Origin of the sequence: Acinetobacter kyonggiensis (assembly GCF_900107285.1) — a bacterium.
Lineage (GTDB): Bacteria > Pseudomonadota > Gammaproteobacteria > Pseudomonadales > Moraxellaceae > Acinetobacter > Acinetobacter kyonggiensis.
The window spans coordinates 115,343-225,673 of record NZ_FNPK01000004.1 but is presented as its reverse complement, the minus strand read 5'-3'; the positions used below and the strand labels follow the sequence as shown (position 1 = coordinate 225,673).

At 39.3% G+C, this 110,331-nt stretch carries 102 protein-coding genes (1 of these 102 running past the window's edge); 43 read left to right on the top strand and 59 right to left on the bottom strand.

Annotated elements, in window-relative coordinates; all coding sequences use genetic code 11:
* The coding region (locus BLV99_RS05320) for a transposase (protein ID WP_131725231.1) at positions 1–236 on the bottom strand (236 nt) is incomplete at its 3' end.
* 581 nt (positions 237–817) lie between these two features.
* On the opposite strand from BLV99_RS05320, the gene BLV99_RS05315 reads away from it, so the two are divergent.
* Together BLV99_RS05315 and epmA are read left to right on the top strand one after the other, a co-directional pair.
* Positions 818–1,885 (top strand): 4-phosphoerythronate dehydrogenase, encoded by a 1,068-nt coding sequence (locus BLV99_RS05315; protein WP_092688407.1) that lies wholly within the window; start codon positions 818–820, stop codon positions 1,883–1,885.
* Between the two features lie 32 nt (positions 1,886–1,917).
* A complete protein-coding gene (epmA, locus tag BLV99_RS05310; RefSeq protein ID WP_167356303.1) occupies positions 1,918–2,889 on the top strand; it encodes an EF-P lysine aminoacylase EpmA in 972 nt (323 codons plus the stop codon).
* A 487-nt stretch (positions 2,890–3,376) separates the two neighbouring features.
* On the opposite strand, the gene BLV99_RS05305 is transcribed toward epmA, so the two are convergent.
* The 6 genes from BLV99_RS05305 to ahcY all read right to left on the bottom strand — a co-directional run bounded on the left by BLV99_RS05305 (position 3,377) and on the right by ahcY (position 13,338).
* On the bottom strand, positions 3,377–4,612 hold the full coding sequence (locus BLV99_RS05305; protein WP_092688404.1) for a multifunctional CCA addition/repair protein: 1,236 nt from the start codon (positions 4,610–4,612) through the stop codon (positions 3,377–3,379).
* 88 nt (positions 4,613–4,700) lie between these two features.
* Positions 4,701–6,974 carry an NADP-dependent malic enzyme gene (locus BLV99_RS05300; RefSeq protein WP_086184892.1) on the bottom strand — a complete coding sequence of 758 codons (2,274 nt, stop codon included), beginning with the start codon at positions 6,972–6,974 and terminating at the stop codon, positions 4,701–4,703.
* A 165-nt stretch (positions 6,975–7,139) separates the two neighbouring features.
* Entirely contained in the window at positions 7,140–10,007 is a 2,868-nt protein-coding gene (locus BLV99_RS05295) for an EAL domain-containing protein (RefSeq protein WP_092688401.1), read from the bottom strand.
* 171 nt (positions 10,008–10,178) lie between these two features.
* The gene (locus BLV99_RS05290) at positions 10,179–10,895 is read right to left on the bottom strand and encodes a 16S rRNA (uracil(1498)-N(3))-methyltransferase (protein WP_086184894.1); all 717 of its coding nucleotides are present in this window, start codon (positions 10,893–10,895) and stop codon (positions 10,179–10,181) included.
* A gap of 35 nt (positions 10,896–10,930) precedes the next feature.
* Complete coding sequence (gene metF / locus BLV99_RS05285) at positions 10,931–11,767, bottom strand: methylenetetrahydrofolate reductase [NAD(P)H] (protein ID WP_086184895.1); 837 nt, start codon at positions 11,765–11,767, stop codon at positions 10,931–10,933.
* Positions 11,768–11,955: 188 nt separating this feature from the next.
* On the bottom strand, positions 11,956–13,338 hold the full coding sequence (gene ahcY, locus BLV99_RS05280; protein ID WP_092688398.1) for an adenosylhomocysteinase: 1,383 nt from the start codon (positions 13,336–13,338) through the stop codon (positions 11,956–11,958).
* Positions 13,339–13,599: 261 nt separating this feature from the next.
* Between ahcY and BLV99_RS05275 the strand changes: the two genes are divergently transcribed.
* The gene (locus BLV99_RS05275; protein ID WP_092688395.1) at positions 13,600–14,115 is read left to right on the top strand and encodes a cysteine peptidase family C39 domain-containing protein; all 516 of its coding nucleotides are present in this window, start codon (positions 13,600–13,602) and stop codon (positions 14,113–14,115) included.
* A 39-nt stretch (positions 14,116–14,154) separates the two neighbouring features.
* Positions 14,155–15,087 (top strand): DUF4424 family protein, encoded by a 933-nt coding sequence (locus tag BLV99_RS05270; RefSeq protein WP_092688392.1) that lies wholly within the window; start codon positions 14,155–14,157, stop codon positions 15,085–15,087.
* 48 nt (positions 15,088–15,135) lie between these two features.
* Here BLV99_RS05270 and BLV99_RS05265 read toward each other — a convergent pair whose 3' ends face one another.
* From BLV99_RS05265 to BLV99_RS05235, 7 genes are all read right to left on the bottom strand, one after another.
* Positions 15,136–15,645: a tetratricopeptide repeat protein gene (locus BLV99_RS05265; protein ID WP_092688389.1), complete on the bottom strand. Its 510-nt coding sequence runs from the start codon at positions 15,643–15,645 to the stop codon at positions 15,136–15,138.
* Positions 15,646–15,744: 99 nt separating this feature from the next.
* A complete protein-coding gene (locus BLV99_RS05260; RefSeq protein WP_092688386.1) occupies positions 15,745–16,083 on the bottom strand; it encodes a DUF3325 domain-containing protein in 339 nt (112 codons plus the stop codon).
* Complete coding sequence (locus tag BLV99_RS05255; RefSeq protein WP_092688383.1) at positions 16,080–17,792, bottom strand: PepSY-associated TM helix domain-containing protein; 1,713 nt, start codon at positions 17,790–17,792, stop codon at positions 16,080–16,082. Before BLV99_RS05255 ends, BLV99_RS05260 begins: the two co-directional genes overlap by 4 nt.
* 1 nt (position 17,793) lies before the next feature.
* Positions 17,794–18,147: a hypothetical protein gene (locus BLV99_RS05250; RefSeq protein WP_092688380.1), complete on the bottom strand. Its 354-nt coding sequence runs from the start codon at positions 18,145–18,147 to the stop codon at positions 17,794–17,796.
* 234 nt (positions 18,148–18,381) lie between these two features.
* Positions 18,382–19,356, bottom strand: a complete 975-nt coding sequence (locus BLV99_RS05245; RefSeq protein ID WP_092688377.1) for a Tim44 domain-containing protein — start codon at positions 19,354–19,356, stop codon at positions 18,382–18,384.
* Between the two features lie 111 nt (positions 19,357–19,467).
* Positions 19,468–20,859, bottom strand: coding sequence for a DNA repair protein RadA (gene radA, locus BLV99_RS05240; protein ID WP_074947446.1), 1,392 nt, complete (start codon positions 20,857–20,859; stop codon positions 19,468–19,470).
* Positions 20,860–20,990: 131 nt separating this feature from the next.
* Complete coding sequence (locus BLV99_RS05235) at positions 20,991–22,346, bottom strand: alanine/glycine:cation symporter family protein (RefSeq protein WP_092688374.1); 1,356 nt, start codon at positions 22,344–22,346, stop codon at positions 20,991–20,993.
* 415 nt (positions 22,347–22,761) lie between these two features.
* Here BLV99_RS05235 and BLV99_RS05230 point away from each other — a divergent pair, with 415 nt between their 5' ends.
* From BLV99_RS05230 to BLV99_RS05210, 5 genes are all read left to right on the top strand, one after another.
* On the top strand, positions 22,762–24,165 hold the full coding sequence (locus tag BLV99_RS05230; protein WP_092688371.1) for an amino acid permease: 1,404 nt from the start codon (positions 22,762–22,764) through the stop codon (positions 24,163–24,165).
* A gap of 133 nt (positions 24,166–24,298) precedes the next feature.
* Positions 24,299–24,529 (top strand): LPS translocon maturation chaperone LptM, encoded by a 231-nt coding sequence (gene lptM / locus BLV99_RS05225; protein WP_086184905.1) that lies wholly within the window; start codon positions 24,299–24,301, stop codon positions 24,527–24,529.
* Positions 24,530–24,553: 24 nt separating this feature from the next.
* Positions 24,554–25,798 carry a diaminopimelate decarboxylase gene (gene lysA, locus BLV99_RS05220; RefSeq protein ID WP_092688368.1) on the top strand — a complete coding sequence of 415 codons (1,245 nt, stop codon included), beginning with the start codon at positions 24,554–24,556 and terminating at the stop codon, positions 25,796–25,798.
* A gap of 13 nt (positions 25,799–25,811) precedes the next feature.
* Positions 25,812–26,657 carry a diaminopimelate epimerase gene (gene dapF, locus BLV99_RS05215; RefSeq protein WP_086184907.1) on the top strand — a complete coding sequence of 282 codons (846 nt, stop codon included), beginning with the start codon at positions 25,812–25,814 and terminating at the stop codon, positions 26,655–26,657.
* 200 nt (positions 26,658–26,857) lie between these two features.
* Positions 26,858–27,778, top strand: coding sequence for a tyrosine recombinase XerC (locus tag BLV99_RS05210; protein WP_092688365.1), 921 nt, complete (start codon positions 26,858–26,860; stop codon positions 27,776–27,778).
* A 2-nt stretch (positions 27,779–27,780) separates the two neighbouring features.
* Here the strand turns inward: BLV99_RS05210 and BLV99_RS05205 are convergent, their stop codons facing one another.
* Complete coding sequence (locus BLV99_RS05205; protein WP_092688362.1) at positions 27,781–29,334, bottom strand: FAD-dependent oxidoreductase; 1,554 nt, start codon at positions 29,332–29,334, stop codon at positions 27,781–27,783.
* Between the two features lie 427 nt (positions 29,335–29,761).
* On the opposite strand from BLV99_RS05205, the gene BLV99_RS05200 reads away from it, so the two are divergent.
* A complete protein-coding gene (locus BLV99_RS05200; RefSeq protein WP_413772569.1) occupies positions 29,762–30,130 on the top strand; it encodes a hypothetical protein in 369 nt (122 codons plus the stop codon).
* Here BLV99_RS05200 and BLV99_RS05195 read toward each other — a convergent pair.
* A complete protein-coding gene (locus BLV99_RS05195) occupies positions 30,057–30,668 on the bottom strand; it encodes a GNAT family N-acetyltransferase (RefSeq protein WP_092688359.1) in 612 nt (203 codons plus the stop codon). The two genes, BLV99_RS05200 and BLV99_RS05195, sit on opposite strands and share 74 nt — an antisense overlap.
* Positions 30,669–30,674: 6 nt before the next feature.
* A complete protein-coding gene (locus BLV99_RS05190) occupies positions 30,675–31,169 on the bottom strand; it encodes an Lrp/AsnC family transcriptional regulator (RefSeq protein WP_086184912.1) in 495 nt (164 codons plus the stop codon).
* Positions 31,170–31,284: 115 nt separating this feature from the next.
* Between BLV99_RS05190 and BLV99_RS05185 the strand changes: the two genes are divergently transcribed.
* The 6 genes from BLV99_RS05185 (at position 31,285) to BLV99_RS05160 (ending at position 39,325) form a co-directional block, all read left to right on the top strand.
* Positions 31,285–31,890 (top strand): LysE family translocator, encoded by a 606-nt coding sequence (locus BLV99_RS05185; protein WP_086184913.1) that lies wholly within the window; start codon positions 31,285–31,287, stop codon positions 31,888–31,890.
* Positions 31,891–32,403: 513 nt separating this feature from the next.
* A complete protein-coding gene (locus BLV99_RS05180; RefSeq protein WP_086184914.1) occupies positions 32,404–33,153 on the top strand; it encodes an electron transfer flavoprotein subunit beta/FixA family protein in 750 nt (249 codons plus the stop codon).
* A gap of 17 nt (positions 33,154–33,170) precedes the next feature.
* Positions 33,171–34,103: an FAD-binding protein gene (locus BLV99_RS05175; protein ID WP_092688356.1), complete on the top strand. Its 933-nt coding sequence runs from the start codon at positions 33,171–33,173 to the stop codon at positions 34,101–34,103.
* A gap of 87 nt (positions 34,104–34,190) precedes the next feature.
* On the top strand, positions 34,191–34,706 hold the full coding sequence (locus BLV99_RS05170; RefSeq protein WP_092688353.1) for a DinB family protein: 516 nt from the start codon (positions 34,191–34,193) through the stop codon (positions 34,704–34,706).
* A gap of 302 nt (positions 34,707–35,008) precedes the next feature.
* Positions 35,009–38,017 carry a DNA gyrase subunit A gene (gene gyrA / locus BLV99_RS05165; protein ID WP_092688350.1) on the top strand — a complete coding sequence of 1,003 codons (3,009 nt, stop codon included), beginning with the start codon at positions 35,009–35,011 and terminating at the stop codon, positions 38,015–38,017.
* A gap of 162 nt (positions 38,018–38,179) precedes the next feature.
* Entirely contained in the window at positions 38,180–39,325 is a 1,146-nt protein-coding gene (locus BLV99_RS05160; protein WP_092688347.1) for a DUF4062 domain-containing protein, read from the top strand.
* 90 nt (positions 39,326–39,415) lie between these two features.
* On the opposite strand, the gene gltP is transcribed toward BLV99_RS05160, so the two are convergent.
* The 5 genes from gltP to BLV99_RS05135 all read right to left on the bottom strand — a co-directional run bounded on the left by gltP (position 39,416) and on the right by BLV99_RS05135 (position 45,945).
* Positions 39,416–40,735 (bottom strand): glutamate/aspartate:proton symporter GltP, encoded by a 1,320-nt coding sequence (gene gltP, locus BLV99_RS05155; RefSeq protein WP_092688344.1) that lies wholly within the window; start codon positions 40,733–40,735, stop codon positions 39,416–39,418.
* A gap of 271 nt (positions 40,736–41,006) precedes the next feature.
* Positions 41,007–42,104 (bottom strand): ABC transporter permease, encoded by a 1,098-nt coding sequence (locus BLV99_RS05150; protein ID WP_092688436.1) that lies wholly within the window; start codon positions 42,102–42,104, stop codon positions 41,007–41,009.
* A gap of 8 nt (positions 42,105–42,112) precedes the next feature.
* Positions 42,113–43,243: an ABC transporter permease gene (locus BLV99_RS05145; protein WP_092688341.1), complete on the bottom strand. Its 1,131-nt coding sequence runs from the start codon at positions 43,241–43,243 to the stop codon at positions 42,113–42,115.
* Positions 43,243–44,334 carry an HlyD family secretion protein gene (locus tag BLV99_RS05140; RefSeq protein WP_425283516.1) on the bottom strand — a complete coding sequence of 364 codons (1,092 nt, stop codon included), beginning with the start codon at positions 44,332–44,334 and terminating at the stop codon, positions 43,243–43,245. Before BLV99_RS05140 ends, BLV99_RS05145 begins: the two co-directional genes overlap by 1 nt.
* A gap of 114 nt (positions 44,335–44,448) precedes the next feature.
* Positions 44,449–45,945 (bottom strand): TolC family protein, encoded by a 1,497-nt coding sequence (locus BLV99_RS05135; protein ID WP_244516278.1) that lies wholly within the window; start codon positions 45,943–45,945, stop codon positions 44,449–44,451.
* A gap of 156 nt (positions 45,946–46,101) precedes the next feature.
* On the opposite strand from BLV99_RS05135, the gene BLV99_RS05130 reads away from it, so the two are divergent.
* Entirely contained in the window at positions 46,102–46,767 is a 666-nt protein-coding gene (locus BLV99_RS05130) for a hypothetical protein (protein WP_092688335.1), read from the top strand.
* 119 nt (positions 46,768–46,886) lie between these two features.
* Positions 46,887–47,966 (top strand): 3-phosphoserine/phosphohydroxythreonine transaminase, encoded by a 1,080-nt coding sequence (gene serC / locus BLV99_RS05125; protein WP_092688430.1) that lies wholly within the window; start codon positions 46,887–46,889, stop codon positions 47,964–47,966.
* Between the two features lie 610 nt (positions 47,967–48,576).
* On the opposite strand, the gene BLV99_RS05120 is transcribed toward serC, so the two are convergent.
* A complete protein-coding gene (locus BLV99_RS05120) occupies positions 48,577–49,509 on the bottom strand; it encodes a hypothetical protein (protein ID WP_092688332.1) in 933 nt (310 codons plus the stop codon).
* A 273-nt stretch (positions 49,510–49,782) separates the two neighbouring features.
* On the opposite strand from BLV99_RS05120, the gene BLV99_RS05115 reads away from it, so the two are divergent.
* Together BLV99_RS05115 and BLV99_RS05110 are read left to right on the top strand one after the other, a co-directional pair.
* Complete coding sequence (locus tag BLV99_RS05115; RefSeq protein ID WP_004648315.1) at positions 49,783–50,253, top strand: YaiI/YqxD family protein; 471 nt, start codon at positions 49,783–49,785, stop codon at positions 50,251–50,253.
* A gap of 12 nt (positions 50,254–50,265) precedes the next feature.
* Positions 50,266–51,177: a DMT family transporter gene (locus BLV99_RS05110; RefSeq protein WP_092688329.1), complete on the top strand. Its 912-nt coding sequence runs from the start codon at positions 50,266–50,268 to the stop codon at positions 51,175–51,177.
* Positions 51,178–51,182: 5 nt separating this feature from the next.
* On the opposite strand, the gene BLV99_RS05105 is transcribed toward BLV99_RS05110, so the two are convergent.
* A complete protein-coding gene (locus tag BLV99_RS05105; protein ID WP_086184924.1) occupies positions 51,183–51,752 on the bottom strand; it encodes a PilZ domain-containing protein in 570 nt (189 codons plus the stop codon).
* A 23-nt stretch (positions 51,753–51,775) separates the two neighbouring features.
* On the opposite strand from BLV99_RS05105, the gene BLV99_RS05100 reads away from it, so the two are divergent.
* The 3 genes from BLV99_RS05100 to BLV99_RS05090 all read left to right on the top strand — a co-directional run bounded on the left by BLV99_RS05100 (position 51,776) and on the right by BLV99_RS05090 (position 56,198).
* Positions 51,776–53,011 carry a lipoprotein-releasing ABC transporter permease subunit gene (locus BLV99_RS05100; protein WP_074946404.1) on the top strand — a complete coding sequence of 412 codons (1,236 nt, stop codon included), beginning with the start codon at positions 51,776–51,778 and terminating at the stop codon, positions 53,009–53,011.
* The gene (gene lolD, locus BLV99_RS05095; protein ID WP_086166060.1) at positions 53,004–53,687 is read left to right on the top strand and encodes a lipoprotein-releasing ABC transporter ATP-binding protein LolD; all 684 of its coding nucleotides are present in this window, start codon (positions 53,004–53,006) and stop codon (positions 53,685–53,687) included. The genes BLV99_RS05100 and lolD overlap by 8 nt, the downstream gene beginning before the upstream one ends.
* 84 nt (positions 53,688–53,771) lie before the next feature.
* Positions 53,772–56,198 (top strand): DNA internalization-related competence protein ComEC/Rec2, encoded by a 2,427-nt coding sequence (locus tag BLV99_RS05090; protein WP_092688326.1) that lies wholly within the window; start codon positions 53,772–53,774, stop codon positions 56,196–56,198.
* Here the strand turns inward: BLV99_RS05090 and BLV99_RS05085 are convergent.
* On the bottom strand, positions 56,195–57,151 hold the full coding sequence (locus tag BLV99_RS05085) for a lysophospholipid acyltransferase family protein (RefSeq protein WP_092688324.1): 957 nt from the start codon (positions 57,149–57,151) through the stop codon (positions 56,195–56,197). The two genes, BLV99_RS05090 and BLV99_RS05085, sit on opposite strands and share 4 nt — an antisense overlap.
* A 129-nt stretch (positions 57,152–57,280) precedes the next feature.
* On the opposite strand from BLV99_RS05085, the gene sppA reads away from it, so the two are divergent.
* Both sppA and BLV99_RS05075 read left to right on the top strand, forming a co-directional pair.
* A complete protein-coding gene (gene sppA, locus BLV99_RS05080; RefSeq protein ID WP_092688322.1) occupies positions 57,281–58,306 on the top strand; it encodes a signal peptide peptidase SppA in 1,026 nt (341 codons plus the stop codon).
* Complete coding sequence (locus tag BLV99_RS05075; RefSeq protein WP_092688320.1) at positions 58,303–59,106, top strand: alpha/beta fold hydrolase; 804 nt, start codon at positions 58,303–58,305, stop codon at positions 59,104–59,106. Before sppA ends, BLV99_RS05075 begins: the two co-directional genes overlap by 4 nt.
* 69 nt (positions 59,107–59,175) lie before the next feature.
* Here the strand turns inward: BLV99_RS05075 and purN are convergent, their stop codons facing one another.
* Together purN and purM are read right to left on the bottom strand one after the other, a co-directional pair.
* Positions 59,176–59,805 (bottom strand): phosphoribosylglycinamide formyltransferase, encoded by a 630-nt coding sequence (purN, locus tag BLV99_RS05070; RefSeq protein ID WP_092688318.1) that lies wholly within the window; start codon positions 59,803–59,805, stop codon positions 59,176–59,178.
* Positions 59,806–59,815: 10 nt separating this feature from the next.
* Positions 59,816–60,883, bottom strand: a complete 1,068-nt coding sequence (gene purM, locus BLV99_RS05065; protein WP_086184931.1) for a phosphoribosylformylglycinamidine cyclo-ligase — start codon at positions 60,881–60,883, stop codon at positions 59,816–59,818.
* A gap of 134 nt (positions 60,884–61,017) precedes the next feature.
* Between purM and cxpE the strand changes: the two genes are divergently transcribed.
* From cxpE to BLV99_RS05045, 4 genes are all read left to right on the top strand, one after another.
* Positions 61,018–62,238: a chloramphenicol efflux transporter CxpE gene (cxpE, locus tag BLV99_RS05060; RefSeq protein WP_086184932.1), complete on the top strand. Its 1,221-nt coding sequence runs from the start codon at positions 61,018–61,020 to the stop codon at positions 62,236–62,238.
* 15 nt (positions 62,239–62,253) lie between these two features.
* Positions 62,254–62,958: a DnaA regulatory inactivator Hda gene (gene hda, locus BLV99_RS05055; RefSeq protein ID WP_086184933.1), complete on the top strand. Its 705-nt coding sequence runs from the start codon at positions 62,254–62,256 to the stop codon at positions 62,956–62,958.
* Between the two features lie 118 nt (positions 62,959–63,076).
* The gene (gene rbtA / locus BLV99_RS05050; RefSeq protein ID WP_092688316.1) at positions 63,077–64,915 is read left to right on the top strand and encodes a rhombotarget A; all 1,839 of its coding nucleotides are present in this window, start codon (positions 63,077–63,079) and stop codon (positions 64,913–64,915) included.
* 3 nt (positions 64,916–64,918) lie between these two features.
* Positions 64,919–67,324, top strand: coding sequence for a CSLREA domain-containing protein (locus BLV99_RS05045; protein WP_092688314.1), 2,406 nt, complete (start codon positions 64,919–64,921; stop codon positions 67,322–67,324).
* A gap of 258 nt (positions 67,325–67,582) precedes the next feature.
* Here BLV99_RS05045 and BLV99_RS05040 read toward each other — a convergent pair whose 3' ends face one another.
* From BLV99_RS05040 to BLV99_RS05020, 5 genes are all read right to left on the bottom strand, one after another.
* Positions 67,583–67,987 carry a DUF3106 domain-containing protein gene (locus BLV99_RS05040; RefSeq protein ID WP_004648331.1) on the bottom strand — a complete coding sequence of 135 codons (405 nt, stop codon included), beginning with the start codon at positions 67,985–67,987 and terminating at the stop codon, positions 67,583–67,585.
* The gene (locus BLV99_RS05035) at positions 67,977–68,297 is read right to left on the bottom strand and encodes a hypothetical protein (protein ID WP_092688312.1); all 321 of its coding nucleotides are present in this window, start codon (positions 68,295–68,297) and stop codon (positions 67,977–67,979) included. The genes BLV99_RS05040 and BLV99_RS05035 overlap by 11 nt, the downstream gene beginning before the upstream one ends.
* On the bottom strand, positions 68,294–68,908 hold the full coding sequence (locus tag BLV99_RS05030) for an RNA polymerase sigma factor (RefSeq protein ID WP_092688310.1): 615 nt from the start codon (positions 68,906–68,908) through the stop codon (positions 68,294–68,296). Before BLV99_RS05030 ends, BLV99_RS05035 begins: the two co-directional genes overlap by 4 nt.
* 167 nt (positions 68,909–69,075) lie before the next feature.
* Entirely contained in the window at positions 69,076–69,852 is a 777-nt protein-coding gene (locus tag BLV99_RS05025; RefSeq protein WP_086184938.1) for a TrmH family RNA methyltransferase, read from the bottom strand.
* A gap of 51 nt (positions 69,853–69,903) precedes the next feature.
* Positions 69,904–70,878 carry a class 1 fructose-bisphosphatase gene (locus BLV99_RS05020; RefSeq protein ID WP_086184939.1) on the bottom strand — a complete coding sequence of 325 codons (975 nt, stop codon included), beginning with the start codon at positions 70,876–70,878 and terminating at the stop codon, positions 69,904–69,906.
* A gap of 190 nt (positions 70,879–71,068) precedes the next feature.
* Between BLV99_RS05020 and BLV99_RS05015 the strand changes: the two genes are divergently transcribed.
* A complete protein-coding gene (locus BLV99_RS05015) occupies positions 71,069–71,263 on the top strand; it encodes an NF038105 family protein (protein ID WP_092688308.1) in 195 nt (64 codons plus the stop codon).
* 65 nt (positions 71,264–71,328) lie between these two features.
* Here the strand turns inward: BLV99_RS05015 and pal are convergent, their stop codons facing one another.
* From pal to ybgC, 6 genes are all read right to left on the bottom strand, one after another.
* Complete coding sequence (pal, locus tag BLV99_RS05010; protein WP_086184941.1) at positions 71,329–71,898, bottom strand: peptidoglycan-associated lipoprotein Pal; 570 nt, start codon at positions 71,896–71,898, stop codon at positions 71,329–71,331.
* Positions 71,899–71,936: 38 nt separating this feature from the next.
* Entirely contained in the window at positions 71,937–73,220 is a 1,284-nt protein-coding gene (gene tolB, locus BLV99_RS05005; RefSeq protein ID WP_167356302.1) for a Tol-Pal system beta propeller repeat protein TolB, read from the bottom strand.
* A gap of 202 nt (positions 73,221–73,422) precedes the next feature.
* Entirely contained in the window at positions 73,423–75,078 is a 1,656-nt protein-coding gene (tolA, locus tag BLV99_RS05000; RefSeq protein WP_092688306.1) for a cell envelope integrity protein TolA, read from the bottom strand.
* A gap of 3 nt (positions 75,079–75,081) precedes the next feature.
* Entirely contained in the window at positions 75,082–75,531 is a 450-nt protein-coding gene (tolR, locus tag BLV99_RS04995) for a protein TolR (protein ID WP_092688304.1), read from the bottom strand.
* Positions 75,531–76,229 carry a protein TolQ gene (gene tolQ / locus BLV99_RS04990; protein WP_086166041.1) on the bottom strand — a complete coding sequence of 233 codons (699 nt, stop codon included), beginning with the start codon at positions 76,227–76,229 and terminating at the stop codon, positions 75,531–75,533. Before tolQ ends, tolR begins: the two co-directional genes overlap by 1 nt.
* A gap of 23 nt (positions 76,230–76,252) precedes the next feature.
* Positions 76,253–76,663 (bottom strand): tol-pal system-associated acyl-CoA thioesterase, encoded by a 411-nt coding sequence (ybgC, locus tag BLV99_RS04985; RefSeq protein ID WP_004648345.1) that lies wholly within the window; start codon positions 76,661–76,663, stop codon positions 76,253–76,255.
* 229 nt (positions 76,664–76,892) lie between these two features.
* Here ybgC and BLV99_RS04980 point away from each other — a divergent pair, with 229 nt between their 5' ends.
* Positions 76,893–77,474: a hypothetical protein gene (locus BLV99_RS04980; RefSeq protein ID WP_092688303.1), complete on the top strand. Its 582-nt coding sequence runs from the start codon at positions 76,893–76,895 to the stop codon at positions 77,472–77,474.
* Between the two features lie 406 nt (positions 77,475–77,880).
* Here the strand turns inward: BLV99_RS04980 and ruvB are convergent, their stop codons facing one another.
* From ruvB to BLV99_RS04965, 3 genes are all read right to left on the bottom strand, one after another.
* Positions 77,881–78,888, bottom strand: coding sequence for a Holliday junction branch migration DNA helicase RuvB (gene ruvB / locus BLV99_RS04975; RefSeq protein WP_074946380.1), 1,008 nt, complete (start codon positions 78,886–78,888; stop codon positions 77,881–77,883).
* 248 nt (positions 78,889–79,136) lie between these two features.
* On the bottom strand, positions 79,137–79,739 hold the full coding sequence (gene ruvA, locus BLV99_RS04970) for a Holliday junction branch migration protein RuvA (RefSeq protein ID WP_086184946.1): 603 nt from the start codon (positions 79,737–79,739) through the stop codon (positions 79,137–79,139).
* 130 nt (positions 79,740–79,869) lie between these two features.
* Positions 79,870–81,210, bottom strand: coding sequence for a deoxyguanosinetriphosphate triphosphohydrolase (locus BLV99_RS04965; protein WP_086184947.1), 1,341 nt, complete (start codon positions 81,208–81,210; stop codon positions 79,870–79,872).
* A 651-nt stretch (positions 81,211–81,861) separates the two neighbouring features.
* Here BLV99_RS04965 and purL point away from each other — a divergent pair.
* The 4 genes from purL to BLV99_RS04950 all read left to right on the top strand — a co-directional run bounded on the left by purL (position 81,862) and on the right by BLV99_RS04950 (position 87,356).
* Positions 81,862–85,692, top strand: a complete 3,831-nt coding sequence (gene purL / locus BLV99_RS04960; RefSeq protein WP_092688301.1) for a phosphoribosylformylglycinamidine synthase — start codon at positions 81,862–81,864, stop codon at positions 85,690–85,692.
* A gap of 218 nt (positions 85,693–85,910) precedes the next feature.
* Positions 85,911–86,039: a KGW motif small protein gene (locus tag BLV99_RS18605; protein WP_004648351.1), complete on the top strand. Its 129-nt coding sequence runs from the start codon at positions 85,911–85,913 to the stop codon at positions 86,037–86,039.
* Positions 86,040–86,296: 257 nt separating this feature from the next.
* Positions 86,297–87,046, top strand: coding sequence for a hypothetical protein (locus BLV99_RS04955; RefSeq protein WP_092688299.1), 750 nt, complete (start codon positions 86,297–86,299; stop codon positions 87,044–87,046).
* Entirely contained in the window at positions 87,039–87,356 is a 318-nt protein-coding gene (locus BLV99_RS04950) for a YqfO family protein (protein WP_092688297.1), read from the top strand. Before BLV99_RS04955 ends, BLV99_RS04950 begins: the two co-directional genes overlap by 8 nt.
* A 252-nt stretch (positions 87,357–87,608) precedes the next feature.
* On the opposite strand, the gene BLV99_RS04945 is transcribed toward BLV99_RS04950, so the two are convergent.
* Both BLV99_RS04945 and BLV99_RS04940 read right to left on the bottom strand, forming a co-directional pair.
* Positions 87,609–88,367, bottom strand: a complete 759-nt coding sequence (locus BLV99_RS04945; protein WP_086184950.1) for a nitroreductase family protein — start codon at positions 88,365–88,367, stop codon at positions 87,609–87,611.
* Between the two features lie 107 nt (positions 88,368–88,474).
* A complete protein-coding gene (locus tag BLV99_RS04940) occupies positions 88,475–89,275 on the bottom strand; it encodes an enoyl-CoA hydratase (RefSeq protein ID WP_086184951.1) in 801 nt (266 codons plus the stop codon).
* A gap of 104 nt (positions 89,276–89,379) precedes the next feature.
* Here BLV99_RS04940 and BLV99_RS04935 point away from each other — a divergent pair, with 104 nt between their 5' ends.
* Together BLV99_RS04935 and BLV99_RS04930 are read left to right on the top strand one after the other, a co-directional pair.
* On the top strand, positions 89,380–89,955 hold the full coding sequence (locus BLV99_RS04935) for a nicotinate-nicotinamide nucleotide adenylyltransferase (protein ID WP_092688295.1): 576 nt from the start codon (positions 89,380–89,382) through the stop codon (positions 89,953–89,955).
* A gap of 51 nt (positions 89,956–90,006) precedes the next feature.
* Entirely contained in the window at positions 90,007–90,576 is a 570-nt protein-coding gene (locus BLV99_RS04930; protein WP_092688293.1) for a YceI family protein, read from the top strand.
* Positions 90,577–90,639: 63 nt separating this feature from the next.
* On the opposite strand, the gene BLV99_RS04925 is transcribed toward BLV99_RS04930, so the two are convergent.
* Positions 90,640–91,536, bottom strand: a complete 897-nt coding sequence (locus tag BLV99_RS04925; protein ID WP_086184954.1) for a LysR family transcriptional regulator ArgP — start codon at positions 91,534–91,536, stop codon at positions 90,640–90,642.
* A gap of 142 nt (positions 91,537–91,678) precedes the next feature.
* On the opposite strand from BLV99_RS04925, the gene BLV99_RS04920 reads away from it, so the two are divergent.
* Complete coding sequence (locus BLV99_RS04920; RefSeq protein WP_092688291.1) at positions 91,679–92,284, top strand: LysE/ArgO family amino acid transporter; 606 nt, start codon at positions 91,679–91,681, stop codon at positions 92,282–92,284.
* A gap of 42 nt (positions 92,285–92,326) precedes the next feature.
* On the opposite strand, the gene BLV99_RS04915 is transcribed toward BLV99_RS04920, so the two are convergent.
* From BLV99_RS04915 to dapD, 6 genes are all read right to left on the bottom strand, one after another.
* Positions 92,327–92,788: a peroxiredoxin gene (locus tag BLV99_RS04915; protein ID WP_092688288.1), complete on the bottom strand. Its 462-nt coding sequence runs from the start codon at positions 92,786–92,788 to the stop codon at positions 92,327–92,329.
* 14 nt (positions 92,789–92,802) lie between these two features.
* Positions 92,803–93,495, bottom strand: a complete 693-nt coding sequence (locus tag BLV99_RS04910) for a Dph6-related ATP pyrophosphatase (RefSeq protein WP_092688285.1) — start codon at positions 93,493–93,495, stop codon at positions 92,803–92,805.
* 367 nt (positions 93,496–93,862) lie between these two features.
* Positions 93,863–94,282 carry a hypothetical protein gene (locus tag BLV99_RS04905; protein ID WP_092688282.1) on the bottom strand — a complete coding sequence of 140 codons (420 nt, stop codon included), beginning with the start codon at positions 94,280–94,282 and terminating at the stop codon, positions 93,863–93,865.
* A gap of 13 nt (positions 94,283–94,295) precedes the next feature.
* On the bottom strand, positions 94,296–94,967 hold the full coding sequence (gene queC / locus BLV99_RS04900) for a 7-cyano-7-deazaguanine synthase QueC (RefSeq protein ID WP_086184959.1): 672 nt from the start codon (positions 94,965–94,967) through the stop codon (positions 94,296–94,298).
* A 42-nt stretch (positions 94,968–95,009) separates the two neighbouring features.
* A complete protein-coding gene (gene queE, locus BLV99_RS04895; protein WP_004648365.1) occupies positions 95,010–95,720 on the bottom strand; it encodes a 7-carboxy-7-deazaguanine synthase QueE in 711 nt (236 codons plus the stop codon).
* Between the two features lie 113 nt (positions 95,721–95,833).
* Positions 95,834–96,655, bottom strand: coding sequence for a 2,3,4,5-tetrahydropyridine-2,6-dicarboxylate N-succinyltransferase (dapD, locus tag BLV99_RS04890; protein WP_086184961.1), 822 nt, complete (start codon positions 96,653–96,655; stop codon positions 95,834–95,836).
* Positions 96,656–96,944: 289 nt separating this feature from the next.
* Between dapD and carO the strand changes: the two genes are divergently transcribed.
* Positions 96,945–97,682, top strand: a complete 738-nt coding sequence (gene carO / locus BLV99_RS04885; RefSeq protein ID WP_086184962.1) for an ornithine uptake porin CarO — start codon at positions 96,945–96,947, stop codon at positions 97,680–97,682.
* Between the two features lie 70 nt (positions 97,683–97,752).
* Here carO and BLV99_RS04880 read toward each other — a convergent pair whose 3' ends face one another.
* The 8 genes from BLV99_RS04880 to BLV99_RS04845 all read right to left on the bottom strand — a co-directional run bounded on the left by BLV99_RS04880 (position 97,753) and on the right by BLV99_RS04845 (position 106,705).
* On the bottom strand, positions 97,753–98,910 hold the full coding sequence (locus tag BLV99_RS04880) for an outer membrane protein transport protein (RefSeq protein WP_167356301.1): 1,158 nt from the start codon (positions 98,908–98,910) through the stop codon (positions 97,753–97,755).
* Positions 98,911–99,307: 397 nt separating this feature from the next.
* On the bottom strand, positions 99,308–100,690 hold the full coding sequence (locus BLV99_RS04875; RefSeq protein WP_244516277.1) for a CmpA/NrtA family ABC transporter substrate-binding protein: 1,383 nt from the start codon (positions 100,688–100,690) through the stop codon (positions 99,308–99,310).
* Between the two features lie 503 nt (positions 100,691–101,193).
* A complete protein-coding gene (locus tag BLV99_RS04870) occupies positions 101,194–102,117 on the bottom strand; it encodes a CysB family HTH-type transcriptional regulator (protein WP_086184965.1) in 924 nt (307 codons plus the stop codon).
* Positions 102,118–102,170: 53 nt separating this feature from the next.
* Complete coding sequence (locus BLV99_RS04865; RefSeq protein WP_092688276.1) at positions 102,171–103,232, bottom strand: sulfate/molybdate ABC transporter ATP-binding protein; 1,062 nt, start codon at positions 103,230–103,232, stop codon at positions 102,171–102,173.
* Between the two features lie 11 nt (positions 103,233–103,243).
* Positions 103,244–104,137, bottom strand: coding sequence for a sulfate ABC transporter permease subunit CysW (cysW, locus tag BLV99_RS04860; RefSeq protein WP_086184967.1), 894 nt, complete (start codon positions 104,135–104,137; stop codon positions 103,244–103,246).
* Entirely contained in the window at positions 104,134–104,967 is an 834-nt protein-coding gene (gene cysT / locus BLV99_RS04855) for a sulfate ABC transporter permease subunit CysT (RefSeq protein ID WP_092688273.1), read from the bottom strand. The genes cysW and cysT overlap by 4 nt, the downstream gene beginning before the upstream one ends.
* 83 nt (positions 104,968–105,050) lie before the next feature.
* Positions 105,051–105,656 (bottom strand): alpha/beta hydrolase, encoded by a 606-nt coding sequence (locus BLV99_RS04850; RefSeq protein ID WP_092688270.1) that lies wholly within the window; start codon positions 105,654–105,656, stop codon positions 105,051–105,053.
* A 38-nt stretch (positions 105,657–105,694) separates the two neighbouring features.
* Positions 105,695–106,705, bottom strand: coding sequence for a sulfate ABC transporter substrate-binding protein (locus tag BLV99_RS04845; protein WP_086184970.1), 1,011 nt, complete (start codon positions 106,703–106,705; stop codon positions 105,695–105,697).
* A 162-nt stretch (positions 106,706–106,867) separates the two neighbouring features.
* On the opposite strand from BLV99_RS04845, the gene pabC reads away from it, so the two are divergent.
* The 4 genes from pabC (at position 106,868) to BLV99_RS04825 (ending at position 109,844) form a co-directional block, all read left to right on the top strand.
* Positions 106,868–107,680, top strand: coding sequence for an aminodeoxychorismate lyase (gene pabC, locus BLV99_RS04840; protein WP_086166015.1), 813 nt, complete (start codon positions 106,868–106,870; stop codon positions 107,678–107,680).
* Between the two features lies 1 nt (position 107,681).
* The gene (gene mltG, locus BLV99_RS04835; protein WP_092688267.1) at positions 107,682–108,731 is read left to right on the top strand and encodes an endolytic transglycosylase MltG; all 1,050 of its coding nucleotides are present in this window, start codon (positions 107,682–107,684) and stop codon (positions 108,729–108,731) included.
* 3 nt (positions 108,732–108,734) lie between these two features.
* Positions 108,735–109,334, top strand: a complete 600-nt coding sequence (gene tmk, locus BLV99_RS04830) for a dTMP kinase (RefSeq protein WP_092688264.1) — start codon at positions 108,735–108,737, stop codon at positions 109,332–109,334.
* Between the two features lie 93 nt (positions 109,335–109,427).
* Entirely contained in the window at positions 109,428–109,844 is a 417-nt protein-coding gene (locus BLV99_RS04825; RefSeq protein ID WP_092688260.1) for a PaaI family thioesterase, read from the top strand.
* A gap of 74 nt (positions 109,845–109,918) precedes the next feature.
* On the opposite strand, the gene nadB is transcribed toward BLV99_RS04825, so the two are convergent.
* Positions 109,919–110,331: the end of an L-aspartate oxidase gene (gene nadB, locus BLV99_RS04820; protein WP_167356300.1), read on the bottom strand. Its footprint extends 1,231 nt past the window's final position; only the last 413 of its 1,644 coding nucleotides appear in the window; the start codon falls outside the window, past its right edge; the stop codon is at positions 109,919–109,921.

Below are 110,331 nucleotides of genomic sequence, written 5' to 3'. Positions count from 1 at the left end.
GCATGTAGTTTTTTTAGATCGATGGGTGGTTCTGTTGGAGCTTTTGATTGATCGAAAGCTTGCGAGGAAGCTGAAATCAGTTGATTTTTCCAGTCGATAATTTGGTTTTGATGAACATCAAATTCAGCACTCAATTCAGCAAGTGTTTTTTCTGCTTTAATCGCAGCAAGTGCTACCTTAGCTTTAAAATCATTTGAATGATTTCTTCTTGGTCTACGTGCCATAAAATACTCCATATATTGATGTTTATAACATCATTTGGGGAGCAAAATATCACTTATAAGTGTTGTTCAAATTTCCTGATCCACCTCTATTATGAGGGGAACCGTATTGAAAAAGATGAATTATGTGAAGAATTAAGTGATTGGATCTTAGCTGTACCAGCGCAAGCCTAAGCTGAAAATTACTCAACTTTTTCTATTCAGTAAACTTTCAAATAACGGATGTCTACAGAGTATTTTCCCTTGATGGGGGCATTGAGTATTATAAAATTCAGCCACTTGTCTACATTAATCGCTTCTTTAGATAAAGGAATGCGGTGCTCTTTTTTTAGCTTTTATACGTTATTGGTTTTATTCTTACTTTGACTGAATATGATTAATGTTATGCGAATTTTTAATTTTAATTCACTGGCTTGGGTAAGTGCTTCAGCCAAACATACTTCAATATAAAAATTCAATTAAACGAGTCAAAACTTCGATCTATTAAGCGCGATTTTTTTATCGTTTGGGCTTTCTTTTTTCTTCACAGTACACGCTCATAGTCAGATTGGTCTCTAAGCGTTATTATAGCGCTCTTCATATTATTGGAATGTGCTATGAAAATCGTCGCAGATGAAAATCTGGCTTTTACTGAATATTTCTTTGCAGATTTTGGAGAAATTCAACAAGCGGCAGGGCGTACTTTAACCCAAGCAGATGTACAGGATGCTGAAGCTTTATTGGTACGTTCTGTGACGAAAGTAAATACGCAGCTGATAGAAAATAGCTCAATTAAATTTGTTGGTAGTGCCACGATTGGTACAGATCATTTAGATATTGCAGCCTTAGAAAAACACCACATTGCATGGTCAAATGCAGCAGGGTGTAATGCTCAAGCGGTTGCTGAATATGTCATTACCGCACTGCTATATTTACAACCGAATTTAATCGATAAGAATGAAAAATTTACCTTAGGGATTATTGGCTTAGGAAATGTAGGTTCACGTTTAGCATTTATGGCCAAGTTATTGGGTTGGAATGTGATTGGTTGTGATCCCTTTGTGAATCGTGAAACGATCCAGCAAGTGGAATTGGAAGAACTATTAAAAACGGCAGATGCTATTTCAATTCATGTTCCCTTAACCAAAATCGGGAAGTATCCGACGTTTCATTTGATCAATACCGAGGCGTTGGCACAGATGAAACCCGAAGCGATATTGATTAATTCAGCACGTGGGCCAGTGGTTGAAGAGTCGGCTTTAATTACGGATTTTCAAACGACTAAACGCCCAGTGGTGCTAGACGTATTTGAACATGAACCTGAAATTTCAGCAGAATTACTCAATTTAATTGGTTTGGTCACTCCGCATATTGCAGGCTATAGTTTGGAAGGGAAGGCCCGTGGTACGCAAATGATTTACGATGCTTTTTGCAAAACCTTTAACTTTAGCGCAAATAAGCAATTTGAAACGCAATTGCCTGTATGTGAACAATATTTCCAAAATCAGGATTTAAAGCAAGCACTGAAACAACATCTGAATAAAATTTATGATATTGCGCGAGATGACTCAAATTTACGTGCTTGTTTAAAAGAGGGTAAAGTCGATCAACAGGCTTTTGATTATTTACGTAAAACCTATCCATTACGTCGTGAATGGGCAGCGCATGGAGGCCCTCAAGCATGAGTATGGGAAACACTAAAATGGTCAATACTGAAATGGTCGATTATCAGCCCACCTGTGATATGAAAGCTTTAAAAGCACGTGCTAAAATGTATGCCCAAATTCGTCAATTTTTTGCCGAACGTGAGGTCTTGGAAGTAGAAACACCAATATTGTCCCAAGCGGGTGTAACCGATGTGCATTTAGCGTCAGTTCAGGCGCAGCGTCACGTTGCTGGAAAGCAACACACCCATTATTTACAGACTTCACCTGAGTTTGCCATGAAGCGCTTATTGGCGAGTGGTAGTGGCCCGATTTACCAAATCTGTAAAGTCTTTCGTGATGATGAACATGGTCGTAAACACAATAGTGAATTCACCATGTTGGAGTGGTATCGCCCAAATTTAAGCTTAAAAGAATTAATGTTTGAAGTTACTGATTTACTTAATGTGACTTTGGCACATCGTTTTGGTGAAGTACGTCCAACCATTTTAAGTTATAAACATGCTTTTATGGATCGTTTGAACCTCAATCCATTACAAGCCAGTTTAAAACAGTTAAAAGATTGCTGTCACCGTGTGGGTTTAAATCTAGATTTAGGTGATGACCGTTTGGGTTATATCGACTTGTTATTTTCACATATGGTTGAACCGAGTTTAGGCTTTGATACACCGGTATTTTTAACCGATTTTCCAGCTGAAATGGCATCTCTTGCCAAAGTCAGAACCGATGAAGATGGCGAGCATGTTGCAGCACGTTTTGAGCTATATATTGAAGGCTTAGAATTGGCAAATGCCTATGATGAGTTAATTGATGCCGCGGTGTTACGTTCTCGCTTTGAAGCAGATAATTTGGAGCGTCAAAAACTTGGTTTACATGTGATGCCGATTGATGAATATTTATTAGCAGCATTGCCGAATATGACTGAATGTTCCGGTATCGCTTTAGGAATTGATCGTTTATTGATGATTGCAACGCAGCAGATGAAGTTAGAGAAAGTGATTACTTTCCCTGCTGATGTTTCTTAAAAGTATCGCTAAAAGTCTTATAAATCGATCCCTTGCGAAACAATTTTTTTCACCCTTTTAAAAAAGGGAGGGGAAAGTTCTTCATTTTTTAAAGATGAACCGAACTGCTAGGCAAGGGAGGGATTAAAATAAAAAGCTTCTCATAACAGATAATGCTGATCAGTTAAGGGTTTTAGAAATAAAGCCTTTAGTTTTTTAGTTGTTCACGACGGAGTCTTATATTTTTTAAATCAAATACTTGGAGCTAATCTATTACTTTGGATAAGCCCAAATGAGAATCCTCAAAATATATTTTGAGTTCGCAAGAAAGGCATCTTGCGGTGTATACACCTCATGCCTTGCGCTGCAAAATAAAGCCGTGCTTTATTTATTGCTCAAGTTGCGGATGACGTTTACGCGTATCGAATAACATCATGAATTTAAAATAAAATGCCAGTCAATTTCTTAACTGACTGACATTACTCATAAGAGAAGCTTTTTTTCCAATCTAGACAATTAAAACAGTTTGCTGTGCTTTTAACGCTTCAATTGCTTTGATACGACGTTGAATAAGCATTTCACCAATATCGGGGCCTTGAATATCGGGGGGGAGATCTTGTGCTTTAATGCCACGAACAACCTCCATCGCATCGAGTACATATTGCGCTTGTGGATATTCACGGTTCTCTAAACCTAAACGACCCCGTGAATCACACTCACAAGCTTGAACATAGGCTTCAACACGTTCAGGACGACGTAATACATCTAAACGTTGTAATAAGCGCCATAAAGTGCCCGGTTTAAGGGTTAATGCTTGATGACATTTTAAATGTTCTTTACATACCGCAATTGCAAGCTGCTTGGTATGGGTTGGTACTTTAAGTCGCTCACAAACTTCGGTGACAGGTGTTATACCTCGTTCTTCATGCATGATATGACGGGGTAACTCATCGACTGGAGTAAGCGCCTTACCTAAATCATGCATTAAAACAGCAAAGCGTACTTCCAGTGAGTAATTGGCTTTACAGGCTTGTTGTAATGACATCATAGTATGAATACCACAATCAATTTCTGGATGATATTCAGGACGTTGTGGAACGCCATACAGAGCATTTAATTCAGGAAAGAGGACTTTTAGGGCACCACAAGTACGCAAAGTTTCAAAATACTCATCGGCATGATTTTCCATCAAGGCACGGGAGGTTTCTTTCCAAACCCGTTCAGGTGTTAATGCTTCTAATTCGCCCGATTCTGCCAATTGCTGCATCAATGCTAAAGTTTCAGCCGCAATGCTAAATCCAAGTGATTTATAACGTGCTGCAAAACGTGCAATACGTAGTACACGTAAAGGATCTTCTACGAAAGCATCGGATACGTGGCGGAGCACCCGATCTGCTAAATCTTGTTGACCATTATAGGGATCATAAATATTGCCATCATCATCCATTGCCATGGCATTAATGGTTAGGTCACGCCGAATAAGATCTTCTTCAAGCGTAACACTGATATCAGTATGAAATTCAAAACCATGATAACCATGACCAGATTTGCGCTCAGTACGGGCTAAAGCATATTCTTCTTTTGTTTTGGGGTGTAGGAAAACAGGAAAATCTTTGCCTACAGGTTGATAGCCAAGCGCAATTAGTTGTTCGGGTGTAGCACCGACAACGACATAATCTTTTTCGTGATAGGGGTGACCAAGTAAGTGATCACGTACTGCACCGCCTACTAAATAAACTCGCATGAAAAAACCTCTATTCTTCAAGCAATCATGCTACAGAATAGAGGTTTTCTCAAGTAAAGAACCTTAGCTTTTTGCTAAAGATTCCTTTTTATTCAGCTTGCGCTTGTTGAATTTCAGCAACAGTCAATGCCGTCATATTCACCAAACGGCGCGTTGTTGCTGTTGGCGTAAGAATATGAACTGGTTTTGCTGCACCAAGTAAAATAGGACCAATGGTCACATTATTACCTGATGTAGATTTCAATAAATTGAATGAAATATTGGCCGCATCAAGATTTGGCATAATCAGTAAATTTGCTGAACCTTTGAAACGTGAGTTCGGGAATGCAAAGTGACGAATGTTTTCATCGAGTGCTGCATCACCATGCATTTCACCTTCAACTTCAAGATCAGGCGCAATTTCGCTTAAAATTTCAAAAACTTTACGCATTTTTTGTGCACTGGCATCTTGCTGATCACTACCGAAGCTGGAGTGTGAAAGCAGAGCAACACGTGGTGTCATACCAAAGCGACGAACTTCTTCTGCTGCCAAAATGGTCATTTCAGCAAGTTGTTCAGCCGTTGGATTGGTATTGACATAGGTATCAGCAATGAACAGGTTACGATCATTGAGCATGAGTGCATTTAAAGTAAAGAATGTGCTGCGACCTTCTTTCAGGCCAATCACATTTTTAACGAAATCTAAATGAATATCATAGCTCGAATAAGTACCACAAAGCATACCGTCTGCATGACCAAATTTAACCAGCATTGCAGCAATCAGGGTAGAGCGACGACGTGATTCACGTTGAGCATACTCAGGTGTTACCCCTGTGCGTTGCATGGTTTGATAGTAATCATCTGCAAACTGTTCGTAATGCGGATTATTTTCTTGATCTACAATTTCAATGTTGACACCGTGTTCAAGACGCAAACCTAATTTCTTGATGTTTGCTTCAATAACAGCAGTACGACCCACCAAGATTGGTTTTGCCAAACCTTCATCCACTGCAATTTGAACTGCACGAAGAACACGCAAGTCCTCACCTTCAGCATAGGCAATGCGTTTAGGGTCAGATTTTGCTTGTGCAAAAATTGGTTTCATCATAAATGCAGAGTTATAGACAAACTCAGATAATTTTTGACGATATGCAGAGAAGTCTTCGATAGGGCGAGTCGCCACACCAGAATCCATTGCTGCTTTTGCGACAGCAGGGGCAATTTCAAGGATTAAACGTTGATCAAGTGGACGTGGAATAAGGTAGTCACGACCAAATGATGCAGATTTTTCACCATATGTTGCAGCATCAGCTTCGATATGTGCCATACGTGCAATGGCATGTACACAAGCAATTTTCATTTCTTCGTTAATTGTGGTTGCACCAACATCTAGAGCACCACGGAAGATATAAGGGAAACAAAGTGCATTATTCACTTGGTTTGGATAATCCGAACGACCCGTTGCCATAATCACGTCATCACGAACTTCATGTGCATGTTCAGGTAGAATTTCAGGGTCTGGATTTGCCAAAGCAAAAATAATTGGATTTTCTGCCATCACTTTAACCATTTCTTTGGTTAAAATGCCTGCGGCAGAAAGTCCGAGGAACATATCTGCACCGGCAATCACATCTGCCAGTTGAGTGCCTTCAATGTCTTGAACATAGCGTTTTTTAGATTCATCAAGGTTGTCACGTTTGGTTGTTAACAAACCACGTGAATCGGCAACGGTAATGTTTTCCTTGCTCGCACCTAAAGCACATAGCAAATCTAAACATGACAATGCAGCAGCACCGGCACCTGAAGCAACAATTTTAATCTCTTCAATTTTTTTGCCAGTCAGTTGTAAAGCATTCAGTAATGCTGAACCGACAATAATAGATGTGCCATGCTGATCATCATGGAACACAGGAATATTCATGCGTTCACGCAGTTTTTTCTCAATATAGAAACACTCTGGTGCCTTGATATCTTCAAGGTTAATACCACCAAAAGTTGGTTCTAATGCAGCAACGATATCGACAATTTTGTCTGGATCGTTTTCAGCAATTTCGAGGTCAAATACATCGACACCTGCGAATTTTTTAAATAGTACACCTTTACCTTCCATTACAGGTTTAGATGCTAATGGGCCAATGTTGCCTAGACCTAAAACGGCTGTACCATTTGTAATAACAGCAACCAAGTTCCCACGTGCGGTATAAAGTGCTGCTGTTGATGGGTCGCGTTCAATCTCTAAACATGGCGCTGCGACACCTGGAGAATAAGCAAGCGCTAAGTCATGTTGGTTGACCAGCTGTTTACTTGGTGTAACACTGATTTTCCCTGGTGTTGGGTGTTCGTGGTAGTACAAAGCTTGCTGTTTTAATGATTGATCGTCCATCTGTATCTCTATTGTTGCTTGAGTTGTCCAGCCCGAGCGGGTGGTGGTTTTTTGCTTACTTTAGTCGAATATAACATTTGTTACGACCTTAGCACAGTCGCGAATATACCTTTTTCCAGTAAACTTATACTTAGGTCGGTAGACTTATATTAAGCAGGTATAAGTCTACACTTGAGAAGGTATAAGCCTGTGTTGCTCTAAGAAGATTGTGGCTTCACTTTCGGGTAAAGGCTTTGAAAACAAGAAGCCTTGCGCAATGTCACATTTGAGATCTTGTAAGTACTGAAGTTGTTGCTGGGTTTCAATACCTTCAGCAACTACCATCATGCCCATAGCTTTGCCCATGGCAATCATGGCACTGACAATGGCCTCTTGTTTATTTTCGCCAATTTTAGAGATAAAGCTTCGATCTATTTTTAATATATCAATTGGAAAATCAGCAAGATAGGACAATGATGAGTAGCCAGTTCCAAAATCGTCGAGGGAGATGTTGATTTTACGTTCTTTGATTTCATCGAGTAGATTCTTAACCGTAATTGAGTTCTCAAGCAGCGATGATTCGGTAATTTCAAGCTCTAGACTTGACCCTGATATTTGGTAAGTTTGAATGGCATAATCAAGGTCTTCAAGCAACTGCCCCCGTTGTAATTGTTGGGCAACCACATTGACCGATACGCAGATATTATTAAAGCCTAAATCATTCCAGTGTCTAATTTGTTTAGCGGTTTGTTGTATAACAATTCGACCAATATCTGAGATTAAACTGGTTCGTTCTGCCAAAGGAATGAACGAATTGGGTGGAATAATTCCTTTGGTTGGATGGTTCCAACGGACAAGGGCTTCAAAACCATAAATATTTTGGTCGCTAAAATTAATTTTGGGTTGATAGTAAACAATCAATTCATTGTTATTAATCGCAAGTCTTAAATCGCGTTCTAAATAAATACCTTGTTCAAGCAAGGCTGTATTTTTGTTTGAATAGTAACGAATGGTATTGCCACCTAAGTTTTTAGCTTCGGTTAATCCTTGTTCGGCACAATTATTCAGATAATCAAGTTGGCGACCATTTTCAGGGTAGAAAGCAATGCCCATAGAGAGGGTGATAATATGCTCTTGATCAAAAATAGTGAAGGGGAGTGAAAATGCTTGACTGATTCTTTCACAGTGCTGTTGAATCGATGGTCGAATATGTGAAATTTCATAGACAATTGCAAAGTCATCACCATTTAAATGAGCCACAAATAAGGCTTCTGCGTTGGTGAGTCGCAGTCTTTGAGCAACTTGGCGCAATAATTCATCGCCACCACTATTGGATAAGAATTCATTCAAAGGTCTAAAACGATCAATATTGAGACGGATCACAGCAAGCTGTTGAATAGAGTCCTTTTGACTCACCAAATATTGGTGCAATTGATAATTATAATAAAAACGATTCGGTAGGTCGGTGAGAGGGTCGTAATTTTCTAAATAGGAGAGACGCTGTTCTTGTAGTTTGCGTTCAGTTAAATCAGAAACAATACCAATATAGTGTGTTACACGATTTTGCTCATCGGTGATGGCGTTAATGTGCATCCAAACGGTGAGTTCTTTACCCGAGAGAAACTTTTCATTCATTTCCCCATCATATTCACCTGTTTTAAGTAGTTGATTGATGATTGAATAATGATCATTTCTTTGTTGGGATTTATGGTTTGCAGTAATATCAAATAAATGTTTGCCAATGATTTTTTCTTGTGAAAAATTGGTCAATTTTTCATAGAATGGATTGACGTCGATGTAACACAGTTGTTCATCAAGTATAAAAATCCCTTCTGAAGCTTGTTTTAGTACGCTGGCTGCAAGTTTTAAACGTTCTTGATCGGTGCGCTCTTGCTGAATATCACGACGAATACCGACCATACGTAAAGCTTTTTGATTGATTGGATCACGGCTAATGACTCTGCCAATATCATGAACCCATTTCCATTTTCCAAGACTATTTTGAATTCGATACGTAGCTTCATACAGATTTGATCGACCACGTAAATGTTGTTTCATCGAAAATTTGAAATGTTCGACATCATCGGAATGAATAATATTTTGTAGCTGGTGCTGATGTTGTTTTAAAGCTTTTAATGTCTTTTGTTGTTTGGAATTGGTGATTAAAATTTCCCGATCTTTAATATTCCAATCCCAAGGTCGAAGTCCTGCAATTTCATGTGCCAATACTAGATTTTGTTGCTGATTTTCTAAATCGGTGTTCATTTTAGCGAGATCGAAAGTACGTTCTTTGACTTTTTGTTCAAGCAGCTGATTGTTTAATTGTAATTGCAGTTCAATCTCTTTTGATTTGTTAATTTCGGTTTTTAATTGCTGACATAACTCATCTGTCCATAGGACTTGTTGCTCTGCATTTTTAACCAAGCGGTTATTTTTGCAATACAGCGCTGAAATACGTTGATGAATACGCGAGCTGGTATTTGCACAAAGTAAAATGACAATCAGGGCAAAATTGATTGTTAAATGGAATAAATAATTCGAGGTGTCAGCAGCAATAAATTGTGAAGCAAGATAAGGTAAAATTGCAGGAATAAAGGCTAAGCAAAAATAATTGAGCCGTTGGGTTAAAAACGTTAATGCAAATGCTTGGCTCACAATCAGAAGTAAAGCCGATAACATCAAGCCATGAACTTGGTTGAAATCATGGTTATATTGCGGAAGATAGTAATAAATGAGAGCAATACCCACCCCGATAAAGCTTCCTGTCGCCAAAAATTGAAATTGAAGCCAACGATGTGCATGCTTTAATGAGAAATTACGGGGCTTAAAATGGATACTGGTAATCAGTAAGCTTAAGCAACAAAACAGTACCGTACTGATAAACCAAAGGTTTAAATAGAAAGATGGTTTCGCAAAATAAAATTGATAAATGCAATAAATATACAGGGATACAATCACAATACTGACGAGAAAAAATCGGCTAAGACGAATCGTATTGGTAATTTGTGCAGCACTCACATGCTTATTGATATATTCGTCCTGAATATTTGACATAAAAGCAAAAACCTTATTTTTGTTTTGCGATAAATTAACCCATCAAAATTTACTAGCGTTTAAAAAAAAGCAAAACTTTTTTTAAATCTATATTTATCATTAGAATCAAGAGTAATAATGTTATTTAAAAAAATCAATCGAATTGCGACTATTTACCTAGAATAAGGTGAACTAAACAGTTAGGTTATAATTTAAAATAGATAAAGCAACAATTGGCGCAGTTTCCGTCCGTAAGACGCGATTGCCAATACACCAATTGATGAATCCTACTTTATTTGATAATTCAATTTCACTTTCACTTAAACCACCTTCGGGACCAATCAGCAGTGCAATATTTGGCGTTGCATTTTCAAGTACATTGATTTGGTCTTTATTTGGCGCAAGTACCAGTTTGGTGGTGGGTAATTCAGTTTCAAGCCAGTCGGCCAATGCAAGCGGTGCTAAAATTTCTGGAACGCGATTCATACCACATTGTTCACATGCTGCAATGGCAATACCTTGCCAGTGGTCGATTTTTTTCTGGTCACGATCATATTTTAAACGCATTTCGCAGCGTTCAGACGTTAAAAGTTGAATTTGTGAAACACCCAATTCAACTGCTTTTTGAATCGCATAATCCATACGGTCACCTTTGCTCATCACTTGTCCGAGCAAGGTGCTAAAAGCAGGTGTGCGATCATCAGGGTTAAATGTGTCGACAGAAACACTTGCTGCTTTTTTTGAAATATCAACAAGTGTCACTTCATATTCACCACCTTGTCCATTAAACAAAGTGGCACTTTCACCGACTTTTGCACGTAATACTTTCACCCAGTGGTGAAAAACGGTTTCCGTTAATTCAACATGCGTATCAACAGCTAAATCAGCTTCAATAAAAAAACGCGGCATGTGGTATTACTCTCAAAAATCGGTGAAAAGAAAAATTATGCTAAACCTAAGTCAAGCACAAGTTGACGATTAGGCTCAGTCTGGTTCATGGTGTAGAAGTGTAGACTTGGTGCACCGCCTGCAATTAGGCGTTCACAGAGTTTCACCACGACTTCATGACCAAAGGCTTTAATGCTTGCGCTATCATCACCATAAGTGGCTAATTGTTTACGAATCCAACGTGGGATTTCAGCACCCGTACCATCTGCAAAGCGAATTAGATTGCTGGCATTGGTAATCGGCATAATGCCAGGCGCTACAGGAAGATCAACGCCTTCTTTTTGTAAGCGATCGACAAAGTAGAAATACGCATCTGGATTAAAGAAGAATTGAGTCAATGCTGAATTGGCACCTGCACGAGCTTTAGTGATAAAGTTTTGAATGTCTTGATCAAAGCTTTCGGCTTGTGGATGCATTTCAGGGTAGGCTGCGACTTCAATATGGAAGTGATCACCAGAATGTTCACGAATGAATGCCACTAAATCAGAGGCGTAGGGTAATTCACCTAGACCCACTTGACCTGAAGGTAAGTCGCCACGCAGTGCAACGATACGGTCAATGCCTTGTGATTTATACAAATCGAGCAATTCAGCAATACGTGCTTTGTCATCACCAATACAAGACAGGTGAGGGGCAACGGGTGTGCCTTTACCATTAAAATCGTTGATTGCAGCAAGTGTACGTTCACGTGTTGAACCGCCAGCACCATAAGTTACTGAAAAGAACTCAGGATTAAGCAGTTGCAATTCTTGATGAACGACACGAAGTTTTTCTGCACCCACATCAGTTTTGGTCGGAAAAAATTCAAACGAAACTGGAATACGTTTGCTCATTTTTCAAATCCTTTTTTTATAAATATTTAAAATTTTAACCCTCATCCTAACCTTCTCCCTGAGCCATATATGGCGCAAGAGAAGGAACTCCCTATTCATTTTGTAATCAAAATTCCCTCTCCTGAGCGTGCTTTAAGCATTGCTTTAAAGTTCAGCGCAAGTGAGGGCTAGGGAGAGGTATTAAGAACTTAGTATTTATAAGAGTCAGATTTGAATGGGCCTTCAACAGGAACACGCAAGTAGTCTGCTTGTACTTGAGTTAACTGAGTCAATACGCCACCAAAACCAGCAACCATTGCCGCAGCAACTTCTTCATCTAATTTCTTAGGAAGCAGTTCTACACGAATTGCAGCTTGTTTTTGATCTTCCGCAAGATCCGCAAATTTTTCAGCGAATAAGTGCATTTGACCTAATACTTGATTGGCAAAAGAACCATCCATGATACGTGATGGGTGACCTGTTGCATTACCAAGGTTGACCAAACGACCTTCTGAAAGAAGGATTAAGTAATCGTTATCGTTTTCTGTACGATACACTTGGTGTACTTGAGGTTTAACTTCAACCCACTTGTAGCCACGTAAATAGTTGGTGTCGATTTCAGTGTCAAAGTGACCGATGTTACAAACCACAGCACCTGCTTTTAAAGTATCAAGCATTGCAGCATCACACACGTGGTAGTTACCCGTAGTTGTTACGATCAAATCAGTATTTTGAAGAAGATCAGCATTTACATCTTCTTTTTTACCCGTTTGAACGCCATTTTTGTATGGAGAAACAACTTCATAGCCATCCATACATGCTTGCATTGCACAGATTGGATCAACTTCAGTAACACGTACAATCATGCCTTCTTGACGAAGTGATTGCGCAGAACCTTTACCTACATCACCGTAACCGATCACTAATGCACGACGACCAGACATTAACATGTCAGTACCGCGTTTGATGGCATCATTCAATGAGTGACGGCAACCGTATTTGTTGTCATTTTTAGATTTAGTGACTGAATCGTTTACGTTGATTGCAGGAACTTTTAAAGAACCGTCTTTCCACATTTCTAAAAGACGTTGAACACCTGTTGTGGTTTCTTCAGTAATACCGTGGATTTTCGCAATCAGTTCAGGATATTTGTCATGAACAACAGCAGTTAAGTCACCGCCATCATCTAAAATCATGTTGGCATCCCAAGGTTTGCCGTTCACATTAATTTGTTGTTCAAGGCACCACATGTATTCTTCTTCTGTTTCGCCTTTCCAAGCAAATACAGGAACGCCAGATGCAGCAATTGCAGCAGCAGCATGGTCTTGAGTCGAGAAGATGTTGCAAGATGTCCAACGAACTTCTGCGCCCAATTCAACTAGGGTTTCAATGAGAACCGCAGTTTGAATGGTCATGTGGATACAGCCGAGGATTTTTGCGCCAGCAAGTGGTTTTGCAGCAGTATAACGGCGACGTAAACCCATCAATGCTGGCATTTCAGCTTCAGCAAGTTTGATTTCTTTACGGCCGTAATCAGCAAGTGAAATATCAGCAACTTTATAATCTGTAAATGAAGCAGTAACCGCGTTCATCAGGATCTCCTAGTTATTAAATAACAATAAAAATAGATTGGATCGTTATGTTCGCGGATGCCGTTGTTAATCAAAACCAGTGTTTTACAGAAGCTTTGACCGAATTGTCGAGCCTAGCGATTTCACATTACTGTTTTTGAAAATCAGCCTGTGAAAAAGTCGCAGCACCCCTCGACGAGTTGCATATTGTACTTGGAAATTGTTGTAGTTCCAATGTCGTTTTGCTTATTATCAACACAATCATCTTTTTTGAATTGTATTATGGCTTTGAATATCCCTGAATCCTTAATGAACCTTGAAGCAAATGGCGGTATTTATGCTGTATGGATGATGCTGCAACATTTAGGTATAGATGCTGATATTGAGCAACTGATAGAGGTCTGTGGTTACGAAGCAGAACATGGTACGGCAACCATTGGCTTAGCTGTGGGATTAAAAAAATTTGGTTTTAATGTTCAATTTTATACCGATGAAGACCCCAATCTTCAAGAACAAGAAAAATTGAGCTATGCCGAAGCAGAACAACTGAAACTTCCTGTTTTACCCGCAATTCATTATCAGCAAATTCAACAGGCATTTGAGCAAAATAAATTTGTCATTGTGTATTACGATACTCTAGAAGAGGTCGGAAACCACTCACTGGTTTATTCGATAGATGAGCAGGAAATCTGCTTCTTTGATTCTTTTGAACCAATGTCTGCATCTGTTTTTGAACAACAGCGTCAAGCAGAGGGCATCTGCCGACAAGTGATCGTGATTGATAATTCAAATTCTTGAATATTTTCAGAAAAATAAAGATTAAAGAAGAAGTTAAAAATGAAAAAGATCATCGGAATATTGGCATTTATTTCAATGCAAATTAGTGCCAATGACAGTACTGGCTACGTCTCTACGGGTGGTGTGCAGTATCTGAAAAATAATAATATTCAAATGTACAGTGAAGACTTATTCATTAGTAAAAATCAGATTAAAGTGGATTATCAATTTAAAAACTTAACCAATAAAGACATTTCTGAAACAGTACTTTTTCCGCTTCCGCCGATAGAGAATTTTTTTGAATCAGATTTTGCAGATACCGAAAAATTGCTGAACAGCTTTAAGGTACAGGTGAATGGTAAAAATATTCAGCCAGAAATGCATGTGAGAACATTTATCCAAAAAGATGAGCACTCAAAACCCATTGATGCAACCGAGCTATTTAAGCAATGTGGTTTTACGCAAACTGAAATGCTGAATCCGTGGAATAGAAAAACCTATGAATATGAATTGTTTGAAAATAAATTAAGACGTTGTCCTAATGTACAGTTAAAAAATATTTTGCCAAAGAGTCAAAGTGAAGCAATAGTGTGGTCTTCTCAAGTGATTTACAGTTGGCAGCAAAGCTTTAAAGCCAGCTCATTGACGCGTGTACAGCACCAATATGCACCATTGGTCGGTGGTTCAGTGTCCTTATATCCAGCAGAAGATGAAAAAGCGTATTGCATGGATGGTAATTTTAAAGCGGGTTTAAAGAAAGCCAAGTCACAGCATGCACCTTATTCAGCTTTGGGCTATATTTTAAAAACGGGTGCCAATTGGGCTAAACCGATTGAGCACTTTAAGCTCACAGTTGAACGTGACACAGATGAGTTGGTCTCTTTTTGCTGGGCTGGAAAGGTGACTAAAATGAGCCCAACACGCTTTCAAATGCTTGAAAAGAATTTTCTGCCAAAGCAGGATTTAGAGATTATTTTTGTTCATAAATTTTAATTCGCGCAGACCAAGAAGCCCATCATTCGATAGGCTTCTTGGTTGAATTTATTCAGCAGCTTTGACTTTCTCATTCCAATAATCTGCTTTTTCTTCATCAATCTCTACACCTAAACCATGTTCATATATACAGACTAAATCACGCATCGCTTGAAGTTCACCCAGTTCGGCTGCTTGTTTGACCAATTCAACCGATTTCGCGACATCTTTTTCAACCACATCGCCACGACGGTAAAAATTTGATAGCTCTAAAATTGCAGCAGGGTGTTTATGTTTACTGGCTTGTTCTAACCAGCGGTATGCATGTTCAAAATAGGTTTTTGCCTCTTCAGGATCTTCTTCTAACATATCTTTTGCATAGAAAGTATAGCCTTCACCTAACCAGTACATGGCTTCAACATGACCTAATTGTGCGGCTTTTAGCGCCCATTCTTCAGCCAGTGCAACATGTTCTTCATTTTCACTTTGCATATAAATTTCAGCAAGTTCAAATTGTGCATCACGATTACCTGCCATGGCACGATTAAACAGTTCTGTAGAAATAGGGAGATCAGACATAACAAATCCAAAGGACATAATGTGTATAGCGTAAATGGTCGGCGTAAAAAAACCAATCCATAGATTGGCTTTTTCAAGCTGTTATTTAATTTTGAACGCTTAGATGAGATAGGTTATGCAACTTAAAATAGCAATCAAAATACACGCCATCACCCATTGTTTTGCTTTATGTACAAAATAACTTAAACATAAACCGACAAATAACGCAGAGAAGGTTAGTGCGCCAATCCAATAACTGATCATATTGCTTAAGTTGCCATGAGTGATACAGATCACCAGTGCAATGATTAATAATACCCAGCCTACAAGCGTTGCAAGTTTAGTTTTTGATGCTGTTAATTCACGACCAAAAATTTGCTTTTGATGTTTTGACATGCAACTTGCTAAAGCAAAAAATGCCACAGTACAGATTGACCAAATCAGGATGAAAAAAATCATGCTTCAGGCTCCTGAGTAACTTTGGCTTTTTTAACGGGGAGACCTTTGTGATTTTTCACTTTCTGATAAGAATAGAAGAACAAGATTGCAAGTAGCCACATGGCTAAATCAAATGAAGCGATCATCCATTGCTCATTGGCAATACTGTTCCATAAGGCTTGACCACCTGTCATAAAGTTAATAACAGGTAACAGGGCAAATGCAACTGTTGCAAAAATAAGTAATTCTAACCATGCTTGACGGTGTGGACGAATCGCAGCATAAATTAAACTGAGTAGCCAGATGATAAAGAAGCTACGAATTTCCCAGTCTGAACGCATGTCCATTTCAGCAGGAATAAAACGGTTGGCATAAAAATATGCAGCACAGGCAATGGGTAAACCAATAATCGCTGTAATATTAGTGACTTCGACAACACGATAACCAAAGGATTTATAACCTTGTTTTTGTTGCTGAGGGGCACGTTTTACACACCATAATATTAGACCTGTTGCCACCATCAATGTGCCAACGATACCTGAACAGAACAATAACCAACGTAGGGCTAAATCGACACCACGGGCTTCATGGAGTACGGTCACGACATTATAAATAGCCATTGGTACAGATGGATTTTTTAGACGTGAACTGTCATCTGTGATGTTTTGACCTGTCACAGCATTAAATTCTAAGCTGTCATAAACATTGCGATGAGCAACACTTTCCCCCAATAAGGCACGTAATTCAATTTTGCCTTGATTGGTATTTGGCGCAATGATCGTGATTGAACCTACAGGATTGTCTTTCCACTTTTGTTGTGCAGTCGCCAAAATAGGTGCTATGTCTGCCAAAGGTGCGGGTTGAGCTTTAAGTTTTTGACGCTGTTGACGTTTTTCACCAGCTTGTTCGGTATTTTCACCAAGAGCTTGTGAATTATTTTGACGATCAGTATGACGCCCCTCGGCGCGTTCGGTTCTATTTTCTTTATTTTCGACCAGTGCACGACTTTGCTCTTGTAAGAATTGTCCTCGGTTTTCATAAATTTGGTTAATTCCCCAAGGCATGAGTGTAAACAGCAGCAGTAATAAGCCACTAAAAGTAATCATGATATGAAAGGGTAGGGCAAGTACAGCAGTGGCATTGTGTGCATCTAACCAAGAGCGTTGTCCTTTACCTGCACGGAAGGTAAAGAAGTCTTTAAAGATTTTTTTATGGGTAATCACACCGCTAATAATGGCAACCAGCATAAGTAGGGTTGCAATTCCAACCAGCCAACGTGTCCATAATCGTGGTAAGCCATACAATTCAAAATGGAAACGATAGAGGAAACTACCACCACGAGTATCGCGTGCTTCAAGTACTTCACCTGTTGCGCTATCTAAGGTGATTCGTTCACCGCCACGCCGTGCGCGAGGATCTTCACCAATTTTACGAATATTAAGTAGGGTTGTATTTTGCCGTGCATTTGGCAGTTGAATATTCCAACTGCCAGCATTCGGATGGTTTTTTTGTAAATAATTGAGCGCCACTTGCGTTTGTTGAATTTGACTGCTCTGAGGTACAGATTGGTGTAATTCAGGTTTCATCCAAACCGTGATTTCATTTTGGAAAAAGCTTAAAGTACCGGTCAAGAATATTGCATACAATAACCAACCAAGAATTAAACTTGCCCAAGTATGTAACCATGACATGGACTGGCGAGGCCCTTCCTGTTTTGCATCTACGCGCATATTAGTTTCCTAAAAACTTATAAATAACAAATAAGAAGAGACTTGGGAGAACAATACCTAGACTGGCTTTTAGTGTCTTGTTGACCATAAAAACCCAGATAAATGCACATGCCCAAAGTGTAAAAGCAACGAGAGTCGCACTCATTGCAGCACTACCCCGAGATTCAGCAAAGTATTGTGCAATAACCATCGCACTTAAACTCGCCAGAACATAACCGCCTATCAGCGCTAGCATAAAACGATAGAAAATCATAAAACGGTAAGCGAGTAATAAAGACTTTTGCTGCGTTTTTTTAGCTGCTGAAGTGGCAAGGTGATTTGTTGCCAAAGCATCAAGTTGGGAACTATTCATCATTTTAAATTCAATTATTACGAAGCGTGATTGTTTATAATGAAAATGATAACAATTATTATTAATGTTTAAAATGATTGATTTAACAAAATGCACGATTAAATAATATTTCTTTATCGCATTATTTATTTTAGAAGGGATGATGTGGCAAAAAATGGCAAACGGAATTGGTGATAGATTCTTGCAGTTGTTAAGCAAACACAGCGACCGAAGTCGCTGTGTTTAGTCCAAAAGAGCTTAAGCTTCTTGTTGGATACCTGCAACCAACCAATCTTGGTTAGAACCAGCAGGTTTAGTGAAATGCCAAATTTCTGCAAAAGATTGCGGTAAGCTGTTTAAGTCTTCACTTACAGTACCCGTGAAACGCACACTCACCACATATTGACCATTTTCATTTGCAGAATCTGTCACCATTGCATTGAGGTTAGAGAATTCAGCAACGTCTTGGTCTTGGTTTGCCATAATGTCGTTATACATAGACTGATAAAGATCAGGTGTTAAATAACGTTGAATTTCAGCAATATTGCTTGCTGTGTTCATAGATTGAATATGGTTAAAGCGTTGACGAGCAACACGTAAGAATGCAGCAGGTTCAGTACCATCTGGTAATTGATTGCCATTGCTGGTCGAAGCGCTTCCAAACGGAGCATGAGTTGCTGCGCCCGCAGAACCACCTACAGATTGACCAAAAATATTGCTGTTGTCATTTGAAGTACGTGGTGCTGCGGTTTGTTGACCAAACGGTGCTGTATTTCCAGCATTGTTTGGTGCGTATGGGTTATTGGCGGCTAGTTTTTTTTTTGCTCCGAATTTACGGAACAAGAAAAATGCGCCTGCTGCTGCAAGAAGAATCCAGATCCAACCCGGAATACCACCTTTTTCTTCTTCTTGCTGTGTAGTCGCATCAGCACTGCTTGCAGCAGGTTTATCATCCGCCATTGCATTGGCTGCAACTGCACCAATTGCAGCACCAGCAACACCAGCAGCAACCATTTTACCTACGCCAGAACCTGATTTTTGTTGAGTAGGTGCTGTTGTTGGTTGTGGGGCAGGAGTAGCTTGACGTGGCTGTTGGTAAGATTGGCTTGGAGCAGCAGAACGACTCATGCCATGGCTTTTACCACCACCTGCACGTTTTGCTTCAGCCATTGGTGCAACCACCAAAGCCGCCATTAAAATACCTGCCATCAAACTACGCTGTCGAACTTCCATCGTTTTTTCCTAAATAAAAATAAATTATAGCCACACAGTTATGCAGTCATTTACACCGAATTTCAATATTAAATTGGTGTTTTTTTTACATAATCTTTCATCTGTCTAAGCTTAAGCCAATTCTTCTGTTAAGTTCATGGCTTCGGTTAATGCTTCATGTAAACGTGCCACTGAAATAATTTGTACATTTGCAATGGGTTTTTGAGGAGCATTACCTCTGGGTAAAATAATATATTTGAAACCATGTTTGATGGCTTCCTTTAATCGCTCTTGACCATTTGGTACAGGACGAATTTCACCAGAGAGTCCCACTTCACCAAATACAGCCAGTTGTTGTGGTAAGGCTTTGCCGCGCAAACTTGAAGCACAGGCCAGTAACACCGCAAGGTCAGAACCTGTCTCGGTAATTTTTAAACCACCGACGACATTGACATAAACATCTTGCCCTGAAGTTTGTACGCCACCGTGACGGTGCATGACGGCAAGCAGCATATTGAGTCGGTTTTGTTCTAAACCCAGTGCAACACGGCGGGGTTGTCCATGTGCATCGTCCACCAAAGCTTGTACTTCAACCAAGAGTGGGCGCGTACCTTCACGGCTAATCATGACGATAGAACCGGGAATGGCTTCATCATAACGACTTAAGAAAATCGCAGATGGATTGGCAACCTCTCGTAAGCCTTTATCGGTCATACCAAACACGCCTAACTCATTGACTGCACCAAAACGGTTTTTGACGGCACGAATCATTCGATACCGTGAGTCAGATTGACCTTCAAAATACAGCACACAATCGACCATATGTTCTAGAACACGCGGCCCAGCGAGTGCACCTTCTTTGGTTACATGCCCCACCAGAAACAGTGAGGTGCCACTATTCTTAGCAAAACGGGTCAGCAGTGCGGCAGATTCACGAATCTGTGAAACTCCACCGGGAGCAGATTGCAGTGTTTCGGTATACAGCGTTTGAATCGAATCTAGAATGGCCACTGCTGGACGGACTTGCGCTAAAACTTCACAAATTCGTTCCACACAGGTTTCCGCCATGACTTGAAGATGGTCTGTCGGTAACTCTAAACGATGGGCACGTAACGCTACTTGTGAAAGTGATTCCTCACCGGTGACATAAAGCGCTGAACTTTGTGCCGATGCCATGTGTGTGGCAGTTTGTAACAAAATGGTTGATTTACCAATACCGGGATCACCACCAATCAACACCACAGAACCCGTCACCAAGCCACCGCCTAAAACACGGTCAAATTCAGCAATGCCTGTTGCTAAGCGGGTTTCATGTGAAACGGAAATTTTATTTAAGGTGGTAATGTTGGCGACTTGACCTGCATAACCACCGCCCATTTTCGGTTGGGCGCGATGAGTGACGGCAGGTTCTACACGGACTTCCGTTAAGCTATTCCATTCGCCACATTCCGAACATTGACCTGACCATTTTGGATGATCAGCACCGCATTGCTCACAACGGTAAACACTTTTTGCTTTTGCCATATCTTATTTTTAAATGCTGAAAATGAATAATCTGATAACAGCATACAGATGAATTTTACTGAATTGAATGCTTGCTAGAATTTGAGTCCATAAAAAAGCCACCTTGAAGGTGGCTTGATGAACTTCTGAAATTAATACAATTCGCCTGACTTGCGTTTTGCAATGAAATCTTTCGATTCTTTCGCAATCACTGTAGAGAGCAATAAGAGTGCAATTAAGTTTGGAACAGCCATTAAGCCATTGAAGGTGTCGGCAAAGAGCCAAACCAAGTCTAGCGTGGCGACGGTGCCAATAAATACTGTCGCAATATAAATAAGACGATAGATGAGTACGTACTTTTCTCCGAAAATATAAGTACAACATTTTTCACCGTAATAACACCAACCTAAAATAGTTGAGTAGGCAAAGAAAATAATACCGAGCGTTACCACCCAACCGCCGACACCGGGTAATAATTGATCAAAGACACGCGTCGTGAGTACAGCACCTGTTTCATTTCCAAAGGTGTTGCCTGCCATGATGAAACCCATCACCAAGACAATACCGGTAATACTACAAACAATAATGGTGTCAATAAAAGTTCCTGTCATTGAAACCAAACCCTGACGTGCTGGATGATCTGTTTTTGCCGCTGCCGCTGCAATCGGTGCCGAACCCATACCGGCTTCGTTAGAGAAGACACCACGTGCGACCCCGTAACGAATCACAGCACCAATTGCACCACCTGCAACCGCTTCGCCCGTAAATGCATCTTTAAAGATCAATTCCAGTGCAGGTACAACCAACTCAAGGTGGTTAAGAATAATGATTAAACCACCAGCAACATAGCCCACCGCCATGACAGGAACAATTACAGTTGCTGCTTTAGCAATGGATTTAATCCCGCCTAAAATCACCAAGGCAGAGAAAACAGTAATGATGATGCCTGTAACCCACGTTTCAATACCCATGCTGTTTTGCACGGCAAGCGCAACAGTATTGGACTGTACTGAACTACCAATACCAAAAGAAGCCACGGTGCCAAAGAATGCAAAAATCAGAGCCAGCCATTTCCATTTTAAGCCATGTTCGATGTAATACATGGGACCACCGGACATCATCCCATTTTCATTTTTAACGCGATATTTGACGGCCAGTACACCTTCACCATATTTGGTTGCCATACCAAATAAAGCCGTCATCCACATCCAAAAGACGGCACCGGGGCCACCTAGAACGCATGCTGTTGCCACACCCGCAATGTTACCTGTACCAATAGTGGCGGAGAGTGCTGTCATGAGCGAGGCAAAATGTGAAATATCTCCTGCATGGGATTTAGCTTGAGGATGCTTACCAAAAACCTGTTTAAAGGCCAGTGGCAGCATACGAAATTGCCAGAACATGAGACGGAATGTGAGAAATACACCAGTACCGACAATCAGTACCAACATGTACGGACCCCAGACCCATCCGCTGAGTGTTTCCATTATCGATTGTAAGTTTTGCATCATAGCTTCTTCTTTTCGTCTAGAGTTTCGTGAATGGCTTATTTAGATTTATCAATGCTTAAGCAAGTGGTGTGCCATATTGGGGACCTTCCTGATCATTTGTTATAACGCTACTAAGACATTTATTCCTTATGGTTGAAAAGGTTTTAATTTTTGTTACTTGCTGCTGGATTTGTTATGAAAGCATTTTGTTTTATTGTTATTTATTTTTTAGCTAAAGTTCAGCACTTTTACAAGCATTTAAAATGAATTATTTATGTTTATTTTTAAATCAATTTTTCATCATTTTTCTATATAAGAAAAATAAATTAACTTACTTACTTAATTAGAAAATATAGATAGTGCACAGTTTTTTATTGTTTTCTGTATTTTTTACGTTAATTTGTTGCGATAGACGTCGAAGATGAATGAAATAATGTCACATCAAAATACAAGTTCGACCGCTGAAAATGGTGAACTGCAACGAAGTTTGTCTAATCGACATTTGCAATTGATTGCAATCGGTGGGGCAATTGGTACGGGATTGTTCATGGGGTCGGGTAAAACCATCAGCCTAGCGGGTCCTTCAATTTTAATTATTTATATGATTATTGGTTTTATGGTGTTTTTTGTCATGCGTGCGCTTGGCGAATTATTGCTATCTAACTTACAGTACAAATCTTTTATTGATTTCTGTACCGATTTAATTGGACCGTGGGCAGGCTATTTTGTCGGCTGGACCTATTGGTTGTGCTGGATCACGATAGGGATTGCCGATCTTTCTGCGATTATTTATTACTTACAGTTCTTTAATAATGGAATGCCCTTTAGCCCAGCAGAAGGGGTCATGATCAGTATTGCCGCGATTGTTTTCATCATCGGTTTAAACCTTGTGACTGTAAAACTGTTCGGTGAACTCGAGTTCTGGTTTGCATTAATTAAGATTATTGCCATTGTCGTGCTGATTGGTGTCGGCTTATGGATGATCTTTACTGGTTTTACCTCGACAGCAGGTGAGGTTGCCTCGTTTACGCATTTATGGTCACATGGTGGTATTTTCCCAACAGGTGCGACAGGCTTCCTTGCGGGTTTCCAAATTGCAATTTTTGCTTTTGTGGGCGTGGAACTTGTGGGTACAACTGCGGCTGAAACCAAAGATCCTGAACGTAACTTACCAAAAGCCGTGAACTCGATTCCAGTGCGTATCATTATTTTCTATGTGTTGGCACTGGTGATTGTTATGTCCGTGACACCATGGAATAAAATTGATCCAACGGTTAGTCCTTTTGTAAACTTGTTTAGTCAAGCAGGTATTGCCGCAGCTGCAATCATCATGAATTTGGTGGTGTTATCTTCAGTGATGTCATCTATGAACAGCGGTGTATTTTCAACCAGTCGGATGTTGTTTGGTTTATCTCGTGAAGAACAAGGACCTAAAGCATTTGGACATTTAAATAAGCGTGCTGTTCCTGCCAATGCCTTGTATTTCTCTGCGGTATGTTTGTTGTTAGGTGCTGCACTTCAGTACTTTGTACCGAATACTGTTGAAGCCTTTACTTTGGCCACCACACTTTCAACCATTTTGTTCATCTGTGTATGGTTAATGATTATCTGGAGCTATATTGTTTACTATAAAACGCGTCCAGAACTTCATGCGAAATCAACCTTTAAATTACCTGGTGGATTGTTTACCTGTTGGGTCGTTATCATCTTCTTTATTGGCGTGATTTACGTTTTGTCATTAGAAGCCGATACCATGAAAGCACTGATGGTTAGTCCAATTTGGTTTATTATCTTGATTATTGGTTACTTTGGTTTCTATAAACCGAAACATAAATAAGCCCTTTGTTGGTGAAAAACGCCAGTTTGAAACTGGCGTTTTTTTTTAACTCACGATAATCTCTAGCGTTTAGCACTTTGGTCACGGCTGTGATCGAGTTATACTTCTTTGAAAACATAGGATAGGTGGTCAGATGCGTCTTGTCATTTGCTACATCAGTTTATTGGCGACAGGTTTTGCCTTGGTCGGTTGTGGTCAATCTGGAGCTTTACAGTTACCGAATGATCAAAATTACGACAAGCGTTCCAAGTATTTGTTATATCCCAATGTCGATTCCAAAAAGCAGTCTGAACAGAATCAACAATCTGAACAGAAAGAGCTTGAAACACCGAATACTGAGTCTAATCAGCCTTCTACACCTTAACGCTTTCATAGAAAGGATACATTCATGAGTTTTACCCGCATTCATGGGGTTTTGCACGCAGAGCAATGTTCATTGCAACAACTTGCGCAGCAATTTGGCACGCCACTTTATGTTTATTCAAAAGCCACTTTTGAAAAGCATTATCTCGATATGGATCGTGCATTTAGCTTTATCGATCATCAAATTTGTTTTGCGGTAAAGTCAAACTCAAATATTGCGGTATTGAATGTATTGGCCAAGCAAGGTGCTGGTTTTGATATTGTGACTGGCGGTGAGCTTGCTCGTGTATTGAAAGCGGGTGGGGATGCTTCTAAAATTGTATTCTCTGGTCTAGGTAAATCAGAAGCAGACATTAAAAAAGCTTTAGAAGTGGGCATTGCTTGCTTCAATGTTGAGTCATATGCAGAGCTGGATCGCATTCAAAAAGTTGCGGCTGAATTGGGGCAAAAAGCACCTGTTTCTTTACGTGTCAACCCAGATGTCGATGCGAAAACACATCCATACATTTCGACGGGTTTAAAAGAAAATAAATTTGGTATTCCATCTGACAGCGTATTTGAAACCTATCAATATGCAGCTTCATTGTCGAATTTAAATGTGATTGGCATTGACTGTCATATTGGTTCGCAACTCACTGAAACTCAGCCTTTTGTCGATGCACTTGATCGTGTGATCATGATGATTGAAAAATTGAAAGAGCTGGGTATTCATCTTAAACACATCGACATCGGTGGTGGTTTAGGCGTGACCTATAAAGATGAAGTGCCACCAACCGTTACTGAATATGCCAATGCACTGAAGCCTGCTTTAGAAAAATTGGGCTTAAAAGTGTATATGGAACCGGGACGTAGTATTTCTGCCAATGCAGGTGTATTGCTCACCAAAGTAGATTTACTCAAACCGACCAATCATCGTAATTTTGCCATTATTGATGCGGCAATGAATGACTTGATTCGTCCAGCTTTATATGAAGCATGGATGGATATTCAAGAAGTGACACCACGTACCGATGTTGAAGCAAAAGAATGGGATGTGGTGGGCGCGATTTGTGAAACGGGCGATTTTTTGGGTAAAGAACGCCAGTTAGCGCTTCAAGAAAATGATGTCCTTGCCGTCTTGGGTGCAGGTGCATACGGTTTTGTGATGAGTTCAAATTACAACAGTCGTGGTCGTGCGGCTGAAGTGATGGTCGATGGTGATCAAGCGCATTTAATTCGTGAACGTGAAACCATACAATCATTATGGGATAAAGAACGCTTATTGCCTTAAGGAGTCATTCAAGATGTTTTTAGAATTTACTAAAATGCATGGTCTAGGCAATGACTTTATGGTGGTTGATCTGATCAGCCAGCGTGCTTACCTAGATACTATGACCATTCAGCGTTTAGCTGACCGTCATTTCGGGATTGGTTTTGACCAATTACTGATTGTTGAACCACCCGATTTACCCAATGTCGATTTTAAATATCGTATTTTTAATGCGGATGGTTCTGAAGTTGAACAGTGTGGTAATGGTGTTCGTTGTTTTACACGCTTTGTGCATGAGCGCAAATTGACCACCAAAACCAAAATTAAAGTACAAACCAAAGCGGGGATTGTTGAACCTGAACTGGGTCAAAATGGCTGGGTTCGCGTCAATATGGGCTATCCAAAATTCTTACCGAACCAAATTCCATTCCTTGCTGATGAGCCTGAAAACCTATATAGCTTAGATTTGGCCAATGATGAAAGTATTATCATTGATGTGGTGAATATGGGTAATCCGCATGCAGTGACAATTGTTCCTGATGTGTTGACTGCTGATGTTGCAGGAATGGGGCCACAAGTTGAGTCACATGAACGTTTTCCGCAACGTGTCAATGCGGGCTTTATGCAAATTATGGATGAAACACATGCGCGCTTACGTGTATTTGAGCGTGGTGTAGGTGAAACTTTAGCGTGTGGTACAGGTGCTTGCGCAGCTGCAATTTCAGGTATGCGCCGTGGTCTACTAGGTAATGCTGTGGAAATTGAACTGGCTGGTGGTAAATTGCAAATTGAATGGCGTGAAGGCGATGTGGTTTGGATGACGGGTCCAACAGCAAATGTCTATGAAGGCCGTATCGATTTGAGTTATTACCAAGCATAAAAATGCATGGTTTGATTAAAAAGCACTGTCATTATGATGGTGCTTTTTTATTTGAGCATCTAGTTGATAGCATGATTGCTTAGGTAAGTTAGAATGGAGCCGATAGTATGAAAAAGTTGCAGCATAAATTCTCTATTTACGATTGAATTTTGAATAAAAACCGATTAAATACAGTGAGAAAAAATGTGATTGAGCCTGAAATGCAGAACTATTCTCCAACGGATTTATTGGTGATGTGGCTTAAAGAACGAGAAATTCAAAATCAATCCAAACATACACTACAAGCGTATGATCGTGATGTTTCCGATTTTTTAAATTTTTGTGCAGTGAAAAAACTCAGTTTAATGAATGTGGAATCTACAGATTTACGTGAATTTTTAGCTCAAAAAGTAGAATGGCAACAACTCAGCTCCAGTAGTTTACAACGCTTATTATCTTCGATTCGGCAGTTTATGAAATGGGCAGAGCAGGGTCAATATTTGGCTTTTAATCCAGCCGATGATTTTCAGTTAAAACGCCAACCTAGACCTTTGCCGGGTATGGTGGATATTGAAACGATTAACCAAATTTTAGATCAGCCCAAACCTGAAAGTGAAGTACAGCAACAAATGTGGCTGCGTGATAAAGCCATTTTAGAATTGTTGTATTCCAGTGGTTTACGCTTGGCAGAAGTACAAGGGCTACGTATTAAAGATATTGATTTTAATCGACTTCTTTTACGTATTATCGGTAAAGGCAATAAAACACGTGTGGTGCCTTTTGGTTCAAAAGCCAAAGATGCAGTCATGCAATGGTTACAAGTTTATCCCCTTTGGAATGGTGATTTTGTGCCTGAGGCCAATGTATTTATTACCCAAAAAGGTAATCCGTTGGGTGCACGACAAATTGAAAATCGGGTGAAATTTCAAGCACAACGTGCAGGGGTAAATATCGATTTACATCCACATTTGTTAAGACACTGTTTTGCCAGTCATATGTTGTCGAATAGTGGTGATTTGCGTGCGGTGCAAGAAATGTTAGGGCATAGTAATTTAACCACCACGCAAATTTATACCCATGTCGATTTTGAGCAGTTGGCGAAAGTGTATGATCAGGCACATCCACGAGCACAAAAATCTTAATTTTATCCAAGCATATTTTTGCTGTTCGCTTCTATTTTTTCTGGATATTTCATCTGTATTTTTTGAAAATATTGTTCCAAAGTGTCGATGTTGGCTTGTGCATCTATCAAGGCGATATAGGTATCAGGACGAATGAGATAAACCGCATTTTCGAGTAAACCGACCTTTTTGCAGTTCGTATCCCAAACAAATTTGGATAAAGGCAAATTGTGCTGATGGCACCATGTTTGTAGTTCTGACTGTGCTGTGCCATAGACATGAATCTGCCAAAGCATCTGTTTTAAAGTTTTAAAATTATTGCTTTGTGCTTGTTGAATCCAAGGTAACCGATCACCTGCATGAATTTTACCAGTTTTGCCTTGGCTGAGTGGACTGTGCCGATAATGGATGCCAAGCTGTGAAATGATACGGAAAATGAAGTGACTCAGTGGCGCATTGTTGTAAATTTTAGGCAATAGATAGGGAGCAATTTTGGTTCTAATTTCAGCGGCTAAAGCACCTTCTGCGGTGATTATACTAAAGATTCGATCGGTGCTTTTTACCAGTTTTTTAGCAAATGCTCGCCGTTCAATTTGATAGCTTTCTAACAGTTGTTCCGAGGCTTGACCTTTGATAACTGCGGCTAATTTCCAAGCCAGATTAATGGCATCACCAATACCCGTATTCATCCCTTGAGCACCTGCTGGACTATGTAAATGTGCGGCATCACCCAGCAGAAAAACGTTACTGATGCGATAGTCTGAAACAATACGATGATGCACGCGATAGGTCGAAAACCAGTTGACCTTTTCGATGGTTAGACCTAGGTCTTGAATAGCGGTATGTGCGACATCATCAAAGCTTAAGTTTTGCCCAGCTTGAATACGATCCTCACGAATTAGCCCAATCAGGCGTGCTTGTCCGAGTTGCCCATAAGAAAACAATAAAACAAAATCCTCTCGATCTAAAGAAATATGCACACCACCATCGACAGCAGTTCCTTGTACGTTGACATCCGCAACATAGAAAAGTTTTGAATACGTTCCACCAGAAAATTTCAGCCCTAATTGATGTCGTATAGGTGATTTTCCGCCATCACAGGCACCCAAAAAACGGGCAGAATAGTGCTCTAAACCCTTTGGGCTACGAATTTCTGCACAAATATGGTCTGAATGATGGCTGAAACTAATCAGTTCGCTGGAGCGTTCAACATGCACCCCCAATTTTTCTAAATGTCGGATCAGCAGTCGTTCATGTTGATCTTGTGGATAGATTAAAATAAAAGGATAGGGCGTGAGTGTTTTGCCTTGTTCGATTAATTTCAAAACACCACGTTTTTTCCCCAATGCCCATAAATTGAGCTGTATATTCGGATAACCCGCTTGAATGACTTCTTCTGCCAAATCCATCTGTTGATATAATTCGAGCGTGCGTGCATGAATACCCAGTGCCCGTGAGCTTTGACTGGGTTCTGCATTTTTATCAATAATTCGGACAGGAATCCCTTGTTTACTGAGCCAAAGTGCAAGGATTAAACCCGTTGGCCCTGCACCAACAATCAGAACATTATTTTTCATATGATCTCCTATAAAATGACTCCTATAAAGTGATTCTTGAATGTGAGTAGGTGAATATTGTTCAATGTTTGATCTGAAAGGGCATTTTATTTTGTGGTTAGATTTTTGAACAATTTTTTAGCATAATCCTTTCATGTGGGCATATTTGCAGCAAAATTGTAGAGTTTTTTGTTTTGTGGTTGATGAAAAAAATGTCAAAACTGTCAATTGTTATAAAATATGTAGGTTAGTTTGTATGTTTTTTATTGCGATTCATAAGATTGGAACAATATCTGCATATTCTTTAAAATGAAAATAGAAAATGTACTTGAGGTTGGGCGCAGTGAAAAAAGTTGCTTTATTATAGGATGGTCGTATTTTATTTTTGTAGAATAAAAATAATATAGCGAATTGAAAATGATGAATGCGTAGATGGAGGGTAACGGAAATGAAAAATATTGAACAAAAATATGCACAATTAACCGAAGCACAAAAAGAAATTTTTGCAGGTTATGGTTTAAGACAGGTCAAACATTTTGTGGAAATTAGTTTGCCAAATATCGAACCCTCTTTACCTGAAAATACGCATGTGCAAGGCATTAATGCCGAAGGTAAGGTGCAAGCGGTTAATTCGGAGAGTAAAGAAACTTATCTTTGGATTTCAGACCTACAATGGCAAGAACGTCCGATTATCATGATTAATGTTGATTTAAAAGAAGACTTTTTAGAAATCTGGAAAATATTTAATCTTCAAGCGTATGAGCTGATTGATTTAAGTCACATTCATCGTGATTTTTTAGAAAACCAGCTGGTTTAAATTGAGCTGCATTTATTTGATAAAGCACATGTCTTTGTAGTGGGCTACGATGATCTAATGCAGGATGATTAAAATAGTGTTGAAATTGCATTCCTAGGCGTTGCATTAGGGCTTGGGATTTACTGTTTTGTTGTGCAGTAAATGCAACCACTTCATTTAAATGAAGTGAATCAAAAGCAAAATCTAAGCAAGCAATCGCGGCTTCGGTTGCAAAACCCTTGCCCCAAAATTTTTGCTCAAGTCGCCAGCCGATTTCGGTACAGGGTGAAAATGTAAATTGATTAGGTTGCTGATGTAAACCAATGAAACCGATAAACTCACCCGTTTGTTTTAACTCTACTGCCCAAAAACCCCAACCTTGAATGTCGATTATGCTTTGAAACTTTTTTGCTAAGGCATCACTTTGTGGTTGTGTGAGGCAACTTGGAAAATAGCGCATCACGTCGGCATTGGAATTTAGCGCATAAAAGGGCTTGAGATCGGAATTTTTCCATGACCTTAAAATTAAACGCGATGTCTCAAGCTGTCGATTCAACATAATGTCCTAAAGATCGTCCAGTGGAAGCTGAAAACTTTGTTTAATAATTTGACTGGGTAAATCCGTTTTCACACTGGTAATGCCATTTTTCTTGGTTAAATGTGCAGACTGAAATTTACGATAGCTTTCTAAATCTGGAACCACAACTTTCAGCATGGCATCAGATTCACCTAAAATAATATAACACTCCATCACTTGAGGCAGCTCTTTCATCGCTTCAATAAAGCAATCAATCGTTTCGGCATCTTGCCCAACTAACCAAATACGTGAAAATAAAATCAGTTGTAAACCAATTTTTTGCGGATCAACAATGGTGGTATAGCTTTGAATAACACCTGATTCTTCAAGTAATTTCACCCGTCGTAAACAAGAGGATGGTGATAGTCCAATTTCACGAGCCAAATCATTATTTTGCATACGGCCATTGATTTGCAATTCACGAATGATATTTTTATCTATACGATCAAGTTTTACTGAAATAGATTTAGATAATGGTTTCATAAATTAGAATATAATTCGAAAAATAATTCTAATTATAGAATATTTTGAAACCCTATTTCGTGACATTTATTCGATACTTATTTCCACTTTCAAAATATAGAAAGGGAAAAAGGAAATGTCAGTATTTTTACTCTTCGCCTTAACGGTAATCCCGCTTATTTTTACACCTGGGCCAGATATGTTGTTTATCTTGTCGCAAGTGATGGGTAAAGATGTGAAAGCCGGTATGATGGCGACTGTTGGGGTATGTTTAGGATATTTAGTCCATTCTGTTTTGGTGGCTTTAGGTATTGCAGCGATTATTGTGTCCTTTCCCATTCTGTTTGAAAGCATTCGCTGGTTAGGGATCGCTTACCTTTTATTTTTGGCTTTGAGTTTAATTAAATCTGTTTTTAACACGCAGAAATTAGCCATTGAAAAGAAAAATACAGCCAAACCGATTCAAAAAGGCTTCTTTACTGCTTTATTAAATCCAAAAGGCATGTTGATTTACTTTGCCATTTTACCGCAATTTATCGATAAAACAGGCAATACAATCAGTCAGGGCTTAATCCTTTCTTTTATCTTTATTGGCTTATGTTTTGTAGTGTACGGTGGTTTAAGTGTGATTTTTGCCAAAATTAGCCAAAAAACACAGATTGATGAACGTAAACAAAAATGGATTGATGGTGGTTCAGGCGGCTTATTAATGCTTGCTGCAACTTGGCTCATTATTCAATAATCGTACGATGAAAGCATGTCTATAATGGCATGCTTTTTTTATGCAGCACTTTATGTCGTGTTGGATTTATAAATTAAACGTCATTTGTGACATGTTTAACTTAAAGAAGTGACCCGTTTTACGACAAATACAACACAGTAATGAGATCAATCTGTCTTAAATGACAGGACGTAACTTATACATTTGTGCAAGAAGGGTAAGTTGATTAAACCCAAAAATAATCCAAAATAAGGATCAAATCAGAACCTTTGATGAGCCTAATCAAATAAAAAAATAATAAAAATCAATGCTTAGAAATTAACTCAATATTGATAGAATTCAGCTGAATAAAAAAAAATTAAAAAAACATGAACGCCTAGTTCAAGGAATTTGACGTATTTTTACCGCTGTTTCGATAATTGTGACTTGACCGAAATGCCATACACATTGCAAGATAGGGCACCTAAAAATTTTAACTGAAGAGTTATTATAACTTTTCTCAATTTTACTTTTGCTAAAACAGCCGAGGATTACATGAAGGCTCTTGTTGCTGTAAAACGTGTGGTTGATGCCAACGTCAAAGTTCGCGTAAAACCAGACAATAGTGGGGTAGACCTTACTAACGTTAAGATGTCGATCAACCCATTCTGTGAAATCGCAGTGGAAGAAGCGGTTCGCTTAAAAGAAAAAGGAACAGTTTCGGAAATCGTTGTGGTTTCTATTGGTCCTAAAGAAGCGCAAGAACAAATTCGTTCTTCTATGGCACTGGGTGCTGACCGCGGTATCTTGGTTGAAACGACGGATGAGATTGGTGCACTTGAAGTGGCTAAAATCTTAAAAGGCATTGTAGAACAAGAAAAACCAGAACTGATCCTTCTGGGTAAGCAAGCGATTGATGATGACTCTAATCAAGTTGGTCAGATGTTGGGTGCTTTACTGGGTGCTGGTCAAGGTACATTTGCTTCTGTTGTGAATGTTACTGGTGACAAAGTTCAAGTGACGCGTGAAGTAGACGGTGGTTTACAAACGGTTGAATTGAATACTCCTGCAATTATCACCACTGACTTACGTTTGAATGAGCCACGTTATGCTGCGCTTCCAAACATCATGAAAGCGCGTAAAAAACCGCTTGATGTGAAGTCACCTGCGGATTATGGCGTTTCAGCGACAACTAAACTTAAAACAGTTAAAGTTGAACCACCAGCAGAGCGTAAAGCTGGCGTACAAGTGAAATCTGTGGATGAGCTTGTAGAAAAATTGAAAAACGAAGCGAAAGTGATCTAATACAGAAGGATAAAATCATGAGTATTTTAGTTATCGCTGAGCACGACAATAAGACACTTAACGGTGCGACTTTAAACGTTGTTGCGGCAGCTCAAAAAATCGGTGGTGATATCACTGTATTGGTTGCGGGTTCAGGCGCTCAGGCTGTTGCTGATCAAGCGGCTCAAGTTGCGGGTGTAAGCAAAGTATTACTTGCTGACAACGCGGCTTATGCCAACCAATTGGCTGAAAATGTAGCTGCTTTAGTTGCTGAGTTAGGCAAAGGTTATTCACATATCCTTGCGACTTCTACAACAACTGGTAAAAACATCCTTCCACGTGCGGCTGCACTGTTAGACGTCAGCATGATCTCTGACATCATTGCTGTTGAAAGCCCTAAAACTTTCAAACGTCCAATTTATGCAGGTAATGCGATTGCAACTGTAGAATCTTCAGAAGCCATTGTCGTTGCAACTGTACGTGGTACTGCATTTGATCCTGTAGCTACAACAGGCGGTTCAGCTGCTGTTGAAGCTGTAAGCGACGTGCAAGATGCAGGTATCTCTAAGTTTGTTTCTGAAGAGATTGTGAAATCTGAACGTCCAGAATTAACAGCTGCGCGTATTGTGGTTTCTGGTGGTCGTGGTGTGGGTTCAGGTGAGAACTATCACACTGTACTAGATCCATTGGCGGACAAACTGGGTGCGGCTCAAGGCGCTTCACGTGCTGCGGTTGACGCTGGTTTTGTACCAAATGACATGCAAGTCGGTCAAACAGGTAAAATTGTTGCACCTGACCTTTATATTGCTGTGGGTATTTCAGGTGCGATTCAGCATTTGGCAGGTATGAAAGATTCTAAAGTGATCGTTGCGATCAACAAAGATGAAGAAGCGCCAATTAACGCAGTAGCAGATTACTGGTTAGTGGGTGACTTGAACACTGTGGTTCCAGAATTGGTTTCTAAAATCTAATTTATGAACTTGTGTTTGAATAAAAACGCTCCGAAAGGGGCGTTTTTTATGTTAAAAAATAACAACAAATAAACGAAGGGATTGTAGATGAGTTATCGTTTTAAAACCTATTTTCTTATGTTAGCTCATTATAATCAGTGGGCAAACCAGAAGTTATTTTCTATTTTAACCACGCTACCAGAAGAACAACTAAATCAAGATTGCGGAGCCTATTTTAAATCCCCTATGCAAACGGCAAATCATCTACTGGTAGGCGATTTACTCTGGTTTGAACGTATTAAGGGTGTAGTGGCCTCAAATTATGCCTTAGATGAGATTCTTTACCCCCAGATCATGTTGTTGATTCCTGCGAGATTTGAGCATGATCAGCGTTTAATTGGCTTTCTCAATGAATATGATGAAGCTGCCTTTAACGGGCTTATCACCTATATTCGTCGTGGTCAGACTTATACTGAACCATTAATCGAGATATTAGCGCATCTATTTAATCATCAAACTCATCATCGAGGACAGATGCATAGCATGCTTTTTCAACTGACAGGTAAATCGTTAGAGTTGGATTTAATTTTTTTCCAAAGAGAAAATGCCCATTTGTATAAATGATGGTTTTGAATTTACGCTGACTTTTTTATTGGAAATGGCGTTATTTTAGATTAAAAAATAAGCGTTTATTCTGTTCGTCAAAAAGTAGAAAATTAGATTTTTAACTTATTAATTCTAATAAACTTTTTATTGTAAAAAAATGCTATTTTTCAGATTACTAAACTCCCTGTTAGTAAGCCTTTTATGCTATAATTTACGGCTGTATTTAGACTTTAGCTCAGCTTATTTTGGGTTAATTTTTGCAAGATTGATTATATAAAACGAGCGGTTCAATACTGTACTGTTTGTAATAAGGAGTATGCATGAGCGTATCGGAAATTAGACCGATTGCCATTGAGGATGAACTTAAAAGCTCATATCTCGATTATGCCATGAGTGTTATTGTATCTCGTGCATTACCAGACGTGAGAGACGGTTTAAAGCCTGTTCATCGTCGTGTGCTGTTCGCTATGCACGAATTGGGCAATGACTACAACAAAGCTTATAAAAAATCTGCGCGTGTAGTCGGTGACGTGATCGGTAAATATCACCCACATGGTGATTCTGCTGTTTATGAAACCATTGTACGTATGGCTCAAGATTTTAGCTTGCGTTATCAATTGGTCGATGGTCAAGGTAACTTTGGTTCTGTCGACGGTGATAGTGCAGCAGCAATGCGTTATACCGAAGTCCGTATGCGTAAATTGACTCATGAAATGTTGGCTGATTTAGAAAAAGATACAGTCGAATGGGAAGATAACTACGACGGTTCTGAGCGTATACCGCAAGTCATGCCGACCCGTATTCCAAATTTATTGATCAATGGCGTAACGGGTATTGCTGTGGGTATGGCGACCAATATGGCGCCGCACAACATGACCGAAGTGGTTAATGCTTGCTTGGCTTATGCAGATAACCCGAACATCAGCATTGAAGGTTTAATGCAGTATATCTCAGGGCCTGACTTCCCTACAGGCGGTATCATTTACGGCAAATCCGGTATTGTGGATGCCTATCGTACGGGTAAAGGCCGTTTACATATTCGTGGTAAGTATCACTTCGAAGAAGATCCGAAGAATGGTCGTACCACCATTGTATTCACTGAAATTCCGTATCAAGTCAATAAAGCAAGAACCATTGAACGTATTGCTGAATTGGTCAAAGAGAAAAAACTTGAAGGTATTTCAGAACTACGTGATGAGTCTGATAAAGACGGCATGCGTATTGCAATTGACTTAAAGCGTGGCGAAAACGCAGAAGTCATTGTTAATAACCTGTTCCAAAATACTCAGCTTGAAAATTCGTTCAGTATCAACATGGTTTGCCTAGACAATGGTCAGCCGAAGTTGATGAATTTAAAAGATATCATCGCGGCATTTATTCGTCATCGTCAAGAAGTGGTGACGCGTCGTACCATGTTTGAACTGCGTAAAGCGCGTGAACGTGGTCATATCTTGGAAGGCTTAACAGTTGCTTTAGCCAATATCGATGCGATTATTGAAACCATTAAAAGTTCTGCTAATCCAGCTGAAGCGCGTGAGCGTTTACAAGTAGGCGAGTGGGCTGCGGGTGGCGTGGTTGCATTACTGGAAAAAGCAGGTTCAGTTTCTGTACGTCCAGAAATTATTGATGGTGAAGATCTGTCTAAACCTTATGGTTTTGATGGTGGTATTTACCGTCTTTCACCTGCGCAAGTGGGTGCAATTTTAGAATTACGTTTACACCGTTTAACGGGTCTTGAACAAGACAAGTTACACGCAGAATATTCTGAAATTTTGGGTCAAATTGCTGAACTCACTGCCATTTTAAATGACTTTAATTTGTTGATGAATGTGATTCGTGAAGAACTCGCATTGATTTTGCAACAATATGGCGATGCACGTAAAACTGCGATTGTTGAGTCACGCATTGATTTCTCACGTGAAGATTTAATTCCTGAAGAACAAATGGTACTGACCGTTTCGAAAACAGGTTATGCAAAAACACAACCATTATCTGACTATGCTGCGCAGCGTCGTGGTGGTCGTGGTAAGTCTGCAACATCCATGAAAGCAGATGATTACATTCAACATCTGATTGTGACATCGAATCATGCAACGGTTCTTTGCTTTACCAATGTCGGTAAAGTGTACCGTTTGAAAGTCTATGACGTGCCACAAGCATCACGCGGTGCAAAAGGTCGCCCAATGGTGAACTTGTTGCCACTGGATGCCAATGAGACCATTACAGCAATTTTACCTGTGATTGATGCACCGAAGAAATTTAAAGATCGTTTGGTTGCGTTCCAAGCATTTGTAAAAGCCAATAAAGCTAAACTGCAAGAAAATGAAGTAATTAATGGTCATTTTGTTGAACTTGAAGCTGCTTTAGCTGAACTTGAAGATGGTGCAGATGATTTATCTGATGCTTTACGTGTTCAATTGAAACAATTAGGGGTAGAACTTTCTGGCACTGATTTAGATGATGAAATTATTGCTGACTTTGCACAGCAAGCTGAAGCTGTTCGTAAAAACTTCTATGTCTTTATGGCGACTGAGTTCGGTACGATTAAACGCGTTGAGCTTGAACAATTTAGTAATGTTCGTTCAAATGGTTTACGTGCGATTGAGTTAAATGAAGAAGATACCTTAATTGGTGTCGCGATTACCGATGGTGAACAGCAGATTATGTTGTTCTCCAATGAAGGTAAGGCGATTCGTTTTGCTGAAACTGATGTACGTTCAATGGGTCGTTCTGCTAAAGGTGTACGCGGTATGCGTGTCACGATTGGTGCAGCACAAGTTGAAGATACCGAAGATACTGATGTAGAGTCTGATGATGAAGATGGCTCGGATTCAGTTTTAGTCAGTCGTATTGTATCGTTGGTCGTAGTACCTGAAACAGGTGAAGTACTGTGTGCTTCTGCATATGGTTACGGTAAACGTACACCAGTCGGTGATTTTCCAACCAAAAAACGTGGTGGTAAGGGTGTTATTGCACTTAAGACTTCAGAACGTAATGGCGAGCTTGTCGGTGCGGTTGCGATTGATGCATCTAAAGAGTTGATGTTGATTTCTGATGGCGGTACTTTAGTGCGTACTCGTGCTTCTGAAGTTGCACAAACTGGTCGTAATGCGCAAGGTGTTCGTTTGATCCGTTTAGGTCAAGATGAAGTGCTTGTGGGTGTTGTTGCTGTCGAAGCAGTTGAAGAAGAAGAATTTGTAGCAGCGGTTGAAGATGAAGCAGTAACGACTTCTGAAGCTTTGATTGATTCTGAAATTCTAATTGATGACGAAATGATTGCTGATGAAACTGGCAATGAATCAGATTTAAATGAATCTGAAGAAGAGTAAGTTTTGACTTGAAATGAAGAGCGCTTAGGCGCTCTTTTTTTTGTTAGTAATATTTTGAAATAATTGATTATAATTTGTACGACATGTGGTGTCGTTAATATATTGTGTTAATAAATCAAATAAATAACAATCTATCAAGATAAATATATATGCGAAATTATTATGATTAAAAGCATTCAAAATATTAGAGTCTTTTTGTCTTCACCATCAGATGTTCAAATTGAACGAAGTAAAGTTTTCAAGATAGCAGATGAGTTGAATAAAAACATGTCGCAAGTTTTAGGGCGAAGGTTAGAAATAGTAGGTTGGGAAGAGGTTGTTCCTTCAATTTCTAGATATGCCCAAAATGTGATTAATGAACAAATTGGAGAATATGATATTTTCCTTGGTATTCTATCAATACGTTTTGGGACTCCGACTCCCAATGCTGGTTCAGGAACAGAGGAAGAGTTTAATCTCGCATATGATAGATATAAACAAGGAAAACTAGCAGATATTTGTTTCTTTTTTAAAACTGATGGCTTTACAGTGAATGATATAGATATTGATCAATTTACATTAGTAAAAGAATTTAAAAGAAAAATTTCTGAAATTGGCTGCTATAGGTCAGAAATTAAAGGAGATGATTTTGATAATAATATTAGAAACTTATTAACTACTATATTAATAGATTGGGACAGAATCTCAAATAGACAGGAACTGGGTCTGTCAAAAGATAGTATATCTTTACAGTTGCATAATATTGATGAAGATATTGGTTATTATGATGCCATATCTTTATCAATCGATGAACTAGAAAAAAGCACCCAAATAACTACTATATTCACTAAAGCAGGTTTAATATTTAATGAGGCTATGCTAAAAACAAAATCTAAATTGGATTTATGTTCAACTGATAAAGAAAAGTCTAAAATTATTAATATTTTTAGTGAAGATGTGGATGCGTTTAGTTTAGTTTTAGAGGCTAATATAGATAAGCAAAGAAGTTATCTTGTAAATTCTATGAACTATTTTAATATTGCTTCGAGTATTTACGCCGAGGACTTTAATGATGAAAATGATGTGTTAAATGGGGTTTTTTCACACATTGATGAGTTTAAGAAGACGGTAGAGGATAGTATTCCGACAATGATTTATCTTAAAGAAAGTGTTCATAAGTTTTCACGTGCTACTACGAAATTAAATAAATCGAAAAAATCATTAGTAAAGACTTTGGAAAATTTTGTAGTCCATCAACAGGAGTCAGCAGATCTTTTACAAAATTCTTTAAATATGTTGTTAAAACTCGCTCTAAAAGAAAAAGCATGAGTTATAAGATGAATAGATTCACTAAGTGTTAATTGAAATCTAAGTAACATAAAAAAAGGAAGCCGAAGCTTCCTTTTTAAATTTCATGAATTACGCAGCATCCTGCATTTTAATCTCATGATTTTTTTGCATTACAACAGCATAATTCTTTTGTTTTTCAGTATCGAATTGGCCTTCCCATTTACTAATTACAAGAACAGCCAACGAGTTACCAATGACATTCAATGCAGTACGTGCCATATCTAAAATACGGTCAATACCTGCAATAAATGCAAGACCTTCAAGCGGAATACCGACACTACCCAATGTTGCTAACAACACCACAAAAGACACGCCCGGAACACCAGCAATACCTTTAGAAGTAATCATTAAAGTTAATACTAAAATAATTTGTTGGGTCAGACTTAAATCAATACCATAAAGCTGCGCAATAAAAATAGCGGCAATACTTTGATAAAGCGTAGAGCCATCTAAGTTAAATGAATAACCAATTGGAATGACAAAACTGGTAATGGATTTTGGTGCGCCATAGGCTTCCATCTTTTCCATAATGCGCGGTAAAACCGTTTCTGAACTCGCAGTTGAATACGCCAGAATCAGTTCATCTTTTAAAATTTTAATAAGTGCCCAAATGCTGAAACCACAGAATTTAGCGACTGCACCCAAAACGATAAAGGTGAAGAAGAAAATAGCGCCATAGACTAAAAGCGCCAACTTCACTAATGGAAGTAGAGAGCTAAAGCCAAAGTTTGCAACTGTTGCCGCAATCAGACCAAATACACCGAAAGGTGCAAAAAGCATGATCATATGCGTCACTTTGAACATGGTTTCAGAAATAGCTTGTAATACATTAATTAAAGGCTGTTTGGTTTCTTTAGCTAACGATCCTAAACCAACACCAAAGATCACTGAGAAGAAGATGATCGGCAACATGTGCCCATCAGTCAGTGCTCCAAAAATATTGGAAGGAATTAAAGATAAAATGGTATTAACCAGACCGTGAGCATGGCTACTCACTTCCTGTGTTGTTGCTTGGTATTTAGAGATATCGGTTTGCGTTAAACTCGACATATCAATGCCAGCACCTGGCTGGAATACATTGGCAGCAACAAGACCAACAATAATGGCAATGGTTGTAATGACTTCAAAATAAACAATGGTTTTGAAACCAAGTTTACCTAAATTTTGACCGTGACTTGTATTGGCAATACCTAAAATCAGCATTGAAACAACAAGTGGAATAACGATCATCTTAATTAAATTAATAAAAATTGCACCCAATGGGCTAAGTAAATTATTAATTAAAACTTCACGGTATTCGGGAGAGTAGTGTAAAAAAGAGCCTACAAGCACACCTAAAATGAGTGCAATTACGATTTGCCATGCAAGGCTAATCTTAATTTTCTTCATGTTAATCCATTAAAATCAGATATTTAGTGAAAAAAAGCTGCAATAAAACTGTCGACTTCATAACGACATGTTAATGGGAGCATGGGAGTGAATAATAAATATATTCTGGGAGTACGGAAAAAAACGCTATTCTGCATTGATAAATGCATAGAATCTAACGTTTTCTATGCGATACTTGTTCAATTGATCAAAAATATTCCAGTTTTCGTTGGATATCCGATCTATTTGTTAAGTTTTATTTATTAATATTATGATGTCTCTCATTAGAACATTATTTTTTATTGTTTTGTGTCAATCGGAAATATCCTAAAACCAATAATATAGCCCCAATAGTTGCCAAATAAATCATTTTTGGAATGACCAGATCCGTTGGTACACCCATTTGATTGAGTTGAATAAACATTTGAATGCCTTGAGTGGACGGAAGTGCCTTGCCTAGGTATTGCATCCATTCAGGCATGGCTGCATGTGGCCATGCTGTGCCTGATAGTAAAAATAGCGGAATGGAGGTAAACACAATGACGTGTCCTGCGCGTTCTGGCATATCAAAAAATGAAGCAATGACCATTGTTAGCCCAATCACGCAACTGATAAAGATCGGCACCGCCAAAAGCATGCCCCAAAAATTTCCACCATGTGGATAATCATAAAGCCAGAAAGTAAAACCGAATAAATAAAAACAGCCTAAGCAACCAATGGTTAAAATGGCGCAGAATAGTCCGAAAAATTCAGTTTTTTTAGGTTGCCACTTGGATTGCCTATAGCCTGCAATGAGCATACTTAAGCCTAAAACAATGGTTTGATGAATAATTAACGGGGCAATTGCAGGGAAAACATAACTGCCATAACCAGATAGCGTATTAAATAAAGGGACTTGATGAATCGAAAGAGCAGGGCTGAAATGTGAAATATGGCCAAATTTTTCGGTCTGTTCAGCAATTGCTTGTTCAATTGCGCTGGCTATGCCCAAGCCAATTTGTTTGGTCTTGAGAAAATAAGCAGCACTTAAATATAAGCCAACACCACCAACCTCACCACGATGAACACTATTGGATAAATTGTCAGGCAACAATAAAATACCGTCAGCTTGCTGGGTTTTGATCATCATTTGCGCTTCAGCAAAATTGCCTGTGACAGCTTTAATTTTTACATTTGGGCTTTTTGAAACTTCAGTAATAATGTTGGAAGTCAGCATACTTTGTTCTTCATCCACAATCACAATAGGCAAAGATTCTGCATGCTGGGCTTTATAGGCAGTAGGATAGAAAAAACTATATAAAAATACTGATAAAACCAAGGTGGTAAAGATTGAGCTATTACGGGCAATATCTTTAAAAGTTTTGAAGTAAAAATGAAGGAATTCTTTCATGCTGGTTTTCATGAGTGAACTCCCTTTACATACTTTCTAAGAAAGAAATACGCTGTTGCAAAATAAAATAGACAATAGACTGCCAAAACTGCAAGGGGTAAAAGAGATGCGGAGATTGGGCTACCGATTACCCATTGTTCAGTCTGCAATTTTGCATATGGCGTATAAGGAAGAATATTGGCCCAAAATTGCGTAAACAGAGGGGCATTATTTAAAGGTAAAGTGACCCCAGCAAAACTTAAAGAGGAGCCACCATAAACGGCAATAAAACCGTACGATTTAGCTAAGTCGCGAGTTGCCAATACAACAGTGCTGCTAATTAAGGCATAAGCGCTGTAAAAGAAAAATTGTCCGATTAAGATCATCCATAGATTGCCTGCAACAAACCAACCACGAATTTCAATGAGCCAGAACATCCAAGCCCATGTCCATGCAGTAAAAATCACAACATAGACTAAAACTTTAGACAATAAGGCACTAAAAATACTGTGCTGATTTAACCATTGTCCCGTGGTGTTAAATTTCAGCTCTTGTCCTACTGCAAAGGCCACACAACAGCACAATAATAAATGCAGAATTGCAGGAATCATAAAGGGTTCTAAGTAAAACTCATAACTTAAACTTGGATTATATAAAGGCGAGATTTTGACATTCGGCGTTGGAATATCCAAATACGGAATGCTATTGGCTAAATAGTTTTGCCGAGTGAAATCAATGGTCGCTTCTAGGGTGCTCAATAACATTGCAGATGAAATCGCATTGCCCACACTAAAATAACTTTGGTTAAAAGCAATGCTGATTTCGGCATCTTGAGCTTGAACCAGTCTCTGTTCCGCACCGGCAGGAATAGAAATATAGCCCCAAATTTGAGTCTGATTTAGCAGCTTTTCTACTTCATCGGGGTTTTGTGAAATTAGTGCAATTTTTAAAGCTGAATTATGACTGACATATTTTTCAATATTTCGACTCAGTTCGCTTTGGTCTTGGTCAATAATGGCAATTGGCAAATGTTCAGGCTTGCCCTGATAGAACATGCTGGAAAACAACACAATAATAAATAAAGGGGTAAGTGTGACTAAGCACAAGTCCCATTTATGTGTCAGTAAATAGCGCAGTTCGCGCAGCATGCCCGACCACATTATTGAGTCTCTTTAATTTTAAATAGAACGCTCATACCGACTTTTAAATCTGTGATTGGCTGCACAGGTGCCAAATGAATTTTAAAGCTGCGAATGTCATAGCCTCCAGTCTGGCGCGTGGTTTTAATGGTGGCAAATTCACCTTCGGCCTCAATATTCTTAATTTTAAAAGTCGCAGTTTGGTTCAGTGCAGGAATAAATCCATCTATGCTTTTGGTTTTATAAATTTGTGCATATAGGTCTTCACGTACATTTACGCTTACCCATAAATCATCATCTTGAATAATACTGACTACAGGCACTCCCATAGCCACCAGTTCCGAGACTTTGCCATAGGTTTTGGAGACTGTGCCGTCGATAGGAGAGCGCAGTTTGGTTTCCGCTGCTAAAGCATTGGCTTCGGCTACCGCTGCCTGAGCAATTTGAACTTGTGCATCGGCAGAAGATATCTGTTGTGGTGTGCTACCACGTTTGGCACGTGCATATTGTTGATAAGCTGCTTCCGTGAGTTGACTTGCAGATAATGCTGCGGCCTGCATTTCATCGCGTCGTTGGCGGGAAATCACGCCTTCTTTAAACAAGTTTGCACCACGTTGATAAGTGGTTTGAGCTAAGGCTTGTTGTGCTTTTAAACTTTGCCAATTGGCATAGAGCGTATCAATATTTTCCTGTTGTGAGCCTCGTTCAGCAGTCGATTGCAGTGCTAGGGCGGATTGTAAAACGCCTAAAGCTTGCTGTTTTTTTGCATCTACCTCAGGGCTAAATAAACGTATCAATTCCTGATCTTTGCTGACCTTTTGTCCATCATGCACATAAATTTCTTCAATACGACTGGGCACTTTAGTACTGACATGAATCGTGTCGGCTTCAACTCGCCCTTGTAATTCAATTTCTTTGGGTTGATAGCTTTTCCATAAACCAAACGCAATTAAGCCTAAAAGTAAAATAAGCAGCATTAAACCAATTGCCTTTATAGCTGCTGATTTTTTCGGTTCGCTGTTTGAATCTGTTGCTATTTGAGTTTGAGTCTTTTGCTGATTTTTGGCTTCCGTTTCTGCATCTGTTTGTTGTTCAATGGGTATTTCTTGCATCTCTGTTTTGCTATTTTGAGCTGATAGATCTGTAGAGTTTCCTTCCGATGAGGTATTTTCTACATCTTGATCAGACTTGCTTTGATCTTGATTCATTTTATTCCCCATCAAAAATTAACGAAGGTGGTAAGTTTGAGTTTGATTGATATAACTTTGAAATTGGTCAATCGAGCCGTGACTTTGCAATAATGTTGCCAATGACATGACATATTTATAAGCATTCAGTGCCATTTCACTTTTTAAGCCCGTTAAGGCATTTTGTGCATCAATCACTTGTGTGGCTGTGCCCATATCTTCTTTAAAAGACAGCGTTTGAATACGTAGGTTCTCTTGAGCCGCTTGCATATTTTGTTGTAATAGTTGATGACTTTGTTGTGCCGTCGTCACTTCACTATAGGACTTGTAAATAATATTCTCAATTTCTTGTTTGGTACGTTCTGTGATTAATTCAGAGGCATAGCGTTGTAATTCAGCGGCTTGAATATTCTTGTTTTTATCGACCCCTGAAAATAAATTATAGCGAGCGACCACACCGACAATCCAGTTTTGCTTGTCATCTAGACTGTACTCGCCAAAGGCAAAAAGATTGGGTTTTTTTGCCGCATTTTGCACTTTTACATTGGCATTGGCCAGTTGCGTATCCATTTGCATTTTACGAATGAGAGAGGATTGATCTTGATAGGTTTTAAGTAAGCCATTCAAAGATTGGCTTTGCGCAGAATTGACAAATAACGGTGTGCTGAGTTCGGTAATTTGGCTGCTTTGTAAAAAATTATTCAGTTGAAATAAGCTCGATTTGAGATTGGCTTCAGTATTTTGCTCTAGACGCTGCGCATTATTTTTTGCCACTTCAAATTGCATCCGTTGCCCTTTGCTAATAAAGCCCTGATTTTCCAGTTTGAGTGCATTGTTGTAATGCGTTTGCATGGCATTTAAATTGGAATGACTTGAGCTTAATAATTGCTTTTGCAGTTGCACATTAAAATAGGCCTGAATCAGTTCAAAGCGTTGTACATCTTGTTGTTGTTTACTGCTGAGTTGACTACGTTCAGCCTTAATATTCGCCACTTCTTTGGCGCTAGAAGTTAAACCACCCGTATATAAAGGCATCAGTATTGACACCGTTGGACGCACAACTTGATCTTCTAAAATCACATTGGCAGAATCTGGAAATAGACCAACACCACTATGAATGGCTTGATTAACGCCTTCTTTTAAAGGATCAGAAATATTAGGTGGCAGGTTTTCTTGATTAATACGGTCATTAATCCCTTGAGACAGGGTTTGTTCTAAATTGTTTTTAAATGAATTTAAAGGAATATCGACTTCATTATGAAAGGCATAAGCCCTGACATTTAAGTCGACACGTGGTAGACCTAAACCTTTGACTGCTTCTGCTTCTAATTTTGCCGCCTGTTGTAAGGCTTGATTGGCTTGTGTGCTATATGAATCGGTTAGTACAGATTGTTCCGCTTGTGCATAACTGATGCTTTGAGCAAGACTGATTGAACTTGACAAGATGGAAGACGAAAAAATTAAAATTTGTACAAGAGGTTTTTTAATCAAGATATCTCGCTTAAAACCTAAAAAGGGCGGTGAACGCTGTAACATCGAATAGACTCTCCACATCGTAATTTTAATTATAAAGCATCATTTAATGATGTGTTTTGATATCAGTGACTGCCTTGTGCGAGATGAATCAAGCGTGAAAAACATAAATTTATTGATTATATTGTAGCTAACCTCATACATTTAAATAAATATAAGATGAATTTACAAGTTAAACAGCCGAATAAATTTCCAGATGAATGTACGCTCAATCAAGCCATCGATCTTTTTTATCAGAAGAATGGTTTTGGGCCAATTGTTGGTGATCGTGAACCTTTAACCGTAGGCGTGTATACCGGTTGTTTAATTGTCCCTATGCCCAACATCGGTGTACGTCATAAGTATTTAAAATATCATGATATTCATCATATTTTAACAGGTTATACCGTGGGGCGTATTGGTGAAGGGGAAGTCAGTGCATGGGAGCTTGGAACAGGGTCAATGTTTAGCCACCCTATATTGGGTATCATGAATTTGATAGCACTGTCTACAGGATTTTTTTTAGAGCCTAAACGCATGTTACAAGCGTATAAATTGGGTTTGAAAAGTTCAAATAACTACGATTTAAAAACTCGAATATGGTTAGATTCGCATGCTGACGAGATCACGATACGCGAGCTGGTACAACTTAAATTGGCACATAAACCCAAGATTTTTTTGCACTGGCTGCGTTGGATTGAATTTGCAGTGTATTTAAGTGCGGCAATTTTAATTCATGCAATTGTGGTTATTCCTGCTTTAATTTTACGCATAGTGAGTTATTTACTTGCTGGCGAGCCATTCATTGAAATTATTAAACCTGCTAAGCGGTCAGATCTTTATTGAATTTTTGACTTTAAATGTCCGACAGCATTGAAATATTTTCAGGATAATTTACTGCAAGCACAGGCTATATGTGGTTAAATGCCATCATTTTATTGTGTTTCACTTTGAAAGGAAAAATCATGCGCGCGTATAATTTCTGTGCTGGTCCTGCTGCCTTACCTACTGCCGTTTTAGAAAAAGCTCAAGCTGAAATGCTCGATTGGCATGGCAAAGGTCTTTCGATCATGGAAATGAGTCATCGTAGTGATGACTATGTTGCTGTTGCAGAAAAAGCAGAAGCTGATTTGCGCAAATTGATGAACATTCCAGAGAACTACAAAGTATTGTTCTTACAAGGCGGTGCTTCACTTCAATTCTCTGCAATTCCTTTAAACTTGTTGGGTAAAAATAATAAAGCAGATTATATCCATACGGGTATTTGGTCTGAAAAAGCGCTAAAAGAAGCAAAACGCTATGGCGACATCAATGTCGTGGAAGCGGGCACCACCATTAATGGTAAATTAGCAATTACCGATCAAAGCCAGTGGAATCTATCTGATAATGCTGCTTATGTGCATTATGCAGATAATGAAACTATCGGTGGTTTGCAATTTGCAGGTATTCCAGAGGTGAATACACCTTTAGTGTCAGATTTATCTTCAAGCATTCTTTCAGCACCGCTTGATGTATCTAAATTTGGTTTGATTTATGCGGGTGCTCAAAAAAATATTGGGCCTGCTGGTTTAACTTTAGTCATTATTCGTGAAGACCTACTTGATCAAGCGAAACCCGAAATTCCAAGTATTTTGAAATATTCTGCACAAGCGAAGAATGATTCAATGGTCAATACACCATCGACTTATGCTTGGTACTTATCTGGTCTAGTCTTTGAGTGGTTACTAGAAAATGGCGGTGTGGATGCCATGCATAAAGTAAACCTTGCAAAAGCAAACTTACTTTATGGCTATATTGATGCAAGTGATTTCTATGCCAACCCAATTGCTGTTCCAAACCGTTCAATTATGAATGTGCCGTTTACTTTGGCAAATGCTGATTTAGAGAAATTGTTCTTGAAAGAAGCAGAAGCAAACCATTTGCTTAACTTGGCAGGTCATCGTTCAGTTGGTGGTATGCGTGCCAGTATTTATAATGCGGTGCCTTTAGAAGGCGTGCAAGCATTGGTTAATTTTATGGATGACTTTGCAAAACGCAATGGTTAATCCCTGACACTAAAAAGCCCATCAAATGATGGGCTTTTTGCTATTTATTGAAATGAGTTTGGTGAAATAAGTCTAGTAAAATAAGGTCAGAGAATAAAGTGGTGTAAAAGATAGGCAGACATAAACATGCCCAATACAAAAAACAGACATGAAATTGAGTCTAACTGGAAACGTTTGCTGAGTTGATGTTCAACGTGTTGTATATTTTCTTCTTGTAAGATTTTCATGGGAAATTCTATTCCGATTTATTTATCGTTAATTCCTATTGATGGCTTGTATTTTTAGCATAAAAAATTGATTAAATAAAGTACTAAATAAAAATATGCAATTAAAATATTTATTCTATAAAAATGTAGCGCTAGGTTAATCGTAGCTTCTAAGCAATGCAGGATTTTTTAAGATAAAAGTTTAAAATTTCGAAGTAAAAATATAATCAGAAAAGGATTTTAAATAGATCACGTTGAATTGAAAACTTTAAGTATTATTCAGTAAGTAGCATCCAGTGCTGTGAATAAATTGAAAGTCTAATATTTACGAAAAGTAAAATAGAGATACAAAAGCAGCTCAATATGAATGTTGATGATCACCATATTGAGCTGCTTTTTATAAATTATTGTTTTTTAGCGTGAATATTGACTTGAATCCATAAGTTGCCACGAATGAATTGACCAATCTGAAAGTCTTTGTACGCTGCATTTTTGCTTGCAATACGAATCAATGTTGCTTCTTGGTCTTCATCGTGAATTAGGGCAACGTCATAAAGCGTATATTCTTGCTCCATAAAGCGCATTGCAGTTTTGCCAACAATGTTGCCTTGGAACCAAGCTTCATCTTCTTGCCCCATTTTTTCGCCATAAAGATAAGCCACCATTTTTGAAAAATCGACGGTTACAGGTTCTTTATCATCGTCCGATTTGGGTTCCCAAGCGTCAATTTGTTCTTGCAAATTGGCAGGTGCAACACCGTTATTGGCAGCTAAAATATCATTTAAAGCACGGTGGTGTTTAATCGAAGCAGGATCATCAACCACTAATTGTTCATGGTTTGAAACAGCTTCAAGTTCATAAGCCCAAGCATTGAATTGAGCAAGATAGTTTTGATCTTTTTCATACTGCTCATGATTAACGCTATATAAGCTATCAAAAGCATAAACTACGGTATTTGCACCTAAATTAAGCTGTAAGACGGCCTGTGTATTTGATTTACACGTGATAATACGCTCAATCGTGGCATTCACTTTATATGGACTTTCAAAACTTGGAAATGCTGTTTTAACACATTGAGGTTTGTTGTTTTCAACCGCAATTACTTGAGTGATTTTTACAGCGGCTTTGTTTGGTCCTTGAATTAGCCATGTGGCTTCATCCATATCCGATTCTTCTTTACACAAACCCATCGGCATCACAGGTGCATCTAGTGCTAAGCCAAGCCACTTAGGCACATCTGTACATGGATTATCGGTAAGTAAATTCCAATGTTCGACATGGCTGCCAAAGTTCTGATCTTCAATGGTGATAATTTCTGGTCTATTTTGATTTTTCATATTCACAATTGATGTTGGGTTGTATTTGTATATTAAATCGAGGGTTATTTTTAAATTTCAAGTCATTCAGACTAAATTTAACCATTAAAGTAAGTGAAATAGAGAAAATACCTTGAATTAACCGAACTTAGGTCGCAATCGTTCTGTGCTAAAAAATGCAGCCTCGCTGAATTGAGGTAAAAGAGCTGAATGGATTAAGTGGATTTATCCATCATCTTGTCATACGGAATTTGCTAAACTAAGTGTTCATCTTTTTCTAGTTTTGGATGCTTTGTGCTGCCATTTAAACTTTGGGTCGATGCCGATGCATTGCCTAAAATTCTACGTGAAGTCATTCTTCGTGCTTCAGATCGCTATCAATTAGAAGTTACTTTTGTGGCCAACCAAAATGTCGGGATTACCCCTTCAGTAAGGATTAACTCCATTCAAGTGATGAGTGGGGCAGATGCCGCAGATAAAGAAATCATCGAACGCATGAAAGAGCATGATATTGTGATGACACAAGACATTCCTTTAGCGGCACAGGTGATTGAAAAGGGCGGAATTGCGATTCATCCACGCGGTGAGGTTTATACCACAGCCAATGTCAAAGCCCGTTTGCATTTACGTGATTTTATGGATTCTTTACGTGGGGCAGGTGTAAACACGGGGGGCCCGCCACCAATTTCTGAACGTGATAAACGTGAATTTTCCAGTTCACTCGATCAAACGATCCAAAAACAGAAACGTAAAACTGCACTTTAAGCCGAGCCCATTATGCCATCCAAAGCCAATATCGTGTCAACTTATGCCTTATTGGTGTTTATTTGGGCCACAACGCCATTGGCAATAGTGTGGAGCGTCTCTGATCTACATTTATTTTGGGCTTTGGTGCTGCGGTTTTTTATCGCTTTACCGCTGGCCATTATGTTGTTGCTGATACTCAGAGTTAAATTTCCAACGGATCAAATATCTTGGCATAGTTATTTGGCTGGCTCATTTAGCTTAATGGGTTCTCAGATCTTTACTTATATTGCGACCAGTTATTTAAGTTCTGGGATTATTGCTTTGATGTTTGGTCTCGCCCCAATAATGGCAGGTCTGATTGGATATTTTGGCTTTAAACAGCGTTTAAGTCGTTTACAGTGGTTGGGTATGGTGATCGCGGTGGCTGGATTAGCCATCATTTGTTTTGGCGGTGAAAATCAACATATCCATCCGATTGGGATTGGCTTAATGTTGATGAGCGTATTTACCTATGCGTTATCCATTTTCTGGGTCAAAAAAGTCAATGCAAATATTGAGCCTGTGGCTCAAGCAACAGGTTCGATTCTGGTCTCGACCATTGCGGCTATTTGTATCGTGCCCTTTATTTGGCAATATGCACCAACACATATTCCAACTGCGAAGTCGTTATTGGCCCTTATTTATACAGTGGTCATGGCATCACTGATTGCGATGTTCTGTTATTTTAAATTAGTACAAAATATTCAAGCGACGACTTTATCGTTAACCACCGTTATGACCCCGATGATTGCCTTATTGATTGGTGCTGTGCTCAATCATGAAGCATTGTCTGCAATGGTTTTTGTCGGGGCATTCATTTTGCTATTTGGTTTGTTTATTTATTTCTATCGCGACCTTAAGGCGAGTCGAACACTCGCCCATAAGATTAAATCTAATCCTTAAAATTTTTAATCTTTATTTTTACTTATAGAGATACATTCGGCAAGTTTAACGCGATCCTGTGGATGTAAGGTGATGAAATAGGCCCCTGTACGGAATTTGCCATTTTCTTCTGTTCGGCTATAGACCACTTGCGCAGTTGCAGCAATATGAAAGAAATTTTCAGGATGGCTTAAGGTCACATGAATGTAAGTTCCTTCTTGAATGAGACGCTCATTAAAGAAGCTGAATCCTGTTTCTGAAAAATTGACATCTTCAGGTATTGGTAACATGGATTGTACAATTGTGTCGTACAAGGAACCGGTAATAAGGTTTAATTTTTGGTTGAATAAGGATAAGATTCGAGCAATTTGTTGATCTCTTTCAGTTAATTGTTCTAATTCGTAGTTTAAGGCATGATCAAATTGATCTAATTCTGCGAGTAGTAGAAAATAACGTGGCAGCACAAAGTTAGGATCATAAGGGTCATTTAATGCGACATCATCAGAAATAATCTGATAATTAATTCGCAAGGCAGCATCTATACGTGACATCACACGTCGTTCCATGTTGCCACTTTGATGCTGTAAATTTTCCATAATTATTCCTCGGACTAGATGGTATGTTTAAACCAATCTCGCTGTATATAGGGTTGAGATATACCCGCGCACGGCGTAGTAACCACTTTATTTCTTTTATTGCGTTGGTTTCTATGATCGGTCTCACCTTAGGTGTGGCTGTACTCATTACAGTCTTATCTGTTATGAATGGTTTCGACCGAGAGTTGAAAAACCGTGTCTTAGGAATGATACCTCAAGCTACTGTTTCTTCAACGCAAATTTTAACAAATTGGCCAGAACTTGCAAAAAAAATTGAGCAACATGAGCATGTCAAAGGCGTAGCGCCATTTACTCAGTTACAAGGCATGCTGACTGCACAAGGGCAAGTGGCTGGAATTATGGTTTCAGGAATTGAACCTGAATATGAAAAAAAAGTCTCTATTATCCAAGATCATATGGTTGAAGGCAGCATAGACCGTTTGAAAAAAGGTGAGTTTGGCATTGTTTTAGGTAAACAAATGACGGATTCGCTTGGTTTGGGGCTTAATGACAATATTACTTTAGTGCTTCCTGAGGCAACGCCATCACCAGCAGGGGTAGTCCCCCGTTTTAAACGCTTTAAAATCGTCGGTATTTTTAGTATTGGTGCAGAAGTGGATTCGATGATGGGCTATATCGCCTTGAACGATGCATCTACATTGCTGCGTTTACCTGATGGTGCCCAAGGTGTTCGTTTAAAACTAGATGATATTTTCCTCGCACCACAAGTTGCCGATGACATTGTTAAAGACTTGCCTTCAAACTTTTATGCATCGAATTGGACTTTTACCCACGGTAATTTGTTTAGTGCCATTCAGATGGAAAAAGCCATGGTGAGCTTGCTGCTATTTTTAATTGTTTTGGTTGCGGCATTTAATATTGTGTCATCGTTGGTAATGGTGGTAACGGATAAAAAATCAGATATTGCGATCTTGCGTACACTGGGTGCTTCACCCTCAACCATTACCCGAATTTTTATGGTGCAAGGCACTATCATTGGCGTGATTGGTACAGTCTCAGGTGCTATTTTAGGGATTATTTTTGCCTCAAGCATCAGTAGTTTTATTGGTTGGATCAATACCGCATTTGGTTTGAACTTATTTGATGCCTATTTCATTAACTATTTGCCGTCTTATTTGCGTTGGCAAGATGTAGTGGTCATTGTTTGCTTATCCTTACTTTTAAGCTTCCTTGCAACGATTTATCCAGCATTCCGTGCTGCCAAAACTCAACCCGCAGAGGCTTTACGTTATGAGTAATATTGTCCTCGAAGCCAAAAACATTTCCAAAAGTTTTACTGACGGTAAAACAACAGTAGAAGTGATTAAGAACTTGTCCTTGCAAGTCAAAGCAGGGGAGTTTGTTTCGATTGTGGGTTCAAGTGGTTCAGGTAAAAGTACCTTGTTGCATGTGTTGGGCGGCTTAGATTGCCCAACAGAAGGACAAGTCTTTTTAAATGACAAACGCTTTGATATTTTGGGTGAAGCTGAACGTGGTTATTTGCGTAATCAGCATTTGGGTTTTGTCTATCAATTCCACCATCTTTTGCCTGAATTCAGTGCTTTAGAAAATGTTGCGATGCCATTGATGCTGCGTGCAGGCACCAACTACAAACAGTCTAAAGAGCAAGCCGAATACTTGCTGAATCGCGTAGGGTTGTCGCACCGCATGACGCATAAGCCCGGTGAATTATCTGGTGGCGAGCGTCAGCGTGTGGCTTTAGCCCGTGCCTTGGTGACTAAACCTGAACTGATGTTAGCCGATGAGCCGACGGGTAACTTAGATCGTAAAACGGCAGTGAAAATTTTTGAGCTGCTCAGTGAGTTACGTCGTGAGTTCAATATGGCCATGTTGATTGTGACGCACGATGAACAATTGGCCCAAGCGGGTGATTCTATTTTGCATATGCAAGATGGGGTTTGGATTGACAATTAGACACTGATCGATAAATTAAAAAAATGATTGAAGCTCACTCCGGTGGGCTTTAATATTGCGCAAAATTAAAAAACTATAAAAATAATGATGCAATTAATCTGTTTAGGCTGGGTCATTGGAATTGCCACGATGGGAAAAACCTTCCCAATCTTACAGTCGTTGCTTATTCCAAGTATTGTTCTTTTTATTCTCGTATTGTTGTTGAAATGGACAGTATTAAAACATGTCCATTCATTGTATTTCAAATGCCTACAACTCTGTATCGGCTTTAGTCTTGGCATAGCGCTGGGCTATAGTTATGCCTATCATCAACTGAATGATCGTTTGCAGTTTCGGGAACAGCAGACAGAACAGGTTGAAGTAATTGTATATGTCAAAAATTTGAATGAATGGGGTGGTCAATCCATACAACAAAAAATTCAGGTGTTGAATCGGCATGCCGAAGCTGTGCAATGGCAAGCATTTCTAAAAAATGAAATAGATTCCAAGCCTCAATTTACACTTGAACTGGGTCAATACTATCGCCTACAGGGCAACACACGACCTGCACATAGCTATGCAACGCAAGGTGCTTTTGATCAAGAGCAATGGTATCTTCAGCAAAATATCATGTCGGGGTTTAAAGTTTCAGCGGTACAAAAACTGTCTGAACAAGACATTTATGCTTTGGGTTATGCGCATTATTTAAGGCAACAACATTCAGTTTTGAATCAAATACAACTTTGGATAGAGCAACAACGTCTTGCGCTGCGTCATTTTATTGATCAACAACCTGTACGCAATAAAGGGCTACTTTTGGCTTTATTGACTGGTGATCAAAGTCTACTTCAGCCAGAAACTGAACAGTTGTTCCAACGCTTTGGAATGAGTCATTTATTGGCAATATCTGGGCCGCATGTTCTTATTTTTGCTTTACTGCTGTGTTGGGGTTTACATCAACTGATTTGCCGTTATTGTCCGCAAATTTATTTGAAATGCCCCAAGCAATATTTGTTGATTTTACCTTTTTGCATGTGCGTATTGTTGTACTGTGCTTTTGTCGGTTTTGAAATTCCAGCACTCAGAACATTATTGACCTGTTTATTGATTAGTGCGTTTGTACTCTTAAAGCAAAAGATTCAAGCCTTAAGTATTTTGCTGTTTAGTGCTTCAATTTTACTCATTTTTGATCCTTTTAGTATTTTATCGGCTGCTTTTTGGTTGTCTTATGGCGCGTGTTTTGTGTTGCTGCGTATTTACCAAACGGTGCAGCAGCAAAGTCATCTGGAAGAAATAAAGACTCGGACTCAGGCAATCAAAATCCAGCTGAAAATTTTAATCGAATCCCAATGGAAAATATTTTTGGCTTTGCTGCCACTGATGCTGATGTTCTTTAAACAAATCGCATGGGTGACACCCTTGAGTAATCTGTTTGCCATTCCATGGATTGGTTTGCTGATTGTGCCTTTAGATATTATTGCGGCATTGTGCTATTTCATTTTTGAACCTTTGGGCGGGTTATTGTTCCAGATCAATGACCTCTGTGTTTCTGGATTACTCATTTTTATTCAAGTGTTAGATTGGATTTTTTCACCCACATTACAACCGATTGCGATGAATATGTGGACATTACTCAGCTTATGTTTGGGCTTGATGATTCTATTTTTGCCGCGTGGTGTGGTGCCAAAATTGTGGGCTGTTGTGTGTTTTATTCCTTTGATTATGACGGATGTAGATAAAAATGATTTTGAATTGACGGTATTAGATGTGGGACAAGGGCAAGCGATTTTTATCCGTGATCAAGAACAGACCTTAATGATTGATATGGGGGGAAATTATGATGAAAGTAAATTTAGTGTGGGGAAACAGATTATTTTGCCATTTTTATCGGTGAATGGTGTTTCGCAATTGAATCAACTAATTTTGACGCATTTAGACCAAGATCATCGCGGTGGGTATGAGTCGATTAAGCATGATTTACCCATCAAAAAGGTATATTCCAATGAACAGGTAGAAGTCGAAAAGAAGAGTCAGTTTGATTATTGTCATCAAGGGCAACAGTGGCATTGGAGCGAGCGCGTCAATATTACCGTGTTATCACCGAAACCTGAGCACTTGGCAAAGGCTAAATTTGAAAAAAATGAAATGTCTTGTGTGGTTTATTTACAGGTAAAAAATGTTCAGCCTTATCAAAACTTTTTGTTGATGGGCGATGCAGGCTGGGAAACGGAATATCACATTTTACAGGCCTATCCTGATTTAAAAGTTGATGTTTTAGTTTTGGGACATCATGGTAGTCGACATAGTTCAGCCTATCATTTTCTAAAACAATTGAAGCCAAAATTAACAGTTGCTTCAGCGGGTTGGAATAATCGCTATGGGCATCCGAGTGTGATTGTTGAATCTCGTTTAAAAGAATTAAACATCCCATTACTGACCACCATCGAACACGGCAGTATTCGTTTTTTTAAGCAGCAAAACATCATGTCTATCGCATTTGAGCGAGACCGTCAGCAGTGGTTAAAGCACTAAATAATTTTAGTCTGCACATCTTGGTGACGGATGTCTTCAACTAATTTAAGGGCTTCATCTGTGTTTAAATGATAGATATGATCTAAAGCTGGATTGGCTTTAAAACGCTTATAACTCCAGTGATAATGTTCTGGATAACGACGAATTAAGTTTTCGATGGCTGCTAAAATAACAGCAGTACCCTGATTGGGATTGCCTTGGTAAATTCGATCATCTATCGGTTCAATGTGCATATCAAAACCATGATTATCATTACGCATCGCATATAAAAATAAAGTTTTGGCTTTGGTTTTTTGAATCAGTTTGGCACTTAAATTACTGGTCGCGAGCGGTATGCCAAAATAAGGAATCATTTCTCCACCAAAGTTAGGTGTGTGATCTGGCAAAATAACCGTTGTACCGCCTTGTTTTAAAGCTTTAAAAATTTGTCTGACACCCGACTCATCAGTCGGGACGAGGTTCGCTTGCTCACGACTTCGCGCTTCACGTACAAACTGATTGGCGGATTCATTTTTGACAGGTTTATAGAGAATGGTCATTTGGGTAAATTGAGCCAGATAGGCATTCATAATTTCCCATGTGCCAAAGTGCGGCACAATCAGTACCAAACCTTCAGCTGCTGTTACAGCATCTTTGAGTAGCTGCTCCCCAGTAACGGAATGAATACGTGCAATATTTTTATGGTTATCTGCACCCCAAATGCTAAAAAATTCGAAATATGAGGTCAGCTCATTACGAATCGCTTGCGGAATAATCTTCTCATGTTGTTCAGTTGTTAATTCAGGTAACGCAATTTGAAGATTAAGACGAATCGTATCTGACGTTTTTGATATTTTAAGTAAATTCACTAGACCTGCTAAACTTCGAGCAATAAATCTAGAAATTTGAATGGGTTGTCTACTTATGAATTTAAGTAAATGATACGTCGTATTCGGTGAAGTATGGTCAGTCATTGCCTATCGTCAATGTAGAAAAAGGGTCAAAAAGAAAAATATTATAGGGGAAAATATATTGTTTAGGCAGATTTCTATGATTCAGTGTATATAATGAGTTCAATTTAACTCATCATTGGATTATTTTCCATGTCCGATTGGCCGCCAAAACCAGAAAATGACATTCAGAATACACAACATAATACGCAAAATATAATTGGCAAAGAATGGCATATTTTAGAGAAAGCCGTTTTAGCATCGGTAGAAGAACAGCGCCGTGCACGTCGTTGGGGAATCTTTTTTAAATGTCTCACTTTTGCTTATATCCTTTTTGTTTTAGTGTTAATGGGGAAAAGTTGTAGCACATCAACCACCGATCCTACAGCCACCACAACTGTGCATATTGCGGTGGTTGATATTATTGGAACAATTGCTGCAGATAAACAAAGCGTGAATAGTGCAGATACGGTAAAAGCATTAAAGAAAGCTTTTGAAAGTAAACAAAGCCAAGCGGTGGTTTTAAATATTAACTCACCAGGTGGTTCACCAGTACAATCTGATGAAATCTGGCAAGAAATTCAATATTTGAAAAAGGCTCATACTGGTAAAAAGCTGTATGCCGTAATTGGTGATACAGGTGCTTCAGGAGCGTATTATATTGCGTCTGCTGCGGATGAAATTATTGTTAACCCATCCAGTCTTGTTGGATCGATTGGTGTCATTATGCCGAACTACGGTGTGACGGGTTTAATGCAAAAACTAGGTGTTGAAGACCGCACCATGACTTCTGGTGAGAACAAGGCATTACTTTCAATGACCCAGCCTGTAGATGGTGCACAAAAAGCACATGTACAGGGCGTACTGGATAATGTGCATGATCATTTTATCAATGCAGTTAAACAAGGTCGCGGTAATAAGTTGAAATCGCAAGATCCAGCAATCTTCTCAGGCTTGTTTTGGACAGGTGATCAAGCAGTGAAGTTGGGTATTGCAGATCGTACAGGTAGTTTAAATACGCTGAAACGTGAACTTAAAATTGATAAAGCTGTGAATTATACCATTGAATATAGTCCTTTTGATTCGGTACTTGGACGCATGGGAAGTTCGATTGGTCAGGGCTTTGCTAGCTCACTTTCACAGCAAGTCCAATCTGAACAAACGACAAAATTACAATGAAGCCACTGATTCATTTTGCGCACGCCAATGGCGTGCCATCTCAAGTTTATCAAAAGCTATTTGATTTACTGGAAGATGAATATGAGGTTATTTATGTGCCACTGCTTGGAACAGATAAGCGTTATCCGATTGACAATCATTGGGAAAGCCTAACCAATCAAGTGATTGACAGTATTGTCCGTCAAGCGAAGGGTAGACCTGTCATTGGTTTAGGTCACTCTTTAGGTTCAGTGCTGACCTTTCAAGCAGCATTGAAACGACCTGAGTTGTTTGAGCAAGTGATTATGCTTGATCCACCGATGATTATGGGTAAAGACGGTTTTGCATTGCATGTTGCTAAACTGTTGAAGCTCAAAGCGGTGGATCGGATGTCACCTGCGGCATTGTCATTGCGTCGTCGTGATCATTGGGATAGTCGTGAACAAGCAGCGGAATTGCTGCGCCCGAAAGGTTTTTATAAAGACTTTGATGCCGACTGTTTTCAAGCCTATATCGACTATGCTTTAACCGAAGACAAAGTTCGTGGTGGGGTTGAGCTTACCATTCCAAAAATGGATGAAGTGAAGGTTTTTAGAACCAATCCATCATTGTGGTGGTTACCTCAGAAAAAAATTCATCTGCCAATCCATATTCTGGTTGCAGAACAAAGTCCATTTTTACCGCGTCGTTTTCCACAGATGGTACAAAAGAAATTTGGGGTGCCTTTTAGCATTACCGCAGGTAGTCATATGTTCCCATTGGAGCATCCCGTTGAAGTTGTAAAATTGATTAAGCAGTTGATTCGGCAACAAGCCAAATAATTGCTATATGCATATTAATATCAATAAAAAAACGCATCCGAGGATGCGTTTTTTTAATCTTTAAATTTGTTAGAACTTGGCAAATTGCACAGGTTCAAGCATAACTTGACCACGATACAAAACAGCCTTTTCAGTATGTTGAATTGCACCTGTACAAATCCATTCCACCACTTGCGGGTAAATGACATGTTCAAGCACATGTACTCGGCTTGCCAGTGAATCGGCATTATCATGCACATTCACTTTCAGTACACCTTGCGCTAAAGCTTGACCTGCATCCAGTTCTGCCGTTACATAGTGAACAGTACAACCGTGGAAGACATCGCCCGTATTCAGTACGCGTTTGTGCGTATGCATACCTTTATAGTTGGGCAATAGAGAAGGGTGGATATTGACCATTTTCCCTTCCCATGCTTGCACAAATTGAGCACTTAAAATACGCATAAAGCCGGCCAGAACCACTAAATCAACATCCCAAGCGAGCAATTGTTGATGCATCACATCATCAAATGCTTCACGGTTGGGATATTGTTTATGTTCAATTACCGCAGTGGCAATACCTGCTTTTTGAGCACGTTCTAAAGCATAGGCTTCAGGCTTGTTGGAAATGACCCCGACAATTTGCCCCGATAGATTGGCATCTATCAACGCTTGTAAGTTACTTCCACTGCCTGAAACAAGGACAGCAATTTTGATCATGCGAAACACATCATGCAAAGATTACGCGAATCTTTTCATCAGCACCGGCAACAGATTCAGCATTGTCGACAATGTGACCCATATTCCATGCTTTTTCGCCAAGGCTGGTCAATAATTCAACCGTTTTATCAGCATCTGCTGCATCAACTGCAATTACCATACCTACACCACAGTTAAATGTGCGATACATTTCGTGCTGTTCAACACCGCCTTCACGTTGAAGAAGTTTGAACAGTTCTGGCCATTCCCATGAAGATTCATTAACAATCGCTTGAGCGCCATTTGGAAGTACACGAGGTAAGTTACCTGGTAAACCGCCACCTGTAATGTGTGCCATTGCATGAACATCAACTTCTTTGCACAGTTGAAGTAATGATTTAACGTAAATACGTGTTGGTTCCATTGCCACATCTGCAAGTGAGCGACCATCTACGATTTGGTTTAAATCGACGTTTTTCACATCTAAAATTTTACGCAGTAAAGAGTAACCGTTTGAGTGTGCACCGCTTGACGCGACACCAATCAATACATCACCAGATTTTACTTTGCTACCATCAATAATTTTGCTTTGCTCAACTACGCCTACACAGAAACCTGCAAGGTCATAATCTTCACCTTCATACATGCCTGGCATTTCAGCAGTTTCACCGCCAACCAATGCACAGCCTGCAAGTTCACAACCAGCACCAATACCTGTTACTACATTGGCAGCAACATCGACATTTAAGTGACCCGTCGCATAGTAGTCAAGGAAGAATAATGGTTCAGCACCACAGACCAGAAGGTCGTTTACGCACATTGCAACCAAGTCTTGACCAATAGTGTCATGACGGTTCAAATTGAGTGCTAAACGTAATTTTGTACCAACACCATCTGTGCCAGATACGAGAACAGGTTCTTCATAACCTTTAGGGATTTTACAAAGAGCGCCGAAGCCGCCTAATCCGCCCATAACTTCAGGACGTGCAGTGCGCTTAGCGACTGATTTGATTCGGTCGACTAGTGCGTCTCCCGCTTCAATGTCGACACCCGCATCTTTATAGCTTAAACCAGTGTTTGGGGAAGTTGAGTTGCTCATATTGAAGTCTCCGCATTCGCGCCGCGATTATACCCGAATATACGAAACTCTTATGTTATTTATGCACCAAAATGCTATCTTTATTCAAATATTTTACTTTCTATAACGAATAAACCTAAAAAAGGCTCGAATCTATGGTTGATCGCACCTTACGTCGTATTTTTATACTCTCAGGGATTGCACTCATCCTTTGGGTTTTGTATTTGCTTAAGCCTGTGGTACTGCCTTTTATAGCCGCATTTTTAGTTGCTTATTTATTTAGTCCATTGGTGGATAAACTTCATAGAATAGGTTTGCCGCGCTGGTTATCTATTGGCATTGTTTTTATCGGTATTGGTGTCATTGTTACTTTGGCAATTTGGTATGTTGTTCCATTGGTTTGGCAACAGCTAATCTATGCACGAGACAGTATTCCCGCAGGTATTCATTGGTTGAATTACACCTTTTTACCGTGGGTATCGCAGACTTTTAATGTTGAAGCAATGGAAATTGATACTGAGCAGATCTCCAAAGTTGTTATGGAATATATTCAGACCAATTATAGTGCCGATAGTATTCAGAGTGTGGTGTTGCGTGTTGCACAATCGGGCTTAAACTTTATTCAAATTGGCGGTGTTGTTGTTTTAATTCCGATTATTGCCTTTTATTTTTTGCTGGATTGGGATCGTATGCTGGATAGTTTACGTCGCCTGATTCCTCGTCATTATGAAAAAATCACCTTAGGTATTGTGGGCGAATGTCATAATGTACTGGGCGCATTTGTGAAGGGGCAATTTTTAGTGATGTTCCTGTTAGGTGTGGTTTATGCTGTTGGTTTACAATTGATTGGTTTAGAGGTCGGCTTGATTATTGGGATGGTTGCAGGCTTGGCCAGTATTATTCCTTATCTCGGTTTTGGGGTAGGTATTATTGCCGCAGTGATTGCAACGCTTTTTCAGTTCGGAATTGATTGGACACATTTGGCACTGGTGATTATTGTTTTTATGATTGGACAAGCCATTGAAGGTTATATTCTTCAACCTTTCCTGTTGGGCGATAAAATTGGTTTATCACCCGTTGCCGTGGTTTTTGCAGTGTTAGCAGGGGCACAACTTGCAGGTTTCCTAGGGATGTTGATTGCCTTACCTGTTGCAGCTGTGATTGTGGTTTTACTTAGACATGCACGTGAGTCGTATGAAAAAAGCCGATTGTATGACTTATCCGCTGTGGTTATACAGCGTTCTTCATCAGGTGCAATGAGTATGCAAACTGGACAAATAGAGCTAGATATTGAAATTCAATCTGAGGCACTAAAAAATCAGCAAGGTGCTGAAAAATCGAGTAAGATTGAACCATTAGACAATAAAGAACCCTAAGGTCAAAACACATATATGCGTCAACTGCAGCTAGATATAGAACCTCAACTCGATGCTCGAATCAGTGATTTTTCGGGTCCAAGTTGGGGGCATGTTATTGATGCAGTTCGACAGCTACATGCAGGTTTAATGAATCGTTTTTATGTCTATGGTGGTGCGGGTTCGGGTAAAAGCCACTTACTTTCTGCTATTTGTGATTCTTATTTAGATGTTGGTAAATCTGCAATTCAAGTTTCATTACTTGAATTGCTTGATGCACCAACTGAGGCGATCACATCCTTAGACCGCTATGACCTTGTTGCATTGGATGACATTGAAGCGATTAGTGGCGTTCCACATTGGCAAAAAGCAGTTTTTCATTTAATTAATTATAATAATGAGGGTGGAGGGCAGTTGGTTTTCTCTTCCCGTATAGCACCTATAGAATTAAAACTGGAACTTCCAGATTTACAATCACGTTTAACCCAAGCAGTCAGTGTGAAAGTGCCAACGGGCAGTTTATATGCAGATCGCTATGCGCTCGTAACATCGGTATTAACACGTCGTGGCATTCATATTGATCAACAAGTTATAGACTATTTACTTATGCAAGGACCGCATCAAACCTCTGTTTTATTACAAACCTTAGAGCAATTGATTCAGTTGTTAAAGGGCGAAAAAATTAAAATTAGTCATGCGAATTTAAGACAAATTTATGCCTTAATTGATGAATATCGGTAAACAATAAAAAATCTTGAGAAATTATTAAAGCTGTGACAAAGTACAGCAAAATAGTTCGATGTTGCAGGGAATTTGCAACTAAAGAATAAAAATATATAAAGAACACAAGGAGAAAGATATGCTCAAACGGAGCATAGGCATAGGCATGTTATGCGTTGCAGGACATGCTTATAGCGGCGAAATTAAAGTTACTACAATTGAGGATGTTTCTAAAGATGACACGGAGTGTTCTCTTCGTGAAGCCATTGAATATGTCAATAAAGACTTTGTGGATAGTGGTTATCAGGGTTGCGTGGGGCGTATAAAAGACACGGACTCCAGCATATTATTAGAGAGTAAATTAACCTATAAATTAAACACACACATTAAAATTTCAGCACAGCTCAATTTAAGGACACTTTATAACGATACAACAGGTTTTGATAAGCCTGCTGCTGGCATTAATAATGCCATGATAAAAATGTTGGGTAAGGACAATATTTTCGTTATCGATGATACAAAAAAAGAACTCATCAGCATAAAAATGACTGAAGTGACACTTCAAGGTTGTAATCAGTCTGTGTGTGCCGACCAAGGTGGACTGATTTATAACAATGAATTTCTGACTTTAGAATATGTAAAATTATCGGGTGGTAGCGCAAGACAAGGTGGAGCGATTTATAACTTTGCTGTGCCTGTGGGGCAAGATGCTAAAGAACGCAGTTTTGTAAATATTAAGTACAGTTTATTTGAAAAGAACACAGCAGCTGAAGGGGCTATTCTTTATAGTCAGGTTCCACAATTTAGAATATCAAATTCAGTTTTTCGTGAAAATGAGACGACAGTAGTAAGAGGGGCAAATATATATTCTGCTGCATCTTTAGATGATGCTGCAATTGCTGTTTTTCCTTTAATGACCCATAAAATCGTCAATAGTACTTTTTATAAAAACAAAGGTTTTATCATTAATGTCCGCGATGGCATTGGTTTAAATAATCTTACAGTGGTTGGGAATTCAGCGGGTATTCAATTTAATGCGCCCTTAAAAAAAGCATATCTTGCTAACAGTATTGTGTTGGGTAATCCATATCCAATGACAGAAGATAACAATTGTTATTTTAAGGCAGATGATAAAAGTTTTCTACAAAACAACCTTGTCGTAAATAGTTGCACATCTGGTGATGGAAACTTCCCAAATAATATTTGGCAAGGGACTGAGCTTATTGCTGGCAATGATTTAGAAGGGAAATGTAAGACTTTAACTGAAGATCCAAATGCGCTGTTGTGTCCTTATGTTCAATCGGATACTGCTTTTTTAGGATATTTCCGACCACGAATATTGATGAGTTATAAAACCTTATTTGAAAGCTTAATTATTAACAAAGGTAAATTACAGCTTGATTCAACTGCAAAAATCGTGGCTTGCGAAACGTCAGATCAACGTGACAATATCCGAGATGACGATCAGCATACCTGTGACCGTGGGGCAATCGAAATTATTGTGCCGAATACGAGTCTAGTTGGTCAGGATTTAATTCTTGGTGATGTTGCCAAAATAAATATTGCCGACAAACTCGGTGATAGTGATTTAATTCCGAAAGAAGAATGTGAAGCACTAAAAGATAAATTAGATGAAAAAGCATTCGGTGAGTCATGGCAGGCTGGCTGTATGCAAGTGATACAAGTCAAGACACCATCAAAAGGTAAGCTTACCATTGATGAAGCAGGAAATTTGGTTTATACCCCCCAAGGTTCGTGGGCGGGCGCAGATATTTTTAAGATTCGTTTAGTGACGTCAACCACTCGTTTTCATAAAACTAATCCATATCTTGAGATTAATGTACAAATTGTACAGCAACCCAAAAATGATATGGAAAGCAGCAAAGTGAGTACATCAGGTGGGTCATTTGGATTCTTCAGTCTATTTACAATATTAGGTCTTGTTGGACTGCGCCGATATAAAAATAAGCAAGGATGACCGATGAAAAATTATAAAAAAGGATTTCTCTGTAGCATGATATTGTCTGCAATGTCATTAATGGCAGCAGAAGATAGCACAATTTATGTCAATACTTTTGTCGATGAAAATGGTGGTAATTTAAACAATTGCTCGTTGAGAGAGGCAATACAAACGGCTAAAGATAATAAATCACACGGTGGTTGTAACGCAGGTAATACGAGTAATGGTCAAAAAGATATCATTCAGCTTGAAGCGGGTGAATATATTTTAAAAAGTGAGTTAAAGCCAGAATCGGACATTTTTATTTATGGTAAATCCCCAGCAGATCATTCAACCAAAAATGCTTTGACGCATAGCTATCCAGCCCTTAAAGCTTTAAAAACAAGTATTAATGCAAATAATACTTCACGTATTTTTAATACTTCAGATACCAATACAAATCTTAATCTGACTAACCTGATCTTAAAAAATGGTTATTCTGAAAAATTTGGTGGTGCACTATTTGTTGGTGCATCATTAAATATGGTGAATAGCGCAATTTTAAATTCTGAATCCACGCAAGAAGGCGGAGCCATTTATTTTGTTGCGCATAATGAAGGCAAGGAAATTAATCTATCTCAAGTGCTTATACAGGGCAATAAAGCCAAACAAGGTAGCGTTTTAGCTATGGACTGTGAGGCCAATTTGAAAGGTACGAAAGCTGTTATTAATATTAGTAACAGTAGTATTGTGAAAAATCGATCAGCAAGCAGTCTAAGTATGATTGAGCTATGTGGTAATCCAAATTTAAACCTCATCGCAAGCACAATTGCAAAGAACCAAGTCGACAGTGCAAAGGGCAGTATTATTCGGGCGGTAGGTGATAATCATTTTTTAAGCTCGAATTATGGATTCACTGCAATAAGCAATACGATTGTGGAAAATGATGCTTATAGTACTTTTTATTATGATGATAATGGTGCAATTAACTTAAGGTTTAATCTTCTAGCGTTTAATAAGGGGAAATCTTGTCGCTATGCTTTAAATAATGGCGATTTAACAGACACAAAACGGACTATTAATGCGAGTCAAAATGCTTTTAGTTCAGAAGGGGTATGTGATTTACCGACAGCGTCAAATGCTGGAACGAATGATTCTAATACCAATTTAAATTTAGGTGCGACGAATATATTCACTGTCTTGTCACCTTATCAAGAAGCTTCAGAATATAACTTATTTTTACCTTTGTACTATCCAAAAAACAATCAAAATGAATTGGATTTAGTCAATGTAAATAAGGGTGAGTGTAGTAAAACGGATCAACGAGGCATACAACGAGTTACTGATGGTACGCTGATGTTGAATCCAACCATGAAAAATATTTGTGACATTGGTTCAGTTGAATTGATGCGTTTAACTGCGGCAGATATTACCGATTTATTTAATGATTCATATGTACAACGAATTGATAAATATAAAGGATTGATTGATACAATTAAGGTGGATATTAAAGACCCTAATCGTAAGGACTACTTAATTCAAGATACAGAAGACTTAAAAATATTTGAAGACTTATTGAAATATACCACTGAATATCAACAATATCGTGCGATTTATGTCGATCCATTTGCATTTGCATTGCCGAATGATGAAGAAGTGCTAAATAGTAATGGTGCGATGCAACCGAAAGCATTAAATGTTGATAATTATAATATTATCACGCAAGAACGTGGTGAGTTGGTTGAAAAAAATGGTGTAGTTGAGTTTGTGGGTGATCCTGATCCAAACTTTAAGTGTGTTTGGAATAGTGATTTGAAGCGAATTATGCTTTATCGCATAGATGGTAAATTGGCAGATTTAACAGGTGCTTCTTATTGTTCCTATACGATTCGCTCTAAGCAAGTCGCAGGTTTGGAATCGACAGGTGTTTTAAAAGCACAATTTAAGAATATTGCACCAATTGCCAAGTCGGATGAATACTCAATTACCCCAAGTTCAAACTCGGTATTGAGTATTAATCCGTTGGAAAATGATAGTGATGATGGTGATGGACCTACGACAAAGTTGAATGCTCCTTATAAAGGTGCATTTTATAAAAATGCAGCTGGTGTGGAGTTGCCAATCCGACTTGAAACCATTCCTGCTGGTTTAATTGTGACTGCCGACCATACTGGCCCCTGTCCTGGTAATGACATCCGTTTTACCTGTTATGGTGGTCAGTTGCATATGCAAGCAAAGAACAATTTTAGTCCATTTGATTATGAGCTGAATTATAATATTTATGATGCAGAAGGCTTAATTTCAAACCAAGCAACAATTTATTTGAAGAATACCGCAAAAAATACCAGTTCTACCGCTTCTGGTGGAGGGGGTGGCAGTATTGGCATCTATAGTATTTTAGGTTTAATGGGTCTTGGCTTGCATAGAGTTCGAAGAAAAAAACAGTAGTAAAGTTAAAATGCCTCATTCAATGAGGCATTTTTTTATAAAAAATTAGGATTTTAAAAATATATAGGTGTTTGTATCCAATCAATATTGGGTGCAAAGTAAGTTGTTTCTTTGGATTTCTATTGGAAATTTAAATTTAAAAAAAGTAACTGATTGTTGATTAGAGGTGAAATACGAGCCTTTTATCAACAAGTCGTATGCTTGAGCAGAGTTAAATCTAAAGATAATGACCATCGTTTTGATCGTCATTATATAAATTTAATGGCTTATAGATTGAGGTTGTAAATATTTATTAATGTATTCATCGCGAATAGCAGGTCTTTCTTCATGCGTTGCTTTTTGCATGCGTCGACCTAAGTCTTTACGTTCTTGGCTACTCATTTTTTGCCAAGTCTCACGCATTTTTTGCTTTTCTTGTTCGGGAAGTTGGGTAAACCAATCCATACGCTGATGCAAAGCTGAACCCTGTGCTTCAGGCAATTCCTTTAATGATTGGTAACGTTGAATAAGTGCCCGTTGTTCAGCATCTGATAGCGTTTCCCATGTTTCTGTGACTTGAGTGTCTGCATCTTTAGAAAAAATCCAAAAACGCTCAAAACCTGCAAAACTGGTTTGTAAAAATCCGAGTGCACAAAAAGCAAATGCTAATCTTTTAGCTGCCATGTGGAACTTTATCCTCGCCTAAAACCATCAACATTTCCAAATCTTCAACCATTTGTGGTGAAAGTTTTGGAGTAACAACCACTTGATTTTGCGGTTTTTCAGCTATGTCAATCGAGTTTGGAAATACCACGAACCCTGTAATTGCAGCGGCAAGTGCAAAACCTGACATTTTCCAAAGTCCGTAACGAGAGGCTGCTCGGTCTTGAATTTTTTCAATGACCTGATTCATCACAACTGGTTTGTCTTTATGATGTTGTGCCAGTGCATCGAGTTTGGAAGTAACTTGTTTTAAGAAATCATCTTGTTTCATTCGGATGACCCTCCACCATATGGATTTAAATGTGCTAAAGAAGACCTAAGCCCTTGAATAGCACGGTGATAATGCGTTTTTACACTACCTTCACTGCATTCCATAATTTGCGCAGTGGTGTGTGTATCAAAACCTTCCCAAGCACGAAGCATGAAAGCTTGTTGCTGTCGAACAGGAAGCTTGGCAATCGCTTCTTGTATTTCTTCAGCTGTTACGGCTTGATCAAGAAAATCAAATGGACTAGGCATATTTTCATCAACGATATCATTGAGTTCTATATCGTCGTCATCTAAACTCACCTTTTTGAAAAAAGAAAAAGGTTGCGCTCGACGGACTTCTTTTCTGCGCCAGTCTTGTAGTTTATGGTTCAAAATGGTGTAAAACAGGGGATACCATTCATCAGTCGATTTTTCAGCATATGCTTTATGTAAGGAAATGAATGCTTCTTGCACTAAATCCATTGCGATGCCTTGTTGACCTTGAGTAGCACTTTCCATCATCACTAAAGCACGCCCAGTCACATCCTGCATAAAAGTTTTCAGGCGTTGTTCAGCCGTACTCTTAAGAGTACTTAAGTTTTCAGACTGAGACTGTTTTGGTGCTGAATCCATAGAGATGGAAAATCCTGTCATTGGATACCCACCATTATTTCCATATTCATACATATATAACGTTGGAAATAATGGTTTGGTTGACAAAAAACTTATTATTTTTCTAGCGTAATCTATTTTTGAACATCAATGAACGATGGTTAAAATAAAGTAACGAAAGAACAGGCTTATAAACGTTGACGAACCATCTCAAAGAAACAAATAGAGCCTGCAACAGCAACATTCAATGATTCTTGTCCACCGGGCTGTGGAATAGAAACTGCTTCAGCATGCTTAAGTGCATAATTCGATACACCTTGACCTTCGTTGCCTAGAATCCAAACACATTGTTTTCTCAAACTTTTTGAGTAAAGGCTTTCAGATTGATGTGAACTGGTGACATAAACAGGTATGGTGAATTTTTCTAAAAGGTCTTCTAGTGCAATATTTTCATAGGTTTGCAGGGAAAAATGCGCACCCATCCCTGCACGAAGGACGCGTGGTGACCAAATAGATGCCGAACCTTTGGTGCATACAACTTGTTCAATGCCTGCCGCCGCAGCTGAACGGAGCAAGGTTCCCACATTACCCGGATCTTGGATATTGTCTAGAATGAGGGTGTCTTCTTTAAAATTCAAAGCTTCAGGTGAGCTTGGTAAGTCGACAATTGCCAAACACGCTAAAGATGTACCTAAAGTACTTAAATCTTTATATAAAGATTCACTGATAACAAAGACATAACCATCATAGAGCTCATTGATTTTCTCTAAATCAGGATGGCTCATTGCCACTTCAGTCGTGAAAATAGAATGAATTTTACGATTTTTTGCTAACCATGCAAGAGTTAGATGTGTGCCTTCAAGTACGGTTTGACGCTGTTTTTTACGAAAGGAGTTTTGTTCAATCAATCCACGTAGGTGTTTGATTTTTGGATTGTCTTTTGATTCAAGAAAAAAAGCTGGCATGGGAGAGTTATCCATGGAAGTAAGTGGATACACTCACTTCCATTTTTTAAATTAATGGTGGTAGCTGGTTGCTAATTCAACTTCGTTTTTAGAACCAATGATTACAGGTACACGTTGATGCATTTCAGTGGGTTGAATCTCAAGAATACGAACACGACCCGTCGTAGATGCACCACCGGCTTGTTCCATCAACATACTCATTGGGTTGGCTTCGTACATTAAACGTAGACGACCTGCTTTTTGCGGATCTTTAGTATCGTATGGATATAAGAAAATACCACTGCGGCAAAGAATACGGTGAATGTCACCAACCATACATGCGACCCAACGCATATTGAAATCTTTGCCACGCACTGCTGTTTTGCCATCTTGAAGTTCAGCAATATAGCGTTTTACTGGTTCTTCCCAATGACGTTGATTAGAAGCATTGATGGCATATTCCTGCGTGTCGGCAGCGACTTGCACATGTTCAGAAGTGAGTAGGAATTCTTGAGTTTCTGGATCAAAAGTAAAGAATACAACGCCAGCGCCTACTGTCAGTGCCATCATGGTAGATGGACCATACAATACATAGCCAGCAGCCACTTGTTCTGTCCCAGCTTGCATAAAGTCTTCAGCTTGAGTCACTGCATTTTTTGCAGGAAGGATAGAAAAAATTGTGCCTACACACATATTGATGTCGATATTGCTTGAACCATCCAGTGGATCGAACAATACAAGGAATTTACCATTTTCTTGCGCAGGCGTGAATTCATCCAGCTCTTCAGAAGCCAAACCACCGACTTGTGGATGAGCTTTTAACGCATCAATTAAATAATCGTTTGAGATGACATCGAGTTTCTTTTGAGTTTCACCTTGTACATTTTCATGTTCTGCACTACCCAATACACCTGCTAAGGCACCTTTTTGCAATGCTTGATCAATTTTTTTACAAGTATTTGCAATTGTTTCAATTACTTGAGAAAGTTCTGGTGTTAAGTTCCCTGTTTTTTGTTCTAAGAATTGGGAAAGGGTGAGGTATGACATGCTAGGAAAGCTCCAACTAGAAAATGATAAAAAACTATCAAAAGAATATGCGGACTCATTTTAGATGAGAACGAGACAAAAGAACAATTAAACTCGACTATTTGTCGTGATTTTACCCTTGTAAGTTTTGTGGAAAATGCTATGTTGATGTGAGCAGAGGTTATTTAAAAACAGGGATAGGAGCACGGTTATGACAACACAAAAGTTTGATGCGACTCCAACGCCAAATGAAGCGATGAATTTAGACGATATTTCTGCCGAGAAAGTAAAAGAAGCATGGAAGGATTACGAAGCTAAACCTGAATATAAAAAATTCAACAAGCATGATCTGATCGAATCTATGCAAAGCTCGCATGAAGAACCGGATACATCTGAAAAAGCTTAAATGCTAATCTCAGTAATTCAGTAATAAGAAAGCGCTCAATTTGAGCGCTTTCTTATTAAAAGTCATTATTTTAATAAGGGTGGAACGGCTTCGTAGTTAAGTTCTACACGGCGATTTTCTTTCCAAGCATTTTCATCATGCCCTGCATTAATCGGCATTTCTTTACCATAGCTTACGGCTTCTAATTGGGTTGCTGCAACACCATTGGTGATTAAGAAGCTTTCCACCGCTTTGGCACGACGTTCACCCAAAGCCATGTTGTATTCACGTGTACCACGTTCATCGGTATGACCCGTTAAAGCCACTTTCGAATTTGCATTCGCTACAAGAAATTGTGCATGTGCTTGCAATGTTTGGTAATCGTCATTGGAAAGATCACTGCTGTCATAGTCAAAATGAACCACACGTTTCGCTAAGAATGCTTTGTTTGCGGCAGTTACCCCTTTTGAAGACGCACCCGCTAAGTTTTGGGCATTGAGTGCAGCATCTTCACTTAAACCTTCGGTACTTACTGTACCAGCACTGTTCGGGTTTTGACCTGTTTGAATTTCAGCAGCAGGTTTACGGCTTGCACAACCTGTCATAACTAAGGTTGTTGCAAGAACAGGAAGGACCAATAATTTTACTAATTTCATTTTCATCTCCATGATCATCATTGCTTTAAATTAAATTGTTATTTAGGTGCCCAAGCTGGCTCACGAACTTCACCTTGTTCACTGGGTAAATTCATGCGGAAACGACCATCCAGTGACATGATAGATAATAATCCACGATTACCTTCACGCGTTGCATACACCACCATTTGCCCATTTGGAGAGAAACTTGGTGATTCATCCAAACTGGTTGGGGTCAAAATGTTGGTAATCCCTGTATTGATGTCTTGAATGGCAACTTTGTAGTTGCTACCACTTGGACGATGGACCAGAGCGATTTTTTTACCATCTGCGCTTAAAGTACCACGTGCATTAAATGCGCCACGGAAAGTCAGGCGCTTACTTGAATCATCAGCAAAATTATAGCGATAAATTTGTGCTGAACCACCGCGATCCGAGGTGAAAATAAAGGATTTACCATCTGGGGCATAGCGTGCTTCAGTATCAATTGCACTATCATTGGTCATACGCTGTAGTGCGCGTGTCGTTAAGTTCATTTGATAGATTTCAGGATTGCCATGCAGGGATGCGGTAAACAACATGCTTTGACCATCTGGGGAGAAGCTAGGCGCACCATTTAAACCACGGAAGCTCGCGAGTTTTTCACGTTGTCCTGTCGCTAAATCTTGTACATAAATCGCAGGGCGCTTGGTTTCAAATGAAACATAAGCAATTTTTTTTGCGTCTGGTGTCCATGCAGGTGACAGAATGGGATCACGCGAAGTCAGAATAGTTTTGGGTTGCTCGCCATCGGTATCGGCAATTTGTAAAGTATAACGCTGTTCAGGTGTCGCTGGGTTGCGTAATACATAAGCAATACGACCACTAAAGTCACCAGCAATTCCTGTCAGTGCTTGATAAATGGCATCACTAATCATGTGTCCAGCTTGGCGAATACGTGAAGCTGGAACTGTTAGTAACTCATTAAGTAGATATTGTTGTTTTTCTACATCATAGAGTTGATAGTGAACTTCAAAGCTGCCATTTTCAGTTGTTTTGACTGTACCTGTGACTAAATAGGGAACACCTGCCGTTTTCCATGCCTCTGCATTTGGAGCATTTATACTTGCAGTTGCAGGTAAATTTTTTGAAGCACTTGAAAATTTGCCAGAGCGGTTGAGGTCACTTTCGACAATCGGATAAATGCTTTGATCATTATTGAATGGAATAATGGCAATTTTAGGTGCTGCTTCTGGTGCTTTAGCAATTTCTAAATGCAGTTGGGCATAAGATTGGGTGGCTAAAACTGGGCTTAATGCTGTCAAAATGGTGAGGCAAAGTAGATGTTTACGCGTCATTTCCATCATCCGCTACGTACTCTAAAAGATGTGAATTATTGTGAATTCGGTTGTGTCACATAATGGCATGATTTTAAATTATTAAAAGTACATCATTATGTCAAAACTGTTATAAGACTGTGAAAAGTGAATGAAATTTTATCACCTTTACTGAGCTTAAAATTCAATGTTAAACAGCCATATCAAATTGAATTGATATGGCTGTTTTTTATTTCGCTGTAAAGCTAGAGGTAAATGTTCTGGCTTCACGTCGGGCATCTGGATCTGAAGGCATTGGATAAGGTGCCGCCGCACGTACAGCGGCCTCTACACTGGCTTTCATATCTGGGTCACTTGAGTTGACAATAACAGATTGAACCGATCCACTGTCACTTAAAGTCACACGAGCAGTGGCTTTCTGACCTGATGAACCGTTTGGAATATCCCAAGCGCGTTTAACTTTATTTTCAAAATCACGTTTTGCCGTGGAGGCAATTTTTTTCGCTTCAGCTTTTTTAGTGGCAGCTTCTTCTGTAGCTTGTTTTGCAGCAGATGCTTTAGCTTCCTCAGCAGCATCTGCTCTGGCTTTTTCAGTAGCGTCGGCTTTGGCTTTATTCGCAGCATCCGCTTTAGCTTTATTGGCAGTATCGGCTTTGGCTTTATTGGCAGCATCCGCTTTGGCTTTATTTGCAGCATCGGCTTTAGCTTTATTGGCAGCATCCGCTTTGGCTTTATTTGCTGCATCCGCTTTAGATTTATTCGCAGCATCCGCTTTGGCTTTATTGGCAGCATCAGCTTTGGCTTTATTCGCAGCGTCGGCTTTGGCTTTTTCAGTAGCGTCGGCTTTGGCTTTATTCGCAGCATCCGCTTTAGCTTTATTGGCAGTATCGGCTTTGGCTTTATTGGCAGCATCCGCTTTGGCTTTATTTGCAGCATCGGCTTTAGCTTTATTGGCAGCATCCGCTTTGGCTTTATTTGCTGCATCCGCTTTAGATTTATTCGCAGCATCCGCTTTGGCTTTATTGGCAGCATCAGCTTTGGCTTTATTCGCAGCGTCGGCTTTGGCTTTGTTTGCTGCATCGGCTTTGGCTTTATTTGCTGCATCAGCTTGAGCTTTATTTGCAGCATCGGCTTTAGCTTTATTTGCCGCGTCGGCTTTGGTTTTATTGGCAGCATCAGCTTGAGCTTTATTTGCAGCATCCGCTTTGGCTTTGTTTGCAGCATCGGCTTTGGCTTTATTTGCAGCATCTGCTCTGGCTTTTTCAGCAGCATCGGCTTTAGCTTTGTTTGCTGCATCGGCTTTGGCTTTATTTGCTGCATCAGCTTTAGCTTTATTCGCAGCATCAGCTTTAGCTTTATTCGCAGCATCCGCTTTAGATTTATTCGCAGCATCCGCTTTAGATTTATTCGCAGCGTCGGCTTTGGCTTTATTGGCAGCATCGGCTTGAGCTTTTTCAGCAGCGTCAGCCTTTGCTTGATTTGCTGCATCCATTTTGGCTTTGGCAGCCGCTTGTTGTTCTGCCTGACGCAATGCTTCTGCTTTGGCTTCTTGCACTGCTTTGTTTGTATCAGGTTTTTGGATTGGTGAAGGTGGTGTCACTGGAATAACAGGCGCGGGTTCTACACTTGGTTCCGCTGTTTGTTGGACTTGTTCCGCAACTTTTTCATGTGTTGTTTCTGCTGAATCTGTTTGTTCTAAAGGTACAGGTTCAGGTGAGATTAAATCTTCTGGTTTGACTAATACCATTTTAATTTGTTTAGGGGGCGGGGCAGGTTTACTCATACCTAAAAAAAGTAAGCCAGTGATTGCGACCACATGGACAGCAACGGTAAATCCAAGCGCAATGGTTTTTTCTTTAGATGGTGGCTTTTTAAAATCTTTCATACTTTATTCTAAAGGCTGAGTGAGTAAGCTAACTTGTGTTAAACCCGCATCTTGAAGACTAGACATTAAAGCCATGACATCTCCATATGGACGAGTGTTATGACCGTTAATAACGACATTCAGTTCTTTATTATCATTTTTGGCTTGTATTTGAGCCTCAACTAAAATATTGGTTAGTTGAGTCAGATCAACGGGGCCATTTTTTTGGTTTTTATATTCCACATAATAAAGACCATCTTGATCCAGAGTGACGATAGTCGGTGCATCTTTAGATTCAATCGGATTACCATTGGCTTGGGGTAAATCGACTTTAATCCCACTGGTGATCATGGGTGCAGTGACCATAAAAATGACTAAAAGTACCAGCATCACGTCAATATAAGGAACGACGTTCATCTCACTTTTTAGGGGTTTTTTGACACGCTCAAAGCGTCCAGAACGTTGAATTGCCATTAGTCATTTTCCTGTGTAGAACTCACAGTTTGACGTTGTAATAGCGCCACCATTTCTTCAGCAAACAATGCACGGTCTGAATAGACAGTTTCACCTTTGGCTGTGTAATGGTTAAATGCCAATACCGCAGGAATAGCAGCAAATAAACCAATGGCGGTTGCAATGAGTGCCTCAGCAATACCTGGAGCAACCGTTGCAAGTGTGACTTGGTCAACATCTGCCAGACCAATAAAGGCATTCATGATGCCCCAAACCGTACCGAATAAACCGATATAGGGTGCAACAGAACCAATACTGGCCAATGCGCCTAAGCCTTGTTCAAGTCCACCTTGGTCACGACTTAAACCAACACGTAAAATACGTTCAGTACCATCAATGGTTTGTTGAGTGGTTGCTTGAAATTTTTTGAGTTTAAAAAATTCACCAATGCCTTGGTAGAAAATATCTTCTAAACCCGTACGTTTAGAATTGAGTTGTGCGTTGTTGTATAGCGTATTGAGTTCAGCCCCAGACCAGAAGATTTTTTGAAAATGTTCATCATCAGTCTGGGCTTTTTTATAACTCATATGTAACTTGGCAATCAGATACCAACTGTATAAGGATGCCAGCAGCAGTACCAACATGACCAGTTGAACCACAGGGCTTGCTTGTAAAATAAGATCTGATATGTGTAAAGAAGATTCTAATTGAGTTGCCATAGTTACAATGTGCCAATAAATTTTTAGTCTTGTCCTAACTCTTTTAGAATTAGTTGACGGATTTCCTCAGGAAGCCGTGTTGGACGCATGCCGTCTACACTGATACATGCCAATTCGACTTCACCAGATGCCAGCATGATTTCACCACGATAAATATTTTGTTGCAATACAAAAGATGTTGCTTTACATGAAACAACACTCGCTGTAACCGTAATCAGGTCATCCATAAGGATTGGACGTGAATATTTCACATTTATTTTATGTACTACAAAGTGATAATCTTTTTGATGCCAGTAATGCTCAACACCTGCCGCACGTAACCATTCAGTACGGGTACGCTCCATAAAGCGAATATGATTTGCATGATAGACAATGCCACCTGCATCAGTATCTTCAATATATACACGAATTTGAAATTCGAATTTATTCGCCATGATCTTGTTCCATTTTGGGTTCGGTTTTATGTTTTAAAGCCGTGCTTTTAGGGAGATTTTCATCTTTTGAGATGATGCTGTATTCGCTAAGAGTCAAGCTCTGTATAGCGTGGAAGTTTAGCACTCTGAGCTTTTCCTCCAATGGCACAAGGTTTCAAATACAATTTGAAGCTATATAAAATTATTGATGAACTGGATACACTCTTCTTGTTCTGGGGGAGAACATGCAATGAGTCGATATATAAAGTGGTTGATGGCACTGGCAATAGGTTATGCGCTTTGGTTGTATTGGGCTGCACCTCATTCTGCTATTCAGGATTCAACCTATGATCAAGTGGTCGATGGCGTGCATCACAGTGATCAGTTTGTGATGACCAATTTGGCACCCTATGCAGGTGAGTTTCGAGTTTTGTCCAAAGAAAACTATAACTTTGGGCGTGAAGCTGAACTCAGTCCAGTCGATTTTGCTTTAGGCTGGGATCGAATGGCAGATCCTGCGGTTTATAAGCAGCTGTCCATTCGGCAGAGTAACCGTTGGTATTATTGGCGCTATGAAAATACACCACCTATTCCTGTAAATGAAATATCAAGTCAAAGCGCCAATACGCATTTAATTCCTGCAAGCAAAGCGATTGCCAAACAACTGGCTCAAATTGATCAAGATAATTTGATTTATTTAAAAGGGCAGTTGGTTGAAGTAAAGGCCGAAGATGGATGGACATGGCGTAGTTCCCTTAGCCGTGAAGATACGGGTAATGGTGCATGTGAGTTGATGCTGGTGGAAGAAGTTAGGGTGATTTCTAAGTCTTAGATCTTTTATTTGTTGAATTAAGCAAGAATATGATTTTGTGGAGAGGATGAGCTAATTGAACTTGGTTCCAGACACTCTTTCTAATGTTGTATGTGATTAATTTTCTATATGGTTTGGTCTATTTACTTTTGACGGGACAAAAGTAACAAAATCCCTCTGTTGGATTGATGGTATATCCTGAGCAAGCTTTAAGCACTGCTTTAAAGCGTAGCGCAAGTCAATCCAACGGGCGACATCCATGTCGCCTGTCATGTGATTTTTTAAAGTGATGAATTTTTAAAAATAAAATATAAATTTATAATCAAATATTTGGAAAGAAGAAATTAGACAGTTTAAGCATGAGTTATTTGAGTATTTTAAAGATGAATTTGAAAGAGTTACAAAGGGAGAATAAATCTCCCTTTTCTCATTTATCTTTCGGTTCAGGTGGTGTCATCCCAAACTGTAAATACGCCATATTGGTGGCAATACGCCCGCGTGCTGTACGCATTGCATAACCTTGCTGAATCAAATACGGTTCAATGACATCTTCCAAGGTGCCTGAATCTTCCGCCATTGCCGCAGCTAAAGCTTCCACACCAGCAGGGCCACCGTCAAAACGCTCTAACAACATACTTAAATAACGACGGTCTAAAGTGTCTAAACCATCTTTATCAACATTTAACATGTCCAATGCACGTTGCGCCATATCTTGATTGACTTCGCCTGTCCCTTTGACTTGAGCATAGTCACGAACACGACGCAGTAAACGATTGGCAATACGGGGCGTGCCGCGTGCACGACGGGCAATTTCTTTAGCGCCATCGGCAGTCATGGGAACATCCATTAAACTGGCTGAACGTGACACAATGTGAGTTAAGTCAGCAACCGAATAAAACTCTAAACGCTGCACAATACCAAAACGGTCACGTAGTGGAGAGGTCAGTAAGCCTGCACGAGTGGTTGCTGCAACCAAAGTAAATGGAGGCAAGTCCAGTTTAATCGAGCGTGCACCTGGGCCTTCACCAATCATAATATCGAGTTGGTAGTCTTCCATTGCTGGGTAAAGAATTTCTTCAATCACAGGGGAAAGACGGTGGATTTCATCAATAAATAAAACATCACCTTCTTCAAGGTTGGTTAGCATGGCGGCCAAGTCACCGGCACGTTCCAGTACTGGGCCTGAAGTGGACTTTAAGTTACCACCCATTTCACGTGCAATAATATTGGCCAGTGTGGTTTTACCCAAACCCGGTGGGCCAAAAATTAAAGTATGGTCAAGTGCTTCACCACGTCCACGTGCTGCGCCAATAAAGATTTCCATTTGTTCACGCACCACAGGTTGACCCACATAGTCATCGAGTGAAGTGGGGCGAATGGCACGATCAAAATGATCTTCAGGTTTTTCAGAACCACTGATTAAACGGTCTTGCATAATGATTTAGATTTACCTTTAGGGGCATCAATTGAGTCTGTGATGATTCATACAGTCTCAGATAAATATTTGAGTTTAGATGCCATTGTGTCGGCATAACTTTACTTTTGACAGATGAGCAGTATACCGCGCAAGGTAACAAAACCCTTTTGTTAAATAGAGGACACGTCCCGTATCTCCTATTTAACTGGCGACATCCATATCGCCATTCGTGTATCGAATTTCGTGTAGTGTTAGATTAAATCTTTTTATCTATTCATTGATTTTAGCGCAGCACGAATAATATCACTGGCTTCAGTAAAATCTGCTTTTACCGCATTAATCAGTTTTTGCGCTTCGGCAGGTTTATAACCCAGTGATTGTAACGCAGCTTCTGCTTCGGCAACGGCTGAATTGGAATTGAATTGAATTTGAGTTGTGGTTGAGTTTACAGAGGTTGAACCTGATGCAAGTGTTTTAAAGCGATCACGCAGTTCAATCATCAAACGTTCAGCGGTTTTTCTACCCACACCCGGGACTTTAATGAGTGTATTAATATCTTCATTTTCAACGGTATGAATCAGCAGGTCGATACTTAAAGTGGATAGGATGCCTAAAGCCATTTTAGGGCCAACGCCGTTGACTTTAAGGAGGGTGCGGAAAATGGTTTTTTCCTGTGCATCTAAAAAGCCATAAAGCAATTGCGCATCTTCACGTACGGTTAAATGCGTCCATAACGTGACTTTTTGCCCCTTTTGTAATTGGCAAAAGGTCGAAAGTGGGGTATCCACTTCATAGCCAACGCCATTTACATTTAATAATACCGTTGGTGCTTCTAAAGCAAACACTTCACCAATGAGACATCCAATCATTTTGATTTTTTCACTTATCTATCGTTCGTTGCATAGTAGTGAGCATTTGTCATAAAGGCAAAATGCTCGGTCATTTTTTTGCTGAAATGATCAGCAAAAGTATTCAATGAAGCTGCATTCTTTTAAATGCTTAGATTAAACCCGCTTTATTGCCTTGAAGTTCTTGTGACAAGTTATATGCCTGATGATCGGAAAACTTCGATATAACGTCTAGTACCTGCATGATATTTTCATAATGGTTACTTTCAAAATTTACACCTGCGCGTTCTAGCATCGACATTAAGCGTTGTTCTTTGAAACTCAGGGTTTTGTGTGGCGTTGTTAGAGGAATAAAGGCATCCAAAATGTTTTGTAAACTTTGATGGGCAATAATCTCTAACCCTGCCTTTTGTGGATGTTCAAAAATTTTATCGCGGGCTAAATTTTTTGCCCGTTCAATCCCTTGTTCAATATCTTCAGAACAATATTGCAATAAGCTGCCTTTGAGCTGACCAGATAAAATTTCAAAGTGATGTTTAGCAAAGGCTGTAGTAACTTCATCCACCAAACGTTTCATCACACGGCCCCGCAAAGCGGCAATTTTTTGTTGCCATGTTGTGTTAGGTAGCGAAAGTTCTGATGGTTTGCCATAGTCTGCAATTAAATCAAGGAAAATAGGCTCTACTTCTTCATAAGACAACATATTTAAAATAATGCCATCTTCAAGGTCAATCAAGGCATAACAGATGTCATCTGCAGCCTCCAAAAGGTAAGTTAAAGGATGACGGCAATAATGGTATTCGCCCAGTTGAATTAAACCGAGTTGTTCTGCAATCTGTTTAAGGATTTCTTTTTCTGATTGATAGCAGCCAAATTTAGCACGCTGACTGGCAGGGCGATTGCCTTGAGATGCAATGGTTTTAGATAACCATGGGTACTTTAAGTAAGCGCCTAATGTTGCGTAAGTCAGGCGCATGCCGCCATCATTGGGATGATAATCAATTTTAGTCAGTAGACGTAAGCCTTGCGCATTGCCTTCAAATTGGCGTACATCGGCTTGTTCTTCTGCGCTGAGCTTTTCTAAAAAGTTACCGTGCGAAGCATCATCGAACCATTCACGAATCGCATATTCACCAGCATGTCCAAAAGGTGGATTACCAATATCATGCGCGAGGCAAGCCGCTTGAATAATCGCGCCAACATCGGCGGGGGAAATCCATACTGGCAGTTGATCTTTGATTTTTTCAGCCGCCAACATCCCTAAAGAGCGCCCAATACAGGACACTTCAAGCGAGTGGGTTAAGCGGGTATGAATACCATCGTGTTGTGTCAGCGGGTGAACTTGAGTTTTACGATTCAGTTGTCGAAAGCTCTGTGAAAAAATAATGCGGTCATAATCTTTATGAAATGGGCTACGTGCCTGTTCTGTACTTTGTTTTTTGCTACCAATACGAACTGTTGAAAGCAGTTCAAGCCAACGCATTTGAGTCATTTATCATTATTCAGTTATCGCTTATCAGCATCATGCCAAAAAACTAAAAAAAGCACTAGAGCAGGGCGACATGATTTGTCTTATATCTTGTCGTGTTTTTGAAGATGCTTTTAATTCGCATTTATTTAGATTTTTATGTGGTTAGCAAAGCTAAAATTAAAAATAAATTTTAGCAGGTGTTGGATTCATGGATGTGGCATGGATGCCACACGTTTCCCATCACGACAAGGATGTCGTGTATGGGAAACAAAAGGTTTTTGTCTACTTTTGACCTCTCAAAAGTAGAGATACTGCCTACGAAAAGGCATAAAAACTGAATCAATCAAATGAGGCAGTGTTGATTTTAAAAAATCGAATATTGAACATTTTTTGATTTATACACGTTGTCTATTTACTAGGAATATGGGCTTCACAATAGCCCGAAATATGTTAAATAATATTTAGAAACAAGATATTTATGCATCAGATATCAGGGAAATTCAAAATTTTTGGCTGAAAATTAAAGTATTCTTAAGAGATCTTGCTTGAATAGATGGCACATTCGTGAATTTCTATCTAGCTGATTTGGTCAATACGAAGTAGAATATGCGCTCTCTCTAAGTCACATTGGCGGTATGGTCCAAAAGACCTGCCCGTGGAGCCAAAATCAGCATGTTTATCGTGGCCGGTGCGCAAGCACACTCTTCTTTTAAGAAAACTCAACTCTTAAATCGCCTCGCGTCATTGAGTTCTGTTCAATCAATTGAAAGTCAATGGATTTATCTGTTTGATCAAGCGCTCAACGAGCAGCAGCATCAATCTGCATTACAACTATTAAATGACGGTGCTTCTTTTGAAGTTCGCCAAGCCGCAAGTGATGAAATTCAAATTCTTGTCACACCGCGTTTAGGTACGATCTCTCCGTGGTCGTCTAAAGCAACGGATATTTTTGCTAACTGTAATACGCCTATACACCGCCTTGAACGCGGTGTTTTGTTTACTTTAAAAGGTGTTTCTGAAATATCTGCTGAAGTGAAACTTGCGTTACATGACCGCATGACCGAAAGCGTGTTCAATCAAATTGATGATGCTGCTGCATTATTTTCTGAGACTGAGCCAAAACCTTTAAATTCAATTGATATTTTAGGTCAAGGCAAAGAAGCCTTGGTTAAAGCCAATTCTGAATTTGGTTTTGCACTTTCTGATGAAGAAGTTGATTATTTAACCGCAGCATTTACCAAAATGGGTCGTAACCCACATGACATCGAACTCATGATGTTTGCACAAGCGAACTCAGAGCATTGTCGTCATAAAATCTTTGGTTCTGAATGGACCATTGATGGTGAAAAACAACCTTTATCATTGTTCCAAATGATTAAGAACACCTATAAAGAATCTCCTACAGATGTTTTGTCAGCATATAAAGACAACGCTTCTGTTATCGTAGGTTATGACACACAACGTTTTTATCCAAAACCAGATGAAAATGGTCACTACGTTTATAAATATAAGAGCCAAGCTGCTCACATTTTGATGAAAGTGGAAACCCATAACCATCCTACAGCGATTGCACCATTTGCAGGTGCAGCGACAGGTTCGGGCGGTGAAATTCGTGACGAAGGTGCAACAGGTCGTGGCGGTAAACCTAAAGCAGGTTTAACGGCATTTACCACGTCTAACCTGAATATTCCAGGCTTCGAACAACCGTGGGAAGACAACTACGGTAAACCATCTCGTATGGCATCTCCGTTGCAAATTATGATTGAAGGCCCATTAGGTGGCGCTGCATTCAATAATGAATTTGGTCGTCCTGCGTTAAATGGTTACTTCCGTACCTTTGAACAAAATGTAAATGGTGACGTTAAAGGTTTCCACAAGCCAATTATGATTGCTGGTGGTTACGGTAACATTCGTCCTGATCATGTTGAAAAAGATGCAATCCAACCGGGTGACTTGCTCATTGTGTTGGGTGGCCCTGCAATGCTGATTGGTTTAGGCGGTGGTGCAGCATCTTCAGTTGACAGCGGTAAATTGGGTGAAAACCTAGACTTCGCTTCAGTACAACGTGAAAATCCAGAAATGGAACGCCGTTGCCAAGAAGTGATTGATACGTGCTGGCGCTTTGAAGATGCTAACCCAATCGTTTCTGTACATGACGTGGGTGCTGGTGGTGTTTCCAATGCAATGCCTGAGCTTGTGAATGATCACGAACTCGGTGCAGTGTTAAATCTTCGTAAGATTCCTTCATTAGAGCCGGGTATGTCTCCAATGGAAATCTGGTCAAATGAAGCACAAGAGCGTTATGTATTGGCGATTCGTCCAAGCTCGTTGTCATTATTTGAGTCGATCTGTGCACGTGAGCGTTGCCCGTTTGCTGTGTTGGGTGAAGCGACTGAAGCGCGTCACTTAACCGTTGAAGATCCATTGTTTGATAACAAAGCGGTGGATATGCCAATGCAAGTCATGCTGGGTGGTACACCACGCATGAGTCGTTCATACGAGACAATTGAACGTCAAGGCGATGACTTTGATGCATCAAAAGTTGATTTGAAAGAAGCGATTTACCGTGTTCTTAAAAATCCAACGGTTGCCTCGAAATCATTTTTGATTACCATTGGCGACCGTTCAATTACTGGTATGGTTGCACGTGACCAAATGGTGGGTCGCTGGCAAGTTCCTGTAGCGGATGCTGCGGTAACCACCACAAGTTTAGTCGGCTTTACAGGTGAAGCAATGGCGATGGGTGAACGTCCTCCTGTTGCCTTGTTAAATCCTGCTGCGTCTGCACGTTTGGCTGTGGCTGAAGCAATTTCCAACATCATGTGTGCCAACATCGAACAGATCAGCGACATTAAATTGTCTGCGAACTGGATGGCGGCAGCGGGTCAGCAAGGCGAAGATCAAGCCTTGTTTGAAGGTGTTAAAGCCATTGGTATGGAAATGTGTCCTGCACTTGGCATTGCAATTCCAGTCGGTAAAGACTCATTGTCTATGCGTACCACATGGAATGATGAAGGGATTGATAAATCGGTGACTTCACCAATGACTGGTGTGATTACCGCATTTGCACCAGTGGGCGATGTGCGTAAAACACTGACTCCTGAATTGAAAAATGAAGATTCAGTATTGGTACGTATTGACTTGTCTAAAGGTCAGTTCCGTCTTGGCGGTTCGATCCTTGCGCAAGTGTATAAAGCAATTGGTTCAATCACACCAGATGTTGATAATTTCGATGAGTTCAAAGCATTCTTTGCTTTAGTTCAAGACTGGAACAACCGTGGCTTAATCAAGGCTTACCATGACATTGGTGATGGTGGTTTGCTTGCAACTGTTGCAGAAATGATGTTTGCATCACGTTTGGGTGTAGCACTACAAGATCAATCTACAGACAGTTTATTTGCTGAAGAAATTGGTGCAGTGCTTCAAATCAGCGCGTCTGATTGGGAATTACTTCAAGCAGAAGTTGCAGCATCGACATTGAAAGATGCAATTGCTGTAGTGGGTACAGTTAATACAACGGATACTTTAACGGTAAATGGCTTGAACTTAGACCGTGCTGATTTACAACAAGCATGGACTGAAGTATCACATCAAATCCAACGTTTACGTGACAATGTTGAAACAGCAGATCAAGAATATAGCTTGATTGCCAACAAAGAACACAAAGGTATCATTGCATTACCAACCTTTGACTTAAATGAACCTGTTGAAGCGCCGTATATCAATTCACGTCGTCCAAGTATGGCAATTTTACGTGAACAAGGTGTCAACGGTCATATCGAAATGGCAGCGGCATTCGACAAGGTGGGCTTCAATACTGTTGACGTTCATATGAGTGATCTAATTGCGGGTCGTGTTGATCTTGATGATTTTGAAGGTCTGGCAACGTGTGGCGGTTTCTCTTACGGTGACGTTATGGGTGCAGGGGGCGGTTGGGCGAAGTCTGTTCTATTCAACCCTAAACTTCGTGATCAATTTGAGAAATTCTTTAACCGTGATGGAACCTTCTCTTTAGGTGTGTGTAATGGTTGTCAAATGCTATCGCAATTGGCTCCCCTTATTCCGGGTGCTGATAACTGGCCGCGTTTCCACCGTAATACTTCAGAAATGTTTGAAGCGCGTGTGGCGAATATCCGCATTGAAAAATCAAACTCTGTCTTGTTAGAGGGTATGGAAGGCTCGATTTTACCAATCGCAATTGCGCATGGTGAAGGTCGTGTCGTTGCAAGTAGCGAGAACATTGCTGCTTTAAATGCAGGTAACCAAGTCAGCCTACGTTATGTAGATAGCTTCGGTAATGCAACACAGCACTATCCATTGAACCCGAATGGTTCACCAGAAGCCATTACAGGTGTAACCTCTGCTGATGGTCGTGCAACCATTATGATGCCGCACCCTGAACGTAACTTCCGTGCAGTTCAGCATTCTTGGAAACCTGAAGAATGGACTGAAGATGGTGCATGGTTACGTATGTTCCGTAATGCACGTAAATTTATTGGTTAATCTGAAGTAAATTTTTAAAGCCACCTTCGGGTGGCTTTTTTATTTGGTTGTATTTTTTTTCAAATTTTAAATTTTCCTGCTGGACTTGGTTTGGATTTTGCTTTTATATTGGAGTGAAATACATTTTGTATGTTTTATGCGCAATGATGATGCAATATAGACCAAAGATGGTGAACCCAATATAAGTTCAGGATTGAATCTCGAAGTGAGGTGACACAATGCTAAAAACGATGACATATACGAGCGTTGATAAAACAGCGCTGCGTAAGAAAGGCTGGAAGCTATTTGTGGTGGTTGTGAGTTTGCAATTGATCTTTCTGATTTTAGGTTATGCCTTACAGATGTAAAAGAAAAGCCACCGAAAGGTGCTTTTTCTATTGTGCTTTAATGTTTGATTTAGCCTTACTTTTGAAGCATGAGGAATATATTCCGTAAGGTTATGAAATGCTTTGTTAGACTGATGGAACATCCTTGCCCCGCAGCCTAACGTGTGACATCCATGTCGCAGGGCATGTGATTTGATGTTGAGGTTAAAATATTAATTTTAAATACATATTTTCTATTTAGTTATAATGACCTAAGTGAAATAAAATAGGTTGTAAAAATGGGAAGAGTCCATAAGTTTAGTTTTAATCATGAGGATGATGCTCTTGAATCGCTAGCGACTTATTATGAAGTTGATAAAAAATTAATTTATGAAAAATTGCGAAAAATAAATAACTTAGTGAAAGAGCAAGGCAAACTATGTGATACCGATATTGGCAAATATGCTTATTGTATAAGAAGGTTATTAACAGATAAAGAAGAAAAGTCAGTCGATAAGTTAAGAGTAAGTTATTACCATCGTTGTGGTAGTGATGGAACTTTAGAATGGTTTGGTGATGGTTTATTAAACTGTAATGATGGGTTTAAGAAATTTATAGAGAAAATTTCAAATTTATATCCATCTTTATTATCTGAAAATTTAAAAGATGAATTGAATGGTCGCTTAAAAGAGAGATTTAAGGGAGAAGCTTTTGGGAAGCAGGCTGTAGGAATATTTGCTTTTACAAGACTAGAAGAAGCAAAAATAAGAAAAAGTTATGATTTGCCTGAAATTTTTATGGATATTAGTAATTTAGAAACAAGAAAAAGTATTACAACCTTTTTGAAAAGTAAGCTGAAACCTACTGTCGTCAAGTTTTATAAAGAATATGATCCAAATGAATTAGATTCAATTTTATTTACTTATTGGTATTTAATTTGCCAAAAATTTGATGAGGGAATTACAAGTAATAGTCTAGATGTTGGATGTGGAAAGGTTATACCATTAGAAAATATTGAGCATATTTATGATTTAGGTTCTCATGCTTAAACTTATCTACTACGTCCCCGAATCCCATCTTGAATCTACCAAACTTGCCATTTTTGAAGCAGGAGCAGGCGGTATAGGCAACTATGAGCATTGTGCTTGGCAAGTGTTAGGTACAGGGCAATTTAAACCTGTAAAAGGGGCAAAGCCATTTGTTGGTGAGCTAGAAATTTTAGAACAAGTTGCTGAATGGCGTGTCGAAACCATTGTTGTTGAAGATAAAGCATCTGCCGTCGCAAAAGCTTTAAAAGCAAGCCATCCATATGAAGAGCCTGCTTTTGAGTTTATTCAAATGGTCGATGTTCAATACTAAAAAACTCATGGCGGAGTCTTGCTGTTATGAATTTAAAGTAGGTTTTAACCTTCGGTTCGACCTACCTTGCGAAATATATTTCTCATTTCGGGAAAAGTAGGCAAAACCATTGTCATCAGCAAAACTCGGCAGAGTCCATCATTTGATTAAACTGATCATAGAAACTTTACGATGCATATTAATCCTGCCTCGAACAGTTGCTGATGACTTTACCGCGTATCGAATGGCCGTTATCTGTTTATATTATGAAATTCAAACCTTTTGAATAAATAAATTACGGTCAAAACGATATTGCGGGAAGAAGACTCCATCTTCGGCACGTTCACCCGCAGCAATCACCATGACAGGGTATTGCTGATTATTCAGATTTAGAATTTTTTTCACCAAAGGCTCATCAAAACCTTCCATCATACAACTGTCAAAACCATAAGCACGTAAAGCCAGTACAAGGTTTTCACAGGCTAAAGCTGTAGTTTTGCTGGCCCAAAGTTTGGCATCTGCTGGATTGAATGCAGTTACAGGCAGTTGCTTGTCAAACTGACGTGCGACTTTGAAAGCTACTTTCTTAAAGTTACCTAGGGCATTGAAGTAACCCGTTTTATAGTTATAGGGAATAAAACGATAATACTTTTGTACAGTTGCAGGCGCTTCTGGGAAAGGGAACTCAGTAATGTTCATTTTCGCCATTTCATCTAAACGGTCGGTACGTGCCACACAAACAATTAATTCAGAAGCTGTTTTTGCAGCCAATTGATTCAAACATGCTTTGACCAATTGCTTTTTCTTCGCTGCCGATTGCACCACATAAAATGTCCACGGCTGTAAGTTTGAGGAATTGGGTGCCAGTAAAGCCAAGTCTAGGCAGTCATCTAACACTTCCGCAGGAATGGCTTTGTCGGTAAATTTACGTACCGAACGACGACTGGTAACAACCTTTTTAAAATTTTCGACATCAATATCCTGCGGAGCAGGTTCGTAATAGCGTTTTTTTTCAGCGTTATTTTGAGACATAATGTTCGCCTAATAGGAATGTATTAAAAAAAATGCAAGGGTTGAAAGTATAAAACCACTTAGCAATCTAAATCACTAAGTGGTTTTTAATTTTTAAGTGCTTAAATTTAGTTAAATTGAGCAAAATCAGGTTTACGCTTTTGCATAAATGCAGCTACAGCTTCAGCCATTTCTGGTGAAGAAACGCGCTGCATAAAGATCACAGCTTCATCATCTACACAGTCTAAAATTTCTTGTAAATTATGTTTCATTAACGCTTTGGTTTGCTTAATAGAAGCCAATGGCAGTGCAGCTAAAGTTTGCGCTTGTTTCAATGCATGTGCATAAACATCATCTTCAATGCTGTTCACCAAACCTGCACTTAAGGCTTTTTCACTGTTAAATTTTTGTGCAGTGAACAGAAGCTCAGCGGCTTTATGGTAGCCCGCTTGTTGAATGAGTAATTTACTTGAAGCACCTTCAGGAGAAAGACCCAGACTGACAAATGGAATTTGGAATAGGGCAGTGTTGTCGCTATAGACCAAATCGGCATGTAATAAAATCGTGACACCAATGCCAATTGCAACACCACGAACGGCACAAATTAACGGTTTAGAGAATTTCGCAGCAGATTTTAACACCACAAATGGCGGTGCATCACCGGCTTTACCTGCCAGTGGCGTTTGAATAAACTGCATGAAGTCCTGCATGTCATTACCCGCACTGAAGTCAGCATCAGCACCACGTAAAATTACCACGCGAACTTCTTTATCTTGATCAGCTTCATCTAAGGCTTTGGCAATCCATAAATAAAGTTCGCCATATAAGGCATTTTTTGCTTTTGGTCGATTAATGGCTAAAGTCAGTACGCCATTTTCTAAATTCGCATCCAAATGTTCATGAGGTTGTTGAATACAACTAAGTGTCATCGTACTATCCTTGCTTTAAAACTTAATTTAATTTTATGGCGTTTATTATGTCGTAAATTGATTTGAGTGGCACAACTCATGAGTCATAAAAAATTTGATCCCTTATGAATTATACCTTTGATTATCTCGTTTTTATTGGTCGTTTTCAGCCTTTTCATTTGGCACATATGCAAACCATTAAAATTGCCTTGCAGCAAAGTCAGTATGTACTTTTGGCACTGGGTTCAGCGCAAAATGAACGCAATATTAAAAATCCGTTTAGTGCAAATGAACGCGAAACAATGATTTTATCTAACTTTTCAGCAGCAGATCAACAGCGAATTAAGTTTGTGTATGTTGTTGATGTTTATGATGATAAAAAATGGCAAAAATTGGTGACATCATTGGTCGAAGATGCTGTTAATTTTGAAGATAAAGTGGGTTTAATTGGTCATTTTAAGGATGAATCTTCCTATTATCTTCAACTTTTTCCAGAATGGGAGATGGTTGAACTGGATAGTCTAAAAGATGCCATTTCAGCGACTCCGCTGCGTGAAGCCTATTATCGTGGGGAAATAGTCGAATCTGCTTTTCCACTCGGAACCAGTGAGTTTTTACACAAATTTCAGCACACAACTACTTATCAACAATTGCAGCATAAATACCTGACACAAGATAAAAGCAATCTTGAAGAATCTTAAGTAAGCTTTTAGGTTGGGGCAAAAAATTGCAACGATCTAGGAGTGGACAGGATGAATATCACAGCCACAATAAAAAGTGTCTTAATTGCTGGCGCAATGAGTCTAAGCATCGTTGCGCAAGTCAATGCACAGGAGTGGACACTTACAGCACAAACCTATGTCGGTTTTGATATTAAGTCGATGGGTTTTTCTATAGTGAAAGGGAAGTTTGAGCAGGTTCAGTCCAGTATGATTTTTGACCCTAAAGCACCACAGAATGCTTCGGCACAGTTAGTGTTGGATATAAATAGCCTGAGCTTGAGTAAGCCGTCACTGAGAAATATGATTTTAGGTGAAGATTTATTTTATGCAGAAAAATACACGACTGCGACTTTTAATAGTCATGAATTTATATTCTTAGGCAATGATCACTATAGTATAAAAGGTGATTTAACTTTGCGTGGCATTACTAAGCCTGTAATCCTAGATACGTTTTTAAAACTGAATACAGCTAATCCAAAACTCATTGATGTTAAATCCAAAGCCGTGGTTAACCGCAGTGATTTTGGCATGAAAAAAGCATTTGGTGGTATAGGAGAAAAGGTGAGCATTAAGGTATCTGGACAATGGCAAGTCAAATAACACAAGATTATTCAGCGCAAAATCATTCACCTCAAAATTAAACAACCTTGTATTGCAGCTTTTTTATGCTTGATTCATTTTAAGATGTGCTTGTTGTAGTAAGGTCGTTGTTAGTTTTTCGAGCGCGACAGATTGTTGTTTCCAATGATGCCAGTACAACCTAATGTCAGTGCGAAATTGAGGAAGAATTTCAATGAGTTCAGCAGTTTCTAAGCGTGAACCGATTTGATAATCTGGTAGCATTCCAAAGCCAAGTCCAAGATAAATGGCTTCTGCAAAGGCTGCCGCAGATGGAATATAGTGATGTGGATAAGTTTCAGGGGTTAAGCCATAGTGCTTTAAAATAATATCGGTATGGATCTGGTCTTTATTATTATAAATAACGGCAGGGGTTATTTTTAGATTTTCACGGTTTATACCATTTGGAAACCATAGGTGTACAAATTGTGGCGTTGCCACCATCCGATATGTCATTGTTCCTAAGGGTTCTGCAAGGCAACCTTTCATTGCAGTAACTTCAGTTGAAATACAGGCATTTACTACCCCTGTTTCTAATAAATGATGGGTCTGTGTTTGGTCATCTACTTTTAGATGAAGCACAATTTTGTCAAGAATCAGAGTTTCTTGAATGGTGGAAAGCAGCCATGTTGTTAAAGAGTCATCATTGATTGCAATATTGAGCCGATAAAAATGCGAACTTGCTGATTGTCCTGTTAGTTCCTGAATTAGGTTGTGTTCCAGTAATCGGCTGTGTTGTAAGTAATGTAATAGCGATTGACCAGCTTGGGTTACTCGGCACGGGCGTTCACGTAGAATGAGCAAATGTCCTAAGGTCTTTTCGAGACTTTGCACGCGTAAAGTCACCGCAGATGCTGTAATACATAAGCGTTCTGCTGCTAAATCAAAGCTGCCTATTTCTGCGACGGCCAGAAAAGCATCACATTGTTTACTGTTCAGCATAACTTTTGCTTCATTTTTTTCATTTTCAGTAATGACTATAAACTAAAAATAATTTAGTTAAATTGATATTTTCTTAATTATATTTAGTTTTGTGTGAAAGCATCGATAATGCACTTCACCGAAAAAAGCATGGAAAAAGTGGATGCTACATACATATCTACAAGGTTTTGCAATAGGTTTAAGTCTTATTGTGGCTATTGGCGCGCAAAATGCATTTGTACTGAAACAAGGCTTAAAGAAACAAGCCGTGTTCTGGGTTTGCTTTGTGTGTGCGCTTTCGGATTCTATTTTGGTGGTGCTAGGCATAACTGGTTTTGCGACCATGATACAGGTTTATCCTGATGTGGTTGGTTTTGCCAAATGGGCTGGAGCTGTATTTTTATTGTGGTATGGATTACAACATGCCAGACAAGCCTTTTACTCGAATCAGTCATTGCATGCTGGTTCGCAGAATGAAATTCAATTAAGTAAAATTATTATGGTGTGTCTGGCTTTAACTTGGTTAAACCCACATGTCTATTTAGATACGGTGGTTTTAATTGGATCTATTTCGACTCAATTTGAGCAAACCAAACTATATTTTGCTTTGGGCGTAATCACGGCTTCTTGGTTATTCTTTTTTAGTTTGGGGTATGGTGCTCGAGTGTTAATCCCTGTCTTTGCAAATCCTAAAGCATGGAACGTATTAGATGTTGTTATTGCACTGATTATGTGGAGCATCGCAATTTCTTTAATGATGAGTAGCTAAAACTAAAAGTCCAAAACGAGTTTAGACTTTTAGCTATGACATTTAAACAGCCTGTAAGACTTTTAAATCTTGCAAAACTTGTTCTGCATGACCTGCTGCTTTGACTTTACGATATTCTTTGACCAGTTTGCCATTATGGAAAATGAAAGTTGAGCGCTCAATACCCATCACTTTTTTACCATACATATTCTTTTCTTTAATGACATCAAAGAGTTTACATAAGACTTCTTCTTTGTCGCTAATTAAATTAATGCTCAGTGATTGCTTTTCAGTGAAATTTTGATGTGCTTTTACCGAGTCACGTGAGATACCCATAATTGTGGTATTTAATGCTTCAAATTGATCTTTCAAAGCAGAAAAATCGACTGCTTGCGTAGTACAACCTGGTGTTGAATCTTTTGGATAAAAATACACAATCAGCCATTCTGATGGAAGGGTAGATAAATTAACTTCGCCAGTGGTTGTCGGGAAGTCTTGGTTTGGCAATTGAATATTTTCAGTCATGCTTTAATCCTTGATTAAAATGAATTGCTTTCTAATTCGAGTGCTAAAAAGGCATAATTTTCATGATATAGAATATCACCTTTGCGTACAGCAATTGGTGCTGTAAATAAAGGCCCATCAATTACGGTGCTGTGAAATTCACCGCCTTCACCACAAGGATCGATCCCTCGATTTTCTAATTCTTGAATATAATCCAAGGTTAAAATTTTTCCTAAATCATCAACTTTCATGCCTAAGTTAAGGTTAACAGTCACAATCATGGTCTTAAAACCAAGCTGAATGAATTCTTCAATCACTTCCCGATGTGGCCGTTCCCAAAGCGGCATACAGAGTTTCAACCCAGCTTGTTGAGTAATCCGATCATGCCAACAACCATGTTCAGGCATATCTAAATCACCTGTGACTAAAACGTCTGCACCTTGCTGTTTGGCATGTGCCAACAATTTTAAAAATTCAGTCTCATAGTCATTCCAACTTGAAGACGCAGTAATGATGGGTAAACCTAAGGCATTGGCTTGCGCTTGAATGATATCCATGTTCATGGCATGGGAACGTGAACGTAGTCCTTGCTCTTCAAGCATCACGATTAAGCCAATAGCTTTACCGACCTGCATCGCGTGATACAAGGCGAGGGTGCTGTCTTTGCCACCGCTATAAGACACGATAAATTTTTCTTGAGTCGCGTTGGTTTTCCATTGCTGTTGCATACATTATCCATAGCTAAAAAAGCCTGCAATAGCATAATGCCAGTCAGTTAAGGGTTTTAGAAATAAAGTTCTTGGTTATTCACGACGGAGTCTTATCGTGTTAAATCCAATCTTTGGAGCTCATCTATTACTTTGGATAAGCCTAAAGTAATCAAAGGCATTTGTCATCCGCAAAACTCGCCAAATACCTTTGATTGATCAATTCATCGCAGAAACCTTACTTTTTCAAAGTGGTTTTGCCTCGAACAGTTGCGGATGACGTTTCCGCGTGTCGAATAACATCATGAATTTAAAAAATAAAATGCCAGTCAATTTCTTAACTGACTGGCATTACTGCAATAGCAGGCTTTTAGGGGCATTAATAAACTTATTTTTTAGCTTGAGCAGCCTGTGCAGCTTTCATTGCTTCTTCAGTTAAGCTTTTAAGCTTGCTGGTTAGTTGTGGGCCAAAACAAGTCTGTAGATCTTTATTTTGCTTTTGTACAAAAGTTAAAGTCGCAGGGCTTTTCTTTTGGTTAATGGTACTTTGGATTTCCCATTTTTGCGCATTGGTTAATTTACCGTCAGCTTCAACCGCACAAGTACAATATTTACTAACTTCTGCTGCTGATAATTTTTTACTTTTACCAGTTTCATCTTTACAAACATTAATTAAAGCCGATTTTACATTGGTGCTTTTATATGCTTCCTGAAGTTTGTTTGATTCAGCAGCATGAGAAGCAGTTGCCATCATTGCAACAGCAGAAACGAATGTAGAAAGAATAATGTTTGATTTCAAATTTTTCATAAACTGTACCTTGTTAAGACGGTATATAACGTGTTGGATCTGTGATACCTGCATCAACAAAACCTTGCTTACGTAAGCGGCAACTATCGCATTTGCCACAAGCACGCCCTAGGTCGTCTGCTTGGTAGCATGACACTGTTTGGCTATAGTCTACGCCATGTTCTATACCTAAGCGAATGATATTTGCTTTGGATAAATGTAACAAAGGTGTTTCAAATTTAAGAGGTTTTCCTTCCACGCCAACTTTAGTTGCAAGGCGAGCCATGGTTGCAAAAGCATCAATAAATTCAGGACGACAGTCTGGATAGCCTGAATAATCAACGGCATTGATGCCAATGATAATTGCTTCTGCACCAAAAACTTCCGCGGCAGCAAGCGCGTAGGAGAGAAAAATGGTGTTACGTGCTGGAACATAAGTTACAGGAATACCCACTTGTTCTTGTTCAGGGACATCAATACTTAAGTCTGTTAAAGCAGAGCCACCTAAGTTACCTAAATCAATATTAATGACACGATGTTCTACACCCGCACGTTGGGTTAATGCACGAGCAGCATCAAGTTCAGTGGTCGAACGCTGACCATACATAAAACTGATGGCAATACATTCATAACGTGCTTGCGCCCAAGCCAAACAAGTCGTTGAGTCTAAGCCGCCAGATAACAAAACTATGGCACGAGGGCGCATATTAAAATCTCCAAATAGATATATTTTAAGAACAGAAATAGATTAACGACCAGTTTCGTCATTCCAAAGCAATTTGTGTAATTGCAATTGGAAACGAACAGGGAGATGGTCTTCTAAAATCCATTGTGCTAAATCACGCGCAAGTTGCGGTAAGCGAACATTACCTTTCTCAACGGCAAAGGCAGGAGAGAACCAAACAGTGCTCACTTTATCCACCAATTGATACTGCTCAACTTGCTGTTTTGACCATTCATAATCTTCGCGATTACAAATCACAAATTTGATTTGATCATGCTGAGTTAAATGATCCAAATTACTGAGTAAATTTCTTTTTTCTTCACCAGAGGTGGGTGTTTTTAAATCAAGCACTTTAGAAACACGCGGGTCAACTTTAGAAACATCTAAAGCACCACTGGTTTCTAAAGAGACTTCGCAGCCTAAATCGGCAAGGCGTGTCATTAAAGGAAGAGCATTGGGTTGAGCAAGCGGTTCACCGCCCGTCACACAAATATAAGGGGTTTTAAAATCGAGCGTTGTTTGAATAATCTGCTCTAAAGATTGGCGCTCACCACCTTCAAAAGAATAAGTGGTATCACAGTAAGTACAACGTAAAGGACAACCGGTTAAACGAATAAAAACCGTCGGTAAGCCCGCAGCATTGGCTTCACCTTGTAATGAATAGAAAATCTCCGTGATACGTAAACCCGCAGACGGATCAGAAACAGGAATAGTAGAAGATCGAAGAGTATTCATAACAAAAATTTACCGCACCAAACAAATGAGAGAGTATAAAAACAAAAATCTCTACGCTCATGTTTGACCGTAGAGATGAGGAGCGATAGCTCCGCAAGAAAATGAATAGAAAATTAGTCTTCGCGTAATAAATCGTTCAGGCTTGTTTTAGCGCGAGTTTTCGCATCAACTTTTTTCACGATAATCGCAGCATATAAGCTGTAAGTACCACATTTCGATGGAAGGCTACCGGCAACAACAACCGAACCCGCAGGTACGCGACCATAATGAACTTCGCCAGTTGCGCGGTCATAAATTTTAGTTGATTGACCAATGAACACGCCCATTGAAATGACAGAGCCTTCTTCAACGATTACGCCTTCAACGATTTCAGAGCGTGCACCAATGAAGCAGTTGTCTTCAATAATTGTTGGGTTTGCTTGTAATGGCTCAAGAACACCACCAATACCTACGCCACCAGATAAGTGTACGTTTTTACCAATTTGTGCACACGAACCTACAGTTGCCCATGTGTCAACCATTGTACCTTCGTCAACATAGGCACCAATGTTCACATAAGATGGCATCAAGATCACACTTTTAGCTTGGAAGCTGCCTTTACGAGCAACAGCAGGCGGTACTACACGTACGCCAGCAGCTTGAAATTGTGCTTCAGTCCAGCCTTTAAATTTAGTGTCTACTTTGTCATAGAAACGAAGATCACCAGACTCGATTGGTTTGTTGTCGTTCAATTTGAAAGATAACAAAACTGCTTTTTTAAGCCATTGATGAACAATCCATTCACCATCGATTTTTTCAGCTACACGAAGTGTGCCGTTATCTAGGCCAGCAATCGCTTCTTCTACAGCATTACGAATTTCTACAGCGCAATTTGCTGCTGTGAAATTTGCACGATCTTCAAAAGCTTGTTCAATGATTGTTGAAAGCTGAGACATGATCTTCCATTTCCAAAAAAATTTTCAAGATTTTACACTATATTGAGACAAGAATAGATGAAAAAGTCGCTTTAGATCGGAATTAATTATTAAAGCTGAATGGAGTGATATAAAAAAGGAAAAACAGATTATTTAACGAACAATAAAAAATTAATAATCAAAAATGAATTGTATCAAAAAATAACAAAAACTAAGCAAAATTAGAATAAAAGTTAATCAAATTTTATTTTATAGTCCAGATATAGAAAACATGATTAATGATGAAAATAATTTTTTAAGGAGATATACAATGAAGACTTTACACACGCTTCTTGCGGCAACTGTATTGACCGCTATTGCAGGAACAGCAATGGCTGATGAGACAGTCGTACAAGATGGTTATGCATTTGATCGAAATCAACTTGTGCCAACAGGTATTCGTGCTGAAGTGGGGACAACGGGCTATGGTGGTGCTTTACTTTGGACTGCAAACCCATATGTCGGTTTAGCATTGGGTTATAACGGTGGTGATATTTCTTGGTCTGATGATTTATCAATCAACGGTACAAAATATGATATGGAAATGGACAATAAGGTTGGCTATTTAAATGCTGAAATTCGTCCTTGGGGTGCGAGTGGAAATCGTTGGGCACAAGGCGTATATATGGCTGCTGGTGTAGGTTACATCGATAGCCAATATGATCTTGATAAGCGTAATAAAAATTCTGAAGGTTCAATTAAAGTTGACAATTCAACCTTTACTGGTCCTGGTGGTGTACAAGGTCATCTTGCTTATGAAAATGATATTGCACCATACCTAGGTTTTGGTTGGGCACCAAAAATTAATGAGCGATTTGGTGTATTTGGTGAAGTAGGTGCCTACTACACAGGTAATCCAAAAGTTAACTTAACTGCATATGGGGACTTAACAAATGGTAGTGGCGTATTGATTGGTGATGCTGTTGCTGCTGAAGAACAAAAAATTGCGAATGATAATAAATACGAGTGGATGCCAGTCGCTAAACTTGGTGTAAGTTATCACTTCTAATTTTAAAATCTCATTCTAAAAAAACGAGCTTCGGCTCGTTTTTTATTTTAAAGATTAGATGTTTTTTACGTTAAAAACGATAACCCATTTTTATGCCATAAGCTAAGGCATGGTTATTGTTTACAGAAGATAGCGGTTTAAATAAACTGCCCGAACCATTTGTGTCTTGTTGAACTTTGGCTTTGTTTAATTTGAAGTATTTAACTCCACCTGCAATAAATAAATTAGAGTGAATCTGATAAAAACTTCCGAGACCTAAGCTATAAAAACCATTTGAAGGGCTTAGGGTTGAAGCTGGATTACCAATGCCGCTATCACGCCCTATATCTATTGTGGATGTCCATTTATCGTTTAATACATGGGCAAGACCTAGCGTTGTTGCCCACTGGTTTTTTTGATAATCCACCAACATGACAGGGCTACTACTACTTGAACTGATCAAGGGTGAAGCAATTTTAAAATTTTGCCAATTGACCCAACGTAGCGAACCATAAATTAAATTATGCGCTGTTATACCAGATTGAAACTCAAGGTTGATCGATTGAGGTGTTTCAATTGTGGTGTTTTGATCTGAGCTTAAATTGAGTAGAGGTATTGCAGGGGTGGTGGTTGTTTGTTCATTAAAGGGTTGTTTATGTCGAATTTTAGCGCGATAAGTGAGGGATGTTTTAAGTGCATATTCAGGAATTTGATAGCTCATGCCTATGAGCCAACCATGAGCAGTATCTTTTTGAATGTCTCCTTTATAGTCAATTAATAAACCCGATGATTGCCCCGAAATTTTTAACTGTGTGGTTAAGGTTTGATAGCCTAAACCTGCATAAAAATTCAAGCAAGGATTGGGTTGATAACCTAAAAGAGAGGTTATATTTTTGGTGTCTAATTTAAATTGAGTGGCATTGATTAAATCGGATGGGCTGGTCGGAACAGGGGCTAAAGTGTAACTGACATTTGTCCCAAAGGGTTGGTCGTAAATGAAACCAAAAGACCAATTGGGATGGAGTTGTAATTTTAAGCCTGCGTTAAAAAGCACATATTGTTGGACAAAATTTGGGGTAGAAATTTCTGTCAATATAGTGGGATCATTAGCTTCTGGTCGGTAAATGTTGCCTGAAACATTGGCATCTACAATTGCGCTTGAAAACTCCAAGTAATTGTTGGATTCTAAAAATGAAGCAATACTTTGGTTAGACGTTTCAAGGGCAGCGGAAAATACTTGTGTTGGCAAAAAAATGCACATACTTATACAAAGTGCTGTAGCTTTCATAGAGAGCCCCAAATGAAAGAATAAATTTGCTTAGATCGTGGGTGTATGAAACTGAATTACACACGTTGTCATTGAATATTTTTTATTCAGTGTTGATACTTTATGCTGTTTTGTTTCATCTGGGCAAGCAGAGTTTTAACATTGTTTATACTAGGGGCTGTTGACATTTTATAATATTAACTTGTTAAGCCCCTAACCAAATAAAAATATAAGCGAGAATAAAAATTTTTCATAGCTCTGTCTAAGTTTGTCATATCGAGTGGTTATAGCGAGAAGTAGATTTAGTTTGGCGCTTAAATTTTACTTACTCGCTATTTTTTGCACAGCAAATGCCAATAGACCCTAATTTCAACAGGCTTTATTTATAGCCAATTTTAAATGTTGCTAAGAAGCGATTTGGTTGATTAGCATCAAAAGCCACGTGGTCGAGAGCGCTGGCTTGTGGGGCTTTTATAAAGGCATTATTTTTTAGTGTTGGGAACTGTGTTACTTGCATTTTCCCTTCATCAATTAAGGCTTGGGCCGCTTGTGTATAGATGTCTGGACGATAAGCTTGCTTAGCCGTTTCTAGATACCATTGATCTGTTTGGCTCTTGCTGATTTGACCCCAACGACGCATTTGGGTTAACCACCATACTGCATCTGAATAATAGGGGATGCCATACTGTCCTTTGAAGAAAGTATGAAATGATTTTGCTGGACGAACATCGCCTGGTTCATACTCAAATACACCTGTCATACTATTGGTAATAATGTCTTTATCAACACGGATATAATTATCTTGAGCAATAATTTCTGTGGCTTCTTTACGGTTTGCATAGTTGTTTTCATCTAACCAATGCGAAGCCCGGATTAAAGCTTTAACTAATTTAAGGGTCGTGGTTGGGTTTTGTTGTGCAAATGTTTTGGTTAAACCAAATACTTTATCAGCACCATTTTCCCAAATGGCATCTGAAGTAATTACCGATACACCAAAGCCTTTTTTAACTGCTTTTTGATTCCATGGTTCACCTACGCTATAGCCTGAAGTTACACCTTCGACCATCGTTGATACCATCTCTGGTGGAGGAATAACGGTTAAATCTACATCAGAGCCAATGTGACCACTTGTATCATTGTGTGCAGGATCATATGTTCCTGGATGAATTCCACCCGCAGCAAGCCAATAGCGCAGCATATAGTTATGTGTGCCCATCGGAAAGGTCATGCCTAATTTAAACACTTTTTGTTGCTGCTTATATTGAGCAATGACAGGTTTTAAACTGCTGGCACTGATCGGATGTTTGGGTAGATTATGTTCCATCGCAACATTTTTTTTCATTTCATTCCAAACATTATTTGAAACAGTAATCGCGGCACCATTATAGGACAGAGTAAAAGGGGTAATGATTGGGATTTTATGTGCTGATGGATCAATGAGTGATGCTAAAGGCATCGCAGCGAGCATATGGGCTGCATCTAGTTCACCTTTTTCTACACGCTGGTAAAGCACACCCCAACTAGATTGTGCTTCGAGTTTGACATTCAGACCTTCATCTTTAAAAAAGCCTTTTTCGACAGCAATGGCTAAAGGTGCCATGTCGGTCAATTTCACAAAGCCGATTGTGAGGGTTGTTTTTTCAATCGCTAAAGGGCTTGCGGCAGCTTTTGGATCAGGTTCTTTTTGACAACTGGCCAGTAAAAAACTGAGTCCCACTAAATAGAGTATAAGAAAAACTTTGTTTAATAATATTTTTTTCATTAATTTACCGAATTCTATAGTGGATTGAACGCCTTCAAACAGCAAGATAGATGCCAGATATTAGCTAAAGATAGAGAAATTGAATGTCGAGTTTTTGATGGAACAGAAATATAAAATCTTACTGGGAAAAGTGTATTTAATTGGCTTGAGCCTATTTGCGGGCTAAAAAATCTTAAATTTAGGATTGTTTTATGATCTAAGTCTGTCAGGTTATGGAATAGACCCCGAACTTAATTTGGGCATTTTTAAACAATATGCACATTTTACGTTCGCTGAATATTTTTATGCGTAAAAAGAGAGCGCTAAGTTGTTTATAAATAAGGTGCTTTTGGATTTTACTTACGCGCTATTTTTTGCACAGCACATATCAGCAGACCCTATATTTTATAGCATTAAAATTATGCATCATTATTTTGATCAATACACCGTTCAAGAAAAACAGTGAATTAAAATTAAAAAAAGGGATATTTTTATATCCCTTATGTTAAACAATAATGTGACTTTTAATCTTCTGGGTAAGCCACTCTTTTTAGGGCTTTAATATCCGCTTCTGGTGAGCAAAGTGAAATAAACTCATAACCATAACCGCGAAGTAAATGACCTTTACGGACTGCAATCCAAGTGGTATTGACTCCAAAAATATCCGTTGGGATTTGTTTTAAACGGTAATCACGTTCAGTATCGTAAGCAACATTGTTGACAATACCGACTCCCATATTCAGCTCGACATAGGTTTTAATCACATCGGCATCCAATGCTGACATAACGATATCGACATCAATGCCGGCATCTTCGAAGGCTTTATCAATTTTTGAACGACCCGTAAAACCGCCATGGTAAGTAATAATTGGATAGTGAGCTAAATCTTCTAAAGTAATATCAGTTTTATTGGCGAGTGCATGGTTTTGTGGAACGATAATGCTATGTTGCCAATTATAGTAAGGCACACTGGCAAGGTTATCTTCCGTGGTTAAAGATTCAGTTGCAATGCCAATGTCAGCTTCGCCTTGAAGCAACATTTCAGTAATTTCAACTGGGCTGGCTTGTTGTAAAATGAGATGAACTTTTGGAAACTCTTTTTTAAATTGATTCACAATAGGCGGTAATACATAGCGTGCTTGCGTATGTGTGGTGGCAATGGTCAGAGTGCCTTCATCGACACGGTTAAAGTCATCTGCAAGGCGTTTAATATTGTCAGCGTCCACTAACATCCGTTCAACAATCCCCAGTAAAGACTGACCCGGTTCAGTTAAGCCTAATAGACGTTTACCTTTACGAATAAATAGCTGTACACCCAGCTCATCTTCTAAATCTTTAATATGTTTACTCACACCCGATTGTGATGTGTAAAGTGCTGCTGAAGCTTCCGTTAAATTAAAATTTTGTCTAACAGTTTCTCGAATAATTCTTAATTGTTGGAAATTCATAATGCTGTATACCTTAAAAATAGGATGGGGCTTTTTGCCCCATCGATGTGCAATTAAGCAACGTCATTGGCAAATAAATGTAACGCTGTTGGGCTTAACCACACCGTTTGATTCGGTTTAAATTGATGTAATTTTACTTCATCTGAACTAAGTGAAATTTCAATTAAATTCCCTTGGCGATCTTGAAGTTCGGCAAGCACTTTACCCGCAATCCAGATTTCACGTAAAAAAGTGGCTTGGATGGCATTTTCTTGTGGAGTCGCATGAATGTGTAGTTCATTTGGACGGGCAAAGGCAATAATTTTACCTTGTGGTGCATCTTTTACTTGTGGCAACTGAAGACGATCTTCACCAATGTGAATAATACCTTGCTGGTTTTGACCTTCAAAGCGATTGGCTTGACCCAGAAAGTCGAAGACGAAAGGTGTTGCCGGCTTTTCATAGACTTCACGTGGTGAGCCAATTTGTTCCACATTGCCTTTATTCATCACAATAATTTGATCCGCAACTTCTAACGCTTCTTCTTGATCGTGTGTGACAAAAATTGAAGTAATATGTAATTCGTCATGTAAAGTACGTAACCAGCGACGAAGCTCTTTACGGACTTTAGCATCTAAGGCACCAAAAGGTTCATCCAGCAATAGCACACGTGGTTCAACCGCGAGTGCTCGTGCCAAGGCAATACGTTGACGTTGTCCACCAGATAACTGTGCAGGGAAACGGTCAGCCAAAAAGCCCAATTGAACCAGATCAAGTAAACGTGTAACACGTTTTTTAATTTCGACCTCAGAAGGACGAGTCGCGCGTGGACGGACACGCAAACCAAAAGCAATATTTTCGAACACAGTCATGTGGCGGAAAAGTGCATAATGTTGGAATACAAAACCAACTTGACGTTCACGTACATGCACATCAGTAGCATCTTCGCCTTCAAGGATCACTTGACCACCATCTGCCGATTCTAAACCTGCAATAATGCGCAGTAGCGTGGTTTTCCCACAACCTGAAGGGCCCAGTAATGCAACCAATTGACCTTCTGGAAAATCCAGTGAAATGTTATTTAGTGCATGGAATGCACCAAAGTGTTTTTCAATATTTTTAACTTGAATACTCATGATGTCATTCCTTAAGAAACTGTTGCATCTTTATTACGTTTACTTTGATTTTCTTGGCGAATCTCAACCCATGCTTTTAAAATAAGGGTCACAATGGCGAGCAGAGCCAACAGCGATGACACAGCAAATGCAGCACTAAAAGTATATTCGTTATAAAGGATTTCAACATGTAAAGGTAGCGTATTGGTTTCGCCACGAATATGTCCAGAAACCACAGATACCGCACCGAACTCACCCATTGCACGTGCATTACACAGAATCACGCCGTAGATTAAACCCCATTTAATATTTGGTAAGGTCACTTTCCAGAAGGTTTGCCAACCTGAGGCACCCAGTACAATCGCAGCTTCCTCTTCCTCTGTCCCTTGTGCTTCCATTAACGGAATCAGTTCACGTGCAACAAAGGGCACAGTAATGAAAATGGTGGCGAGCACAATGGCAGGTGTTGCATATAGGACTTTAATATCATGATCCATCAGCCAGCCGCCGATCCAACCTTGAGAACCGAAAATTAATACCAACATTAAACCTGCAATTACAGGTGAAACTGAAAATGGCATGTCAATAATGGTGGTTAAAAGAGATTTTCCACGGAAGTTGAATTTCGCAACAGACCATGCTGCCGCAACTCCAAACACCACATTTAAGGGCACAGCAATTGCCGCCGTAATTAAGGTCAGTTTTACCGCAGACAAGGTATCTGGATGCACCAACGCTTGGAAGTAAACGCCAACACCTTGTTTAAAGGCTTCAACGAACACCAAAATCAAAGGTAAGATTAAGCAACTCATAAAGAAAATCAGTGCAATGGTGATGAGCGTGTAACGTACCCAAGTGGGCTCGCGGGTCGCATCACGAGATTGCAGCTTTTCTGCTAAGGCATTGCTATTGGTCATTAAGCTCATGGCGCAGTTCTCCCTGTACGACGGCTTGCCCATGCTTGTAGCAAGTTAATCAGGAATAAAATAGCAAATGAAAGAACCAACATGACTACGGCAATAGTGGTTGCACCTGCGTAATCATATTCTTCTAAACGAGAAATAATCATCAAGGGGGCAATTTCAGTTTCAAACGGTTGGTTACCCGCAATAAAAATAACCGAACCATATTCACCGACACCGCGCGCAAAGGCCAAAGCAAAACCAGTGAGTAATGCTGGAAATAAAATCGGCATAATGATTTTGGTCACAATTTGAAAACGGTTAGCACCCAATGCTGACGCAGCTTCTTCAAGTTCAGTTTCTAAATCGCTTAAAACGGGCTGTACAGTACGCACCACAAACGGTAAGCCAATAAAGATCAATGCCAATGTGATACCAATAGGTGTATAAGCCACTTTAATCCCAATCGGTTCTAAGTACTGACCAATCCAACCTGTCGGTGCATATAAAGATGTGAGCGCAATACCTGCTACTGCTGTAGGTAGGGCAAAAGGTAAATCGACCAATGCATCAACAATACGTTTGCCGGGGAAGGTATAACGCACCAAGCACCATGCCAGTAATAAACCAAACACCACATTGATTAAGGCTGCAATAAGTGCAGCACTAAAACTTAACTGCAAAGATTTTAGGATACGTTCTGAACTGAGAATTTCCCATAGACCATCCCATCCAATCCCCAATGATTTAATAAACACCGCGGACAATGGAATAAGAACAATTAATGATAAATACGCTAGGGTAAAGCCTAAGGAAAGACCAAATCCTGGCAGCACTCGGGATCGCTGCGACATGACTACTCCTTAAAAGAGCGAAAGCTGACCAATAAAGTCAGCGAAAATAAAAGTTTAATTGGCACAAGCATAATTTGCAGACTTCAAATTGCAAATTTAAAAAAGCACTTGCTATCATCAGTAAAATTGATGTGTTGCAATACATTTTCTGAAATTAAGTAATCATAGATTTCAGGAAAGGCACCAAAGCCAGAAGCAACATTAATATGTCCGACTTGACCTAAATTAATCGGATTGAGTTTCCATGCTTTGGCTAAGCATTTTGCATCTGCAAAATTTAACCAAGGATCATTTTCACTAATCAGTAATGTGGTTGGAACAGCAAGTTTGAGTTGATGAAAATAGCGTTGATAATCTTGCTGGCTATTACGTGAAAAACCAGCTTCACCAAAACGTGCAGGATTAGCAGGAGCCACCAAAATCAAATTTTTAATTTTTTGATTGAGTTCAGGATGCTGAGCCAGTGCTGCAACTGTGGTGAGACAGCCAAAACTATGTGCAACAATTTGAATGTCATTTTGGATCGGGCGCACTGTATTTACAAATTCGCTTATCCAGTCTTGCAAGATGGGTTGATTCCAATCTTGCTGTTGTACACGTGAGCAAGACATGAGTTGTCGTTGTAACCAAGATTGCCAGTGGGCAGGTTCACTGCCTCCAACGCCTGGCACAATAACGGTATGAATCATGTCTTTGCTCCAATGAATACTGTTGAATCAATAATGGCTTATTGCGTATTGTTTGCTTTTACAATTTGATCGAAAATTCCGCCAGTTTCGAAGTGTTTTTTCTGCACTTTGCTCCATCCACCAAATTCTTTATCAATAGTCACCAGTTTTAATGGCTTAAATGTGGTGCTGTATTTTTTCAACACTGCTGCATTACGTGGACGGTAATAATTTTTGGCTGCAATGTCTTGACCAAGAGGTGAATACAAGAAATTCAAATAAGCTTTTGCTACATTGGCATTGCCATCTTTCTGAACATTTTTTTCAACAATCGCCACTGGTGGCTCAGCTAAAATAGATAAAGAAGGGGTAATAATTTGGAATTTACCCGGTTGTTCGCGAACAGCTAAGTAGGCTTCATTTTCCCAAGCCAGTAATACATCGCCAATACCGCGTTCAGCAAAGGTTGTGGTTGAACCGCGAGCACCTGAGTCCAGAACTTTAGTTTGTTTATAAATTTGACGTACAAAGTCATGTGCTTTTGCTTCATTACCGCCCGGTTGGTGTTTAGCCCAAGCCCAAGCTGCCAAATAGTTCCAACGTGCACCGCCCGAAGTTTTTGGGTTTGGGGTCACAATTTCGACACCCGGTTTAACTAAATCACCCCAATCCTTGATCTTTTTAGGGTTGTCTTTACGCACCAAGAAGACAATGGTTGAGGTATATGGGGTTGAATTTTGTGGGAATTTTTTTTGCCAATCTTTAGGGAGTAAATTGGTTTTTTCTGCAATCGCATCAATGTCTGCTGCTAAAGCCAGTGTGACAACATCTGCATCTAAACCATCAATCACTGCACGAGCTTGTTTACCTGAACCACCGTGTGATTGTTTGAAATTAAGCTCTTGTCCAGTCGATTTTTTCCAATATGTACCGAACTCTTTATTGAAGTTTTCATAAAGTTCACGGGTTGGATCATAGGACACGTTTAAGAAATCTTTGGCTACAACATTCAATGATGAAACAGAAAGCAGTGCAGCAACGATCCCAAGTTTTAATTTTGAAAAGCGCATGTGTTTTCCTCAATAATTTTTAGATGTTTGGAACATGGGCTGAGAATAGCGCTATCTTTTATGCGTAAAAAATAATAAAAAATGAACTTTATATGAATAAAAGAGATATTAAACAGATTAAGCTGTTCTTAAACTAGGTCATCATTCACAGGATGTTTTGAAATGCTCAGTTTTAAGAATGCGCAGGAAATAAGCGAGGTCACATTATTGGATCGTGCTTTTCATTATGGTGATGGTTGTTTTAGTACAGCACGCATTAAGCATGGCAAAATTGAACTTGAACATTTGCATATGGCACGGTTAGGTTTAAGTTGCGAACGTCTGCTGTTACAAGCCGATTTAAAGTTAATTCAAAAAAGTTTAGTTTTACTGCAACAGCAATATTTAACCGTGAATGGCACACTTAAAATTGTGATTAGTCGCGGTGATGGTCAGCGTGGTTATAGCTTGCCTGATCATCCTGCTGATGTATGGGTATTTTTTTATCCCAAAGCAGTGGATGATTTTCAAGTTGAAAAAATTAAATCGGGTCTATTACAGCAAGTTCTCGGTTTAACCATGCCCAGTTTGGTTGGTTTAAAAAGCCTGAACCGTTTGGAACAAGTTTTGTTAAAACATGAGGCAGATCAGAAAGGCTGGACTGAAGCACTGGTCACCGATGTACAAGGTTCGGTGGTTGAAGGCGTCAGCAGTAATTGCTTCATTCGTTTAAACAATACATGGATTACCCCAGAACTTCGTTATAATGGTGTGCATGGTGTGATGCGTGCCGAGATTTTATCTCGTATGCAGCAACAGGGAATTGCATGCGAACAGCGATTTATTGATCTGGAAGAAATTTCAAAATTTGAAAGTCTGTTTTTCTGTAATGCCTTAAGTCCAATGAAAGTCGTGACTGAATTTCAGCAGCGACCTTTGAATGTTCAAGCCTGTATTGAACTCTTTAATATCCTTCAATTGAATCAGATTCGTTAATATGTCCACCACAAAGCAAAAATCAAAAAAGAAAGCAGCAAAAGTATTTCCTTTGAAAGGCTTGGTTATTTTCATTGTCGGTCTTATTGTGCTGGCTTCAATCATCCTATGGTCAAGTTTATTTAAGTCCTATCCGATTGAAGGCAAAAAACAGATGCTCGCGATTGGAGCAGGTGACACTTATTCAGGTTTTATTGATCGTTTAGCCAAAGAAGATAAAATCAGTTTTCCAATTATTCTAAAGCTTTATCAAAAAATTATGATTCATGACACCTTAAAAGCGGGTGTTTATGAAGTTCATGCAGGAATGTCAGTGCGTCAAGTCATGGAGATGCTGTCGAATTCTGAAAATGCACAAATGAATCGTATTTTGGTGATTGAAGGCACGACGTTTAAACAGTTGATTGAAAGCTTAAAAAAAGATGATTTAGTCACGAAAGAAGTTTTGAATCTTCGTCAAGATCAAATGCTGAAAGCCTTAAATATTCCGTTTAGTCATCCTGAAGGGTTGTTTGCGCCAGATACCTATTTCTTTGCCAAAGGTGAAACAGATCAAAAGATTTTGACTGATTTATATCACCGTCAAATGAAAGCATTGGATGCGGCATGGTCAAATCGTGCAGCTGATTTACCGTACAAAGATAAATATGAAGCCCTAATTATGGCTTCAATTATTGAAAAAGAAACCAGTCTTGATCGTGAGCTAGAACAAGTTTCTGGCGTGTTTGTGCGCCGTTTAAAAATAGGCATGCGTCTACAAACTGACCCTACCGTAATTTATGGTATGGGGGATCGTTATAATGGCAATATCACCCGTACAGACTTACGTACACCTACCGCCTATAATACCTATACCATTAATGGCTTACCGCCAACCCCAATTGCGTTACCAAGTCAAAAAGCAATTGAAGCAGCCATGCATCCAGATAGCTCAAATAATATTTACTTTGTGGCAACGGGCAATGGCGGACATACATTTACGGCAAGTTTAGATGAGCATAATCGTGCAGTGCAGGATTACTTATCCGTTTTAAAATTGAAGAAGGAGTGATGGATGTTTATTAGTTTTGAAGGCACTGAAGGTGTCGGGAAAACCACACTCATTCGTAAAATTTATGAATATTTAGAACAGCAAGGTCAAGCGGTGGTGTTGACGCGTGAGCCGGGTGGGACACCGATGGCAGAACAAATCCGTTCGCTGTTGCTGTCGGTCAATCATGAAGAAAGTATGTCCAATGATACTGAGCTGCTTTTAATGTATGCCGCACGTGCACAACATTTACAACAAGTGATTATACCCGCCTTAGTGGCAGGGAAAACTGTGCTATGTGATCGTTTTACCGATGCCAGTTTTGCTTATCAATGTGCAGGTCGAGGCTTAAGCCGTGAAAAACTGAATGTGTTGAATCAAAATTTTGTTTCGCATATGCCAAATATTACTTTCTGGCTTGATGCACCAATTGAGTTGGGGATGACCCGTGCAAGAGAGCGTGGTGCATTGGATCGTTTTGAACAAGAAAAAGTCACTTTTTTCGAAAAAGTCAGAGCAGGTTATCAAGAATTATTTGAACAGTATCCTGAGCGCATGAAACGGCTAGATGCAACTCAAACGCCTGAACAGGTGTTTGAACAGGCTGTGGCTTATCTGAAGTAGCTTGTTTTAGACTAAAAAAAGATCAAAAAATCAGTGCTTAAGGTGAATGATTCTTTTATATTCAGAGTCATCATGGATGAAGATGAAACGTAAATGAAAAGTACCAAGGCAGAGATTATTTCTTTTTTACAGGCTGAATTTCCACAAAGTCTTGAGAAATGTGAGATAGAAGCAGTAACTGAACAGGGAGCATCCATTATTTATTATGTGGGTGCCGCTGATTTACGACCGGGCGGAACGGTGTCAGGGCCAACGATGATGACCGCTGCCGATTATGCGCTTTATATTGCAATATTGGGCGAGATAGGCATAGTGGCTTTGGCGGTGACCACCAATTTATCAATCCATTTTTTAAGAAAACCGTCAGCAGAACAAAATATTCGTGCAGTTTGCCAATTAATGAAAGTTGGTAAAGCGCTGATTGTGGGTGATGTCTGGTTATATTCTATGGATTTAGATGAGCCAATCGCACATGTTGTCGGAACATATTCCATACCACCGCAGCGATAAATATTTTCTATATACATTTTAAAAAGCCGAACAAAAATGTTCGGCTTTTTTATGGATTTTATCAGCGCTTAAATTTACGTTTCTGCATTGACCAAGGGAGTTTCTGTTTGAAAGTTTGGTGGCAGTAATATGGTTTTACGTAGCTCAGCGGCAAGTTCAGGATAGTCTAAGGTAAAATGTAGACCGCGTGACTCTTTACGTTCCATGGCGCAGCGTACAATCATCTCAGACACCAGAACTAAATTACGTAGTTCAATCAAGTTTTTACTCACTTGATAGTCATGATAATACTCATTAATTTCTTGTTTAAGCATTTCAATACGGTGCAAAGCACGTTCTAGGCGCTTGGTGGTACGAACAATGCCGACATAGTTCCACATGGTCTGACGTAGTTCATCCCAGTTTTGCAAAATGACCACATCTTCATCTGGATTGGTGACTTGAGAATCATCCCAAGCAGGCACATTGGGTGAGACATAGTCGGAGT

Excerpts from the sequence above, each read along its gene's own strand:
- BLV99_RS04865 (WP_092688276.1), bottom strand. The coding sequence starts at position 103,232 with ATGAGTATTCAAGTTAAAAATATTGAAAAACACTTTGGTGCATTCCAT.
- BLV99_RS05110 (WP_092688329.1), top strand. The coding sequence starts at position 50,266 with ATGCCATCCAAAGCCAATATCGTGTCAACTTATGCCTTATTGGTGTTT.
- BLV99_RS04920 (WP_092688291.1), top strand. The coding sequence starts at position 91,679 with ATGCTACATACATATCTACAAGGTTTTGCAATAGGTTTAAGTCTTATT.
- BLV99_RS04945 (WP_086184950.1), bottom strand. The coding sequence starts at position 88,367 with ATGTCTCAAAATAACGCTGAAAAAAAACGCTATTACGAACCTGCTCCG.
- carO (WP_086184962.1), top strand. The coding sequence starts at position 96,945 with ATGAAGACTTTACACACGCTTCTTGCGGCAACTGTATTGACCGCTATT.
- BLV99_RS04910 (WP_092688285.1), bottom strand. The coding sequence starts at position 93,495 with ATGCAACAGCAATGGAAAACCAACGCGACTCAAGAAAAATTTATCGTG.
- purN (WP_092688318.1), bottom strand. The coding sequence starts at position 59,805 with ATGATCAAAATTGCTGTCCTTGTTTCAGGCAGTGGAAGTAACTTACAA.
- BLV99_RS05185 (WP_086184913.1), top strand. The coding sequence starts at position 31,285 with ATGTCAGTATTTTTACTCTTCGCCTTAACGGTAATCCCGCTTATTTTT.
- tolQ (WP_086166041.1), bottom strand. The coding sequence starts at position 76,229 with ATGGCAACTCAATTAGAATCTTCTTTACACATATCAGATCTTATTTTA.
- BLV99_RS05290 (WP_086184894.1), bottom strand. The coding sequence starts at position 10,895 with ATGCCGCGTTTTTTTATTGAAGCTGATTTAGCTGTTGATACGCATGTT.
- BLV99_RS05140 (WP_425283516.1), bottom strand. The coding sequence starts at position 44,334 with ATGCAAGAAATACCCATTGAACAACAAACAGATGCAGAAACGGAAGCC.
- cysW (WP_086184967.1), bottom strand. The coding sequence starts at position 104,137 with ATGAGCTTAATGACCAATAGCAATGCCTTAGCAGAAAAGCTGCAATCT.
- BLV99_RS05145 (WP_092688341.1), bottom strand. The coding sequence starts at position 43,243 with ATGTGGTCGGGCATGCTGCGCGAACTGCGCTATTTACTGACACATAAA.
- epmA (WP_167356303.1), top strand. The coding sequence starts at position 1,918 with ATGGTCGATTATCAGCCCACCTGTGATATGAAAGCTTTAAAAGCACGT.
- gltP (WP_092688344.1), bottom strand. The coding sequence starts at position 40,735 with ATGAAGAAAATTAAGATTAGCCTTGCATGGCAAATCGTAATTGCACTC.
- purL (WP_092688301.1), top strand. The coding sequence starts at position 81,862 with ATGTTTATCGTGGCCGGTGCGCAAGCACACTCTTCTTTTAAGAAAACT.
- BLV99_RS05035 (WP_092688312.1), bottom strand. The coding sequence starts at position 68,297 with ATGAAACAAGATGATTTCTTAAAACAAGTTACTTCCAAACTCGATGCA.
- BLV99_RS05170 (WP_092688353.1), top strand. The coding sequence starts at position 34,191 with ATGAGTTATCGTTTTAAAACCTATTTTCTTATGTTAGCTCATTATAAT.
- BLV99_RS05230 (WP_092688371.1), top strand. The coding sequence starts at position 22,762 with ATGTCACATCAAAATACAAGTTCGACCGCTGAAAATGGTGAACTGCAA.
- BLV99_RS05040 (WP_004648331.1), bottom strand. The coding sequence starts at position 67,987 with ATGGCAGCTAAAAGATTAGCATTTGCTTTTTGTGCACTCGGATTTTTA.
- BLV99_RS04935 (WP_092688295.1), top strand. The coding sequence starts at position 89,380 with ATGAATTATACCTTTGATTATCTCGTTTTTATTGGTCGTTTTCAGCCT.
- dapF (WP_086184907.1), top strand. The coding sequence starts at position 25,812 with ATGTTTTTAGAATTTACTAAAATGCATGGTCTAGGCAATGACTTTATG.
- BLV99_RS18605 (WP_004648351.1), top strand. The coding sequence starts at position 85,911 with ATGCTAAAAACGATGACATATACGAGCGTTGATAAAACAGCGCTGCGT.
- BLV99_RS04845 (WP_086184970.1), bottom strand. The coding sequence starts at position 106,705 with ATGCGCTTTTCAAAATTAAAACTTGGGATCGTTGCTGCACTGCTTTCT.
- BLV99_RS04965 (WP_086184947.1), bottom strand. The coding sequence starts at position 81,210 with ATGACTCAAATGCGTTGGCTTGAACTGCTTTCAACAGTTCGTATTGGT.
- BLV99_RS04875 (WP_244516277.1), bottom strand. The coding sequence starts at position 100,690 with ATGAAAAAAATATTATTAAACAAAGTTTTTCTTATACTCTATTTAGTG.
- BLV99_RS04955 (WP_092688299.1), top strand. The coding sequence starts at position 86,297 with ATGGGAAGAGTCCATAAGTTTAGTTTTAATCATGAGGATGATGCTCTT.
- BLV99_RS04980 (WP_092688303.1), top strand. The coding sequence starts at position 76,893 with ATGAGTCGATATATAAAGTGGTTGATGGCACTGGCAATAGGTTATGCG.
- lysA (WP_092688368.1), top strand. The coding sequence starts at position 24,554 with ATGAGTTTTACCCGCATTCATGGGGTTTTGCACGCAGAGCAATGTTCA.
- BLV99_RS05300 (WP_086184892.1), bottom strand. The coding sequence starts at position 6,974 with ATGGACGATCAATCATTAAAACAGCAAGCTTTGTACTACCACGAACAC.
- BLV99_RS05175 (WP_092688356.1), top strand. The coding sequence starts at position 33,171 with ATGAGTATTTTAGTTATCGCTGAGCACGACAATAAGACACTTAACGGT.
- BLV99_RS05260 (WP_092688386.1), bottom strand. The coding sequence starts at position 16,083 with ATGATTTTTTTCATCCTGATTTGGTCAATCTGTACTGTGGCATTTTTT.
- BLV99_RS05150 (WP_092688436.1), bottom strand. The coding sequence starts at position 42,104 with ATGAAAGAATTCCTTCATTTTTACTTCAAAACTTTTAAAGATATTGCC.
- purM (WP_086184931.1), bottom strand. The coding sequence starts at position 60,883 with ATGAGCAACTCAACTTCCCCAAACACTGGTTTAAGCTATAAAGATGCG.
- BLV99_RS05305 (WP_092688404.1), bottom strand. The coding sequence starts at position 4,612 with ATGCGAGTTTATTTAGTAGGCGGTGCAGTACGTGATCACTTACTTGGT.
- metF (WP_086184895.1), bottom strand. The coding sequence starts at position 11,767 with ATGAGCAAACGTATTCCAGTTTCGTTTGAATTTTTTCCGACCAAAACT.
- BLV99_RS04905 (WP_092688282.1), bottom strand. The coding sequence starts at position 94,282 with ATGAAAAATTTGAAATCAAACATTATTCTTTCTACATTCGTTTCTGCT.
- BLV99_RS05180 (WP_086184914.1), top strand. The coding sequence starts at position 32,404 with ATGAAGGCTCTTGTTGCTGTAAAACGTGTGGTTGATGCCAACGTCAAA.
- BLV99_RS05210 (WP_092688365.1), top strand. The coding sequence starts at position 26,858 with ATGCAGAACTATTCTCCAACGGATTTATTGGTGATGTGGCTTAAAGAA.
- BLV99_RS05245 (WP_092688377.1), bottom strand. The coding sequence starts at position 19,356 with ATGGAAGTTCGACAGCGTAGTTTGATGGCAGGTATTTTAATGGCGGCT.
- BLV99_RS05105 (WP_086184924.1), bottom strand. The coding sequence starts at position 51,752 with ATGGAAAATTTACAGCATCAAAGTGGCAACATGGAACGACGTGTGATG.
- BLV99_RS05045 (WP_092688314.1), top strand. The coding sequence starts at position 64,919 with ATGAAAAATTATAAAAAAGGATTTCTCTGTAGCATGATATTGTCTGCA.
- rbtA (WP_092688316.1), top strand. The coding sequence starts at position 63,077 with ATGCTCAAACGGAGCATAGGCATAGGCATGTTATGCGTTGCAGGACAT.
- tolB (WP_167356302.1), bottom strand. The coding sequence starts at position 73,220 with ATGGAAATGACGCGTAAACATCTACTTTGCCTCACCATTTTGACAGCA.
- BLV99_RS05100 (WP_074946404.1), top strand. The coding sequence starts at position 51,776 with ATGTTTAAACCAATCTCGCTGTATATAGGGTTGAGATATACCCGCGCA.
- queC (WP_086184959.1), bottom strand. The coding sequence starts at position 94,967 with ATGCGCCCTCGTGCCATAGTTTTGTTATCTGGCGGCTTAGACTCAACG.
- BLV99_RS04950 (WP_092688297.1), top strand. The coding sequence starts at position 87,039 with ATGCTTAAACTTATCTACTACGTCCCCGAATCCCATCTTGAATCTACC.
- BLV99_RS05090 (WP_092688326.1), top strand. The coding sequence starts at position 53,772 with ATGATGCAATTAATCTGTTTAGGCTGGGTCATTGGAATTGCCACGATG.
- BLV99_RS05085 (WP_092688324.1), bottom strand. The coding sequence starts at position 57,151 with ATGACTGACCATACTTCACCGAATACGACGTATCATTTACTTAAATTC.
- lptM (WP_086184905.1), top strand. The coding sequence starts at position 24,299 with ATGCGTCTTGTCATTTGCTACATCAGTTTATTGGCGACAGGTTTTGCC.
- BLV99_RS05200 (WP_413772569.1), top strand. The coding sequence starts at position 29,762 with ATGAAAAATATTGAACAAAAATATGCACAATTAACCGAAGCACAAAAA.
- pabC (WP_086166015.1), top strand. The coding sequence starts at position 106,868 with ATGCTCAGTTTTAAGAATGCGCAGGAAATAAGCGAGGTCACATTATTG.
- BLV99_RS05190 (WP_086184912.1), bottom strand. The coding sequence starts at position 31,169 with ATGAAACCATTATCTAAATCTATTTCAGTAAAACTTGATCGTATAGAT.
- BLV99_RS04870 (WP_086184965.1), bottom strand. The coding sequence starts at position 102,117 with ATGAATTTCCAACAATTAAGAATTATTCGAGAAACTGTTAGACAAAAT.
- lolD (WP_086166060.1), top strand. The coding sequence starts at position 53,004 with ATGAGTAATATTGTCCTCGAAGCCAAAAACATTTCCAAAAGTTTTACT.
- BLV99_RS05130 (WP_092688335.1), top strand. The coding sequence starts at position 46,102 with ATGAATTTACAAGTTAAACAGCCGAATAAATTTCCAGATGAATGTACG.
- cysT (WP_092688273.1), bottom strand. The coding sequence starts at position 104,967 with ATGTCGCAGCGATCCCGAGTGCTGCCAGGATTTGGTCTTTCCTTAGGC.
- BLV99_RS05030 (WP_092688310.1), bottom strand. The coding sequence starts at position 68,908 with ATGGATTCAGCACCAAAACAGTCTCAGTCTGAAAACTTAAGTACTCTT.
- BLV99_RS05020 (WP_086184939.1), bottom strand. The coding sequence starts at position 70,878 with ATGTCATACCTCACCCTTTCCCAATTCTTAGAACAAAAAACAGGGAAC.
- BLV99_RS05255 (WP_092688383.1), bottom strand. The coding sequence starts at position 17,792 with ATGCGCGTAGATGCAAAACAGGAAGGGCCTCGCCAGTCCATGTCATGG.
- ruvB (WP_074946380.1), bottom strand. The coding sequence starts at position 78,888 with ATGCAAGACCGTTTAATCAGTGGTTCTGAAAAACCTGAAGATCATTTT.
- tolR (WP_092688304.1), bottom strand. The coding sequence starts at position 75,531 with ATGGCAATTCAACGTTCTGGACGCTTTGAGCGTGTCAAAAAACCCCTA.
- sppA (WP_092688322.1), top strand. The coding sequence starts at position 57,281 with ATGTCCGATTGGCCGCCAAAACCAGAAAATGACATTCAGAATACACAA.
- ybgC (WP_004648345.1), bottom strand. The coding sequence starts at position 76,663 with ATGGCGAATAAATTCGAATTTCAAATTCGTGTATATATTGAAGATACT.
- dapD (WP_086184961.1), bottom strand. The coding sequence starts at position 96,655 with ATGTCTCAGCTTTCAACAATCATTGAACAAGCTTTTGAAGATCGTGCA.
- BLV99_RS05135 (WP_244516278.1), bottom strand. The coding sequence starts at position 45,945 with ATGTTACAGCGTTCACCGCCCTTTTTAGGTTTTAAGCGAGATATCTTG.
- BLV99_RS05275 (WP_092688395.1), top strand. The coding sequence starts at position 13,600 with ATGGCTTTGAATATCCCTGAATCCTTAATGAACCTTGAAGCAAATGGC.
- queE (WP_004648365.1), bottom strand. The coding sequence starts at position 95,720 with ATGAATACTCTTCGATCTTCTACTATTCCTGTTTCTGATCCGTCTGCG.
- ruvA (WP_086184946.1), bottom strand. The coding sequence starts at position 79,739 with ATGATTGGATGTCTCATTGGTGAAGTGTTTGCTTTAGAAGCACCAACG.
- BLV99_RS05250 (WP_092688380.1), bottom strand. The coding sequence starts at position 18,147 with ATGATGAATAGTTCCCAACTTGATGCTTTGGCAACAAATCACCTTGCC.
- BLV99_RS05160 (WP_092688347.1), top strand. The coding sequence starts at position 38,180 with ATGATTAAAAGCATTCAAAATATTAGAGTCTTTTTGTCTTCACCATCA.
- gyrA (WP_092688350.1), top strand. The coding sequence starts at position 35,009 with ATGAGCGTATCGGAAATTAGACCGATTGCCATTGAGGATGAACTTAAA.
- BLV99_RS04930 (WP_092688293.1), top strand. The coding sequence starts at position 90,007 with ATGAATATCACAGCCACAATAAAAAGTGTCTTAATTGCTGGCGCAATG.
- BLV99_RS05205 (WP_092688362.1), bottom strand. The coding sequence starts at position 29,334 with ATGAAAAATAATGTTCTGATTGTTGGTGCAGGGCCAACGGGTTTAATC.
- BLV99_RS05265 (WP_092688389.1), bottom strand. The coding sequence starts at position 15,645 with ATGTCTGATCTCCCTATTTCTACAGAACTGTTTAATCGTGCCATGGCA.
- tolA (WP_092688306.1), bottom strand. The coding sequence starts at position 75,078 with ATGAAAGATTTTAAAAAGCCACCATCTAAAGAAAAAACCATTGCGCTT.
- BLV99_RS05120 (WP_092688332.1), bottom strand. The coding sequence starts at position 49,509 with ATGAAAAATCAAAATAGACCAGAAATTATCACCATTGAAGATCAGAAC.
- BLV99_RS05315 (WP_092688407.1), top strand. The coding sequence starts at position 818 with ATGAAAATCGTCGCAGATGAAAATCTGGCTTTTACTGAATATTTCTTT.
- BLV99_RS05015 (WP_092688308.1), top strand. The coding sequence starts at position 71,069 with ATGACAACACAAAAGTTTGATGCGACTCCAACGCCAAATGAAGCGATG.
- BLV99_RS04925 (WP_086184954.1), bottom strand. The coding sequence starts at position 91,536 with ATGCTGAACAGTAAACAATGTGATGCTTTTCTGGCCGTCGCAGAAATA.
- cxpE (WP_086184932.1), top strand. The coding sequence starts at position 61,018 with ATGGTTGATCGCACCTTACGTCGTATTTTTATACTCTCAGGGATTGCA.
- serC (WP_092688430.1), top strand. The coding sequence starts at position 46,887 with ATGCGCGCGTATAATTTCTGTGCTGGTCCTGCTGCCTTACCTACTGCC.
- BLV99_RS04940 (WP_086184951.1), bottom strand. The coding sequence starts at position 89,275 with ATGACACTTAGTTGTATTCAACAACCTCATGAACATTTGGATGCGAAT.
- BLV99_RS05235 (WP_092688374.1), bottom strand. The coding sequence starts at position 22,346 with ATGCAAAACTTACAATCGATAATGGAAACACTCAGCGGATGGGTCTGG.
- BLV99_RS04915 (WP_092688288.1), bottom strand. The coding sequence starts at position 92,788 with ATGACTGAAAATATTCAATTGCCAAACCAAGACTTCCCGACAACCACT.
- BLV99_RS05075 (WP_092688320.1), top strand. The coding sequence starts at position 58,303 with ATGAAGCCACTGATTCATTTTGCGCACGCCAATGGCGTGCCATCTCAA.
- tmk (WP_092688264.1), top strand. The coding sequence starts at position 108,735 with ATGTTTATTAGTTTTGAAGGCACTGAAGGTGTCGGGAAAACCACACTC.
- ahcY (WP_092688398.1), bottom strand. The coding sequence starts at position 13,338 with ATGAACGCGGTTACTGCTTCATTTACAGATTATAAAGTTGCTGATATT.
- BLV99_RS04825 (WP_092688260.1), top strand. The coding sequence starts at position 109,428 with ATGAAAAGTACCAAGGCAGAGATTATTTCTTTTTTACAGGCTGAATTT.
- BLV99_RS05195 (WP_092688359.1), bottom strand. The coding sequence starts at position 30,668 with ATGTTGAATCGACAGCTTGAGACATCGCGTTTAATTTTAAGGTCATGG.
- radA (WP_074947446.1), bottom strand. The coding sequence starts at position 20,859 with ATGGCAAAAGCAAAAAGTGTTTACCGTTGTGAGCAATGCGGTGCTGAT.
- BLV99_RS05270 (WP_092688392.1), top strand. The coding sequence starts at position 14,155 with ATGAAAAAGATCATCGGAATATTGGCATTTATTTCAATGCAAATTAGT.
- BLV99_RS05025 (WP_086184938.1), bottom strand. The coding sequence starts at position 69,852 with ATGCCAGCTTTTTTTCTTGAATCAAAAGACAATCCAAAAATCAAACAC.
- BLV99_RS05295 (WP_092688401.1), bottom strand. The coding sequence starts at position 10,007 with ATGTCAAATATTCAGGACGAATATATCAATAAGCATGTGAGTGCTGCA.
- pal (WP_086184941.1), bottom strand. The coding sequence starts at position 71,898 with ATGAAATTAGTAAAATTATTGGTCCTTCCTGTTCTTGCAACAACCTTA.
- mltG (WP_092688267.1), top strand. The coding sequence starts at position 107,682 with ATGTCCACCACAAAGCAAAAATCAAAAAAGAAAGCAGCAAAAGTATTT.
- hda (WP_086184933.1), top strand. The coding sequence starts at position 62,254 with ATGCGTCAACTGCAGCTAGATATAGAACCTCAACTCGATGCTCGAATC.
- BLV99_RS04850 (WP_092688270.1), bottom strand. The coding sequence starts at position 105,656 with ATGATTCATACCGTTATTGTGCCAGGCGTTGGAGGCAGTGAACCTGCC.